This is a genomic window from Robertmurraya dakarensis (assembly GCF_900156875.1).
Taxonomy (GTDB): domain Bacteria; phylum Bacillota; class Bacilli; order Bacillales; family Cytobacillaceae; genus Robertmurraya; species Robertmurraya dakarensis.
On sequence record NZ_LT707409.1, the window covers coordinates 1,266,632 to 1,381,974 of the forward strand.

The window sequence follows — 115,343 nt, forward strand, 5'->3', positions numbered from 1 at the left end:
CTTTCAATCACAAATCCAGAGATGTCAGCAAAAATCATCAACCTTTCCGTCACAACAGGCTGATAGACATTTGTTTGAAGTCTACCCGTTCGCGCACTGGCCCTTCCATTAAACCTTCTCATTTCGTCCCCTGGCTGATAATCACGAATTCCGCTTACTTTTAACGGGTCCTCTAGAAATCCGCCATTCTTGCCTTTCATCTCCCATCGCATCGAGGGTCGAAACGCTGGGACATGGACAGGAACTAGTTTTGGATAAACATATAGCGGTGTTTTAAAATAATGTATTTTCTCGATTTCTGAAAAGCGAAAACCATCTCCAGACCTGAGGATGACACGCCCTAGATGATATACCCCGCGTTTTAACGCTTTGCCTTCGATTTCCCAATTGACTTTTTGGAACCAGTGCAGCCATAAGAAACGCATTAAATAATTACTTTGTTCCTCTTCCCCAATCACAACACCTTTAATAAGAGGCAATTCCCATTCTAACCAAACTAATGGAAGCCATTTATCATTAAAAACGGATGCCTGAATTTGAAAATCCTCACCAGCAAAAAGTCTAGTTTTAGAGAGAACGAAATCTTGCTGAACATTTTTTAATGATTGATTCTTCCATGCTGTTATGAAAAAAGTTAAAAATATTAAAAAGGTCGCGATAAGAATAAGCGGAAAAAATTGAAACCAGATACCCAGAACTAAAAAAGCAACCAGCACCCAGATAACATGTTTTTGAAAAAAATAGCTTGAATCGATGGTTTTCTTCTGTTCTCGAGCACCCTCAATTTGGGTCTTTTCAGCACTCATAGCTTAACAACCTCTTCAATCGGAATGGTTTGTTTTTCTAGAATACTGTCCAACACAGATTCTGGTGTTGTTTCGTTCAATTGCGCTTCGGTTTTTAACCATAATCGATGGCCCCAGACAGGCTTTATCATTTCTTTAACATCATCAGGAACTACATAATGACGTCCATTCAAAAACGCCCATGCTTTTACGGTTTTATATAGAGCTTTGCTTCCCCTCGGGCTGACACCAACGGAAACAAGCGGATGATTCCGAGTCTCCGCTGCCAACGCCGTAATATATTTTCTAATATTGGCATGAACCGAAACTTCCCGACATTGCTGCTGAAGCTGTTGAATTTGCTGTGGATTTAATAGATTCCTAATTTCGTCATAAGGAAGATTGTCTCCTACCTGTTCCAGCATTAATTCTTCCTCTTCTAGTGTTGGATATCCTAAGGCAAGTTTCATGAGAAAGCGGTCCAGCTGTGCTTCTGGTAAAGGAAACGTTCCTTCCATATCCACAGGGTTTTGGGTAGCCAGCACCATGAAAGGAGCCTGGAGAGGATACGTCACTCCTTCAATCGACACCTGTCTCTCTTCCATGCATTCTAGTAAACTCGACTGTGTCCGCGGAAGAGTCCGGTTGATTTCATCTACTAACAGAATATTCGTGAACACAGGCCCTTTTCGAAAAAAGAAATCGTGGTTCTTCGGATTAAAAATTGACCCGCCTAACACATCCGACGGCAGTAAATCAGGGGTACACTGCACCCGCGAAAAATCACAGTCAATACCCTTAGCAAACGCTTTAATCATCGTCGTTTTTCCTGTTCCAGGAAGATCTTCAAGCTGTACATGTCCCTCCGTTAACAATGCTGTTAGAATGAGCTTCAATTCCTTTTCTCTTCCAATAATCACTTTAGACATCTCCTGCCATAACTCCTCTAATAGCTCCTGTGATATAACCACCTGATTCTCCATGATCCAATCCTCCTGAAAACGTCATATTTCTATTATTTTATCTTAATATTTTGTTAATTCACACTAAAAGTTTTCGTATTTTGATGTTTCTAAGACATTTCATGATGACCGCTGTCTCCTAACACGGAAAAGCTGACCTTCTTTTTAGGAAGCTCAGCTTTTTCCCTATTAATCTAGTGTTTGTAAATATGATAATGAAACCTTTAAATTAGCGTTTCTCTCTCGAATCACGTTTAACAACTCGCGATCATGTGTGTCTACTTTGTTTCGAATCGCGAATGTATAAAGGATCATGGTTCCAAGATTGGTCGTTTCGACTTGGCGAAGAACATGATGTTCTGTGTATTTTTCTAGTATTTCATCGAACATGCCATCATAATTGAGATTTTCAGGGACAGTGACTTTTAGAATTTGTGTATCTTTCCCTTTTCCATAATCAAACTTATGTAAAAAATATAAAATCGCACATGAGAAAAGCGTTAAGACAATAGCCATCCCAATTTGATACAATCCGCATGTCATTCCTACACAAAGGCCGAAGAAAATATAGGCAATATCCTTTGCATCCGTCACTGCGCTGCGGAAGCGGATGAGTGAGAAAATCGCAAATAATCCAAATGCTACCCCTGCGTTATTACTGACGACATTCATAACGACAGAAACGACAACGCTCATAATAATGATCGTATGGACAAAAGATTGCGAATAGCGCTCCCCTTTAAATGTTTTTTGATAGACTTGTGTGATTACAAAGCTTAATATTGCCGCTGCTGCCATTGCAAATATTGTCAATACGATTGATGTCTCCTGCGCTTGCCCTGTTGATAATAATTCCATTTATACTCCAACTCCCATCGTTACTTTTTCATTCATGATGTTTCCTGGAAGACATTCCCCTTTTAATAACTCCAAACTTGTGCAAAATTTAGAAGCGCTTCTTTGTTCACAATCCAAATCCTGCAGGATGCGTGTCAGCCATAATGGCACACTATGTGTCACTTTCACCTCAAGAACGACAAGGTCCTCGTCAATGAAGTTTCTCCCATAAGGGCCATACTCAATATTGAGATCTTCATTGCGGCACCGTAAATTCAAGTCAAATGTGACGCGCAAATCAGGATCATTTATACAATGAAATGCATGGCGATCATAGCTCACAACCATTTCCGGCTCCAGCATATAGAGTTTCCGAAAATAATCTATTTCTTTAAAAATTTGCGGATTTGATGCTTCATAATCTAAGCAAGTATCATGTATCGGTTTGTTAATGTAGCGGTAAGCTTCCATTAATGGAATAACCGTTCTTCTTTTGTTCACAACATTATTATGCTTTTGCTTTACTTCAAAAAAAGCAATGCCATCAATATCCGTATCATCATAGATTCGCAATCTAAGCTTTTGCCGAAACTTTAACTTGTTTTTTGTCTCAAAGTAAATTTTGTGATCCTCGTTATCGAAATATAAAGAGGTCACCGTATATCTTCCTTGATCACCAAACTTATCGAAGCGCATATACGGTCCCATTTCCTCCACAAGGAGTTCATATTGACGCCGCGAAATTAAATACTTTTGTTCTCTTCTGCTAAAAATCTCTAGTACCATATTCTTCACTCTTTCATACTCATATTTTTACGATAAATTTATAATATCTTGACAATCTTAAAGTAAACTTAAAAGATTATGAGAATTTCATGAGAATAAGGAGAGAGTTGTAAAATAAGCACCTGCATAGATTCAGAGTTATTTCCCATAATAAATAAATGGAACCAACAGATCTTGGAGGAAGTTTATGAAGAATATTATAAATGTATGGATAATACTATTTATGGCAGGTTGCGGGAATCAGGATTCTGTCGATGATGCAGTAATCAATAATGACGGCCAATCCGATGAACTGACGATGAATGATGCAGAAACAATTCAATCAGAGATGAGATTTTTGGAATTCGATTTAGATGTGGATTATGAGGACGGACATGATTATGAATTAGAATTTGACGGCGACCGCGATCTCAAGATGGAAGCTTCTGTTGAAGATGAAATAAATGATAAGCATCTTGATCGTGAAGAAGCGGTAAGTGAAATTGTTCCTATTTTAGAAAAACTTACATTCACAAAAGATACAGATCAAGAAGATGTGATAAAAGAAGTGCTTCAATCCTTTCAGCTCCCAGAAGGTTATAAAGAGTTTGATTTAGAGGTCGAATTTAGTGATCATTCAAAGGCAGATTATCGAGACTCAAAATAGAGATAAGAAAATCCTTCCCCTAACGGAAGGATTTTTCTCTTATATGACTAATTTGATACAATTGCCTGACGGATCATAAGTGACAACTTCATTATCCTCTACAGAAACACGTGCACCCATGTTTTCTAAATTGGAGACTGTCTGGCTGCGTGCTTCCTCATTAGGAAACATCAGTGTAAAGAACTGCAGTCCCACGCTATTTTCGGCTGGTGCAGGTGCCCCGACACCATTCCATGTATTCAAACCAATATGATGATGATATTTACCAGTTGAGATGAAAAGGGCCTGACCTCCGTATCGGCACACTACTTCAAAACCAAGTCCTTGCGTATAATATTCCTCTGTCTTTGTTAACTCGGCAACATGTAAATGAATATGGCCCATGACGGTACCAGCAGGCAGGCCATTCCACGGCTGCTGCTGGTTCCCATTCGCCAGCAGGTCTTGAAAATTTAGTGGATCCACAGTCATAGCCACTTCTCCGTTGCTCCAATGCCACTGCGAAGGATCACGATCAATATAAATCTCAATTCCATTTCCATCAGGATCGGATAAATAAAGCGCTTCACTCACCAGATGGTCAGATGACCCCAATTGAATTTTATTTTCGATAAAATGGAAAACAATATTAGCTAAGTCTGATCGATTTGGCAAAAGAATGGCAAAATGATATAACCCAGTAGTTCGTCCTTGCTTCGGCAGGGCATTCTCCGGTTGTTCCAGCGATAAAATGCTAGTTTTTCCATCTGTCGTTAATTTGGCGCTTGTCTCTGTTTTTTCTAAAACCTTAAAGCCAATGATTTCTTGATAATACTTTAATGAACGCTCTAAACTTTCTACTTTAATCTTTACATGATCAACATAAGTGACCGGCTTTTGATGAAACCTCATATGTAATCCCCCTGTCTTATCGATAATTAGTAATTGCTATGGTATCTTCGCATATGTGTCATTTAAATTGTTATCATAATTTTCCCTTTTATTGGAGTTTCAATGCTTAAAAGAATAATAGTTACTTTATGTAAGTAAGTGTAAATTGGTAATGCCATTTTGTCAAGTTACTTTATTATGTTTTATAATGATATAAACAAACGAAAAGTGGTATAGTATTTGTGAAGAGGTGTCAATAAAATGGAAAAATCAGTTATTTGCCCGCGTTTTGAAAAAGCCATTTCCCTTTTAAGCCAAAGATGGACTGCACTAGTGATTTATCAACTACTGCAAGGACCGCAGCGTTTTAGCGAAATTCAAACATCCGTTGGAATTAGTGGAAAAGTGCTGTCAGACAGATTAAAAGACCTAGAGCAGCAAGGAATCATCAATAGAAAAGTGATACCTGAAACACCCGTGATGATTGAGTACTCCTTAACAGAGAAAGGTGCTTCATTAGAACCTATTTTAAGAGAAATTGAAAAATGGTCACAGTGCTGGATTCTGCCAGAAAATGTGGAAAACTAAAATAGCTGAACCAGTGTGATATTGGTTCACACTGGTTCAGCTTACTTTTTACCAAAAAAATTCATTCCTCAGCTGGCAGCAATTCAAATCCTGCTGTAAAGTGTCTAAGCGAAGTAATTGGACCTTCATAAACCAATTTCATACCACGATACTTCTCTCTTTGTTCATAAATTTCGCCGAGGGCGGAAACGATCACGTCCAAATGGTTATTTGTATATACCCTTCTTGAAATCGCGATCCTCATCACTTCTACTTCAGGGAAGATATCTTTTCCTGTAGTGGGATCTTTGGAGCCGAATGCACATGCCCCCAGTTCTACAGCCCTCACCCCTGCTTCTTCATATAAAGCGACAACTAGCCGCTGCGATGGGAACTCATGTTGTGGAATGTGAGGAAAAAATCTTCTCCCATCAACATATACCCCATGCCCTCCAGTTGGTTCGATAATGGGTATCCCTTTTTCTCTTAAACGGTCACCTAAATACTTTACTTGGTTAATTCGGTATTCTAAATACTGTTCGTCTGCCCCTTCTTGTAAGCCAACTGCAAGCGCTTCTAAGTCCCGGCCGGCTAAACCCCCGTAGGTGATATAGCCTTCATGCACAATGGCGAGCTGCTGTGCATGTTTTAACACCTCTGCATTTCGGGTGATAAACAAACCGCCGATGTTCACAAGGCCATCTTTTTTGGAGCTCATAATCGCTGTTTCACAGTAAGAGAACATTTCTCTTGTAATTTCTTTTATGGATTTATTCTGATAACCATCTTCTCTTTTTTTAATAAAGTAAGCGTTTTCAGACATGCGTGCAGCATCAATAACAAACGGAATTCTATGTTTCTTGGCCAGCAGGCTCGCTTCTCTTATGTTTTGCATCGAAACAGGCTGACCGCCATTGTTATTACAGGTGACCGTCATCATGACAACGGATATGTTTTCAGGTCCTTTTTCTTCTATTAACTTATCCATTTTTTTTAGGTCAATATTCCCCTTAAACGGGTGTGGCGGACTCGCTGTATCTTTTCCCTCATCGATTAAATGATCTACAACCAGTGCACCAAGAACTTCTGCATTTCCTCTAAAAGTGTCAAAATGCATATTGCCTATCGCGTATTTTCCTGGTTTTGCATATATTTTGGCCATCATGAAATCAGCTGCTCTTCCTTGATGGGTTGGCTGCACATATGGCATACCGAAGAGATCCTGAACTGATTGCTGTAATTTATAAAAACTTTTCGAACCTGCATAAGACTCATCACCCAGCATAAGGGCTGCCCATTGTTCATTGCTCATCGCCGATGTTCCGCTATCCGTAATACAATCGATGTATACATTTTCAGCTTTTATTTGAAACACATTATAGCGCGCCTCTTTAAGCCATTCCTGCCGCTCAGCTTTTGTCGTTTTCTTTATTTTCTCCACCATTTTGATGCGAAAAGGCTCAGCTGTCATAAAACGCATATGGAGATCATCCTTTCAAGGAGTCATTTTAAGGTCCTGTAACCATTTTACAGTCGGGAATCCGGTAACATTCGGAAAATTTTCATTTTATACTCTATAATGCCTTATACAAGTATATTTTCCAGGGTGTATCTTGAGATTGAAATACGGATTCAAGGTGCAACTGATTATCTCCTGCGTTTTCGATTTGCACAGCAGAAAAAATATAACTACCTCCCATTTTCTTAAATTGCTCTATATTCAACTGCAAATTTTTTATTGGCTTTTGCCTATCTTTTGTAAACATGTAATTCTTCCCTAATTCATTTGTAAAAATGTAGCAGCGGGCTCCCCATTCATCGAAATAGGTCGTAATGCTTGCGTTCTTAGCGAGCTCACTCTCAATAATCTTCCGAAACTCATTTTTATATGATAGCGGGTAAAAGTTATTATATGAATCAAGTGTATAAAAACCGTTATATTGCGGAATTGCTGGGTGCATGCCAATACTTGCGACTCGGTATTTCTCTACAGGAAGACCAATAAAATCTTTAATCTCCTGAAATTGTTTTTCAGCATAAAACTCACGTACGGTTGGATTTTTATAAAAGACGATTTCTTCATTTATTAAAAATAAGAAAATAATCTGTGCATACAATAGGATTTTTGCATTTCTCTTCCATTTTCCGCCCTTTTTCCATAGAATCTTTAAGCTAATCGCAAATAAAACATATATGACTAAAGGCCTTAAAAAATGATAGCGGGCGAAGTTAAAGGTATCTAGAAAATGAAATCTTTCTGTTAAAGGAAGCCATCCTTTATAGAACCAAAATGCATACCAGATTGACAAAAATACATTAACCCAAAATAGAAGAAGGAACATTTTTTCCCTTTTCCAAAGCTTGTGTATCAGGATGATATCTAAAGCCAGAAAGATAACAGGAAGCATGATGAATGTGTGGGCTGTCATGACATGGTGATGTCCTAATACAAAGTTCTTTATCGATAGAAGCACAGACCTCCAAAAAGGCAATCTCGCATGAAAATATTCATCCCTGCTTGTCGGATCTGTCATAAATAAAAAAGAGTACACTAACCGATATTCTACAATTAAATACATAACGCTCATCAAAACAATGGAGGAAAGAAAATGAAAATTCCAGCCTCTTCCCCTTACGAAATCAACGAACCACAGCATACCCATTGCAGATAAAAAGAAAAAGAACCCTAATACAATGCTTGAATAAAAAGGCAGCAAAAGAAGCGCGGCATAGTTTTTCCAAGAACTTTCCCCATTGCGAATGTTTAAGAATGCCCATAGAGCAAGAGGCATTCCAAGTGTACTGAGCATCCCGGAAGGCCAAAATAAAGTGAGAGAAAAAGCGAGCGCGACCCCAACACGAATGACTGACATTTCCTCACTCGGAATGAAGTGTTTCTTTAGTAATAAGTACATACCGAAGAAAGCTGCGAATCTCGTGATTGCCTGACTAACACCATAAGCCAACATCGTTGGAAAAAGGGCATAAAGCCAGACAATAAGACTGAATTCAGATGAAAATGCATTTCTAGATAAATGACCGTTCATAATCTGAGCGATGCTTGCGTCAACAGAACCGGATATTTCACCACTATTCGCAAGCACCTTATACCATGCGAGATTAGAATCCAAGTTATCATGTATTCGTATATGTGCATTTTCTCCAAGTATAAACAACGGAGATAAATAAACAACAATGATTAAAATAGCCATAGTGATAAGTTTACGTTCGCTTTGATGCTGAGTGCTTTCCATTTCCTAACACCTCTAAAATTTATATTAGGAGAATGACTTTCTTAATGTCTTTGCCGAAAACTTTTCCACTTTTATATTTCGGTTATAGATGGAAACTTATACCTAATCTCTAAATCCTATGAAACGCAAAAAAAAAGAGCCAAAGGCTCTTTTAAGAAAAATAGAGAAGTATTAAATGACAAATCGCACTCTAATGGCTGTTAGTCCCGCGTAGAGTATGAAAAGAAAAATTCCGAAAAACATATCCTTCTTTGTCCAAGGAACAGCATGATAATAAGTCCGTTCTCGACTCCCGTCGAATCCTTTTGATTCCATTGCAATCGCGACTCGTTCTGCTTTTCGGATGGCGCCTGCCATTAATGGAATGATTACCATCTTACTCTCGCGAATCTTATCCTTGATTCCCCGAGGTTCACCTAATCCGCGAATCCGATGCGCTGCACGGATTTGTTCTAACTCCTGGCGAAATAATGGAAGAAATCGATAAGCGGCCATCATTCCATACCCAAAACGCGGTGGCAGCTTGCAATGCTGAATAAGGCTTAACATGAGCTTCGTCGGCTCCGTTGTCAGAACAAACAGCAATGACCATGAAATAAATAACAGTGAACGGAGACCAAGAGATAGGCCAGTTAGCACATTTTCGAGTGCAACAGGCATGCTCCCGATGAAGAAAAGAACAGTATCTCCTCTATCACTTGGAAAGACGACATTTATCCAGATGAAACTAAAAGCAAAGAAACTAAAGGGGATGAGGATTTTGAATAGAAATCCAGGTGAAATTCCCCCTAAAAAAATAATTAAAGTCAGGGTGATGATCAGCATCAAAAGAGGCGTCCATGGATCAAAGACGGGTACCATGAAAAAGATGACGATTAAAACGCTAAAAAGCTTTAAAGTAGGGTTTACTTCCTGCAAGAAGAAGCCATTCTTTTGATAGTGTTCTAGCATTAGATCACTCCTTCCATTTCCCTTGTCAGCCTGTTCAGTGTATATGAGATCGGTACTTTCATAGACGAGGCCCCTAGTAATTCCTTTTGTTTAAATAGAGTCGTGACATCGCCCTCATAAGCAACGCTTCCTTCATTTAATAGAATTACTTTATTCGCATACTCTGCCACAAGTTCCATATCGTGAGTAATCATCAGAATTGTTTTTCCCTTTTGATTTAAAGTTTTCAACAACTCCATCATCACTTTGGTATTAATATGATCCTGCCCAAATGTGGGCTCATCAAGAATAAGCAGCTGTTGATCATTCGTTAACATCGTAGCAACTGACAAACGGCGTTTTTGCCCTTGGCTTAATGAAAATGGGTTATGATGCCTGTGATCAGTTAACCTAAATTGATGAAGAAGTTCCTTCAGTCTTTCTTTCCATTTATCTTCACCCCAGCCAAGGATCTTAAATCCATAGGCTAACTCTTGTTCAACCGTATCGCAAATGAATTGATGTTCAGGATTTTGAAAAACATAGCCAACTTTCTGCATGAGGTCCCTTGATTTTAAATCTCCAATCTCACGATTAAAGAAAGAAATCCTTCCACTTTCGGGCTTTAAAAATCGTAAAAATAATTTACTTAATGTACTTTTCCCAGCTCCATTAGGCCCGATTAACGCTGCAAACTCACCTGGAAGAATGGAGAAATTGACGTTATTTAACACTTTATGGTCGTTGTAGGAAAAAGACAAATTTTCCACTTGCAGTAGTGGCATTTGTTGTTCTCCGCTTCCTTGGAGTGCATGGATAGCCTGGCTTTGATCTCTCTGCACTTTAGGACTGCTAATAAACTCACTTTTAAATTCTTCTATACTTAAAGGAAACTTGCTCCAAACCTGGCCGTTTTCTTCTGCCGTTTTTGCTGCCTTGCAAATTTGCGGGATCCAAATTCCTTGGTTCTTAATCTCCCAATAATGATGACGAAAGACGTCTCTAGGATGCCCATCTGCCATAATGGTTCCATCGCCGCCAATAACAATCGTTCGATTCATATGCTGTAAAAGATCATCAAGTTTGTGCTCAATAAAGATTAATGTTTTGTTCAATTGTCGTGAAATGTCAGTGAATAACTGGAACATTTCCTCGGTGCTCGCTGGATCAAGATTTGCCGTAGGCTCATCTAAAATCAATATTTCAGGATCCATTGCGATCAGACAAGCTAAACCTAGCTTTTGCTTCATCCCGCCAGAAAGATCTTTTATCTGGGCCATTCTCCATTTTGTAAGCCCTGTTAATTCCAAGCTATTTTCCAGTCTTTTTTCGATTTCCTCTTTTGTTAGACACTGGTTCTCCAGCCCAAAGACAATTTCATCTTCAACAGTTAACATGCAAAACTGGGTGTCAGGATCCTGAAATAGGATCCCAACTCTTTCACTTGCTTCACGGAAATTCATCTTTAATGGCTGTTTCCCATTAATTGTAACGGTACCAGACAGATTGGCATCAATCGATTTTGGAATAATCCCATTTAAAGTCAATGCCAAGGTGCTTTTTCCACCGCCGCTCGGGCCAAGGATGAGAAGTTTTTCACCTTTATCAATCTGCAAATCTATGCCATTCAATACCTTTTTTCGTTGAAAGGGATAGGAAACCGTTAAATTATGAATGTTGAGATAGCTCATCTTCATTCACTCTCTGTTCTCGATAAATTTTCCCAAGCGCAAAATTATCCAACACTCCTGTTCGGCACAATGCATCTGCCAGCTTCTTACTGCCCCAGCCTGCCAGCACAGCACCGCTAATCAGCATCGCAATCAGCATCAGTCCAGTAATAACAGAAGAATACTGGCTATACCCATACATAAAATAGATCGTCACGAAATTAGCAAACGTACCAAACACCCCAGCAAGCATTAATGCAGGAAGCTTGTAGCTTCGATATAGTAATAGCGCTAAGGCCAGCTCTGCTCCCAGCCCTTGAGTAAAACCAAGAATGAGAACAGCTCCTGCACTTACGGAACCGACTAAAATTTCGGTACCAGCAGCAATCAATTCACCAACCAATGCCACTCCTGGCTTTCGAATTATATAAGCACAAACAATCGGGGCCATAATCCAAAAACCAGAGATTAATCCTCGAGCAACCGGACCGAATATTCCCTCTATCAGCTGTCCAAAAAAGATCCAAAGAAGATACAAGACGCCGAATACAATCGAAATAGAAGAGATCACAACAATTTCTCGTAAATTCAAAGATTTAGAGTTCTTCATGGCCGCCTTCTCCTTTTCGCAATCATTCTATTACAGCTGCCTTTGTGTTTTGAACGGGCCAGTCCTCCAGCTTATAGGCCATATCAAAGAACATATATTCAAGCTGGCTGCTGACCATGAAATGTTCTCTCATTCTATCTTTTTCTTGTTGGGATGCTGTAAGTGATAATTCATCTAATCTTTTTAATGATTTATACATACGAATAGGCTCTTTACCGCCATAGAACATAATCCAGTCATAAAAAGGATGAGAAGGCTTCGGTTCGTACTCTTTGATGATCCTTTCACCTATGTATGAGTAAATATATGGACAAGGAAGGGTAACGGCAATGGTTTCCCCAAGAGTTCCCGAGCGGGCAGCATTTAACATATGCTTTGTATAGTGCTGGGCAGTTGGAGCTAATGGGAAGCCTTGCAAATCCTCGTATCTAACTCCTGCTACACTGCAAAAGTTGTTATGAGGATGTACTTCACTGTTTAAAACAAATGAAATACTAGTATTGAACATCGCCATGTCTTCTCGGCTTGTGCATTTGGAAATCCCTAAAGCATAGGCTTGCATTATACTATTTAAATACTCAAAGTCTTGCTTCACATAATGAATCAATTGCTCCTTCCCCAACGTTCCCTCTGCCACACCTCTGACAAATGGATGATCATAGCATGCCTCAAAGATATAATTTGCCTCTTCTCGTAATTGCTGTGTAAAACTCATCAAAATTCCTCCTTTTTTTTAAAAAAGGAAGCCAAACTAAAGGGTGGACTTTTAATCTAACAAAAAAAGCCGCTCCAAAAATGGAGCGACTTCTTACTGAAAGGATCATTCAATAAACAAATTGTCGTAAAAGAATCCTAGCAGTGTAGTTTAAAAGATTAAGCCGTCTCCACTTCCCTACGCTAGTGCTAACTAGATCAGGTTCAAAGGGATTAAGAAAACTCTTATCTCAGCCAAAACGGCACCCCTAGTGGACTTCCTTATTTAATTGTTTCTAACCTTATCATATGATCAAAATCTTGTCAAAATCCAAAATAGTAAAAAACTTTAAAGACTTAAGAAACCTTTTTAACCTTTGCTATTATAAAATAATTCTTTATGATTGCTTTAATCCCTTTTCAATGAGATCAAAAGCTGTGAAAATCTCCTCATTCTGCCATGCAAAAAAGCTTGCCACCTGATCTTCTGAAATATGTTCCAATACATTATACTTCCATTTTGGAGAACGATCCTTATCGACTAATACGGAGCGGACCCCTTCATAAAAATCTTCATTATTCATAAAATTCATGCTTAAAGCCATTTCCATTTTGAAGCAGTCTGAAAGTGACATCGTTTTTCCTTTTTGCAGCTGTGAAAGGGTAACTTTCAAGGAAAGAGGAGACTTCTCTAAAAGAATCTTTCTTGTTTCTTTTTCCCATTGCCCTTCGCTCTTCTCTAATGAAGCAAGGATTTCCTCGAGTGTTTCAAAACCAAAATGTTGATTAATTTTTTCCTGAAGAAGATGAAATGGTGCTTCAGCTTCCGGTGTTTCCATATATTGCTGAATCAATTCGGTAAGTTGGGAACCAGCAGTAGAATCCTTCCAATCATGAGTTAACATCTCTTCTTTTAACTTAGGCAATGTATTGCTTTTAAGAATGTAATCTGCTCCGCCAGTATAGAGGATATCTTCTGCTTTAATGATGCTGGAAGTCAAAGCTAAATAGCGACCTGACTGTCCTGGCATTTTATTAAGAAAATAACTCGCCCCGACATCAGGAAAAAAGCCTATATTCATTTCAGGCATCGACCATTTTGTGTTCTCCGTTACAATACGATGACTGCATCCTGCTGAAATTCCGACGCCGCCACCCATAACGATTCCGTCCATTAGAACAAGAACAGGCTTTGGATAATGATGAAATAAAAGATCCATTTGATATTCAATAGAGAAAAAGTCAAGTGCCACTTGCTGGACATTCTTTTCTCTAAGCTCATACAGCGCTTTCATATCACCGCCCGCACATAAACCTTTTGTTCCTTCACCAGTAATACAAACCAAGGAAACTTCATTATCATTTGTCCATTCTTGTAATGCTCCATAAATAATCTTCACCATATCCACATTCAAGGAATTTAATGCTGTCGGCCGATTAAGTGAAATCCAGCCTACTCTATTCTTCACCTCTGTTAATACGCTTGATTGACTCAAAATCTTTCCACCACCTTATCATGATTCTCCCCTTATGTATGTTCAATAAGCACTCTTGATAGCAAAATACCCACCATGATCCGGTTGAACAGGCATGGTGGGTATCTATTAACATATTATCATGTTTTGTTTTTTCGGTAAAATGAATTTTCTAATCATTCATATTCTTTCTCAAATTCTTTTGTACTTCTCACCGTGTCAATCGGGCGAACTAATTTCTCAATTTGTTCTCTCTTCTCTTCAAAAAATGGCGGCAGTGATAATTTTTCTCCGAGTGTTTCGTAAGGTTCATCCCCCATAAAACCTGGGCCATCTGTGGCAAATTCAAATAGTATTTGCGGAGCCACTCTAGCATATAAAGATTGGAAAAAGTAACGGTCAACAAAACCTGAAGTTTGGAAGCCGAAGCTTTCCATCCGATTTGTCCATTCATCCAGTACTGTCCGATCCTCGACACGGAAAGCAGCATGGTGGACTGTACCAAAACCTTGACGTCCTTGAGGAAGAATCGCATTGTATTCAACGATGATGGAAGCACCATTTCCGCCTTCACCCACTTCAAATAAATGAAGTGGCCCTTCTGCCGCTGTTTCCTTGAACAACAGCACTTTTTCTATCATCTCTTTAAAATAGTCAAAATCAGCGACCATCACAAAAATGGGTCCTAACCCAGTGATGGCGTACTCCAAAGGAATGGGACCCTTTTGCCAAGGCGTGCCAGAAGCCACTCCCTCATTTTTCTCATCAGAAACTAACATATACTGTTGATCATCAAAGTCGACGAAAGAAAGCGTTTTTTTACCGAAAAGCTCCTTCACTCCGGAGTGTTTAATGTTTAAGCGGTCAAAACGCTTAACCCAATAATCAATGGCAGCATCGGTTGGAACGCGGAAGGACGTTCTTGAAATTTCGTTCGTCCCATGTGTTCCTTTTGGTATTCCCGGAAAATCAAAGAAGGTCATATCTGTTCCTGGACTGCCTTTGTCATCTGCAAAAAATAAATGGTATGTCCTGATATCATCCTGATTGACCGTTTTCTTTACTAATCTCATTCCTAACACATAAGTAAAAAACTCATAGTTTTTCTCAGCACTGCTTGTAATCGCGGTGACGTGATGGATACCTTTTAATCCGTTCATATTGTGTAATCCCCCATTGTTTTTTATTATTTTGTCCATAAAAGTGAAACTTCCATCAGTGTAACTACATTTATCCTAAAGCTGATAAAGCTGTCACGTTTATAATGAGCATTTATTTAATGTTAAATTACCCTTAATTAAATTATCTTTAATTCAAAATAAATGTATCATGATTTTATACGAACTGTCAAATAGAAGAAATGAGAAGCTTATTGTATACAAAAAAAGACAAAAGCTTAACCTCTTGTCTTTTTTTGTAATAGGTGGTTTTTACACCTTAAATTTTCTAATCATTTCTTGCAATTCTTCGGCCATCCTTGAAAGTGAGGAAGAAGATGCAGTCATTTCCTCCATTGCTGCGAGCTGTTCTTCTGTAGCAGCCGACATCGTTTGCGTTCCAGCTGCCGTTACACTCGAAATTTCGGTAATCAAGTCAACATTTTCTACCATTTGGTCTGTTCCAGCAGACATTTCTTGAACCGAAGAGGTAACTTCCTGTATTTGCGTCGTGACCTCTAGGACTGCCTTTTGAATTTCATCAAAAGAAGCTCCTGTGCTGTGAACAGATGTAATCCCTTCTGCCACTTTTGTTGTCGTTTCTTCCATTGTTGAAACGGTTTGGCGTGTATCCTGTTGAATGACAGAAATGAGCTGAGATATTTCCTGTGCTGACCCTGCAGATTGTTCTGCTAATTTTCTCACTTCATCCGCTACAACAGCAAACCCGCGTCCATGTTCTCCCGCTCTCGCTGCTTCAATCGCTGCATTTAAGGCAAGCAGGTTGGTCTGACCGGCAATTCCCGTAATAGCATTTACAATTTCACTTATTTCACCTGAACGATCTCCTAATGTTTTAACCATTCTTGATAATTCATTAACACTTTCATTAATATCATTCATTTGCGTAATAACTGTTGTGACTGCATGGTTACCTTCCACTGCTTTTTCAGAAGCTTGGAGGGCAGTGGTCGACACCACCTCAGAGCTGGCAGCTATTTGTCTTACTGAAGCAGATAAATCGTGAACCGTTTCTTTCGTATCATTGACACTTTGCACCTGTTTGTTCGTTCCGACAGCCACTTCTTGTACGGTTGCTGCGATTTGTTCAGTTGCCCTCGTAGTCTCCTCAGAACTAGCTGTTAGCTGTTCTGATGCAGCTGCCACTTGTTCGGCATTATGTGTGACTTGAATGATTAGCTCTCTTAATTTCCCGATCATTTTATTAAAAGATGCTGCCATTTCGCCAAGTTCATCTTTTGAATCCACTCTAATATTCTGTGTTAGATCTCCTTCGCCTTCCGCAATTTCTTGTAATCGCCGGTTCATGATTTTCAGCGGTTTATTAATCGATCTTACAGTTAAAATAGCGAGTACGATCCCTCCAGCCATTACAACCAAGTTCACTATTAAAAAGACAGTATTTTGTACCTTTTGCTGATTATCTAAAAGCAGCTTCTTATCGTCAATTTTCTTCGTCATGTCTTGAATAAATTGATTAATGCTTGGATCTACCTGTTCTTTACGAATACCTCTTTGTTCTTCCATATGCATGGTAAATGCTAGTTCGTGGTCTCCACTTTCATAGGTATCTACCACTTTTATATTCTCTTCAAAATAAATAGATAAACTTTCTTTTATAGAGTTAATTTTTTCTCTTTCCTCAGAGTCTAGATGTGACATACTTTCTAACTGTGCTAAATAACCAGAAATATCTTCCTTTTTCTCTTGTATTCCAGCAATAAGCTCTGGGTCTCCAGAAAGGAGAAAGGCTCTTTCATCATTAGATATTCCCGTAAACCGATACTGTAGTGTTTTAAGAACAAGCTGAACTTCCTCATCTTTTTGCATATTCGTAAATGCTTTCTCAGTACCCTTTATTTGAAAGACTGACAGAACTGCCGAAATAACCAGCCCTGATATTAATACTGAGGCTAGTAAAATTAATTTTGTTTTTATTTTCATGACTATTCCCCCAAAATTTTAAAACATAAAATTGTTACCATTTACCTAGTTCACCATATTTAGACATAATTTTAGCATAATAATTTGTTTCTAACTATATAAAAAAGAACTTGGTACATCCCAAGTTCTTTAAAAATATTAGTGTAACAAAATATTAACTTATTACTCCTAGGTCTTAATTCTCTTATTTTAGATTAAACTCTTAATTAATCGCTGGAGCATAACAGGTGTTTGAACAAAAGCACTTTCAGTATGAAGACGTTCTGTGCTTTGGTGGGCATCCTTTCCGAATGGCCCAACATTCAGCACAGGTGCTTGCAGCTCCATCATGTCTTGAAAAGGAATTGAGTACGCAGTTCCCCAAATCGGCGTATTTTGTTCGAAAACTGTCCAGCCTTTTCCATCGTCATCGTACTGAACATAGCTCAAATCACAAATACCATTAAAGTAGTGAATTTGACTCACATCAATACCAAGCTGCTTGGCCGTATCTTTTAAAACATCAATCGCATCCTTGATTACCATGTCATTTGAGGAATTGACCGCTGGGTAGTATGGCGGTGCAAATAGAATCACGATAGAAGGAGATAATTCCTTACATCTGGTCATCAGTTTATCTGCCATACGTAATGACTTCTCCCTTTCATCCCAGATATCATTCTTTAATACTTCATTCTTTAATTGAACTATAAAATCACTGCCAAACTTGTTTTCTGCATATTGTAATAGTTCTCCATATCGAAGGACTTTCACTACTCCAATTGGGGTAATCTGTTCCTGCCTACACAGCTTTTGATAAGCATCGTTACACCGTTTTGCGGCCTCATTTGCTATTTTTCCAAAAATATCCATCACTTCAGAAGCGCTTCTCTTTAGTAAAAATACATTATAAAGGGCAACCGCACGATACGGAGTTTGAACTGAATATTGCAATTGCAGGTCTTTTTGCTGCAGCGAAACAGGAAGCGGTGTACTTTCGCCAAGATGTTCTTCCCTGAAAAGACTGTTCCATTCCATTAATTGCGTTAAATAGGATGATATATAATTCGCTGTCATTCCCTTTAAAGGTTCACCCACATGTGTTTCTTTTCCGTAGAAGAGGGCAGCAGGCATAATTTTCCCCATCGAACCGCTATAAATATATTGTTTCTGATCGCCGGGCTTTTGTGGGAATGATGGTTCACTATTCAAGAATAATTTATAGGTAATGTTATAATGATCCCGCATTGAGACTAGTTCTGTCACTGCACATCGCATTCCAGCTGAGTTTACTTCCTCATCAGGAACCGTTAATAACAAGAGATTAATCGGCCATTGTTCCACGCTTGCTTTTTCAATCAGTGCCATATGAAGAGCCAGCCCCATTTTCATATCCATCGTGCCGCGTCCGAAGAGATAATTTCCTGATTCTAAATCAAGTCGTGCTTCCTCTTTTAGATGACTTTTTCTATGCTGAAGTTCCCGCGTGAGCTCAATTGGACGATAGGCAAGATGTTCTAAGTCACCATATTCTTCGGCAGCTACAGTATCAAAATGGCTGATCAGCACAACCGTGTCACGGACTTCTGGATGCTTGTAAAAGGCTGTAACAAAATGCCGGCCAAGATCAGCTTCATGAAGTGATAATTGCTCAGGGTATTTCTGAAAGTACTCTAGGCTAGATAGTTTCTTTTCAAGTTTAAAAGGGAATGATCGTTCTCCCTCTGTATGTGTACGACTCTCCCAGCTGACAAGCTCACAAAGTAATTGTTGAAGAGTCTCGGGAGTGCCCCAACATAATTCACTCATGAAAATCACCCTTCTAAAATAAAATAACAAGGAAACAGCAGCCTTAGCATAAAGGTTACAGCTGTTTCCTTATTTCATAGGTTACTAAAAACGAAGTGATAAGCAGCTCAATCCGCCATCTTGCTTTTGAAATTCTGACATTTCAAGCTCTATCGTCTCAAAACCGGCTTCTTGAATTTTTCGTACTGACTCGTCAAAGCCCTTTGGAATGATGACGTAGTCATTTACACGAATGCAGTTCGCCGCATATTCCTCTTCATCCGAAATCGTAATTTTATCGTACTGAGCAAAATCAGGATGGTCAATGAACTCTCCTGCTGCCAGAATCGTGTTATTCCCAATGTAGGAAATTCCTGTTTTTAAATGGAAAAACTTCTTAAGCGGTACGATTGTAGCTTTATATCCTTCAGCTTCCAAGATTTTTTTTAATTGCCGGGCTCCTTCTTCATTGGTACGAGTGGAAACGCCAATATAGAATTGGTCTTCAATTTGAAGAATGTCCCCGCCCTCCAGTGTTCCTGGTGCTTTTATGTAATAAAGTTTATTGTAAAAGTCCTTTAGCACAGGTTCCATTTCTTCAATTTCTCTGTTGCGTGAAGCTGCACCTGGATTTGTCACAACCGCAAAATTCGGCGTTAGCACTGCTGTGTCCTCTACGAAAGTTGAATCAGGAAAAGTTTCACTTGCCTGCAAATGTGTGACTTCAACACCGCATTTTTTTAGTGCTTCAACGTACGCTGCATGCTGCTTCAGGGTTTTATCATAATCCGGCGTGCCTAAATCGGATGTTGTTAATCCATTTACATAGCTTTTTCCAGGTGTTTTAACAATTACGTTTTTGAACATACTATCTTCCCCCATTATCGTAATTTAAGCTCGAATAACCGGACAGGTTAAACATGTTGGCCCTCCGGTACCTTTGTAGCTGATTTCATTCCCTTTGTACTCATATACCGTTGCTCCGGCATCAATCAGACGCTGTTTCGTTACCGGATTTCCAGCCGCTATTACGCACACTCTTGGAGCTAATGCGAGGACATTACAGCCAAGGTTCCTATATTCTTCATCGGGAACCTCAATGAGCGTGATGCCGCGCTCGATTAAGAGCTGTCTGAAAAATACAGGCATGAGACGAGAATGAACGACCGCTAAATCTTGATCCACCATACTGATAAAAGACATAAGATGCAGGCATTCATCTTCCCCTTGGTCATGTGGAAGCTGCACAACAATGAACTCATCAACCAGATGTGCCGTCATCTCTTTTAATTGTTTAATAGCTTCGTTGTTCGTTCGATAGCCTAAACCCACTGCGAGTGTTTTATCGTCAAGCCAAACTAGGTCACCGCCATCTGATACGGCGTCTCCTGTGAGTTCACCAATAATAGGAATGCCTTTTTCCAGTAAATATTCTTTATAAATTCTTGCCTCTGGCTGTCTTAGTTTTTTCCCAGACTTTAAGATAATGGCTCCTTCTTTTGTAAATTTAATAGGATCATGGGCGTATAACGAATCTAACCCCGCCTCGCTGGATGCCGGTAAATAGTCAATAATTGGGACATTCTTTTCTAAAATAGAGATGAATTCAGCGTACTCTTTAATTGATTCTTCGAAGTTCGGTTCTTCTATATAATTAAACTTTTTCCACTCTTCACTTAAATGCTGCTGACTGATAAAAGCCTCATTAGGATGCTTAACAATCACATGCTTTAATGATTGGTACATTGAAGAACTATATGTCATGTATCATTTCACTCCTCCCGCATAGTGATAACCATTTCCGAAAACAGGAATATTATGTTTAAATAATAAGCTTGCTATACTATAATGTCAATAAATTTAAAATATTTACACTGTTGGCTTTTCTTTAACAATTAGAAATTGGAGGACTTCGGGGTAATAATACTAAAGTCCTGACAACATTTTAGAAATGCTTAATTAAAAATAAAACCTTCATCACATTTAGCAATGAAGGTTTTCGCTGTTTATTTTTGCTCATACACCAGCCAATCAGCACCATGAATTTCCTTTGATACATCGATGATTTTTTGTTTTACCCGCTCTCCTTCTTCACCAGTCAGCATGGTTGGCTGATAATTATTCCTGGTTGAGACCGATGAAATTGAGAACGGAACAACATTTATTTCTTTTGTTTCGGTAAGTTCTCCATTTTTCAAATGAAAGGTTTGTTGAAAAACAAATGTATCCTTGTCATCAGGATTTCGGTTTCCTCCAAACATAAAGTTCCCTAGACTGTAAACGATAAATTTCCCTTTGTACTCTTCAATGCCCTGTACAACATGTGGATGATGACCGAGTACAAGATCTGCCCCATTATCGATCGTATAACGACCTAATGATTGCTGCCCTTGATGTGGTACATATTGACGTTCGTTTCCCCAATGATATTGTACAAGAACAATTTGCACGCCCTGATCACGTAGTTCTTGAATATCCTGAGACACCTTGTTTCTCATCTCTATTGTATCGGACCAGCCCTCATAGCCTAAACAGCCAATCTTAACACCTTTGATCTCTGTTATGTAAAGATTGTCGTAACCAAAATAAGCAATCTTTTCTTTTTCCAAAGAAGCGATCGTATCCTCATAACCTTTTTCCAAATAGTCAAAAATATGATTGTTTGCTAGATTTACAGCCTCAATTCCTTCCATCTTTAAAATCTTCGCGTATGCGGGGTCGCCCTTAAAACGAAATTTCTTCTCTGCCTTTTCAGTAGCAGTCGTCAAGGTGGTCTCTAAATTTACCGTTGTAAAATCGTCTTCTTTAAAAATATCCTGCAAGCCAGCCCCAAAATACTCCAGCCCATTATTTTGCGCTTCTATGTCAAAAGAGTCACTATAGCCAAATGTCTCGTCTGTTCCTAGTGTAAAATCACCAGCAGCACTGATTTTAATGGTTGTTTGGACTTCTGGAACTGCCTTGCTTGCAAATGCGGGTATTGGTTTTTCAGCGTGCGCTCGTGGAATCGCAAACCTATCATTATTCTTAGTTCCAACTAAGAACATGGCTCTCTCGGAGTTCATCCCTTTCGATATGAACACTGCCGCTGCTATAGCCAAAATGAAGAAACTAATCGTAATCATGAATGTTTTAAAGTTCTTTTTCGATCGACCTTCTCCTATTTTATTGGATCTTCTTAAATTCCCATTATTCATAACCTCGAGAACCCCTTTAAATTGATGATCAAAAGTAAATATATTTTAGCTTATTATATATTAATTTCTAAATATTTTAAATTGTATTTCATCTTAATCTATTAAATTTGAATAAACAAATCCCTGCATGTAGTGACGAATTTTTCCATATCCAATGGGAAATACTTTAGAGGTCGAAGATTAAACTCAAAATTTTCCTTGTATAGCTAGGTTCATGACTAAAGCTTTCGAATGGGTAGATCGAAAAAATGAGTGCAGGAACCTGCTATTATGGAGATGGAAAAAGCAGGAGGTTCTCTATGATTTTAGAAATCGTCGGTATTTCCATACTATGGTTGTTCCTATTTGGATATATCATGGTTGCTTCCATTGACTTTGGTGCTGGTTTTTTTAATGCATTCAGCCTATTTAGAGGGAAACATCATATCTTAACCAAAATTATTGGGCGATATCTTTCTCCTGTCTGGGAGGTAACGAACGTCTTCCTAGTATTTTTCTTTGTAGGGATTGTTGGTTTTTTTCCAGAAACAGCCTTTTATTATGGCACCACGCTGTTAATACCAGCGAGCATCGCCATCATACTGCTTGCATCAAGAGGGGCCTATTATGCTTTTGCGTCAACCGGAGAAATTAAACAGAAACGGTATATATACTCTTACGGCATTTCAGGATTGTTTATCCCGGCTTCTCTTTCCGTTGTTTTAACGATCTCTGAAGGTGGTTTTGTCCAAGTCGAAGGAACTTCTCCCGTGCTAGATTATTGGGGTTTAATTACCAATCCTCTGACATGGGGATTTGTTTCACTAAGCTTGTCGGTAGTTCTATTTAGTTCAGCTCTGTTCCTTACCTGGTATGCACACAAAGCGAATGATATAAAAGCATCTGAACTGCTTCGAAAATATGCTCTGATTTGGTCAGTATCGATGATTTTATCGGCTTTATGTACTTTTTCCTTGTTGCGCTTCCATAATCCCGGCCATTATGAAAGGTTAACGGAACTATCGTGGATGTTTATTCCTTCTTTACTATTATTTTTTGGTACATTCTATCTCATTTGGAGTAAGCGGAATTATGGGTTAGCTTTTGGACTTTTAGCTCTACAGATTGCTCTTGCCTTTTTTGCATATGGAATTTCTCATTTGCCTTACTTGCTTTATCCATATTTAACCATTTATGATGGGTTTGCCGATGAAGCAATGGCAGTGATGATGATCATTGCCTTTATAGCGGGGTTAGTATTGCTGTTTCCATCTCTTTTTCTATTGCTGCGGCTATTTTTATTTAACAAAGAATATGTACAAAGCAATCACATCGATCCGTAACCGAATGATGATACGATAAAAACACCTGTAACATTTGAACAACAGGTGTTTTTTCCATTGTTTTTGTTTATCTTTGCAGTATTTATACCGAGATGTTCTTCCTTTTAGAGTTAAATTTGCGATGATAGTATACGGAAAATCCAATGATAACTGGTGTGAGGAAGATGGTCGGTAAAAACCATAAAAGTATATTCACAGAATCAATATTTAAAAGTCTAGGAGCTGCGAAAACTGAAAAGGCGGTGATCGTTGAAATGGAACAACCAATCATCCCGCTCAAATGCTCAAACCACCAGTGCATTTTGACTGAAGGTTTGCGCAGCCAATATTTTAGCTGTGTAGCAGCAAGGAAAATGCCAAGGAACGGGAACCAAGATAACAGTGGCATTTCCTGAATAAAACCATAAGTGCTGATAAAGATAGATGAAATCAATAAAAGAATCGAAAATCCCAAATCGGCAATATGCCTATGGCTGTCCTTTCTGTTTTTAAAACGAAGAACTCGAATTCCATAAAAAGCAGTGGACGAACTCAAAATAGCAATAAAAATTAAGAATATCGAAAAAGAGATGGTGTCATTAGAACTTGCAGGATCTAGAATCCTAAATACTCCCATATAAAGAGCAGAAACAGATACAACAACCATCCCCGTAACATATACCCACCCTGAGATAATATGAATTTTTCCGCCTTTTTTCGTCACGATGGGGATCCAAAAAACGAATAAAGCAATAAAACCGCCAATAATATGGAGAATCCTGAAAATATCAAACAGAGCCATGTATTAACCACCTTGATAAAGAAATTTAGCTAAGATGTTGATTCCATTTTACAAGCACAACCCCTCTTTAAACAAGAATAATTTTCCATTTTTACCATTTATATTAAAATAACCACTCTAAATGGCTAGAGTGGTTATTTTATGGTGCTATTGCAAGCTCTTTTGTTGCAAATCGCGAAACGCAGGGTTTTTTATCACAATGCTTAATAGGATAAATGCAAATAATGCCCCCGCAAATGAGCTGACCATGAAGCTAGGGATAAATCCAAACAGCGCCGCATTTTGTCCTAAAAGGAGCGTAGCAATTGGGTAGCAGGCAATGGCGCCTAAAATGCCTGTTCCGACCGTTTCACCAATAAATGTAAGCGACAGCTTCTTTGTTTTTTGATATAAATAGGCTGCTAGAAACGCCCCAATCATACTCCCAGGAAAAGCAAAAAACGAGCCGGTCCCCATCATATTTCTAAGCAAAGAAACCGAAAAAGCCTGTATGACCGCATAAGCCGGTCCTAGCAATACAGCGGATAATACATTAATGAAATGCTGCATGGGAAACACCTTCGCAAAGCCTAGAGGAATATAGAACATATGACTCGTTAATGTCCCAACCGCAACGAGCATGGCTGTGACTGTCATTTTTAACGTTTTATTCAAGACGCACTCCTCCTTTTGCCGTAACTTTCCGAGATAATTCTCTGGCCGCTTCCTGTACATCATCTGCAAGGCTGATCGCACTTATTAAGGAAATCCCATCAGCCCCCGCTTCTATCACACTGCCGGCATTTTCAGCATGTATGCCTCCAATACCTACGAGCGGAATTGTAAAGCCTTCTGAACGCAGTATCTCAATGATATTTAATCCCTGTACTGGATTCGCATCTTCTTTTGTTTTCGTTGGAAAAATAGGACCTACACCAAAATAATCGGCACCGGCTTCGACGGCAGCTTTTGCTTCTACTATGTTGTGTACAGACACACCGAGGATTTTATCACCAATTTTTTCCCTAACGGCCTTAATCTCTTCATCATCCTGTCCAATATGAACACCATCAGCATTTAGTGCTAGCGCTAAGTCAATGTCATCATTGACAATGAAAGGAACATGCCCCTGCTTGCAGATGTATTGAAGTTCCTCTGCCAACGCATATTTTTGGTCACCTTTCAAAGCGCCATTCCCTTTTTCGCGAAACTGAAAAAAGGAAACCCCTCCTGCAATCGCTTCTTTTAGAACTTCTGCTGAGGATTTTTCACAATTAGGACTCCCCATTATAAAATATAGCTTTAAAGCAGATCGCAAAGCCTCCTCGGTCATTTTCTTCATAATTTCACGGCTCCCTTTCGATAAGCCCAATGATTGGTAGGCCCATGTCCGTTGCCAATTTCCAGATCATCTTCAATCGCAGCTGAGATGAAGCTTTTCGCAGTTGAAACCGCATCGTATATTGACTTTCCTTTTGCAAGCTCTGCCGTGATCGCTGCTGAGAAGGTACAACCTGTACCATGGGTATTTTTAGTAGGAATTCTCTTATTCTTAAAGACATGAAAATCTATGCCATCAAATAATAGATCAGTAGACTCTTGCTCGTCTGAATCATGTCCGCCCTTGATGACGACATTTTTCACACCTAAATTCATTAACCGTTTGCAGGCTTCTTTCTTATCTTCATTCGTAATTATTTTCATACCTGTCAGAACCTCAGCCTCTGGTATATTCGGAGTGATCACATAAGAGACAGGCAGCAGACTCGTTTTCATTGCCGACACAGCTGCGTCCTGTAAAAGCGAAGCACCACCTTTAGCAATCATGACCGGGTCTACAACAATTTTTTCCCAGCCATAGTCTTTAATTTTTACTGAAACGGCTTCGATAATGTCAGCTGAAAAAAGCATCCCTGTTTTCAGTGCATCAACGCCAATGTCTTCACCAATCGAAGTGATTTGCTCTGCTACAGCTTCTGGTGTCATTGGAAAAACTCCTTGAACCCCCAATGTATTTTGAGCGGTAACGGCTGTCAGCGCAGACATCCCATAGACACTTAGCTCCTGAAACGTCTTTAAATCGGCTTGAATACCTGCTCCACCGCCACTATCGGAACCTGCAATTGTTAAAGCTTTTGCTACTTTTCCCATATGAAGTCCCTCCTTATATTTGCTCAAATGAGCTATGAAGATTGATTTCATCCTGCGATACGTTTGCCAGCTTGTTCATAAATTGCATTTGAAAGCTTCCTGGTCCCTCACTTGCTGTTTTCTCAGCGGCCAATTCTGCTGCTACGCCATAAAAGGACAGAGCTGCCACGGCGGCATCCAGCTTATTTTCCTCAACTGCTGCAAAAGCACCTACTACTGTTGAAAGAAGACAGCCCGTTCCAGTTACTTTTGTCAGGATTGGATGACCATTATGGACAAGATAAGTAGTGCTGCCGTCAGTGATAATATCATCCTTACCCGTAACAACAACAACTGCGTTAAGTTTTTTCGCCGCTAACTTCGCTATCTCAACTGCATCTCCATCTCCGCTGCCTGCATCGACACCTTTTATTTCCCATTTCTCACCTATGAGATTAGCAATCTCCGCAGCATTACCTCTGATCACATTCACTTTTATTTCATTTAGTATTCTTCGTGAGGTTTGTGTTCGGTATGGTGTTGCTCCCACTCCAACTGGATCCAGTACAACTGGAACACCGTGTTCGTTCGCTGATTTACCAGCAATGACCATCGCCTCTAAGTCATCACTGTTCAATGTTCCCATATTGAGGACAAGGGCGTCCGCAACCTTTGCCATATCCGCAACCTCTTCAGGTGCCGAAGCCATGACCGGTGAAGCCCCAATAGCTAAGAGACCATTCGCTGAAAAATTTGCCACTACAATATTAGTAATATTATGTATGAGAGGTGAGCTTTCTCTTACTCTCATTAACAATGAGTTTACTTTTTCCTCATTCATCTTTCATCCCTCCATTAATCCATTACTAGTCCGCCATCGACGTTAAGGTTTTGTCCAGTCACACCACTGCCCCATGGTGATGCAAAGAAAAGTACTGCTTTAGCGACATCTTCTGGTGTTGTGACCTTCTTTAAAGGCGTGCTTGCTTCAATTAATTGAAAAACTTCCTCGGAAGTGGCAGAGCTGGCATCTGTTGTTTTTAACAAACCTCCTGATACCATATTGACCGTGATGCCAAACTCTCCTAATTCCTTCGCCATATTTCTAGTAAAACCTAATAGTGCTGCTTTACTCGTTGTATAGTCATGATAAGCGACAACTGGATTTTGGAAAAGGTTCGTACCAATGTTGACGATCCTGCCCTCTCCCGCTTCTTTCATACCAGGAATGGCGGCTTGCGTTGTATTTAATGCCCCACGGATTGCTCCTTCTAATTGGATCTGGTAATCACTCCATGAAATATCAGCGGCATTCTTTTTACCAACAGGATCAAACTTGAAATTGACTAATGCATTATTGACAACCGTGGTGATCGGTCTACCATAGTTTTCTCTCGCTTTTGTAAATAAATCTCGCACTTGTTGCTCATCTCGAACATCAGCTTGGATCGCGACGGCATTTTCGCCAATCTCTTCTTTCAAGGCCGCTGCCGCCTCTTCACTATGAAAATAGTTAATGACTACTTTTGCACCCTCACTAGCAAATGCCTTTACTGTTTCTTTCCCTAATCCCCGAGCTCCCCCGGTGACAAGCACAATTTGTTCTGATAATTTCATTCTTGTTCCCTCCTACTGTTGTTGTGGAAAAACAAAAAAGCCAGATCCCATAAAAAGGACCTGGCTTAATAAGCAATAAGAATCATCGTGACTTCCTACTTTCCTACGCCGGTATTATCCGGATCAGGTCCAAGGGTTAAAAAACGTAACGTTTTTCTCTCAGCCAAAAATCTGGCACCCCTAGTAGTTGTTGAAATATTCATTTACTAAATGATAGTACTCCCATTGGAAAAAGTAAAGGGATTTTTTGATTCTTCTAATTTTTTGGATTAGAAATCTACTGATATGATGGAGATGAAGGACAAATCCATTGTAAAACTTAAACTAAATGGTCTTCATGCTCCGGATGAAGACCGTTAGTCCTATAAAACTTCATGCTTATGGTCTTCATTCAACAGATGATGACCGTTAGTCTTATAAAACTTCATGCTTATGGTCTTCATTCAACGGATGATGACCGTTTGCCTTTTAAAACTTCATGCTTATGGTCCTCATTCAACAGATGAAGACCGTTTGCCTTATAAAACTTCATGCTTATGGTCTTCATTCAACGGATGATGACCATTAGTCCTATAAAACTTCAGCCTCTTGGTCCTCACTCAATGGATGATGACCGTTTGCCTTATAAAACTTCATGCTTATGGTCCTCATTCAATGGATGATGACCGTTTGCCTTATAAAACTTCAGCCTCTTGGTCCTCATTCAACGGATGATGACCGTTTGCCTTTTAAAACTTCATGCTTATGGTCCTCATTCAACGGATGATGACCGTTAGTCCTATAAAACTTCAGCCTTATGGTCCTCATTCAACGGATGAGGACCGTTTGCCTTTTAAAACTTCTTCCTCCTGGTCCTCATTCAACGGATGAGGACCGTTAGTCCTATAAAACTTCAGCCTTATGGTCCTCATTCAACGGATGAGGACCGTTTGCCTAAAAACCTTCATGCTTATGGTCTTCATTCTGCTTGCGAAGACCGAAAGTCTATTAAATGAAGCGAAATTTGTCTTCTAAGTTAAGGCTTTTTCAAAAAAAGGTAAGGTTAAATCACTATTGACACTCATCTCGTTAACTTTTTCAAAACCATTCTTCCCATAAAAAGCAATAGCGGGTGCGTTTTTAGAACCTGTTGATACTTTTAATACCGTTATTCCAGCTTGCTGTTGAATACAATTCAATAGCTTCTGGGCAATTCCTTTTCTGAAATGATTTGGATGTACGAATAGGCGATGGATGTCAATAACGTCATTTTCTTTCTTATATGAGATCACCCCGCATAGCTCGTCTTTTTCATAAAAACCAAAGAAAGTTTCCCCGCTTTTTTGAAGACTATCAACTGTTTCTCTTAACGGAGGCAGATCAGAATAGCCTATTATTTTTGCTTCAACCCTATAAGCCGGTATTTGTATTTTTAGCACCTCTCCAGCTTCTTTACAACTTGTTATATTTATTTTATGGATGCTCACTTTATCCCCTTTTCCAAAAATAGTAATTATCTCAATATTATCATATAAGTCTTCTATCATAAAAAAGAGACAGCGTCTTAGGAACATCCCCAAACACTGTCTCTACCACTATTAACTAAAATCTGTATCGCCTTTAAGCAATCTTCTTGCAATCGTGCGGCGCTGAATTTCAGCTGTTCCATCAGGTACTCTCATCGAACGAGCCCAACGCCAAACTTTTTCAATTTTCATCTCATTCGTTAAGCCCATTCCACCCATGATTTGCATACAGCGATCTAATACACGGAATGCCATTTCTGTCGTGAATGCTTTAATCATTGAGATTTCTTTGATTGGAAGTTCTTTTTGATTCTCCATTTTCCATGCACAATGAAGAAGCATATTGCGGCCGGCATAAATATCCATGCCACATTCTGCAATCATCATCTGGATCGCCTGATGGTTGTCAATTGTCACCCCGAATGTCTTACGCTGTTTGGCATACTCAATTGCTCGATCAAGAGCCCATTGTGCAGTCCCTACACAGTTGGCTGCCATAACAACACGTCCAATGTCAACACCATGAAGAGCAGCGCCAAAGCCATCATGCAAATCACCAATAATATACTTTTCATGTACACGTGCATCTTCAATGGAAACAATTCCAATGCGGCTTCCTAAGTGGCCTAAATAAGGAATGGTTGAAGAGCATGTACAAGTTTTTCCATCAAATGGAACTAGAAAAGCCGTAATTCCGCCTCTTCTCTTCTCAGCCAACTCCGGATCGGTAATGGCAAAAATGATCGCATATTCTGCATATGGAGCATTTGTGATCCATTGCTTTGTACCGTTGATGACCCAATGATCTCCATCTTTGACAGCTTTGGTTTTGATGCTCCATACATCAGAACCAGCGTCTGGTTCACTTAGTCCAAAGCAAAGTAATGATTCACCTGTTTTGATTTTTGGTAAAACCTCTTCCCTTACTTCCGGCTTCATTCCTAATAGTACAGGAGTAAGTCCGCCAGAGAATAGTCCTGGAGGGAAAATTTCCGAAATTAACAGATTGTATCCATATTTTTTTGTAAGAGCTTCATGAATTAAAGCAACAGCTAATGGTCCAAACTCGTCGCCATTCCCGCCTAACTCAGCTTCCCCAAACATCGTAAAAAACCCTGCTTCAGCCGATTTAAGTCTTACTTGTTTCAATGCTTCTTGAAATTCTGGCGTGTATTTGCCATTTTCGTCATATAAATAACGTTCATCTTCAAGTGCCTTGGCAAATTTCTTCTCCAACGGTTTAATTTCAACCTCGACAAAACGTTCCAAACTTTCTATTACACTAGTAATTTCTTCTGGTGCTTTAAAATCAATCATTCTATTAACCTCCTGTTTCATTGTTTCTTATAAAAAAAGTTTCCTAACAATATGTATAACGTTTCACTCTATGAAGCGCTTTCACTTTATTTTATATCAGTATTTTAAAATTGTAAACGTAAGATTATAAATATTAAGATAATTTACCGGTTGTTTTAAAATTTTCTTACCATAATGAAACGCTGATCCTTTTTAGGAATCAGCGTGATTGGTTTACGGTTTCTCTTGAATACTTTCCAATAAGCGGTTAGCGATTAACTCGTAACCTGCAGGGTTGGGATGGATGGAATCACTGAAATATTGAGTCTTAGGCTTATTATTAAACAAATCTAAAGTCGGGACATACTTAACCTGCTCATATCCTTTGATCACTTCATGTATTTCATCGTTCCAAGCATAAATGAGTTCCTGCAGCTGTATGTTATTTTTATACTCAACGTAAGGATGATAAAGTCCTAATACAAAAATCGAAGCATCTTGATTTTGATTTCTAATACTATGAAGAATTTTATCAAGATTTTTTGAAAATTGAACTCGTCCTCGATTTAGACTCATAACATCAATGTTCTCGAACTGATGCTTCGCACTGTGTCTAAAATCATTTGTACCAACGTAAAGAATAATCATATCCGCTTGTTTTATTTGCTTGTTGGTATCCTCATTCTCCAATTGTTTTAATATATCTTCGGTCGTATATTTAGGAATACCAAAGTTGCGTAACTTTACAGAAATCCCCTTATCTTTTTGAAGCGCTAGCTTAACCCTTTCAATATAGCCCTTTTTGTCGGGATCGCCCGTTCCATGGGTGATGGAATCGCCTAAGGCGACCACTTTAAGAACATTTCTACTGGCTAATGACTCTTGAATCCAGCTATACCCACCGATTATAAATAATATAAAGCAGCATGTGAATATGATTATTTTTTTCATAAGAAAAACCCCTAATAGTAAACTTATTAGGAGTTTTCCCAAATTTCAATCTGTCATGTAGAAATAGTACAGAATACTCCCTGTCTTATTTTACATCAGCGATGTTGTTCATGACTCGATTGGACATGATATTTTTTCAAAAAAGAAAATTTTAATTCAATAATTGGCTGTGTCAGCCGGCGGACGAATTTACTTGATAAAAAGGCAATTAACAAGATTGAAATAACAAGTAAAATAATTACTTGTTCGGATTCCTTTAGAATGTCTACTAATTCACTGCTTCTAAAATACTTAACAAAAAAGCCGTGCAACAAGTAAACATAGATCGAACTAGTGCCCCATTCAGTAAAGAAATACCTTTTCCTAGGAACCAGTGCTAAAAAGCTTAAAGTTGCCCCCAGAGTTAATGAATATACTCCCAATCGGATAATGCCTCCGTCAAAATGGGAATGATCTAGGGCGCCGTATGGCTTAGAACCAAATAGCCATTTATAGTCAAAATTCGGAAATAAATAATAAGCAATAAACAGTGAAATTAATATGAATACGGAAACATATTTAAACTTCAAAGCACGAACTTTTTCGAAATGCTCCTTCTTTAAATAGTATCCCAGCAAGAAGAATGGGAAAAACACAAAAGTCCTCGACAAGCTTAAATAGTTGCTAATTTCATCGAAATAGCCGACAAATATTCCCAATGCTACTGCTAAAAGAAGGGAAACACCTGCTTTCATTTTTGCAAACAAAAAGAGCAATACATTCCAGCAAAACAAACTTAGCAAAAACCATAATGACCATTGCGGGTTTAAAGGGTCCAATTCAACTACCTTATGGTTGTTTAAGAAGAAGTAATAAAACGAGTATATGGATTGAAATATCAAGTAGGGAATAATCAATTTTTTCGCGACATTTTTCAAATAACCCGGTTTACGAAATCCCTTCGCAAAAAAGCCTGATATTAAAATAAAGGCAGGCATATGAAAGGTATAGATCGTTGTATACAAGGTGTAAATCCATTGTTCTTCATGAATATAAGATTGTATTAAATGGCCAAAAACAACTAGGAATATTAGTAAAAACTTTGCATTGTCATAATAAGCATCACGGGTCTTCATACACAACACAACCTCCCATTAACATGTTATACCACATTATATTTCTATCCGTCTATAATATTCGGGGGGTTGTCATGAGTATTTGACCGTTTTAATGTACCTGTAACCACAATGTAACTCTTTAACAAAGCCATTACATTCCAGTTACTTTTCTGAGCTTAAATGGCTGACTTAAAAAGACAAAGGACCTATCCTCTTTATAAGAAGATAGGCCCTTTAAATATTATTCTGGTATAGAAAGAACGATTTTGCCGAATTGGCTTCCTCCGTCCATTTGACGATGTGCCTCATCTGTTTGTTCTAGATGATAGACCTTGTCTACTGTTGGTTTAATTTGATGATCTTCGTACAGCTTAAGCATATCGGCAAATTCTTCAGGAGTTCCCATTGTAGAACCCATAATATGCATTTGTTTAAAGAAGATGCGCGGCATGAGAATATTATTAACTGGTCCTAGTGTAGCACCGAATGATACCAGTCTGCTTCCGGAATTGGATAGATAAATCAAATCATTGAAAGTATCTCCGCCAATGCTGTCGATCGTTAAATCAGCACCGCCTGATAAGGCTTTCAATTCCTTCACCCAGTTCTCATTACGGTAGTTTACTCCGCCTGCAGCACCTAAAGCAATCGCTTTTTCAATCTTTTCATCACTGCTGGAAGTAACGTACACTTTTGCTCCTTTAGCTGCCGCGATTTGCAATGCAAAAGTCGCAACTCCGCCGCCAATCCCTGGAATAATAACAGTATCATCAGCCTTTACTTGTCCTTTCGTTACAACAGAACGATAAGCTGTGATCCCGGCTAATGGGAGGGCCGCTGCTTCTTCCCAAGACAAATGCTTTGGCTTATGGAAGACGTTTTCAGCAGGAATTTTAATATACTGTGCGTATGTACCATCAATCGGAACGCCTAATACCGAAAAAGTTGGCAGTGGATAATCAGGATTATCTCCCCATCCCATTCCTGGGTTAATCACCACTTCATTACCAACTTCAAATCCTTTGACTCCTTCTCCTAGTTCGGCGATAACTCCAGCTCCGTCTGCACCTGGAATGGCAGGTACTTGGATATTTGGGTATTGACCATATCTGATAAATACATCTCTGCGGTTCAACGCAGCGTTCTTTAATTTAATCAAAATTTCACCTTGTCCAGGTTTTGGGATATCAATTTCCTCATAATACAAAGGGGCCATTTCTTTCCCCGGTTTCATTTTGTCTTTTAGAATGATTGCTTTCATTTTATTCCCTCCACTTTTAAAAAAATTCTTAATATTTAGTCTATAAGGTATTATACTATAAAAGAAGATAAACATCATTAAAAAATGTAGAATAGAAAAATAGTTAGCTAGAAAGGATGTTGTTCGTGCAAAACAATACAGATCTAAAAGTTATCCGTGTACCAGTTCCTACTCCAACATTATTGCCTCATACGACTACTAATTGCTATTTGATCGGAAATGATCAAGAATCAATATTAGTTGATGCAGGTTATGATATAGAGGAAACTAGAACACTACTTAATAGAATCATCCAAGATAACGGGTTGGCCTCTCCTAAAAGAATTGTCCTGACCCATTACCATCCAGATCACGCACCCGGTGTTAAGCAGTTAGTAGAATGGAATGCAGGTATTTACTGCCATTCCGACGAACAAAAGGGCATTTTAGAGGCGATCTCACCTTTGTCCCAATTATCGTTATTAAAAGATGGAGACACCATGACCGTTGCCAATGAAGACATCTTGGTTATTCATGGTCCAGGACATACACCAGGGCATTTAACACTCTATATTCCTTCATCCCGAATCTTGATTGCCGGAGATAACATCGTCGCTGAAGGAACCACCTGGATCGGCCCGCCTGATGGTGATATGACTGATTATATTCAGACTCTCAAACGCATGAAAGAACTGAAGCTGGAAAAAATAGGGCCAGGCCATGGTGAATGGGTAGAAAACCCTTATGAACAAATTGATTTTGTTGTGAACCGCAGATTGCAGCGCGAAAACCAGATTAAAGCTTTGCTTGAGGAACACAAGTCTTTAACATCAGAACGCTTAACGGAAATGATCTATGCGGACACCATTCATCCTAGTGTATTTAAGGTGGCGAAGCTAACAACAGAAGCGCACCTCCTTAAATTGATCAAGGAAGGCGCTGTCACGCAAGATAATTCCCAATATTCTATAAATATTTAAAATACTTCTTCAAATCATCAGTTGATGGCGACATATGCAGTTTGCCGCCATCTAAATGGCTGATGATCGTTTCAAGGGTAATGATCGTTGGCGGTCCCAGCTTTATTTCTCTTTTTTCTAATCCTTCAAGAGCTTCCCCTGGATGAATCCAAAGCGCATCAGCGATTTCATTTCGATCTGGATCTGGACTCTGTCCTTGTGGAAGCTTTGCTAAGAAAAATCTTGTATCAAATCTGATCGGATGATCTTCAGGAGTAATAATCTGACCGATATAAGATAGGCAATCCAGCTCAAGCTTAAGTCTCTCTTCCTCTAATACATGGTTGAAAGAAATATCATTACTGATAAGCTTACTTCTATAGTCCATTTCTTTTTCTTTAGAAAGCAGTGCAGGTGTTCCGTCCTCCCTAGTTCCTAAAAGAATTCCCACCTCTTCAAACAATTCTCTCGCTGCAGCCATATAGTAACCTGCTGATAGACTTGCATCAGGAACCTCAATTTTACCAATTGTGTGATGAAGGTGATTATCCTCCTCCTCGACAGCCCCGCCAGGAAAGACGTGGAATCCTCCAAAAAATTTCATTGTTTCTGGTCTCTGCGTTAAATACACTCTCGATAAGTCATCCATCAACACTACCGTTGATGCTGGTTTTGGAATTACAGACATGATACTCCCCCTTATTATTTTTAAAAAATGATAGTAGCGCTTTTTCTAAATAATTAAACAATCGTTCTCTATACATATTCCACTTTCCACCCGAAAACCCCTCTTCCTATATATAAGTCTATGATGTTTAAAGGAGTTTTTGAGCTTCAGTTGGAAAATAAAAAAGAAAGACCCATTCCCGCAGGTGGACAAGAATGGGTGTTCAGCGCATGTTCCTATCTTTTCCCTTTTGTATAAGAGAATCTATTTAGAACGCACTTATGAAACATCAATTCTTACCAAAAGATTTTCTATTAACTAGATTAAGGCCTCATACCGTGACTGGAAGGCCCTAATAGCTCCGGAAGCAGTGCATATGCATCTTTTACCCATTCGCATAGCAGTGGTCTTGTATCACGCGGATCAATAATTTCCTCAATTCCAAAATGTTCCGCTGTCCGAATTGGGGAACGAACAGCTTCCATACGTCCAAGCAGTTCTTCGATGAGGGATTCTGGATTATCGCTCGCTTCAATTTCTCTGCGATAAGCTACGTGAACCCCGCCTTCAACAGGCAGTGAGCCCCAATCTCCAGATGGCCATGCATACCTCAGGTTCAGACTGTGCCCATTTGACATCCCTGCACCGCCAACGCCGAATGATCTTCGTAAAATCACCTCAAGCATCGGAACGGTTGCTTGATATACAGCTGAAATCGCACGGACCCCTTTTCGGATTGTCCCTTTTTTCTCGGCTGGAAGACCAATGACTAATCCAGGCTGATCAACTAGATTGACAATTGGCAGATGGAATGTTTGACAAAGATCAATAAAACGTTCCATTTTTTCAGAACTCTCCGCCGTCAAGCCGCCGCCATTCACAAATGGGTCGGAAGCTAAAACGCCGACAGGGTGACCATCTAACCGGGCAAAAGCAGTGACCGTTCCCCCTCCATAATACTTGCCCATCTCAAAGATCGAATCCTGATCAAACACCATAGCAAGAATTTCACGAATTTTATAGGGACGTCTCCGATTTTTTGGAATGATGGAGATCAGCTTTTCATCCCTGCGGTTCGGATCATCGTCAGACTTGATTACAGGAGGCATCTGCCATACATTTGATGGAAGATAAGATAAAAACGTTCGAATTTGCTCGAAAGCATCTTCCTCAGACGTCGCAATGTTATCAATCGCTCCGCTTGAACGATGTACGTCAACGCCGCCAAGTTCTTCCTTAGTCAAATCCTGGCCCATTCCATATTTCACAACGGGCGGTCCAGCTACGAACAGCTGTGAGGTACCTTCCACCATGATTGAAAAGTGCGATGCTGCAACGCGCGCCGCTCCTAAGCCCGCAACAGAACCCATGCAGGCTCCGACAACAGGAACTCGTTCCATATTTGATACGACGTGATCCCAGGCAGGATTGATAGGGATATACGTAAAGCCCGTTTCATCAATCGTCTTGACGCTTCCCCCTCCGCCAGTACCATCGACAAGTCTTATCACAGGAATCTTCAAATCATGTGCAAGTCGTTCCGAATAGCCTTGTTTCCCTTTAATGGAAGCATCTGCTGCTCCGCCCCTAAGCGTAAAATCATCTCCACCTACAACGACTTTGCGCCCATCAATCCTGCCGGTTCCAAAAATAAAGTTAGCCGGTTTAAAATCAGCCAGTTCACCATGTTCGTTATATGTAGCTTTACCAGATATAGCCCCCACTTCATGGAAGGTATCAGGATCTAATAATTGATTAATTCTCTCACGAACCGTTAATTTCCCTTTTGATTTATGCTTATTAACATTCTCTTCTCCGCCCATTTTCTTCGCTAACTCTTCACGCCGGCGGATTTCCTGAATTTCTTGTTCCCAAGACATAAAAACTCCTCCTCTATTGATATATATGAATGGGTGATGAACCAATGCACTTACTATGAATCTATCTTCCATCCATTTTCATATTGTTACTACGCCGAAATCCTCATTGCTGCTCATTTTTATTAAAAATTTCACGTTCCACCCCATACCAAAGAGATGAATTTTCTAGGTCTATAAATCTTTTTTCATCTTCAAGCAATTGCTTAGATGCTAGGACCCCTTCAGGACTATTCCCTGCTTGAGCAAGTTCTTCAAAACTTGTCCACCATAACTCTGCCACTCCGTCATATTCTGCCTCCTGCGAACCACGGCTTAATCGGATGCTTTTTTGAGCCGAAGGACGTTCAAGAAGAGGTACTTGAACATAACGCCTAATTTTCAAAGCCTCCGCATGCTTTGTGACTAGTTCAGCATGTGTATTATTCCAGTATTGATCAAATTCAGCACGTGTCAGGTGAGGAAGCCGTTTCACACAAAAAGTAAGTTTAATCATGGGAAATCAATCACTCCATCTTAACCATATTACTTCTATTATATTCTAAATTTTCAGATAAATACAGTGGTTTTTTACCAAACGTTTCATTGAATTCCTCTCCTAGTACTCTTAAGTCCGCGACTCCTTAATTTTACCAGCACTTCAAAGTCTAGTAATCTGTTACAATGCTAATGTTATGAAATGTTAGGAGGAACTATGCATGCTGAAAAAACGAAACCTCCTCCTCGCCCTCGTATTGGTTATGACCTTTACAGGAGGATTTATATCGGGCAATTTTTTCTCAAATAATGATAGCAAGATTGTAACAGGGAAAAACCCTATTTCAGATAAAAGCAAAGTACACAAAGAAATTCCGATCGTTGAAAATGAAGATTCAAATGTTCTCATTGGCTATGTCCAAGATTTCCGTGACCCATATCAGGTCGATTATGAGAGCTTAACTCATATTATCTTTTCTTTCGCCCACCCGACAGCAAGCGGTGACCTTTTACTAAACGGAGACAGTGCGATTGCGAATTTGAGGACGCTCGTGTCAGAAGCACATAAGCATGATAAAAAGGCGATGTTGGCGATTGGAGGATGGTTCCATATTAATGGGGGCGAATCTTATGAATACTTTAAAAACGCGATTTCTAATCCTGATAGCCGTGATAAACTAGTCAACGAGATTACGACATTAACGCAGCGAGAAAACCTCGATGGCATCGATATTGACTTTGAACACCCGCGAACACAGAGCGATGCAGAAAACTTGACGATTTTTATGAAAGAATTAAGAAATCAGTTACAGAACAAAGAACTTTCGATTGCGGTTAATGCGAAAGTTCATAGTGTCGCAGGGACAGAAATCAATAATGTGATTTACCATCCAAATATGTTCCAATACGTGGATTATGTCAATATTATGGCCTATGACGGTCAATGGGATGGCGAATATAATGCTGCCAATTTATCACCATTTCCACATAATCAGAATATTGTTCGTTATTGGACTACCTTATTCGATGATCATGGACTTTCTAGAGAAAAACTAGTTCTGGGTGTCCCGCTGTATGCTCAGCCGGAGAACCCTGAAATTAAGCAGGTCTCTTATGGGGCAATTATTGACAACAGCCCAGAAAACGCCAAAAGCGACACAGTGGTGTTAAACGGAACCACTTATCACTACAACGGAGTAGAGACGGTTCAAAAGAAAACAAAGCTTGCGCTGGACAACGGCTTTGGCGGCATGATGCTTTGGGAAGCCGGCCATGACGCTGATGGAGCATATAGCTTAAGTGGGACGATTTCGGACGTTTTAACACAAGAAAATTTACTCGTGCAAAACTAAGAGAGGGGCAGCCCTCTCTTTTTTAAGATTTATAAACAAATGATAATGTCCTGCTGATATCACCTATATGGTCTTGATCTGCCCACAAAATAAAATACGGATATGTCGTTCCGCCGATTACAACAGGGCTTGGATATTGGACAATCACCGCTGACTGCTTTCTCATTTCTGCCGGCTGGTCCTGAGAAGGAAGGATGAGACATGCTGGCATGTTTGCAACTTGTATGGAGGTGATGCTTGGGTTTGTTCCATACGGCCTCAGCTCATGAAATGCTTCATTACGGCACACTTTCGATAGCGGACTATCCGAGGAGATCGCTGATACTTGAAAAAATCCGTCCCGCCCCTCATATCTTTCCTCCAAAACCCTTACCCAATGGCCAGGGTAAGAAAACGCTACTAGATAAGTTTCACTGACAAACATCTTTGTAGGAGACGACTGAGGTGACCATTGCAAAGCAGTTATATTTCCTCCGGATATCAACCTAATTGGTACAGGTTTGAATAAATCAGTCAGCCAAATCTCGCTGGGGAGTCCTTGATTAAAACAGCCAGATAAATAAGCAACCTTACTGCCATCCTGTGACCAGGTCAACGGAGCTGAGAAACAATTCGAAATGGCTCTGACTACATCATTTTCCCCTGTTCTCTCCACCGTTCGTATTTGTGAAAAATAACCTCTATCTTCATAAGCAGTTGCACTGTAAGCAATTGTGTTCTGGTTAGACCATTCTGGATAATAGTTTTTCGCAAGAGGCCCTCCCTTTACCTCAAAAATTCTTCCTGTATCAAGCTCAATCGTAAAAATAAGCGACACGCTGGCACCTGGAGTCGTATAAAGAACATATTTTCCATCATTAGAAAGCCGGACATCATTGTATCTTCCACCCGTGTTTCTCGTAATTTGACGCTTCTCCACTCCATCTGCATCTATGATATAAAGCTGACTTATTCCTTCCGCATCAGGTCCTTGAAATAGCAATTCCCGATTATTTGGAAACCATTGAACATCTGTCGTATTCATTTGTGGTATTTTTCTCGAAGTGTGCGTTCTGTAATGATACACGATAATTTCATTATCTTTTGAATAAGCAAGACTTTGACCATCGGGCGACCAATCTAAATAATGGCGTAATCCATCCCGAAATTGATCAATCAACGCAACCCTTTTGTTCATCACATTTACAATATATAAAATTTGATGCTTGCCGACAAAAGCAATATGCTGTTGATCATGAGACCAAAATGGGATGGTAAAAGACTCTCCTAAACCATTTGTCAGACGTGTGGCGGCACCGTTTCTCAGGTCATAAACCCATAGATCATAGCTGCCGTCTACATTAGAGGTGAAGGCAATCCTGCCTGTTCCACCTGGAGGAGCATAGGGTATGACTAATCTCATTCCAGGATAAATCAGGTCTGATGGAAGATTGTTCCTATTTTGAATATAATCGGGACGAACAGCTCCTCCTGTGACAACCTGATACCGCCTTGCAATCTCATAAAGTGTGTCCCCTGCCTGTACTACATAATAAGGAACTCCCCGCGGAACCCTGATTAACTGTCCAACCTGAATCGTGTAAGGCGGGGTTAATCCATTCTCGTCAATGATTGTTGCTTGCGGGATACCGTATACTTGAGCAATTTTATAAATACTATCGCCTGGATTGACACGAACTAAATCAACACCTGGCGGCATGGAAAGCTGCTGTCCAACATAGATCGTGTAAGGCGGTAAAAGATTGTTTGCTGCGATAAGAGATGAGATCGGAATTTGCCAACGCTGCGCAATGATGGCAACGGTCTCTCCAGAGCGGACTGTATAAAAATGCTGCACGCTGTTTCCCCTCCCTTTCAAATACATCATAAAATCCTGTCATCACCACGAGACAGTACCTGCCTATATTGTATTCTTGGTAAGGAGGATGGGTTCTGAGGAGACAAAAAAGCCCGAACCTCCCTTGTGTATGGAGATTCGGGAACATATGTGATAAAAAAACAGCATTTTGTAAATGTTTACTTTTATGCATGCATAAATCTTGTTTCAAATTCACCAATAGGGCATGGTTTACCAAAATAAAACCCCTGTACGTAACGACAGCCTTCTTCAAGCAAAAATGACAGCTCTTCTTTTGTTTCGACGCCTTCCGCAATAACGTCCATTTTTAAATGCTGTGCCATTTTGATCATTGCTGCCGTAATGCCCGCATTCTCTGATTGCGAGGAAATATTTTGGATAAACGACATGTCAATTTTAATGCCATCCAAGTTGAACGTTTTTAAATAATGAAAGGAAGAGTAGCCTGTACCAAAATCATCAATAAAAATCTTGATTCCCATACCTTTAAACTCATGTAATGTTTGCAGAATGTACTCCTCATTTTTCATCAATGAGTTTTCCGTTATTTCAAATTCCAGCCACTTTCCATCTAGCTGGTACTCTTCCAATAGCAGACGAACTTCTTCAGAGAACCTTTTTTGTAAAAATCTCGTAGAGCTAATATTGACAGAGATCGGGATAAGAGGAATTCCCGCTTCCCTCCATGCTGCCAATTGTTCGCACACTCTCCTTTTCATCCACTTTCCAATTGGAATAATCAGACCTGTCTCCTCTGCTAATGGAATAAACTCACCTGGAGAAATATACCCAATTTCTGGGTGCATCCAGCGAATTAACGCCTCAGCTCCAATGGTTCTTCCTGTAATGGCATCCACTTTCGGTTGGAAATATGCGATAAATTCATTGTTAAGCACAGCTTTTCTTAAATCTCGCTCTAAAAGCAATGACTTAATATTGCTTTTATCCATTGAATGATCATAGATCTGGAACATATCGCGTCCTACTTCTTTTGCCTTGTACAAAGCCACGTCTGCTTTTTTCATTAATTCCACAGCAGTCGTTCCCGATTGAGGATACATACTGATCCCAATACTTGCAGACACGAAAAGCTCATAATCCTCTAAATATAGAGGTGCTGCTAAGTTTTGCAGTAGGTTATTTGCTAGATCGATCACTTCATCATGACCTGTTATTTCAGGAAGAACAACCATGAATTCATCACCGCCCATACGAGCTGCAAATTGATTTTCTTTCATAACGTCTAGGATACGATTTGAAATTAATTCTAGCAATCGATCTCCAAACAAATGTCCAAGCGAGTCATTAATATACTTAAATCGATCCAAATCTATAAATAAAACAGCTACCTGCGTATTATTCTGTTCAGCCACTATTAACGACTCACGCAGCTTTTGGTCAATCCATCTTCTATTAGGCATTTTTGTTAATTCATCATGATGGGCCAGATAAGCATTCATTTCTTGTATAGTTTTCTGCTCGGTGATATCTTTGCCAATTGAATAAACACCTTTAATTTGTTTATCCAGGATAATTGGCATAAATGTCACGTTAAAAAATAGCCGTTTACCAGCGTAGTTGACGATTTCCAGCTCAAAGTTTTGCAGATTTCCCTCAAGGGCTTTTTTAAAATAGCTTTCTCTTACTTTTTCAAACTGATCGGGAATTAAGTCCTTCATAGAAAGATTTGGAATGTTTTCCTTTGAAACCCCAAAGGTCTCTTCTGCACGAGGATTCAAATCAAATACTTGCGCGTTTGTGTGATAGGTAATAACATAATCCTGGCTGTGCTCAAAAAGAGATTGATACTGCTGCTGATTTACCTGCAGTTTCTTCTGAGTAGATCTTAATTCTGAAATATCATGAACCGAACCGACTATTTCGAAGACAGCATCACCGTGTTTAATTGGTGACACATCAACATAAACAAGCTTGCCGCATAATTCAACCTCATAATTGACTCTGTTTCCTGCAAAAGCTTTTGCATAATGCTGCTGCTTTAATTTAGCAATCTCCTTAGAAAAGACATCATTAGGTGTTTTTCCAAAAAGATTGTCGGAACTAGCTCCAATTTCACTTAGAAGCTTACCTTCCGCCATTGTGTAAATGAAGTGTCCATCTTCATCTTTTTTCATTTTAAAAATCCCATTTTGAAGATTACTCATTGTATCTGAAAAATCTATTTTCATCGCTTCTTGCAGTTCTCGTTCTATGCTCATTCTTTTGGTAATATCGGTTCGAATGCTAACGAATTTATAAGGCTTCCCTTTTTCATCCAAAAACGGAACGATCGTAGTATCTACCCAATACAAGCTGCCATCCTTGGCTTTATTTTGAATTTCACCCTTCCAAATCTCTCCGCTGCCTATCGTCCGCCACATTTTTCGAAAAAATTCCTTCGAATGATAACCAGAGTTCAGAATTCGGTGATTTTGACCAATCAACTCTTCTTCCTTATACTTTGATAACTCACAAAATTTTTGATTTACAGCCGTGATGGTTCCTTTGGAATCTGTAGTAGCAATGATCGTCGAGACATCCAACGCCAATTCTATATCTGCTAATTCCTTGCTGACAGTCTTCAATTCTTCTGTCTTGTCTTGATCATCTTTCACTAATATTGCTTCATAATATTCATCTTGAAACACAAGTGATTGTGTTTGGATTTGCAATAACATTTTGCCGTCGGTATCGTTTATCCCTACTAGCTTTAATTTCTCTTTATTTTCTGAACCTGCAGGATAACGCGGAATGAGTTTCTTAATAGGAAGCTCCATCCCCTCACTGAAGTTTATATTGAACAATCCTTCTGCACGTGAGTTCATATAAATGATATTTCCGAAAGCATTCACGACTAGAACGCAGTCGGAACTTTTATTAAATAATTGAAAAAATGAGTCATTTATACACTGAACCTGTTTTATTTGTCTATTCATAATAACCTCACTGGAAGCTGTTATTTTACTCTTGATCACTTTACATTTATAGTAATTACCCCTAACTTCTTACATTTATTTTCTATCAAAGATGGCCTCTTGTATAGTACTAAAACAATAGGAACGCATTCCTAATTTCGGTAATTCAGTTAAAAAAACCAACCAAAGTTCTAGCTTGGTTGGTTTTTACGTTTATCTCAAGTACCGCAAAAAGTTCGGTATGGAATATTGGTATGTTCAGGCAATGTTGTATACTGCTCTTGTTCTGGAGAATGTGCATAAGGATTTGCTAAAACAGAAAGAAGGCGTTCCATGACACTGTAATCTCCTTTCTCTACTGCTGCTTCAAGGGCTTCTTCCACGCGGTGGTTACGTGGAATGACGGCAGGATTAACGTCCCTCATTAACTGCTGGGAAGCCTCTTTTGATTCTTGTTGTTTATTCATTCTTTCCTGCCAATTTTTATACCATGCCTGAAATTCTTCTTTACCAGAAAGAGCTGTGTCCTCCGGCTTATCAAAGGTTAATGCCCTGAATGTATTAGTATAGTCTGCCTTGTACTCCTTCATGATATTAAGAAGATCTTTAATCAAGGTTTCATCATCTTTTTCTTCATTAAACAACCCCAGTTTCGCCCTCATGCCTGCAAAATAATTCGAAAAGTACAAATCATTATACTCTCCAATGGCGCCCTGGGCTATTTCTATTGCTTCTTCATCTTTTTCATGTAGAAGCGGAAGCAAAGTCTCCGCAAGTCTGGCGAGGTTCCAACCGGCAATATATGGTTGATTGCCATAAGCATAACGTCCTTCTCGGTCAATCGAACTAAATACGGTTGCGGGGTCATAGATATCCATGAAGGCACAAGGGCCATAATCAATTGATTCACCGCTAATCGTCATATTGTCAGTATTCATTACCCCATGGATAAAACCGACAAGCTCCCATTTGGCAACCAATGATGCTTGGCGTTTGATTACTTCTTGAAGAAATAATAAATATTTGTTTTCATTTGTCCCATCAGCTTCAATGCCAGGATAATGCCGCTTTATTGCATAATCAGCCAGAACACGCAGATCCTGGACGGTCCCCCAATTGGCCGCGTATTGGAAAGTACCAACACGAATATGACTTGAGGCTACACGAGTCAAAATCGCACCAGGCAGAAGCGTTTCGCGAACAATAGACTCACCGGTTGTTACAACCGCCAAGCTGCGTGTAGTAGGAATACGAAGTCCATGCATCGCTTCACTGATTATGTATTCTCGCAGCATTGGACCAAGTGCGGCCCGTCCATCACCGCCGCGGGAATAAGGTGTTCTCCCAGATCCCTTTAGCTGGATGTCAAATCGTTCACCTGAAGGAGTCAGCTGCTCACCAAGCAATACCGCTCTGCCGTCCCCTAACATTGTAAAATGGCCAAATTGATGCCCTGCATACGCCTGCGCTAGTGGTGAAGCCCCCTTGGGGATAGCGTTCCCTGCAAACACCGCTGTTCCGCTTTCTCCGTTCAGTTCCTTAGCATTCAAACCTAGAGATACTGCTAAGGGGGAATTGAAGATGACCATTTCCGGCGAACTTACCGGACTGGGATTTTGACTGCTAAAAAACACTTCCGGGATGCGGGCATAACTATTATCAAAATTCCAACCTGTTACTTCTTTACTATTTGTCATTTTTTCTCCTTTTCTTTCTTTTTATATAAAAGCCTTCTATCAATGATTATACATGACCTATTATAAATGACACATTTTAACAACTACTTAAATCAACTTACTAATAATTTAACCAAAACCATTGCTTCTATCTCTTCCATTTTCTTTAATGGAAGGAAAATCCCATCTCTTTTATGTAAATTATACATAGAGATGGGTTTTCTTTAACCTATTTCATCTTAACTGGTGTACACACTGCATATAATCCTTCTGCAGGGTCTTTTACCTTAATCTCAATAATCTTATAACCAATATCGTTCACTTTACTCTCACTTTTACTGCCATTCATATTTTTCATCATTTACTCTTCCTCCATAAAATCATCTCACAGAAGTTAATATACGCTGGGCGTTTTCATTATGTTCCTAATTTTTTGATATGCTAGAAATGATTTCTATCTTACCATTGAAATTACCTCATATCCTAAGATTCCTCTTACTCACAAATCAAAAAAATGTCCTTCAGTTTCTCTCTCTGAAGGACATTACATCACAAGTACAGCTTATATTAAGACAGGAAGGTGCTTCCTAGCTTCATATTCCTCTAACACAAGGCCAGTTTTTATACGCTGGATAAAGTCAGGATTGGATACCATTGGACGTCCAAAAGCCGCTACATCGATCGTACCATCTTCTATAGCCTTTTCAGCTGTCACTGGATCCAGCGATCCGACTCCCACAATGACGCCGTCCCAGTATTTGCGAACAAGCTGGTGCATTGTTTTTCCATCTGCCAGCACACGAGTAAATTGCATGATGGAAGGGTGAATCATCGTTGCACCTACCTCTTTAAAGGCATCCGTAAATGTACGAATCGCTAGTTCTGGATCTTCCCACATATAATCGCCATTATCGCTTTTATGTGCAGAAAAACGGATCATCGTTCTTTCCGTACCAATTGCATCAATGACTGCCTTAAGAATCTCTTTTGTTAAAGTTAATCTTTGAGCAAGGTCGCCGCCATATCGATCTGTACGATGATTAGACACATCCGAATTGAACTGATCGATTAAATAACCATGTGCTCCGTGAATTTCTACCCCATCAAAACCGGCTTGAATCGCATTTTTTGCCGCTTGTGCAAATTGACCGACCAGTTCCTGGATGTCCTCTGTGCTCATAGCTTCAGGGACATCATAAGGTTTCCGGAAACGAGGAACGGTTCCTTCTGCTCGGATAGCAGACGGTGCCTGCGGCGGGAAGCCAGTAAGCTCATGATGTGACAACCGTCCAACATGCCAGATTTGAGCGATAATCGTTCCACCCTCTTTATGTACAGCTTCCGTGACCTTCTTCCAGCCTTCAATTTGTTCCTGCGTATACAATCCAGGAACTTTGGGATTTCCTTTACCTCGTAAACTTACAATGATTCCTTCCGTAATAATCAGTCCTACTCCATCTGCGGCACGCTTTCTGTAATACTCTACAACATCATCGCCCACTACACCCGTCTCATCGTCAGCAAAACAACGAGTCATCGGGGCCATTGCAGTACGTGTTTTCAGATTCCATGCACCAATTTTTACAGGTTCAAAAAGTTTACTATCTGAGCCTTTTTCTAGTTTTCCCCAATCTTTTATCGACGTTGGCTGGTAGATCCCTTTAACAACTTTAGTCATTTTTTCTCCTCCCATCATTTTCTTGGACAAGCTGCATGTTATTATCGAGGATTCATCATACGATCCCGCTTACAACTTCTCTGTCTATACATCAAGTTAGGATATTATCCTATAATAAAAAGATACAACACTTACCTTACATTATCAAAATTTTCAATCAACTTTTAAAAGCTTTCGACAAAACTTTTTATAAAATGACAAAACTCAAGTATTAAAGTTTACATAATAAAATTATGGTATACACAAGTGACCTAGCTCTTTCGAATAATTTTTAATCCTTGGCACAAAATATCCATGTTCAAAAGGAGGTGTAGCAATGCCAAATCTAAACGATAACAAATTCAGAAAAATACAATCAGAGAGTCAAAAGCAAGGCAAATCGTATGAAGAGTATGCGGCGGAACTCGAAATGAACAAACTGAAAAGCCAAAAGCGAAAATAACCATAAAAAAATGACTCAGAGATCGAAAGTGCGACCTTTGAGTCATCCTTACTTATCCATTTCCATTCTTAATCGTTGGTGAAGGTTGAGAATGATACACTCGAGAATATGGAGGAACAGACTCAGTTAGCCAAATATTCCCGCCAATAATTGAATCATGGCCAATAAAAGTGTCTCCTCCTAAAATAGTCGCACCTGCATAGATGACAACATTGTCTTCAATATTAGGATGACGCTTGATTCCTTTGATAGGATTGCCATTTTCATCAAGAGAAAAACTCTTTGCCCCTAATGTAACACCTTGATAAATTTTAACATGATTACCGATCTGGCAGGTTTCACCAATGACAACTCCAGTTCCATGATCGATAAAGAAATAGTCCCCTATTGTTGCTCCAGGGTGAATATCTATTCCTGTTAATTGATGGGCATATTCAGACATAATTCTTGGGATCATCGGTACACCCATCACATATAATTTATGGGCGATTCGATGGATACTGACTGCCTCGATGGAAGGATAGCTTAAAAGGATCTCTTCCGTTGACAAAGTAGCCGGGTCCCCGTTATAGGCCGCTTCAATATCGGTTTGCAATGTATTTCTTATTTCTGGGAAACTATTAATAAGATTAACGACGATTTCACTTGCTTTGTCTTCAATGGAGCTGGAATTATCTCCATCATTCTTTAATACCTTTACGATCAAATCCTTCAAATCTAACGCCGATGTACGTAAATTATTTCCTATCATTATATTAACTTTATTTTCATCAATCGGGTATTTATCGTAAACACCAGGAAAAAGTGCGGATCTAAAGTGATGAAGGATTTTGTAAATACTTTCCTTCCCAGCAAAACCTATCGTTTTATCGATAAAAAAATTACTTTTATTGATCGATTCTAGCGATTCTGCTATATGGGGGATTTCGCTGTTTAACCATTCGTTAAGTTTCATACTGTTGTCACTCCTCAAATACAAATAATACCATAATATTTTAAAAATTTAAATTGGAAGTTTTCAAGACTAGGTGAGAATAGCCCTTATTATTTATTCGGTCCAAAAACTCGCTTATCAATCGAAGAACTTTCACCTGCTAAACGTTTTGATAATGTTTCTTTCCAGCTATCTGCCAAAAATTCGCAAGAGGCAAGCTCCTTCGCAAGCTGTAAATCATCTTTTTTGACATGCATGACTTCATTACACTTAGCAATGGTCCACTCCGGACATGGTCGTTCCAGTAAATTCAACTCTAATTTATCATGAACATATGCTTCTTTCAAAATACGAAAATACCATCCGGTTCTCCCTGATTGCTGAATTTTTAACGCAAAGTCTACAATGCGAAAACGACGTGCCGGTTTCCAGCACGGCTGGCGGGGTTGAGACACTTGAATAATACCTTCCCCAAACTGATAGGTATCACCTAAACAAACAGATTGCTCATTCATACCGTTAACGGCTAAATTTTCCCCCATTGCTCCTATCTCAATAGTATCAAGATGCAGTTCTTTCTCCCAAAAATCATAATGTGTAATCGGATAGGCAAATATTGCTTTTTCTATTCCACCATGATTTTTCGTATCTGCTACTTCATCCCCTGCTAATCCCGTCACTCCAAGCCAAATTTTACCTTCAACAGACTTTTTAAACATCGCACTCTCCCACTGCTTGTCCATTAGTGGTTCTGCATCAGGCTGTCCAATTTTTTTCACTTTCCCAACTAATAATTTTTCAATATATGGCTTAGTCATCGTAACTCCCCCCTTGTTAACAACACTCTTCATATAATAACAGTATACTATATGGCAACAATGATTACGTAGAGCAAGTTAGTCTAGAATGCGCAGAAATAATGTGACAGTTTTCTAACATCTACACCATGATTACTGTTTTTAGATAACAAATAAGATAACATAATAGATAATTCTTGAATATTTAGGAGGAAAAAGTAATGGAACTAACAAAAGAAGAAAAATCAATGCGACTACAAATCATGCTTAAAGAGGCACTAAAACCTATGCTGGAAAAAATAGATAAATTAGAGCAAGAAATAAAGGAAATGAAAGAAAATCAAGAAGAGATTCGCAATATCGTATCGAGCAATACTAAAACCAAATAAAAATCAACCGGGGACTGTGACAGGAACTTTAACGATGCCCGCCTGTCTCAGCTCCTGAGTGATCGAATTTATTAAAAATATATTTAAGTTTACATAATAATATTACAGTCAATTATTAAGAAGACTCTAATCCCGCAATCCCGAAGCCGCCAGGACCCGCATGTGTAGAAATCATGGCACCTGCTTGAATCCATTTTATATTCTTAAACCCTTTATCATTTACAATCTCTTCCATTCTCTCCTTAACTTTATCATCAAGCCCAAGTGAATAGATTAAGTAAATCTGCTCATTACTTATGTTGTATTGCTCCAGATAATCTAGTATAAGCTTTTCCGCAACAATATCGATTTTCCCACGATATTTTCTGGTCGAAACCAGCTTACCTTCCTGTAATTCAATACAAGGCTTTATTTTTAATAAGCTGCCACCGAGATATGCCAGATTACTTACTCGGCCTCCTGCTCTTAAGAAATCCAAACTGCCTGGAACAAAAGCCAATCTTGATTTCGGGACCATGGCTTCAATTTTATTAACAAGTTCATTCGGCTCTATATCAGGATCTTCCTCTAACAAAGTAACCGCATACATCACAATGGCCGTCAATCCGCCTGTCACGTTCAAGGCATCAATCAAAACGATATCATCCATGTCTTCAGCAGCGATGACTGCATTTTGGAAGGAAGATGATGCCTTTGAGGTATATCCAATATGAATAATGATGCAATCTGGATAATCTGCTTTAATTTTCTTAAAAAGCTCTTCATATTCATGAGAGTTTGTTGATGTCGTAGATGGTATTTTCTTAGTACGATCATAGTAATCGTAAATATCCTGTACAGGTAAAGAACCATCTAAATAGTCCTTCCCGTCCATAATAACGTGCATAGGAACGACTTTAATATTATGTTTTTCAGCCCAATCCCTAGGTAAATCGGCGCCGCTTTCTGTCGTGATAATGATTTTTTTCATGATAATCCTCCAGTTTTCATCATTACATTCGCATTACTATCTTCTACATTAACTTAATTGGAAATACTGAAAGGTCGTTATGCCCAAAAAAGAAAACCCCCCAGTGCAGTAATATATACTCCACGGGGGGGAGGGCTCTCAAATTATATTGCCTTTTCCTTGGCAAAATGCGACTCTAGCTTGCGCGCAACATCGTCGTTGGTTGCTTCAACCACTTCTTGATATTGAGGTTTATCAAAAAGGTCACTAATTTGTTCTGGGTAAGTTTGTTGAATTTCACAACGCTCGATCGACTCATTAAACTTAGCTGGATGAGCTGTCGCAAGTGTGACACACACCTCGCCAGGATCATTACAATGCTCATATGCAGCCACACCACAAGAAGTATGTGGATCAAGTAAATAGCTTGTTTCAGCATGATACTTTTTGATGGTCTGGAGGCATTCTTCCCCCAATACTCCATATGCTGCAAAATCCTCTTTTACCTGACGAAGCAGTTCTTCACTCACTTCAATTTTACCTTGAGATTTGAAAGTATCCATTAAAGCTGATACTTCTTTTGAATTTTCGTCAAGTAAGTAGTATAAATAACGTTCAAAGTTGCTCGCAACTTGAATATCCATAGAAGGGCTGAATGTGCTGTGGAATTCACCAGGCTGATACACCCCGTCCTGAATAAAGCGTTCTAAAATATTATTTTCATTCGTCGCAACGATAAGCTTTCCAACCGGCAGACCCATTCTCTTAGCGAGGTAGCCAGCAAAGATATCTCCAAAATTACCTGTAGGCACACTGAAGTTAACCGTCTTTGCACCTGTCTCTTTTGTTACTTGGAAGTATGCATAAAAATAATATACCGTTTGCGCTAAAATACGAGCAAAGTTAATCGAGTTAATTGCACGAAGGTGATATTTATTTTTGAAATCTAAATCCGCAAAAAGTTCCTTGATAATTCTTTGACCATCGTCAAATGTTCCTTCTATCGCCAAGTTTAGAACAGATTCATCATCAACCGTCGTCATTTGCAGTTCTTGGACTTTACTTACTTTTCCATGAGGATGCAAAATACAAATGCGAATGCCTTCTTTCCCTCTTACACCCTCAATGGCAGATGCACCTGTATCTCCTGAAGTAGCCCCAAGAATATTGATGGTTTCGCCTGTCTTTTTTGCAATATAAGAATATAAGTTCCCTAGAAACTGCAGGGCTACATCTTTAAAGGCGAAGGTTGGACCATGGAACAATTCTAATACATACATGTTATCCTTAACCTTTTGAACTGGCGTTACTTCCGGGTGACGGAAAGTGCCATAGCTTTTCTCAATTAATTCTTTCAGTTCCTGTTCTGGAATTTCGCCATCCACATAATAAGATATAATTTCAAACGCTAATTCCTGATAAGACATATGAGATAATGCCTCTAATCTTTCTGCAGGGATTTGCGGTATTTTTTCTGGAATTAAAAGACCTCCATCATTCGCCAGTCCCATCATGACTGCATCAATAAAACCAATTTCACTTACATTTCCACGTGTGCTAATGTATCTCATAATGTCCTCCAAAATAGAAATAATATATTACTATCCTTACTCAGTAAACGTCGTAAGTCAATATTGAAAATTATTCTGAGAAAGGATACTTTTTTCATCTGCTCTTTCAATAATCCAATTCTATCAGAAAAAAGGCTTTTTAAATAGAGGAGCTTTTTCTAAAATTGAAAAAATACTCATCATAATGTAAAATTTAATAGAATTTGGTAAAAAAATTGCCCTTACACACTTTTGTGCAAAGGCATCTTTTCAACACTATTCTATTTCAATGAGCTCTTCTAGCAATGAATAAGGTACATACGTTTTGGCTGGTTCCAGCAAGGCAGGTGCTTCTTCAAAATAACGAATTGCTTTATTGTATCCGTACATTTTCGTACCCCTCGTTATTGTAAACGTCACGGCTCCTTTTGACAGAATCGCTCCTTTTCCTGTTGAATTCACTTCAAACCCTAGCTGTTCGGCAACGAGACGAAGTGGAATCATCTTGATCCCATTGACTTCATAGTTATCATTTTCAGCAATTTCATACGCTTTTTCAATGTCGGTTAACTCTTCCGATTGATCATACTCCATCACAACAATCTTCGAAGGTCCTATTTGAGCTGGGTAACTTTCTAATATCACTTCATAAAAAATGAGAACATCTTTATCAACGATGTCTTCAGGTTTCAAAACAGCTCCAGATAAATTAGTAATGGAAGTTCCCTCTCCGATATGAATGATTAGGTCTTTCTTTTTATTAAGAAAGTCTTGATCAAACTGATCTAATTTAACAGTACCATCATTTTCTGTTTGAACGATGACTACTTCTGGTGAATATTGTGGCGGGTAAATCATAATCATCGGTTTATTGCTATCAATATAGACCGTCACTTCCATGCCTTCCTCTATCTCCGCTTTTTTCCCTGTGTTATCAAACACCTTCGTTTCGGCATCAAAGTAAAATCCAAATGGTTCCTTTTCATCATCAATTTTCGCAAAATAAGTTCCACTTGTTTGTTCTGTGATTTCTGTAATCTTCCCAGAAACCTTAATAAATCTTTGCTGATCTACTTCATTTTCTTCTTGAAGTATGGGCGTTACGCTGCCTTCTTGATTGTTTGCAAAAACAGATGGTGACAGTAGTAAGCTGCTCGTAACAGCTGCCGTAAATGCGATACATATCCTTTTCTTCATTATAACTCTCTCCTTTGTGATACAATTCAATCCATTAGTCGTATGGTACTGGAAAAAGTTACAACATTGTAGAAAATAGATAGTGTCGCTAGAATATATACTAGTCCCGTAGGGTTAATCCGTTAAAAAACTTTTAAGTGAATCTTTATTCTGGTTATGAAGACCTTTTTCCGGCTCGAGTCAAAGATAAACGGTCGTCATCCCTGTTATGAAGACCTTTTTCCGGCTCAACCCAAAGTTAAACAGTCGTCATCCCTGCTATGAAGACCTTTTTCCGGTTCTAGCCAAAGATAAACGGTCGTCATCCCTGCTATGAAGACCTTTTTTCCGGCTCAACCCAAAGTTAAACGGTCGTCATCCCTGCTATGAAGACCTTTTTTCCGGCTCAACCCAAAGATAAACGGTCGTCATCCCTGTTATGAAGACCTTTTTCCGGCTCAACCCAAAGTTAAACGGTCGTCATCCCTGCTATGAAGACCTTTTTTCCGGCTCAACCCAAAGTTAAACGGTCGTCATCCCTGCTATGAAGACCTTTTTTCCAGTGATGTCACTACCCCCAGCTTCTTCAGTTTTTATGACTTCTTCTCCGTGCTGGCCATTACCTCTTTTGCTTGATCAACTTCCTCCGAAACTAACTCGCGAGTGGATTTTTTAAATTCTTTCAGGGTCGATCCGAACGCACGGCCAATTTCGGGCAGTTTTTTCGGGCCAAAAATCACCAATGCAATGACAAGAATCAGGATTAGACCTGGGATTCCAATATTTTGTAACATATGTGCTCCTCCTTTTTATATCGCTTGTTTCATGAATGCTTTTCTTTGAGATTCAAAGTTATATAGCTTAAAATCAGCCTTCTTGCCACATAAATGACATTTCATAACTCCCGTATTTTTTAAATCATCAGGGATTGGTTGTACGTGTGGGAGAAAGATCATTTTCACTCCCTGATTCACATGCTGCTTACATACGGCAATCATCACAGAATGCTCCTTTCGTCCATAAAAATGAAGGTGCAAACGAGTTAACCCGTTTACACCTATTTTCATAAGTGTTTACTTAAATGCTCCACCCTGAATGGCAACTAAGCATGAACGTCCAAATTTCTTACCAGGATACGGATTCCATGTTTCTGGGTGTTGAACATCCACGAACAATGTGCGTTCATCCGGAGTGAGCCATGGACCGGTTACCTCACAGCCTTTAGGTCCTGATGCGAATTGGAATGGATCTCCGTAATTTTTCCCGTCAGTCGGCACCATGAAGACACCGCAGTTTTTATATGGAGCATAGACATTATCTTCCGTCGCTCCAAAGTCTTCTACCACCCATAGGTTTCCTTTGCTATCAAAATGAAGATTATCCGGGCAAGTAATCCCGCTTTGCTGTCCACCGGCAATAAATACTTCAAACGTAAAGGTCTCGCTTCCATGATCACCATCACCAGGCACAAAACGATAAATTTGACCGTGGAAGTTTCCGTGATTTGAGTTATTTGTTAGTGCTAAGAAAACACTGCCATCATTTGGGTGAATCTCAACATCTTCTGGACGGTCCAGCTTTGTTGCACCAACAGCAGCTGCTGCTTCTCGAGTGTACGTTAAGACATCTGCTTGGCTGTTAAAAAACTTCTTCCCATCCTTTTCATAGTTTTGCAGTTTTTCATTTGTTTCATAATCTAAAGCGATCCACTTTTGAGCGCCAAGATTGGCAACATATAGAGTTCCTTCTTCTAAAATATCAAAGTTTGCAGTACGGTTATTTCTATTGAACTTCTTCTTACTAACGAATTTATAGAAACACTCACCGCGAGAATCGTCTCCCATATAGACAACTACTCGGGCATCTTTTGTTTGGCCCATCGCCGCATTTTCGTGTGCAAAACGTCCAAGAGCGGTGTGCTTTCGTACAGGTGCTTTTGGATTGAATGGATCAACTTCCATTACCCAGCCATAATGCTCATCTGTAAAGTTTGGCCAGCCGTAATCGTCTCCGTATTCTGTGTTTTCTTCACAAGAAAGAGCTGTATTCCAAAGTGTGCGACCGCCGCTGCAGTTTCCAAGTGAACCTTCTACTACTTTAGCTCCTTTTACAGCGGAGCTTCCCGCAGCAGGTCCTGTTAATTGAATACGTGTAGTCCCATCCACACGACGGTTGTAATCGTCATTTTTGACAAGTACCCATTTGCCTTTTTCCTTCTTCACGTGGATGACAGATCCGCCGACCGCTTCTTTTTGCATTTTTAAAAACGCCGGGAATTGTGCTAGATTTTCTTTTTTGTATGTATCAGGATTGATTCCTAATATATTCATATAGTTTTCTGGTTCTGGGAACTCGTGATTTACCCAAATTAAACCTTCTTCCGAATTATTTCCGCCTTCTAAGCTATCGATTGGAAAGTAGACGGTTAGGTCTGCTGCATCCCCAAATTTTTCTCCTCGTGAATTAATAACATCACCATAAGAAGCGATAATATTATAGTGATAGCCCTTCGGCAGCAAAAGGTCATTTTCCCATGAACGTTCAATCGGTTTGAATGGAGCTGTCAGTGGCTTGCCTTTCCCTTTCGGTTGTCCATCCATTAAATGATTGGCGGTTGCCGCGTTCGCAGCAGGTGCTAATGCCCCCAGTCCTGATGATGCTGCAACAATTGCCGCAGTTCCTGTTCCCATATACGTTAAAAATTTACGACGATCCATATCTTAATACGCTCCTTTTCACATGTCTAAGTATGTATTTACATGAGTAATTATGCTTTTTTACTGTTAAAACAGTATTAATAAACTTTATGATTTTTGTAAAATGGGAAGTTAGGGAAAATGGCTTATCATCACAAGCAAAAATTACATAAACTGTAAAAAATTTTAAGAACGCTGGTATTTAGATCGAAAATTGTCGGGTAATGGTATTCAAGACTTAGGTAAATGGAATCAATCTACCAAATAGAGGGTCTTCATAAAATTTACATTCTATTAATATTCACTCTTAAAGTAAGCTCCCATAAAAAAAAAGCGATAGCCTGGCTATCACTTTTTTTATCACCTCTGCAAATCCGCTAAAAAAACTGCTAAATCTTTAACAGTACGGATATGATTTACACTGTCACAATATTTTTCATAGTGTCTAATCACACTGTCTCCTGTGCCCCAGCTGCTTACTGGTTCTGGATTAAGCCAATGAATTTCTTTGACTTGGCTGCGAATATTTTTCATTTCGGAAATGGCTGGATCACTGCCATTGCTTCTGGCATCGCCAACCACTAACACCGTTGTACTTTGACCCATCTCCGGAAGGTATTTGCGAACAAAACTTCGTAATACATTGCCATAATCACTATTACTAGTATGAGAGACTAGCTTGCTATCTCGATATAGTTCAGGTAAAGATTGACGAAAATCACTTCTCGATACATGCCATGTGATATCGTCAATGTCACTAATGAAACCAAAGGAACGAACACCGGCAAATTGGCTGCTAAAACAGTGGGCCAGCTGCAGGGAAAAGACACTGAAATTCTCTACAGAGAGGGATAAATCGCACAAAAGCGCAATTCGCTCTCTTTTAGGCGCTTTACGTTTAAAAACAATCTCCATAGGGATTCCCCCGTTCCGAAGAGAACTTCGCATCGTCTTTCGAAACTGTAAAATTCCTCTTTGATCATCTTTTATGTAATGGCGGCGGTGAGAAAGCTTTCGGACAATTTCCGGAACCAATTCTTCCATTTTTTTCAGCTCGACGAAGTTGGCTCTAGCAATGGAAATATCTGAAATATCTTCTTCTGTTTCCTGTGCTACCATGATGTTCCTGCTTTTCGAATTGACGGGAGGAGCATTAAAGATCAGCTTCCGCAGCTCAGCCTCAGCTTTCTTAATTGAATTTCTTGTATTTGTTCTTTGCCACATGCCCATTTCTTGATCCTGTTCGACTTCCATGGTGAGTCTGTCTAATTGAAGGATGTTCCTCAGTCGATCGTATAACTGTCTATCAGATTGAGGACTTTGGATTGGCGAAACTCCATTTCCTTGCCTGCTTTGACTTTGACCAGAATTGCCACTTTCCCCTTCTCCATCCCCGTCTTCTGAATTGGACATTCTTCCCTGCTGAACCGCATTATGAACAGTATTTTCAATAGATTTCCGATCACCGCGATAGATCGCTTTATGCAAGGACTTTGTTAATGCATTTAAAGGAATCCTTTCTTCTTCTTTCCGAACCCCGAACCATCGAATCCACCATTCTTCAAATTGATTTTTGAATATAGGCAGATCCTTTTCACTTTTTAGCATACAGGAAAACAGCACCATCCGGATTTCTTCTTTATTTGATTCATTAGGATTATCGTATAACGAAAGAAGATTAGCTGCTTCAATACTTTCAGGAATGGAAACAGGCACGCCCTTGTATCGAAGGGAGCTGCTTAGATCAATTAATTTTCCCCTCATCGATTAATCTGTCCCAACAGTTTCTCAATTTCATTCTTGGCATGGTCCAAATCGGAATGATCTTTAATTAGAACATTCAACGTCTTCAGCACGATATCATGGTCAAGTTTTGTAATATTTAAGGCAACGAGAGCTTCAGCCCAATCAACCGCTTCAGAAATACTAGGAGCCTTTCGCAAATCTATCAAACGAAGATGTGCGAGTGCCATCGCAATTTCGTCTACCATTTCATCAGGCAGCGCAGGCACGCGTTTGCGTAAAATCGCAGCTTCTTGTTCGGGAGTAGGGTAATCAAGATATAAATAAAGACAACGGCGGCGTAGAGCTTCTGATAATTGTCTCATTTTATTGGAAGTGAGAATCACAATCGGCTTCTGAACGGCTTGCATAGTACCCAATTCTGGAATTGTAATTTGAAAATCGCTCAGCAATTCCAAAAGCATACTTTCAAACTCTGGATCTGATTTATCAATTTCATCAATTAACAGGACCGGCCGTTGTTTGTTTCGAATAGCAGCCAGCAAAGGACGTTCCAGCAGGAAAGCTTCAGAAAATAAGTTATGAACATCGCCCGAATTTTCTTTCCCCATCTGCAAGGACAATAGCTGTTTGCGGTAATCCCACTCATACAGTGCTTTCGCTTCATCAATTCCCTCATAGCATTGAAGACGAATCAATGAACAATCTTTCCACCCGCTAATTGCTTTTGCCAATTCCGTTTTCCCTACTCCAGCAGGGCCTTCAATTAATATTGGTTTCTCTAGTGATAGAGCTAAGGCAACTGTCATAGCCGTTCGTTCATCAGCCAAATAGCGCTGATCCTTCAAGCCTTCGAGAATTTCTTCCATTAATACACGTAAATCACTTGCAGTTTCGAGTTCAGTCATCACAGTCTCCCCTTTAAATGGTTTTTATATATAAAATATTCTAAATATTTAAAAAATAAACTATAGTTTAAGGATATTCCAAAGTGCTCTTGGTTGTCAACACTTGTTGGTTAGCGACCCACGCTTCCGCTGATAATGCCAGTACTCGCATTATCTCTACGCTTACCAGCATTAAATCATGTCTAACCAGTTTAAATTAACCTCTACCAGCATTATCGAATACCATGACATCCCGATTATCCCTCTCGTAGTTGTCGGCAATCAATCGGCTATTATCAAAACAACACACCCAAAAGTTCTCCAGTATGTTTGTAAGGTGGACAACCTTAAAAACAAGATAACCAACCTTACTTCAAGTTACACGGTTGATATTTTAACTGAGAAAGACTTTAAGAAAACGTCTAAATTACTTTTAAAGGACGATACTCCACATATTCCTACGATTGAAAAAACTCATGGCCTATCAACTATTGATATTAGAAGAGGAGTATGGTGCTCGAATTGGTTGACTTACCATATGATAAGAAAAGATCGGGTTTGGGTCTGCCCTCGCTGTTTCTACAGTTCACCCTTATGGATTATTTCCTATTTATAAAACCCACCATTAATAATAAGGCGTTTAGAGAGTTTTTCTGTATCGATTCAATGAAGACAGCAACTTATATGCTATCTGCACTAAATCTCCCGGCTACTGGAGAGAAAAAAGGCCGAATCTATCATCGCTCCACCGATTTCCTTGAACAGCTCGAATCACGGTATCATCGTTTGCAAAATAATTAATTACCTATTTATACTAAACATGCGGGCAATTAATAAATCATGGTAGGAGGAAATATGATGAAACTAGGCGCATTTTCGGTAAGTTTGAATGTAAAAGACATTCATGTATCAAAATCATTTTATGAAAAATTAGGGTTTCAACAACTAGGTGGAGATATTAACCAAAATTGGCTGATCATGAAGAATGAAAATTGTATCATTGGGCTTTTTCAAGGAATGTTTGAAAAAAACATTTTGACTTTTAATCCCGGCTGGAATGAAAATGCTGAAAATATTGATTCATTTACCGACGTTCGTGAACTTCAAAAGAGGTTGAAAGCTGAAGGAATGGAGCTAGTCACAGAAGCAGATGAAGCAAGTGAAGGACCTGCTTATTTTACTCTTGAAGATCCTGATGGTAATCAGATTCTTGTAGACCAGCATAGATGATAAAAATTCTGCTCCCCCATTCGCTTAGCGGATTGAGAGACAAACTCTAAAATGCTTAACCCTGTTTCGTACTAGGCTTCAAATTGAATAGAATTTCTATTGCCAGGATTCCAATAAATACAGAACCCAAAATAAATAAACTGGCTGTGGACATCAAATCTTAATAAAAAAAGACCTCCAACATAAAACGTTGAAGGTCTTGATTCGCCTTTGAGTCCCATTTTATTATGATGCTTGTTGTTTTTGAATGTTTTCCTCTTCAGAAGGGGAAAATTGGCCTTCCCATTTCGCAACAACAATGGCTGCTAATGAGTTTCCTACCACGTTAACAGCAGTACGTCCCATATCAAGAATTCGGTCAATACCAGCAATAAATGCCAGCCCTTCAGCAGGCAAACCAATTGTACTAAATGTAGCTAATAGAACTACAAACGATACACCTGGAACTCCCGCCATCCCTTTCGATGTTACCATTAAGACTAACATTAGTGTAATTTGTTGTACGATCGTTAGTTCAATGCCGTACATTTGCGCAATAAATAAGGACGCAATTGCTTGATATAAAACAGATCCATCTAAGTTAAAGGAATAGCCGGTTGGAATAACGAAAGTCGCAATATGTTTTGGACTTCCTGCTTGCTCCATCTTGTCCATAATTTTTGGAAGAACCGTCTCCGAACTTGCTGTTGAGAAAGCTAAGATTAACTCTTCTTTAATCATCTTTAATAGCTTAAAGATATTAAAACCAACTAATTTACCCACTAGTCCTAACACAACAATAACAAAGAAAATCATCGTTCCATAAACAGTAAGAGCTAGTTTACCTAAAGGGAGCAGCGATGAAAAACCATATTTAGAAATGGTAACACCGATTAATGCAAAAACACCGATTGGAGCGTATTTCATAAATAAGTTCGTCACATAAAACATGGCACTTGCCACGCCTTCAAAGACTCGCAGTACTGGTTTTCCTTTTTCTCCAATAGCGGCAATTCCAAGACCAAATACAACTGCAAAGAAAATAATCGCAAGCATATCGCCTTGAACCATTGCATCGATTGGGTTTGTAGGTACAATATGAAGAAGTGTATCAGTAATTGATTTTCCTTCTTGTTGTTCTGATGTTTCTACATAGTTTGAAATGTCACTTTGCTCAAGCTTATCCATGTTTAATCCTGAACCAGGCTGGAATATATTAGCAGATACTAGGCCGACTGCTATTGCAATTAATGTCATCCCTATAAAATAAGTAAGTGATTTAGCACCTAACTTACCTACAGATTTCATGTCACCAACACCAGCTATTGCAACGATAATACTTGAAAGAACAATCGGTACTACGATCATTTTAATTAAGCGGATAAAAAGATCACCAAATGGCTGTAGAACACTTTGTGCTGTTTCACTTCCATAGAAGATCCCACCGACAATGATACCTAGTACCAGGCCGATAAAAATTTGACTTGCTAAGCTTACTTTAATTCTTTTCATTAATTACCCTACCTTTCTGTTGAAAATATTAAAAACGAGTTTCTCAGGTAAGGGAAACAAATAGATACGATTTTTCAATTATCGGCTAGTGCCAAATTACTATTCTATCATACTGTTTCCTCTTCATCGCTTACGGGGTTAGCTTTCAGGTTAGGACTATGGGAAACAAGGAGCCCCTTCTAATAAAGAATTCACCAATAGCGGAAAATTCCGCATACTTAATTTGGGTCCCCCGCTCTTAAAATAAGATTAAGCAAATATGGACCAACTAGATTTTATCATAAAATATCATATTAGTAATTTTTTTATTATTTCTGAATAACTTTTATACCACAAAAAAAGAGACAGAACATTTGCCCTGTCTCTTGTATCTATATAGTATTATTTATTCTCTTCATCATTTCCTTCAATGACAAGTAATCGGTTATTGTTACTGATCAAAGGTTCGATATCCAACGAATCCTGATTGTTATCGCTATTAAAAAATTGATCAATTTTATTATTTGCATATTCAGCTTCTGATTTTTTATCTTTCATGATAAAAACAACCTCCCAAGTATTTATACACTATTCATTTAGGTCATATCTTTTCCCTTTTATTAAGTAAAGGACGCTCTCCGAAATATTAGTCGCGTGGTCTCCTACTCTTTCAACGTGCCTGCAAATAAAAGACAATTGCGTAATTTGTGAAATATAGTCTGGTTTTTGAGTCATTAACACTAATAATTCTTGAATCAGCCTTCCGTAGGCTTCATCGATTTCATCATCAACTTTTGCGACCTGTTTTGCGAGTTCAATATCTTCATCGTTATAAGCTTTGAGGGAATCTGCCACCATTTTATTGGCGACTACTGCTATTCGCGGTATTTCCTCAATTGGTTTAATGAATGGATTTGTTCCGATGCGGATAACTGATTTTGCAATATTTACTGCTAAATCACCAATTCTTTCAAGGTCCGTGGAAATTTTAATGGCGACGATTACCCTTCTTAGGTCAATGGCGACTGGTGCTTGTTTGGCAATCATTAAGATAGCTTGGTCGTTGATTTCTTCTTCCATTAAGTTTAAACGGATATCATTTTCAATGATCTTTAATGCTAAGTCGACATCTTGTTTCACTAGCGCTTCAATCGCGTTTCCTACAGCTTCTTGTGCTGCTTTGCCAAAGTCTACGATTAAGCCTTTAAGTTTGTTAAGGTCCTCTTGAAAACTTGCTCGGACGGTCATGATAAACTCCCCCTGTTATTTAACCAAATCGACCTGTAATATAGTCTTCCGTTTGCTTATTTTTTGGGTTCGAAAACATCTTATCTGTATCTGAAAACTCAATAACTTCTCCACTTAAGAAAAATGCTGTTTTATCTGAAATCCTAGCGGCCTGCTGCATATTATGTGTGACAATGATGATACTGTAACTCTTTTTTAACTCCTGTATTAGATCTTCCACCTTTAGAGTGGAAATTGGGTCTAGTGCTGAGGTCGGTTCATCCATTAAAATAACATCTGGTTCAATCGCTAAACAACGGGCAATACAAAGACGCTGCTGCTGACCCCCTGACATCCCATAGGCATTATCTTTCAAGCGATCTTTCACTTCATCCCAAATAGCTGCACCGCGCAGGCTTTTTTCAACGATTTCATCTAAAATTTTTTTATTTTTTATGCCGTGAATCCTTGGTCCATATGCGATATTATCATATATCGATTTTGGAAAAGGATTTGGCTTTTGAAATACCATTCCTACATTTGTCCTTAATGTTTCAACTTGATAGGTTTTGTCAAAAATATTTTTACCCCGGTACAATATCTCACCTGAAGTACGTACAACAGGAACTAATTCAACCATTCTATTTAACGTTTTTAAGTATGTTGATTTTCCGCACCCTGAAGGTCCAATGATCGCGGTCACTTCATTTTCTGTTATTTGAAGATTAATGTCTCTTAGTGCCTGGTCATCCCCATACCAAAGGTTTAAATTCTTTGTATCATATACAATGTTCTTATCTTCCTTAGTTGAATCTGTTACTTCCACACTATCTGTTAAAGTTGTCATCTAAACTTCCTCCAGTATGTTAATACCTTTTTTGATATTTGTTCCGGATCATAACGGCTATAGAGTTCATAATCAACAAGACAACAAGCAGGACTACAATCGTTGCTGCAGCTAAATTCGCATATTCCTCCACAATTGATGCGTCTATTGTCCAGTAATAAATCTGCATAGGCAGTACAGTGAACTTGTCAAAAATACCATTTGGAAATGGAATTAATAAAGCCGGAATGCCGATTACAACGAGTGGAGCTGTTTCACCGACCGCTCGAGATAATGCTAAAATAAGTCCTGTTAAAATACCTGGTATTGCTGCAGGCAACACGACGTTTTTTATAGTCTGCCACTTGGTCGCGCCCATTCCATAGGATGCTTCTCGCAAAAATTGCGGAACTGCGCGAAGAGCCTCTTGAGAGGCGACAACCACGATTGGCAGTACAAGCAGTGACATGGTTAGACCGCCAGCTAATACAATATTTCCAAATCCCAAACCCCTAACAAAAACAGTCAACCCAAGAATTCCGAAAACGATGGAGGGTACGCCAGCCAAATTTGAGATATTTGTTTGAATAAAAGAATGCATACGCCCCTTTTTAGCATATTCCTCTAAGTATATCGCTGTCCCAATTCCTAGAAGCATGGTTACAGGTGCAACCACAATCATTAGCCACAATGTCCCTAACAGGGCTCCCATTATTCCCGCTCTCTCTGGTCTGGTGGATAACCTGTTTGTAAGGAAATCAAAATTTATCCAGCCTAAACCATCCATTAGTACACGGTAAAACAAAATAACAAGGACAACAAGTCCAATTAAAGTGGCTAAAAGAAAGATGATCTGTGAGATGTGATTGGCAGCTAAACGCCCATTCATCTTTTTTGCAACTAGATTTGCATCAACGTATTTCATCCTTAATAACCCTCCCTAAATTTTTTAGAGATATATTGGGCAATTAAATTCATTATCAATGTAAAGACAAACAACGTGAAGGCAACAGCGTATAGGCTATAATATAAAGTTGAACCAGCTGGAGCATCTCCACCAGTTACCTCTACTATATAAGCAGTCATCGTTTGCATTGACTGGGTAACATCAAACGTGAAATTCTTTGAGCTTCCGCTTGCAATCGCAACAATCATAGTTTCGCCTATCGCTCTGGAAATTCCGAGTACAAAGGATGAAATAATCCCCGACATGGCAGCAGGAATGACGACTCGCCAAGTTACTTCAAGCTTTGTGGACCCTAATCCCAAAGCACCCTCCCTCATTGCATTTGGGACAGAGCTCATCGCATCTTCAGAAAGAGACGCAATCATCGGAATGATCATGACCCCCATTACGAGTCCTGGACTAAGAATATTTGTAGGCTCTAGCATCGGAATAAACCTATTTAATAATGGAGTAACGAAAGTAAAAGCAAAAAATCCATATACAATGGTAGGGATTCCTGCTAAAACCTCTAATATAGGTTTTAGAATTCTTCTCACCTTATCTGATGCATATTCGCTTAGAAAAACCGCCGACATCAGACCAATAGGAATTGCCACTAACATCGCAATGGCTGAGGAAATGAAAGTACCGGTTAATAATGGCAGAATACCAAATTCCGCGGCATCTCCTAATGGTTTTAGTTTTGTCCCCGTGAAAAAATCAAGAAAGGGTACATCTCTAAAAAAATAAATCGTTTCTCTTATTAACGTAAATAGTATTCCAATCGTAGTAAGGATCGATATAATAGCAATAATAAACAAAATAGTGGGTATACATTTTTCAATTATGCTATTAAACGTAACCGTCCTTTTGTTTGCTTGAATCATATCTCTTACCCGTAAATCTCTTTCATCCGTCATTGCTGCTCCCCTTTCACCAACGAAAATCGTGCTGTTACTTTCTTAAACCTTCTAGATATTCAATAGATGCTTGGAGTTCTTCCTCTGGTAGTGGCGCGAACCCGGTTTCTATTGCTGCAGCTCTTGCATTCTCCATAGCATAAATAGCGAAATCAAGTACTGCAGGCTTATCTTGAGCCTTACCTACATTTAAATAAGTAAATACTGGTCGAGTAAATGGCGCATATGCTCCATCTTCTTTAATGGTTTCAAGGGTAGGTTCAATCGGGCCATCCCCAAAATCAATTTTTACAGCAGTTAAGTCATCCTTATTGCTTTCATAGTAGCCATATCCAAAAAAGCCTATTGCATTTTTATCTTTTGTAACTAAGCTCAATAGGGTCGAGTAATCTTGCTGCAGATTTATATCTTCCACAAGGTCGTGCTCTTCAAGAATGGTTTCCCAAAAGAATTCGTACGTCCCATGATTTTCATTTGGACCATAAGTTTTGATGGGCTCATCTGGAAATCCTTCGCGTACATCTGACCATTTCACCTTTTTAGCGCTAGCGAGAAAGATATCAACGACTTCCTGTTTAGTCAGCTCTGTTGCCCATGTATTTTCCTTATTGATCACGATGGTGATTCCGTCTAGTGCTACCTTTAATTCTTTTACGTTTATTCCTAGTTCTTTTGCTTTAGCGAGTTCTTCCTCCTTTATACTCCGGGAAGCGTTATTAAAATCTGTTCCGCCGCCTTCTACTAAAAACTTACTGAAACCGGCACTTGTTCCTGAACGGCTTACTTCAACTGATACATTTTCTTCCTTATTCACCATGTAATCCTCAGCAAGCCTGGACATAAGAAGATAGATCGTTCCAGATCCATCCAATACAACGCTGCCTCCCATCCCCCCGCTATTGTCGTTATCAATCCCACAAGATGTTAAAGTAACTAACGTAAACATTGAAATGATGAGGAAAACCTTCCGTAATTTCAATACCATCACCCAACCCATCCTATTCTCTCTTTTACATTTCCCATAAAAAGACCAATTATTAAAAATACCCGAACTTTTTCCTCATAAAAAAACACTCACGAATATTGATTTAACAACATTTGTGAGTGTTTTCTACTATTTTTATTCAACTATATTTATAGGATTCAGACCCTTAACGAACCCCGGAATCCTCTAACACCATAGTAGGAGTCCGCACCGTTATGATACAAGAATACGTGCCCATAACGCCAGTCGCAAAAAAGGGCACCACCGCGTTCTCTTATATCAGGGGGTGTTTGCACCCAGCTTGATGTTTTTTTATCGAAAGTTTCAAGTTTCTGCAACTCGCGGTATTGTTCTTCTGTTAACATTTCAATGCCCATGGCGTTGGCCATGTCAATGGCACTGTTTTCTGGTTTATGTTTTTTCCTTGACTCCAGCGCTTCGCGGTCATAGCAAACACTTCTGCGGCCTTTAGGACTTTCTGCAGAACAATCATAAAAAATGTATTCGTCTTTCTCTTCGTCATAACCAACAACATCCGGTTCACCGGCAGTTCTTTCCATTTCAAAGAGTGACCATAGTTTTTCAGGATTGGCATCCAGCTTCGCTTGGACTTTATCCCATTCAAGACCTTCATGACGGTGCATGTTTTTCTCAAAGCGGCTGTGCAGTACTTTGAGTAATTCTTCAAGTCGTTCTTGTGATAATTCCTGTTTGTTACTCACTGCCATATCAGTTCCCCCTTTTACTCTAAAAGATTATGTATGTATAAGACTGTCCGAGATGTAACTCTTGGAACAGTCTCTCAATCTACAGAGTGAAAAATACGCTGTAGACCTTAAACTGCTTGTTCTATTTTTGACTGTCTACCATTCGAATCCTTCTGCCAGAATGTTTTTTTAGAAAAGATACTTAATAAAATCGGAATCACTAATAATACAATGGTAACATAAATCAAGTGAAATACCGATAAATGTTCCAATACTGTTCCACCCAATGCGCTTCCAAACACAATCCCAAAATTAAAAGTACTTGACTGAAGTGAGGTGGCGACATCTTTTCCAGTTTCTACTTGTCTCGTTACTGCGGCTTGGAACATCGTAACAAGTGCTCCAAACGACACGCCCCACAAAAGGAACGTAATATGTGATACGAATAGCATTCCCTTAAAACCTAAGAACAAAAACATCGAACCAAAGGCCAAAGTTAACATAAATACAGTCAGAGACCCCAGATGGTCATCTATAACTTTACCTGCTAATACAACTGATATGATCGTCCCGACCCCAAAAAGGATGGAGGCCAGCTTAATTCCACCGGCCAGACCTAAATTGTCGGCAAGTGGTGAAATATAAGTATACAAACCATAATGCGCCATAATCGTGAGGAGTGTCACGACCAAGCAAATGACAACGGATTTATTGCGGATAATGGTAAACGGTGAATTGGCAGTTGTTCGTTTTTCCCCTTTTACAGAAGGCAAAAGAATCTGTCCTAGAATAGCAATGATAAAAATAATGGCAGATAACACTCCAAATGCTATTCTCCATCCGAATTCTGTACCGATCGCTGTCATAATCGGCAAACCAATCCCAAGTCCAAGAGTAGTTCCGGACATTGTTACAGCAATGGCTCTTCCTTGTAAGTTCGATGGTACCAGACGCATTGCATAAGCAGAAACCATCGGCCACAGTACCCCTGCACTGATCCCGCCAGCAAGTCTAGCAGCGGCTATTAACATATAAGATGAAGAAACGGCTATGATGAAATTTGATACTCCAAAAATAAACATCAAAATGGTCAACAGTTTTTTTCTATTCATTGACATCGTCAAAGTTATTAACGGAATCGTTCCAACTGCAGATGCAATTGCATAAATGCTGACTAGTAGACCTATAGATGAATAGGATACCCCCAGCCCTTCGCTCATTTGCGGAAGGATTCCAGAAGGCACTAATTCTGATAATATTCCCATAAAAGTAACACTTGAGAGAAGCAATAAATACAACCACGGAAATTTATCTTTCTTATGTTCCATAACTACTCCATTCTCCCTCCATTTCTATAACTGTACTATTTTATCAACGAAACAGTATAAAGACAATGTAAAAGCTATACAATCGTATGGATTTCCTCGAAACGAAAAAAAGGATGTCCCCAAACCGGACTATCCCCTTAAACAATAATCATTTAATGAAAGCTAGCAATCTTTTTCTTTTATTTGCGCGTACAATTCGTCATACTTTTGAGCCAGCGTAAAATCCAAATCTGTAAGTCCCTTCGCCCGCCAAGAAGTAATTTTTACAGTGATCAGTTTGTAATCAATAGAAATAAAGGGATGGTGATTCAGTTGTTCTGACAATTGCGCTACACTTTGAACAAATTCTATACCTTTTAGATAATCTTGAAATCGATACTTTCGTTCAATCCATCTTTCGTCGATAAGCTTCCAATTTGGATTTTCTAATAGCTTTTCTTTGATAACAACTTCACTTAATTTTTCCAATTTCATTCCCCCTCATCATTATCATATTAACAATTTACTCCATTAATCTTCAATCATCATGATAATCGGATTCTTCACTATTTTTATATTTGCTGTTGACCAGATACAATGAGTGTTAAAAAATAGAACAGATGAATCAATCAGTCATTTGCAAAAAACGATTGAACTTGCAAAGGAAGGAAATAACGTAGAAATAATAATTGGTACATGCTGAGGCTTATACAGAAATGGCTTATAATCATTTCACCCAATCTCAATACGATGAAGCTGTTCCAAACTACGAAAAGGCAATTACCATGAAGTTTTTCCTCTCAAAAAAAAGCAGAGGGATCATAAATTCCACTGCTATCTAAGTCAATCATCTATATTTGTTTTGGATTTTTATAATGAATTTCAAACAAATCCCTGCGCCGGTCACGCAGCTGCCGGACTGTGCCTGATCTTCTTTGTCTTCTTAAGATCTCTAAGTCCACATCGCCGACAACGACTGTTTCAATATTAGGATGACACTCCCCGACAATTCCATCACGAGCAAACTCAAAATCAGAAGGAGTAAAGATGCCTGATTGTGCATATTGAATATCCATATTTTCCACTTGTGTTAAGTTGCCAACTGTACCGGCAATCACGGTGTATACTTGATTTTCGACTGCACGGGCCTGCGCGCAATAGCGCACACGCAAGTACCCTTGGCGATCATCTGTGCAAAATGGAACAAAAATAATATTGGCACCTTGATCAACCGCATAGCGGGCAAGTTCTGGGAATTGAATGTCATAACAAACCTGAATGGCAATTTTTCCACAATCGGTATCAAACACCTTAATCGTGTCACCCGGTTGAATTCCCCACCATTTCCTTTCATTTGGCGTGACATGGATCTTGTACTGCTTTTCAATTGTTCCATCTCTTCTAAATAAATAGGCAATGTTATAAATATGATCATTTTCTTCCACAAAATGTGTACCGCCAATGATATTAACATTATATTTCAGCGCTAATCTTGTGAAAAGCTCTATATAATCCTCCGTATATTCAGCCAATTTACGAACCGATTTTGATGGGACTTTTTCTTCTAAGAACGACATTAATTGTGTTGTGAAAATTTCTGGAAAAACGGCAAAATCTGAACCAAAATCATAGGCAACATCCACATAGTACTCCACTTGCTTAGCAAATTCCTCAAAAGAGTTAATGTTTTTCATCATATATTGAATAACGGTAATTCTTACGGGATAAGACGTCTTGAAATGACGTTTCGTTTTTCCGCGATACTCAATGTTATTCCATTCCATTAGAGTCGCATAATTTAACGATTTTTGATCATCCGGTAAATATCCAGGGTTTATACGCTTAACGGTAAATCCATTCATAATTTGAAAAGTTAATACAGGATCATAAATATTTTGGGCACTCACCTCTTGGACGTATTCTTTTGGTGTATATTTATCTTTGTATTTATGATAATTCGGGATGCGCCCCCCAATAATGATGCTTTTTAAATTTAACTCCTGTGCTAATTCTTTTCTAGCATCATACAATCTTCTGCCGATTTTCATGCCTCTAAAAGCAGGATCAACCATAACTTCGATGCCATATAAGTTATAGCCGTCAGGATCGTGGTTTGTAATATAACCATTGTCCGTAACATCATCCCATGTATGCCGATCGTCATATTCATCAAAATTTACAATCAAGCTAGAACAAGTTCCAATTATCTTCCCATTATACTCCACACAAAATTGTCCTTCTGGGAAGATATTCAAATGGCTTTCCAGTTGATCCCGCTTCCATGGATCCATATTTGGAAAACAAGTTTTCTGCATTGCTAATATTTGATCAAAGTCTTCCCTTCTAATATTTCTCACTTCTAGCTTCTTTTCAAAGCTGGATAAATCCAATTTATTTGACATATGCTTTCGATCCTTTCCAAACTTCTACAATATAAAAGTTAGTCTTTCCAAAAACTGCTTAGTTTTAATAATCATTTTAAATCTCAACTTTTATAAGAACATGCGCTTGACTCATTCATGTGCAAACAAACCATATTCTACTAATACCCAAAATGGTCAAGCAGTTAAACATGCGTCAAAAATCGTTCAACTCGGATGAAATAACCAAAAAGACCCGACTTTTTGTTAGTCGGGCCTCTCCTTATAAAAAGAAGGTTCATTTTTACATATTAAAGTTCAAAAGTAGCTCTCTTCCCTTTGGAAATATCTTTTGCCTCTTGATTCTTAATTGGTCCAATTTCGATTTCGAACGCTTTGTTTTTCCAAATTTTCTCATATTGTTCCTGGTCTAGAACGAAAATTTGCAGCAACTCGCCAGATTTTCCAGCGTCGATCAAATCGTTATAGCCGTAATTTAGCAGCATACCCTCAGATAACATATACTGAGTTCCATCGTTTACCGTTAATTTAGAGGACATCATCGTCAAACTAACTGCTTCAGATCCCTTATTGTCAAGATCGAATTTCACTGTCAGCAGGACAATTCCATTCTTAAAGTTTTCAAATCTTGGTGCTTCAATTTCGTTCGGAGTGAATTCAGTAAACTGATATCCGTCTAAGATAACCGTTACATCTCCCAATGTTTCACTTTTACCGATTCCCTTTTCTTCCTTCAGCATTTTCTTTTCGCCCATGTCATCGGTTGTTGCTTTATCTTTGTAAAATGCTTCATTATATGCGATTTTTTCTGCGCCTTCTTCATTTAAGCTTAGCGTAAATGAACCATCCTTCCCAATTGGGTTGCCGAATTCCCCTTTAACAGCTTGTGCAGCAGGAACTTCAACAGCTACTGTAGACGCATCCAATATCGTTTGCAAATCATCTTTTCCAAATGGATAAGTGTAATATCCTGTTACCGTTTCACCTGCTTTAAGCAGGTAATCATTCCCAGGTGCTAGCTTCTCAACCAGCTGTTCCTCAGCCGGTAATAGGTATCGATGGTTATTATAAGCTTTTTGCGCACCAGTGAAGGATAGATAAAATGCAGGCATATAATAGACATCTTTATCAGATTCGTTCGTCACTGTGTATTGTGTAATAATGACACCGCCATCAGTCTGGTCATTAAATGGGATGGCGAAATCAGTATGAAAATCATTTAATTCAATCAGTGTATAGGCATCTACTGAAACCGTTACACCTTCCATTTTATGTACTTGCGGCTGATCATTTTCGTACAGTACCTTTGTGGTACCTTCCGTTTCTTCTTCCATATATTTAATTAATTCCGAGAAATCAGCAGAACTTTTGGCAGTTGTTTCTTCTTTCTCTGTATCTTTTTCAGTATCTTCCTCAGCTTCCTCAGTCTCTTTTTCCTCATTTTCTACTGGTGCATTTGTATCCTCATCAACAGTAGTTTCTTTTGTTTCATTTCCACAGCCGCTTACGATAACCAATGTCAACAGTAATGCCGCAAGCACCATCCATAATTTTCTCAAAATCTCTCAACCTCCAATATTTAACAAACTAATCCTATTCTAGCGGAATATTTTTCCTATTAATATCAGTACAAAGTTATAAATCTATCTATAATCCCTTATTATTTAGATATAATGACGCAGGAAAAAGTATCCAATTCCTGTTTAGTCGCAGGGACGCCCCGGAAAATCTTGTTTCACAGGATTGTTTCACAAATCCCATAAGAAAGAGACAGGTACATAGCCTGCCTCACATTTTTTATCCTAAATAACGATGATACAATGTTTTCGCTTCCGCGATGTCTTTTGTGCCATGAACAAGGACACGGCCATCTTTGAAGATGACTAAACGGTGGTCCCCCTTTGTAAACGATAGCAAATAAGGATTTCGTTGGAGGTCATCCCCTTGTTGTTGTAAAAGATGTTCCAACTGCTCTAGGTCTCTTTCAATTTTATCTGGTGGACGAATTTGGACGGTATCCCTTCCACAGAGTACAGCAGTCTTTGTTGTGTTGCGGTAATCAAGGTACGGGTAAGTTCTTTCTGTACCACACGATAAGCAGCTTTCCTTTTTCACTTTTTCAACATTTATTGAAGTGTGCTGGTTTTTCCACAAATCAAAAGAAACAAGCTTATTTCTCAAAGACTGATAATCTTCAACTAGAATCTTTAAAGCTTCCGTTACTTGATGAGCAACAACAGTTTGCACTGCAGGGCTAATAATACCAGCAGTATCGCAAGTCAACCCGCCAAGGGGAACCGATTCCAAAAGACAGCTTAGGCATGGTGTGTCTCTAGGGATAATGGTATAACTAATTCCATAACTTCCCACACAAGCACCGTAAATCCAAGGAATTCTGTATTTCTGTGATATGTCATTAATCATCATTCTGATATCAAAATTATCCGTTGCATCTATGATCACATCGACCCCAGCAACGAGCTCTTTCAGTTCCGCAGGTCCTACATCTGCTACATGCACTTCAACCTTCACATCTGTATTAATCGCTTGTAAGCGTTTTTCAGCAGCAACAGCTTTCGGCAGCCGTCCCACCGCATCTTCTTCACAATAAAGATTCTGCCTTTGCAGGTTGCTCCATTCCACATAATCTCTATCGACCATCGTTAATTTGCCAATCCCTGCTCGAACAAGCGCCTCTGCATTACCGGTTCCAAGTGCACCTGCACCAACAATCAAAACGTGTTTCCGGCGTAGCTTTGCTTGTCCGCCGACTCCAATTGGAGCAAATAATTCTTGACGCGAATAGCGTTCTGTCACCCAATACTCAACCCTTCCATTGGACTGCTTGCTGTTGCATATGCTTTTTTCGGAATACGGCCTGCTTCATACCCCAGTCGGCCTGCTTCAATGGCCAGTTTCATAGCTTTTGCCATTTTCACTGGGTCTTTTGCTCCTGAAACAGCTGTATTTAAAAGAACTCCGTCTGCACCTAATTCCATCGCAATCGCTGCGTCTGAAGGTGTGCCAATTCCTGCATCGACAATCACAGGTACATGTGATTGCTCGATGATAAAACGTAGATTAAGAGGATTTACAATTCCTTGACCCGATCCGATCGGTGAAGCTCCCGGCATAATCGCATGACATCCTATTTCTTCTAGACGTTTGGCCAGTAAAACATCATCGGACGTATACGGCAAGACGATAAAGCCTTCTTTTACCAATTCCTCCGAAGCTTTAAGCGTTTCGATTGGATCTGGAAGCAATGTTTTTTGGCAGCCAATCACTTCTACTTTAATCATGTCACACAGGCCAGAGGCTTTTGCAAGTTTAGCGATCCGGACAGCTTCTTTAGCTGTGCTGGCACCAGCTGTGTTCGGCAGCAATTTATATTTTTCAACATTGAGTTTCTCCAAAAAATTCGGTTGATTCGGTTCGTAAATGTTCATTCTTCGAACTGCGAACGTTAATATTTCTGTTTCTGAAACATCGACTGCTTCCTTTTGTACATCAAAGTTTGGATACTTTCCAGTACCAAGCAATAATCTTGATTTAAATGAATAAGGACCTATTTTTAACATTTCATCCGCCTCCCACAAAATGAACCATTTCCACTCTATCGCCATTAGATAGAATCGTTTCTGAATGCTTGCTTTTTTCTAGAATTTCTTGATTTAACTCAATCATGACTACCTTTTGATCTAGACCAAAATATTGTATTAGCTCCGAGACATTTCCTACGTTTTCAGGAAGTTCTACCTTTTCCCCATTAATAATCAGCTGCAACTTTTCCACCCTTTCTATGAAACGATTGGTTGTAGTGAACGATTCAAATTAAATCTATCTAACTCAGGAACGATCTTTCTTTCTACTAAATCTGCTGTTAACTCTCCAGTAATCGGTGACAGCAAAATTCCATTTCGGAAATGACCTGTTGCAATGAAAAGTCCATGATATTCGGGGTGTTCACCAATATAAGGAAGGCCGTCACCCGTTTGTGGTCTAGTACCAGCCCATGCTTTTTCCCACTGTGCCTCAGCTATGACTGGAAGAAGCTCCTTGGCCTTTTCCATTAAAGTGGCGATTCCATCTAGACTTACTTTACGATCAAAAGTATGTGTCTTTACCGTCGCACCTACCAAAATGCGCCCCCCAGACTTGGGCACGAGATAACACCCATGTGAGAAAATGGTTTTTTCAAGAAGCGGCTTATCTGTCTTTACAAAAAAGCATTCTCCTTTAACTGGATAGACCACAAGCTCAAGACCTGACTTCTGCAGCAAATGTCGGCTCCAAGCACCATTTGCCGCAATAATATTTTCGCCATAAAAATTACCGTCATCTGTTTCAACGCCAATTGCCTTTTTCTTTTCAAAAATAAAAGAGTGGACAGCGGTAAATTCCTTTATCTCTGCACCTAACACGGCTGCAGATTGGAAAAAAGCCTTTGAAAGCTGTGGAGCAGAAACTTGACCATCTTTCCTGATATACATTCCACCTTTAATTTCTTTCGACAAGAACGGTTCCACTTTTAGTAATTCTTCTGTCGAAACCCACTCCGCTTCTTCTCCAGCATTTCGTTGAATGTCCATGATGTTCTTAAGTGCAGACTTTTCCTCATTTGAAAGAGCTACCTTGAACATCCCTTTGTTGATAAATTCAATATCGACTCCGCTTACTTCTTTTAGTTCTTTAGATAGGTGCGGAAACATTTCTCTACTTCGCTTGGCTAACGGAAAGAGTGGACTGTCACCTTCAAGCTCCGCTTGGGCCCCTAGCATCCCAGCAGCTGCTCCAGACGATTTACTAGCAAGCTGGTCCTTTTCCAAGAGGAGCACCTTTCTTCCTCTTTTCGCTAGATAATAGGCAATAGATCCACCCATGACACCGCCGCCGACAATGATTGCATCGTATTTATGATTCACTTTATTTCCCCCTCTCTAAAACCCCAGAATAGGCTTTCACTTCTTTTAAGGGATCATCTGCTAAAAGAATACCCGACATTACCGCTATCCCTTTTGCTCCTGCACGCAAGACCTCAGCACAGTTAGAAGGTTTAATCCCGCCAATTGCAATAATCGGCAGCTCTATATCCCTTGTGATTTCTTTCAACTCTCCAAGTCCTCTGGGGCCGGTACCAGGTTTGGAGTTTGTTTGAAAAATATGCCCATACATTGCGAAATTGGCTCTCTTCTGTTCTGCCTCTTTCGCTTCATGATAGGAGTGAACAGAACACCCTACACGAAGCCCGGGAAACGCTTTCTTCACGACTGCCCCATCTAAACTATGATGCGGGAGCTGAACACCATATGTGTTTGCCGCCCAGGCGACATCGACTCGATCATTAATAATAATTTTCGAAAGCGGGATGCCTTTTGTTTTCAAGAGATTGACAGCTTGATAGAGTTGAAGCGCACTCATTTGCTTCTCCCTAAGATGAAAATAATCTACATACTCTTGAATACTTACTGCAATTTCCGCAAATGTCTCAATGGTTTGTGTTCCAGTCGAAATAATATGTAGTTCATGCTTTCTCAACTTCATCACCCCCTTTTTGAAAAATAAAAAACCACTTTCTTTTTGTAGTTAGAAAGTGGTTGGTCTTAGATCCCCTAAGTGTTTAGTGAAGGCCTCCACTTCCCTCCGCTGGTACAAACCAGATCAGGTTCTTAGGGTCCCAAAGTCATACTTTAATCTCAGCCTTTTTCAAGTAATAGCCATTTACTACCTGTAAAGGCACCCCTAGTGGTAAAAATTATATGAAATTAATAATTCATTATCTTAACTTTACCATATTTCAAAAAACTTTCAATGGTCACAGGGACGCCCCGGAAAATCTTGTTTCACAGGCATGTTTCACAACGTCCTGACTTTATTCATTATTCATTTTTAAGCTGGCAAATGTGTTACGCAAGGAAATCCGCTAAGTGATGAGCAGAGAACGCAAATTTCGAGGCGTTAAAAAAAGCAGCAGAACAATCATAATAATTAGCGGGGGCAACCAAATTCGGCAGCCCCCTTTAATGTTAAATTTGCTCAAACTCCTCAACCAGTTTGTTGAACTGTTTCAAAGCATTTTCAATTGGTTCTGGCGTTGTTAAGTCTACCCCTGTCTTTTTCAATAACTCCAATGGATAATCAGAGCTGCCACTCTTTAAAAATTCTAAATATGTTGCCAGTGTATCTTGGTCTCCTTCAAAGATTCTAGTCGCTAGATGAATCGCCGATGCATATCCCGTCGCATATTTGTAAACGTAAAAAGGACGATAAAAATGTGGAATCCGCGTCCAGCCGTATTTTACCTCATCATCAAACACAATTTCGTCGCCATTGTATTCTCTGAATAAATCTTCATAAATGCCGCTGAAAACTTCAACATTCAAAGGTTTGCCTTGCTCTGCAAGCTCATGTGTCTTCTTCTCAAACTCCGCAAACATCACTTGCGTAAAGAAAGTACCTTTATATTGATCAATAAAATGATTAAGCAAATGTGTGCGAAGATTGCTGTCTGTTTGATGCTTTAGTAAGTAATTAATAAGCAGCACTTCATTTACGGTGGAGGCCACCTCTGCCACAAATATACTGTAGCGGGCCGTGATTTGTGGCTGATGCTTTGAACTTAACAAGCTGTGAACTCCATGACCGCATTCATGGACCAATGTAAACAAACTGTCCAAATTATCCTGATGGTTCAATAAAATATAAGGATGTACACCGTATACTCCTAAATTATAAGCGCCTGAACGCTTCCCGGGTGTTTCACGTACATCAATAAAACGTGATTTCTTAAACATTTTTAAAGCATCGATATAGTCTCCGCCTAATGGTGCCAGCGCTTTTAACATCGTCTCATACGCTTCTTCATATGGAATTTCCTCTTTTACACCGCTTACGAGCGGAACACTCAAGTCATATTGACGAAGTTCGTCAAGCTTTAACTTTTTCTTACGAAGGCTTGTGTACCGATGCATCGGGCCAATGTTTTTCTTTGTCGTCAGAATCAAATTTTCATAAACATCCCTCGGGACATTATCTCCAAACAAGCCTTTTTCCAGTGCAGATGGATAATGACGCAATCTGGCCATCGTAACATTATTTTTAACTGCACCAGCGAGCGTTGAGGCAATCGAATTTTTCAATTGTACATAAGGTTGATAGTAAGCCTTATAAGCTTCCTTCCGTTTCTCGCGGTCTTCATCTTCAATTAATTTGGCATACATCCCACGTGTGAGCTCGACTTTTTCTCCAGAATCTGTTGTTACGAGTCCAAATTTAATATCAGCATTGTTCATCATCCCATATGTATGACTTGGGACAGACAAGGCCTCACCAAGCTGAGAAAGTAACTCTTCCTGCTCTTTGCTAAGCACATGTGCCTTATAGCGGAAGGAATCCAATAAATCCTCTTCAAAATATTCCAAGCCCTTTTCTTCAGAAATGTAGTTTTTCAGGGTCTCTTCATCCAAACTTAATAAAAATGGCATAAAAAAGGAAGTCGCAGCGCTAATTTTTACACTAAGCTGTTTGGCTCGGTCTAATAGTGATTGTGATTCCGTCACTCTCGTGTCCTGATCAACTGTTAACATTGCAAACGCGTAAGCTTTATTGAAGGTGTAGGACAGCTCTTCACTCTGCTTCAAATATTGATAAAGACTTTTCCCGTCATGGATTTGACCATCGAATTCTTTTAACTTGATTGCCATCCCTTCAACCTTTTGTAAATCTTCTTCCCATTGGTTTATATCATGGTAAAGATCAGCCAAGTTCCACTTTTCATCTAAAGGCACTTCGTCTCTCGATTTGTAAGTATTCATTTAATTGCCCCTTTTTTGTGTGATTTCATTGAGTTCCATATAACCTTCATATTAAAATAATAATACTAATATATTCACATTTCACTTTCTAAACACTCTAATAAAGAAATACTATCCATTTTAACTATAAGGATGTGTAAAAATGTCAGTCACACTGCCGCATATTGAAGATACAAATTCAACAAATTATTTTCCCCCGCAAGGTGAATTTGAAACCTTTCAAGATGATTCTGATTATGAAGAAAAAGTACGTGAATGGGGGCTCTCCACCACAAAAGAAGTAAAGAAAGAATTTTGGTATAAGGAAGCAACTCATCAGCGCCTAGTCACGATTAAAGGCTATCAAGTATATGGACAAAGCGATGATCATTATACGGTCGTCATTGAATTTCAAGACGGGAACCTAAGCTGCATCCACCCTGCATACTTAAAGGAAATGCAATCACCAAGCTTTGGGAAAGTCCTTGCATCAGCATCTGGTGGCGAACCCCAGGCAGCAGTGGAGGAGAAAGCATCCGCAAAGCCAAAAGCTTCAAAGCCTGCTGCTAAAAAAACTGAACCGAAGAAAGCAGAAAAGAAAGACAAGCCAGCAAAGCTGGATCTCCCTGCCGACAAGGTTCATTTCACAGGAAGTGTGAAGCAGTTCGCTTTAACATGGAATAATTTTAATGAAGAAAATGACGAGGTCGTCGTCCTTGAAAATGTCATCATTGAAGGTGAGAACCCACTCGAAGTGGGACTCGCTTGGTGCAGCCATTCTAAGACATTGAAAAAGTTTGAACTCAGCCCTGGAGACAAACTTGAGTTTGATGGAAAAATTGTTAAAAAGAAGCTGCCAAAAGGGAAAGATATTGAAGACGAAGAGATGATTATAGAAGACCCCGTCCACTATAAAGTCAACAACCCATCGAAAATTAAGAAAAGCTAGAAGAATGAGGGATCGTTCTTTTAGCTTTTTACCCGACACGCTTACTCTAAATCTGTATTTTCAGTAATCTCATAATAATATCCAAGTGCGCCATTGTAGCTGTCATTGTTGTATCCAAGTTTAACTCTTTTATTTCTTACCATTACTGTAGCAGTATCGATAAATGGAACGATAGCATAATAGTCCTTTATTTCTTGCTGAATTTCTGCATAAAGGGCATTTGCTTTTTCCTCATCGGTTTCAACAAGTGCTTGTGTAATTTTATCATCACTCCCGCTATATAAGGAATAATTCGCATTTCCTGTCGTTGTTCCTACAGAGGAAGGACCATAATAGACATCTCGCATCCACCATGAGATATGTGGAGGGCGATTAAATGCTACATATGAAAAGCTGTGCATGGCTTTTCTATTATTGTCATGGAAAGTCGTATGTTCTACCTTTTCTAGAGGTAAATCAATACCTACCTGTTTAAGTTGGTCTTGAACATAGGTCATAGGTCTTAAAATATGTGCACCAGTAGATACAAATTGTGTAGGTAATTTTAATCCATCTTCATAACCGGCCTCTTTTAGCAATTGCTTGGCTTTTTCAGGGTTATACTCATAGGCACCAACGTCCACAGAACCTGAAACACTTTCAGGTACAGGTCCTTTCGGGACTGCAGCAACCCCTTCTGCTGCAAAGGTTTTTACATACGCATCCACATCGATGGCATGGGCGACCGCTTGCCTTACACGGATATCGTCAAATGGCGCTTTCTTTGTATTAAAGAAAAATGCTCCAATAGCAAACTTGTCACCAATATCGATTTTTAGATTTTCTTTTGCCATCGTACTTTCGACCCACAACGGATCGCCTGAACCAAAAGCAATATGAATATCCCCTTTTTCAAGTGCAATATCGATTGCCGTCGGATCAGTCATAATTTTCAAAATCATCTTATCGATTTTTGGTTCTCCTCTGAAGTAATCCTTGTTTTTAACAAGTACTCCCTGATCCTGAGTTTTATATTGTTCAAACATAAAAGGTCCAGTACCAATGTAGGGTTCACCAGCTTCAACTGCTTTCATATTTACAATATGACCACCAGAAAAGTTAACCACACGTGTCAGAAAGTTCGGATCTGGTTCCATCAAATTGAATGTCACTGTATATTCATCTGGTGTATCTATACTTTCAACATGTTTGAAATTCAATGCCGCTGAGATACCGTTGCTTTCATCCATAACTCTTTCAAATGACAGCTTGACATCCTCTGAGGTAAGTTCGCCATAGCCTTTATGCCATTGAACACCTTTTCTTAAATAAAATGTCCACTCCGTTGCATCCTCGTTGGATTCCCACTTTTCGGCGAGATCTCCTTCGATGTTATCAACATCTACCGTTCCTGACGGTAATCGTACTAAACCATTAAACAAAGGAATAACTGAGGCATATTCGGGAAGACCCGCTAGATAATGTGGATCGAAGTCTTTTACTTCACCACCAATTTGAACATATAAGACTTTTTCGCCTCCTTGTTGTTCTGAAAGGTTATTTGTATCGGTTGAAGTATTTGGCTTTGTCGATTCTTCACTTGTACAAGCAGTCATTAAGAAAATGGATACTACTAATAAAAAAATAAACTTTCTTAATCGGAACATTTGAGAACCTCCTCTTTCTTTTCCTCTTAATTAACTAGGGAAAATCATTAAACTCTTTGACTTGAAAACTAGGAGATGCATCGTTCATTTTAATTAGTACTTTTAATGATCTGTTAAATAGTACATTCGGCTCCTATCGATTTCCGTCATCCTTATAAGAGATACACCCACATTTGAAAACGCTTTCTTTTTTTAGAAAACAAGAAGATCACCCTTTTACAACAAGAGTACGTAAACAACCCCCTTTAGTTATAAATTAACAGAAAATTTAAAATACTCATAACTTCTACTTTTGATTTTAAAAGAAAGACATTCTAATGTAAAATAGGCAAATTTTATATTAGATATAACGAAGATTAATATATTAATGATGATTTAAATAGTATATATGTTTTTTCTTATTCATAGCTAAGCATTTTCATTACCAATTGCAACAGAATCCTAGTTAAAAAACACCCATTAAGATGAAACAGATTGTTCTAAATCTGTCTACCTTAATGGGTGCATATCAATTAAGTCTAGGTACTATTGCTATTTTTTTATAATGGATTTCCTTATGACGCTGATTAGCTCCTTATTTTATATCGTAGTTTTCATCAATTTGATAAAAATAGGTTAATGATCCTTTAAAGCCATTGGGACCCAAGTCAACATTACTAGTACGAATTAGAGGGGAGACCGTATCTGCTAAAGGTACTACAACATAATCATCCTTAATTTTCTCTTGAATCTCCCGATATAAATTCATTGCTGTTTTTGTATCAGGTGCATATCGAGCTTTTTCAATTAAATCATCTACTTTATCATAATGTGCAAAATTTAATGCACCAGTTGGTTTTGTAACTATAGATGGCCCATAGAAGAATTCCGTTAAAGGTACGTCTACATGCGGAACACGAGTATACGGATAAAAGATTAATTGATTCATGTCATCACGGATATTAGAGTGCATCGTTGCGTTATCAACTGCTTCGATTGGCATCTCAATTCCTACTGCTCTTAACTGCTCTTGAACAAAAACAGCCTTATCCATATAATTTGAAGTATTACTTACAAACTGAGGATCCAATTGTAGTCCGTTCTCATAGCCTGCTTCAGCCAATAGTTGCTTGGATTTTTCCGGATCAAACTCATGGATACCTACATCTGCTGAACCAAAGTATCCACTGATAATCGGTCCTTTTGGTACTGCACCTAATTTATCACCAAGCTGTGATTGAACCATTGTTTCAACATCTATCGCATGCGCAATTGCCTGTCTAACGAGAATATTATCTAATGGAGGCTTAGAGGTATTCATATACATCGAGTAGAACGTCGGTGGCTGACGATAATCTATGACCACTTTATCGCTTTTTTCCCGATTTTCTACCCATAGTTTATCGGAAACACCCGCAGCCAAATGAATCTCTCCTCTATCTTGCGCAACATCAATAGCGGTCTGGTCTCTAAATACTTGAACTCTAATTTTATCTAATTTTGGGACCCCTCTAAAATATTCCTCGTTTTTTACTAGAGTAGCACCTTCTTGTGGTTTATAGCTTTCGAGTACAAATGGTCCAGTTCCAACCGGAGAGTGTTTAAAGTTATCACCTGCATCTTCTATAGCTTGCTTATTCGTAATTAAGCCACCATGGAAATTCACGACTTTTAACAAAAATGCAGAATCAGCTCTTTCAAGATTAAAAACAACGGTATAATCATCAGGAGTTTCGATGCTTATTACATTATTAAAATCATTTCTCCATGATGATCCTGTTTCCTCATCCATAATTCGTTCGAATGACCATTTCACATCCTCTGATGTTAATTCTCCATATCCCTTATGCCATTGAACCCCTTCTCTAAGATAAAAAGTCCACACTGTACTATCATCATTTGTTTCCCAAGACTCTGCGAGATCTGGTTCAATGTTATTAACATCTACTGTTCCAGGTGGGAAACGGACCAACCCATTAAAGATTGACATGGTGATAGCTAAGTCAGGGTAAGTAGCAGCCCAAGCTGGGTCTAGAGAATCTGGTTCCCCATAGATAGCAACACTTAATACTTTTTCACCACCCTGGCTCTTTTCGTTAGGATCCTCATTTGTATCTACAGATGTAGATGAATTCGGTGAACATGCAGCCAATAATAGCACAATAAAAGAAATACAAATTAACACGGTTCCCAGTCGGCTTCGAAACACGATTATCCCTCCTAAATTTATAGGTGTTTTTTTAGCAATTTGTGTTTAATATTATTCTTTGTATCACCACTTTCCTAATCGATCTAGGCTCATGAATAATAGAAATCTATATTTCATTTACATAGAAACATGCCGTTTTATGGGTTTCAGAAATAGATGTAAAATCAGGGTAAGAATTTTCACATTGCTCTTTCTTATATGGACATCTCGTATGAAAATAACAACCATTCGGTGGATTTCTCGGACTTGGAACATCGCCGTTTAAGATAATTCTATCTTGTTTATTGTCGATATCCGGATTGGCAATCGGTATTGAAGATAATAAAGCCTTTGTATATGGATGTTTCGGATTATTAAAAAGTTCCGTTTTGGATCCCATTTCAACTATCCTGCCTAAATACATGACAGCTACTCGGTCGCTAATATGATGAACAACGCTTAAATCGTGAGAAATAAAAATATAGGTTAATTGAAACTCTTGTTGTAAATCCTTTAATAGATTTAATATTTGTGATTGTATTGATACATCAAGCGCTGAAACAGGTTCATCACAAATAATTAATTCTGGGTTTACTGCTAAAGCCCTTGCGATTCCAATTCTTTGTCTCTGTCCACCCGAAAATTCATGAGGGTATCTATCCAAATATTTTGGACTTAGTCCTACAATTTCCATTAAATTAGTAAGCTTTTTTTCAAGCTCTGCCCCTTTTGCAATTCGGAAATTAACCAATGGTTCGCTAATGCTTTCTCGGATTGTATGTTTTGGATTTAATGAACTATATGGATCTTGAAAGATCATTTGTATATTACGTCGTAGATCTAATAATTCTTTACCATGGCTACTAGTAATATTCTTATTATTCAAAACAATACTTCCTGACGTAGGATCTTCTATCCTTACTAAGCACTTTCCGGTAGTGCTTTTTCCGCAGCCAGACTCACCAACAATACTAAATGTCTCACCTTTTTTAACTGTAAATGAGATATCATCTACTGCGTTGATAGAGCCAGTCACTCCACCAAAAATCCCCTCACGTATAAAATAATATTTTTTCAATCCGTTAACTTGTAATAGTACATCGGATGTTTCTAATGTGGATGCCAACATCGCACACTCCTTCCGCCACTAGTTAGCTCTATTCCAGGCTTGCTGTCTTTACAATGGTTGGTTGCCAGTTCACATCTAGGGTGGAATCTGCATCCAGATGGCATACTATTTAGATCTGGGACATTCCCTTTTATTAAATTTAACCTTTCTAAAGGTTTTCCTATAATAGGTATTGAATCTAATAACCCCTTTGTATATGGGTGTCTTGGATGATGAAATATCTCTTTAACTCTTCCCTCCTCAACAACCTCACCAGCGTACATAACAATAATACGGTCGCACGTCTCTGCAACTACCCCCAAATCATGTGTAATCATTAAAATCGTCATTCCAAATTCTTGTTGAAGCTCTTTTAGGAGATCAATGATTTGAGCCTGTATTGTCACATCTAGGGCGGTTGTAGGTTCATCAGCCAGTATGATTTTAGGATTACAAGCCAGCGCCATTGCAATCATAACCCTTTGCCTCATTCCTCCCGATAACTGATATGGATAAGCTGATAGTTTTTCTTCAGGGTCAGAAACTCTTACTTTAGTCAATAGTTCTATTGATCGTTTTTTTATCTCGCTTTTTGAAAATCTAGTATGACATTTAAATACTTCGGCTAGCTGGTTTCCAATCGTAAAACTTGGGTTAAGTGATGACATGGGTTCTTGAAAAATCATTGCAATATCTTTCCCACGGATTCTATTTAATTCCTTTTCTGATAATTTAGTAAGGTCCTTTCCTTCATATTTTATTTCACCGGAAATAAGTTTTGTTGCTGGTATTGGCAATAATCCCATGATGGATAGTGCTGTCAGACTTTTTCCGCAACCACTTTCTCCAACAATAGCTACAGTTTCATTTCGATTTACATAGAGATTGATATCGTTTAATATTTTGATATCATCCTCTGAAGCACCCGTTCCTACATTTAAATTCTTAACCTCTAACAATGCTTCCACAAATCCTTCCCCCTTCTTCTATTTACGTTGGCGCTTCAAGTGAGGATCAATGGAGTCTCGCAAACTATCACCAACCAAATTAAAGGCAATAACCACTATCATTAAAGCGAAACCAGGGAACAGAACAAGGAATGGATTAATCGTCATGAAATTTAATCCATCTTTAATGATATTTCCCCAAGTTGGCGTGGGGGGTTGTACTCCCAAACCTAGAAAGCTTAGAGTTGCTTCTATTCGAATTGCTGCTGCCATATTGAGTGATGCTACAACCAAGACTGCTCCTAATATATTGGGTAATATATGTTTGAAAATAATTTTAATCGGCCCACTTCCACTAACAATAGCTGCTTTCACAAATTCACTGTTTTTCAAACTCATCGTTGGACCTCTAGATATTCTTGCAATACCAGGAATTAGTCCTATGCTTAAAGCAATAATTAAAGTGCTGACGTTCGACCCAAGAGCCACTAAGAGCATCATACCTAGAAGTAATAAAGGTAAAGCCATGATCGATTCAATAATTCTCATCAGGATTTCATCAACCCATCCACCTATATATCCTGCTAGAAGTCCAATCGTTGTTCCAATAACAGCGCTGATCGTAACTGCAGCAAACCCTACAAATAAAGATGTTTGAGAGCCATAAATAATACGACTAAGCATATCTCGCCCCATCGTATCCGTACCTAACCAATGCTCAGCAGACGGTGGAGCAGCACGATTGATTGGATCCTGTACCATCGGTTCATAGGGTGAAATAATTGGTGCAAGTATGGCAATTAGTGTGAAAATCACTAAAATGTATAAGCCAATCATCCCTGGTTTATTACTTTTGAAAACTTTCCACGCATTCGTATCATCCTTTTTAGTAGCTGCACAATCTATTTGCGTATCTATTTGAGGTGATGTCTCCATTAATGAATGACTCCCTTCTTAATAAGCTTGTATTCTACTAGTGCTTTAAAAGTAAAACAGCCCTAAAGTTAATAAAGTTTGTTTTCATTAAGCGAAAAAGCACTAATCCCTAAAGCGAATTCTTGGGTTGATATATGAATAACTAATGTCAACTAGTAAGTTCACTATCACAACTAGTACACAAAATAGGATTAAACAGCCTTGTAATGTTGGATAATCTCGTGTAATAATCGCTTCAATTGCTAAACTTCCAAGACCTGGACGACTAAAAATGGACTCCGTAATGACGGCACCACTGATTAGAGTGGTTATATTTAAGCCAATTACGGTAACTACAGGTATTAGGCTATTCCTGACAATATGTTTTAACACAACCTTTTTCCTCGGAAGACCCTTTGCCCTTGCGGTTCTGACATAATCGTTATTGATTTCTTCTAACATTCCAGAACGCGTCATCCTCATGACGATAGCAGATTCAATTAACCCCAATGTCAGCGCAGGTAATACTAGATGATAAAGTCCGTTAACAAATCCTTCACCAGCACCCATCGAAGGAAACATAGGGATCTTTAATGCAAATGTGAGGAGAATGATAATTGCCAGGAAAAATGCCGGCATAGAAATACCGATAAGTCCAACAATTCTAAAGACATGGTCAGTTATCGTATTACGTTTAAGTGCAGTAATAATGCCAATTGGGATGCCAATCAAGGAGCAAGTGAGGATTGCCGCAAAGGTCAATTCTAAGGTATATGGGAAAAAGGTTAAAAGTTGTTCCGTTACCGGAATATTTGTTGTCAGAGAATTTCCAAAATCCAGCTTAATTAAATCACCTAGGTAGTTTACATACTGTTGCCATATTGGCAGGTCTAGTCCTAACTGCTCTCTTAGCTTTTGAAGGGATTGTTCAGTTGCCGTTTCACCTAGTATTACCTGTGCGGGATCCCCTGGAAGTCCCCTTAAAATGATAAAAATAATGGAGACCGTGATAAAAATAGTTGGTATTGATAACAAAATCCTACGAATGGTGTAATTAAGCAAACTCTCCTCTCCTCCTCAAAAAAATAAATAAATTAGTAGCTGATTGTTAGTTATTAAATCAATCATTTAATCTTATATTTTCATATAGCCGTATCTTCTAAAACGCTTACAAATTAGGATTCCTTCTTAATTTTCCGAAAGTACTTAATATTCGGATATTTATATCTAACCATATTGCCTGTATAATGTAAAATAAGGATATTTTATATTATCATTAAAATCTTGAATACAAGGAGATACATAAATGAGAAATTGACCAATTTTATTTTTTAATAGAAGTAGAAAAATTTGGATCTATCTCTTTAGCTGCTGAACATCTACATGTATCGCAACCTACCATAAGTCAGGCCATAAACGCTTTGGAGATAGAACTAGGTAAGAAAATATTTTATCGTTCACGGGTTGGTACACGGCCCACTGAAGATGGCAAAGAGATCATCCTGAAAGCTAAAGAAATCCTCAACAAGGTGGAAGAGCTAAAAGAAAGCTCTAATCTTAAGTCGGAAAAGTTAACTGGCACTCTATCGATTTCAAGCGTACCCGGTATTTGTACAAGCTTACTTCCAAAAACAATAGTAGACTATAAAAATAGATTCCCCGGGATTTCTATTAAAATTTTTGAAAACGGCACTCCTCAAATTATCGAGGATATTACAACAGAAAAACATCATCTTGGCTTTGTCGCTTTTACGGATAAGGGCTACTTTAAAGAGCATACAGAATTATTTTATAAAGAATTAGCTGATTGTAAGGTAATGGTCTGTGTTGGCCGGAAATCACCCCTATCCGCTAAGAACAGTATTACTTTAGAAGAAATTATTAAAGAGCCGATCGTACCATTCAAGCCAGGCTATCAGATGTATCTAGGCATTTTGGAATTACTTCGCAAATATGGGCAACCTAATATTCTTTATAGTTCTACAAATTCTATAATGGGTAAACAAATTATGGCGGAGGGGATAGGTGTAGGCTTCTGTTCAGGATTAACGATAAAAAATGATCCGTTTTTTACATCTGGTAAACTTATTGCAATTCCAATTTCAAATGCAGATATCAAACTTTCTTATGGATATATAAGGTTAAAAAAAAGACATTTGTCAACTGCTGCCAAGGAGTTTTTAAGAGTTGTTGGAGATAATTTAATATAAATAATGCCCAAAGGTGATTTAGGCGTTTATCAATAGTATATTTATTTTGAGTAATAAAACCCTCTAATCTGTTGAATCAATTTCATAACTGCTTCTTTAAAATTGCTTGAAGGAACCCTAAGAAAATTTCTCGTTTTTTTAATTTAAGCTACTCTATTTGTTAGGTTTCTAGTTTTTTAATTCTATCTACTGCCAGTTTTTAAGTGTTATATATCAAAATGACGAATTTTAAATGTAGTTTGCTTTCTTTTAAGAGGAATTCCATTCCGAATTCTCCTAGAGAGACTTATAATAGACATAGGGAGTCTTCCTCCTGTCTTTGAGTTGGTTTCGTCCCTTACTCATTTCGACATTTTTGGGTAGTACTCCTTTTTTTATTACTGAAACCCTTGAGCCCCATAGGGCTCATAATAATGAAATTCATTCAAATAATAAAATGGTGTAGAATATCTAATAACCTTTCATTACATTAACCCTATTTTCCATTAATTCTGGTTTGTGTTCGATAAACAATTGTAAATTTCGTTTAAACATGTCTATCACTCGTTCCGTATACATGGGAGATTTTGCTGCAATATGTGGCGTAATGATGACGTTTTCTAGCTCCCAAAAAGGATGATTTTCTGGCAATGGTTCTTGTTCAAAAACATCTAAAACAGCGCCTCTGATTTTTCTCTCCTGTAAGGCTAAAATTAATGCATCTTCGTCCACAACTGCCCCTCTTGCAATATTGATTAAAACAGCATTGTTCTTCATTTTTTGAATTTGTTTCGTTCCAATCAATCCTTCCGTATCAGGAGTACTAGGTGTTATCACCACAACATAATCACTTTCCACTAGTACATCTTCCATCTTTGTTTTATCAACGGTTTTATCAAAATAAGGTAACTTTGTACCAGTTGTATTTACACCTAAAACATGCATTCCGCATGCTTTACCCATTTTAGCAATTCCTTGGCCAATTGTTCCAGTTCCAATAATACCAATCGTTTTCCTGAATATTTCATCAATTTCTACTTTTCTATCCCATATTCCATTATTCTGATTTTTGTATAGTTGATAAGAATTACGAGAAAATTGAAGGATCGACCCAATTGTATATTCTGCCATTGGTATTGTCTGAATGCCTTTTGCATTAGTCAGTTCAATCTTTTTTTCACGTAATAAATCTAATGGAAGTTTTTCTACTCCAACACTGCAAATTTGAATCCATCGAAGACCTTTCGCTTTCCTAATTAGTTCTTCTTTAACTGCTCCTAATGATACAATTACATCAGCATGATGAATGATATCTTTTGCTGCACTTGTACTAGGACGGAATAAAAATTTGACATTTGGAAACGAATTTTGTAATTCTTCCTTCATTAAATCAGTGATTCTCAACGTAAAGACAATAACCATAATTTCCCCCCCTTTATATTCCTCATATTCCTTTGATATAATCCTTAGATGAATGCTGAAATTCCAATGAGCTGTCTTCCAATTAGTAATCTATGAATTTCACTTGTACCTTCTGCAAAGGTGAAATGTCGGATATCCCTATATAGACGTTCAACCTGAAATTCTCTGCTGTAACCATACCCGCCATGAATCTGTATGGCAGTATCTACGATTTCTAATGCTGTTTCACTACCAAACATTTTAGCCATAGATGCTTCTAATCTACAATTCTCCCCCCTTTCAAGCTTACTTGCTGCTTCAAGACCCATTAACTTCATGGCCTTAAGTTTAGTAGCCATTTCAGCAATTTTGGCTTGTATTAATTGGAAACTTCCAATTTCTTTTCCAAATTGTTTCCTTTCACGGGCGTATTTAATGGCAGCATCCAAACTTGCTTGGGCCACTCCAGAACAGATAAAATTAACCATTACTCTGGCAGTATTCAGAAAATCTAGGCCTAAACGTAAACCATCACCAGTATTCCCCAAAACATTTCCCTTTGGAATCTCGCAATTCTCAAAGTAAAGCTCTGCGGTTGGACAGCTATGCATTCCCATTTTTTCAATGGCTTTCGTATGATAATCCGCTTTTTCTTTTTCTACAATAAATGCTGTAATACCATTTATTCCTTTACTTTTATCCGTCTGGGCAAGAACAATCCCTAAATCACCATCAACACCATTAGTAATAAACATCTTTGATCCATTGATAATCCACTTATCATCTCTTAATGTAGCAGTAGTTTCTATGTTGGAAGCATCTGAACCAACATTAGGCTCTGTGAGTGCAAAGAAACCAGTAACATCACCGTTTAGAATTTTAGGTAAATATTTTTCCTTTTGAGAATCAGTACCATAATGATAAAAGTAGGTTGCTAATAAATTAGTTCCACTAACGACAGCTCTTAGTGATGGCCAAACCCTCGATAATTCCTCAATCATTAGGAAGTAAGTTATATAATCTAAACCGCCTCCTCCATACTTTTCAGGTAAAAGACCTCCTATAAAACCAAAAGGTATCGTTTTTCTTACTATTTCCTTTGTTATTGGTGTATGATTTTTCTCATAATCATCAACTATTGGTGCAATCTCTTTTTCTAGAAATTTTCTTACGCTATCTTTTAGAATCTTTTGTTCAACGGTTAATTCGAAATTCAATGCCTTCACCTCTTAGTTTTCTTAATTAATCTCTTAACAAATTCACCAAGCTTTATTTAATATCGTTAAAACATGGCTATCTAGCTGTTGAACTGACAACAAAAAATTGTTTTATTTAATCTCAACTTCTGAAATGATATTTTCCACCACGAACGGAAAACTTTCTTTCGTTACGTTAAAGTCTCTTAATCGATGAGGCAAATTCAACTTATTAACCAGTTCTCGCACCAAAATAGGTGCCTCTAATGCTTTCTCTTTTACACTTACTTTCTGGCTGTTTGTAATTCCAGCCTCATATAGCACACTATATATGGAAGCTTGCTGTTCAATGGTATGAACGTACATAAATTCCATTACATTAGGTAAAATAATTGCAGATGTTAATCCATGTGGAATATCGTACGCTGCACCTAGTTGATGACCAATTATATGGGATAACCCAGTCTTTATATTTATGCTGGAAAAAAGTGATAACCAGGAGCCTAACTGACATTTCAGACGGTATTCTAAAGACTCTGGATTCTCTTTTGATAATGGTAAATATCGGAATAAATATTTTAATGACTCTAGCGACAGGGTTTGAGTTACTGGACTACTTACGGGTGAATATAACGTTTCAACTGCATGATCAATCCCCCTAATTCCTGTACTAATCCAAAAATCAACAGGTGTTTCCACACTAAATATTGGGTCTAAAAATATTTGGGACGGGGTGAGGTACTTATTAAATAAACCATATTTTTTACCCGTTGTTTGATCACTAAAGCCCGCAACACAAGAAAATTCTGCTGAGGACAAGGTTGTCGGTATCGTAAAATGAGGAAGTAAAGGTTCATACAATGATTTAGTCCTCTTACCTTTTATTGAATATTCGATTAGTTCCTCTTTCGTACTGATGCTATAAACTAACATAAATGATAGTATTTTTGCCGTGTCTATTGAGCTTCCCCCACCAATACTAATAATCACATCTGGAGAAAAGCTTTTAATTTCGTTAATATTCTTTAATAATGTTTCAACAGGTACATGTTGTTTTGATTTCATGATAAACGTTGGATAATCCTTAAAGGAATCTAACAGCTTTTTATAGGATGTCGTGCTTGTTACGCTATTCGTAGTAACGATTAATACCCTATTACTTTTGATGTTATCAATTTCACCCAGTAAATTATCGTAAACAACATAATTTCCTGACCATACTTTTTCATATGGCAAATTTTCGTATAACATATTTTTTACCCCTAACAGTCATTTTTGTGGCCTTATCAAAAGCACAATAAGTTTTCGCCTCTACCTTTAGCTGCCTAAAGATGGAGGAGAGAAAGTTAAATGATATATTTTTTTTTTAGACTTTCATACTCTTCTTTTTCTAAATTTAAAATACCTAAATATATCTCATCATTGTCAGCTCCAAGTGTTGGTCCAAGGCGCCATACTTTACCTGGGGTTTCTGAAAATTTTGGTACTATTCCAGGAGTCGCTACTTTTCCTAAATCAGGATCCTCTATTTTAGTAATATTTTCCCTTGCTGCAATATGAGAATCTCTGAATATATCCGCAATATTATTTACTGGTCCCACTGGAACATCTGCTTTTTCAAGTAGTGATGTCACTTCTTCAGCTGTTTTTTCTTTTACCCATTCCCTTATAATTCTATGAATCTCATCAGCATTCTCGGATCTTTTTCTTAAGGTTGAAAATCTTGGGTCATGAGCAAGGTTAGGCTGCCCCATTACATTCGCCAGAGACGCAAAAATCTTGTCAAGACTCGCCTGAATAACCACCCAGCGTTCATCAGCTGTTTCAAATATCTCTGCGGGTGCAAAACTCGGGTGGCGATTCCCATATCTCCCTCGTACCTCTCCCGTTTGATCATACGTGGTAACGATATCTTCAGAAATTCGAAGTGGTGCCTCATATAAAGCCAAATCGATTTCTTGACCTTTGCCTGTTCCAATGACATCACGATAGTAAACTGCCATCAATGCTGATAGTGCATTGAAAGTACCCGTCAAATAGTCCGCAATAGTAACGCCTACTCTAACAGGGGGTTGATCGGGATAACCAGTTACATACTTTAATCCGCTAAAACCAAGCGCAAGCCGATCTAGTCCCGGTTTATGTGAGTATGGACCGGATTGGCCATAGCCTGACACCCGGACCATAATCAGGCGAGGGTTGATAGCAGATAGTTCATCATATCCTAGATTCCATGATTCAAGTGTTTTAGGAGAAAAATTTTCTATGAGAATATCTGCCCACTTAACTAATCGTTTTAATAATGACTGACCTTCTGACTGACGTAAATCGAGTGTAATGGAACGCTTATTTCTGGCAGCTGTAATCCAGCCCATTGAACCTCCATTTTTTGTGCTCTTACCTGCCTGGCGGATAGTATCGCCATTCTTTGGCTGTTCCACCTTTATAACTTCAGCGCCGAAATCTGCTAATATCGAAGCACCGAATGGACCAGCAACAAGTGTGCCAATATCTAATACTTTAAGGCCTTGCAGAGGACCAAATTTTGGAACAGTACCCTCTTTTGTGTTTTTCAATTTTTTTCCACCTTTATAAATATTTTATCCTTTCACATATTGCATCAAATCAAGGGCGCTGTAAGACATGAACAATACATACACCGCCTAGTCCAATCATGTGCATTAGGCTACTGTCTTACCCCTGCCTCATGACGAAGCTGTCTTGTTACTTCTACTATTTGCCCTAGTCCAGTTGGACCTGTTGGATGATCCATGGCACCCACTGCCAAAAAGAAGTCAACTGCATGCTATTCTCCACATAATCCTAGAGCCTCGACATACAATAATTCCTCAATAGAGATGCATCGTGGAATTCAATCACATCCAATTTGTCCCCTGAAATGAAAATACTGATAGTGTCGCAACACATTCTGTCATATTTTCCTACCTCCTTTTGAATATAAATAAAATTCATAATATTAAGAAAGTACTTTACCCACTAATCTTCTATCTTCCCATCCAAACAGGTTTTCGTTTTTCAGCGAAAGCTTTTAATCCTTCTTTTCTATCTTCTGATTCTAATGCTGGTTGAGCAATGATTTTTTGTTCTGTCCAAGCTTCTTCTTCGGTCCACTCAAAAGATCTTCTGATAATCTCCTTGGTAGCGATTTGTGCAGTAGGACCATTCTCTAATATTTTTTCTGCTAACTGAATGGCAGTTTCAAGTGCTTTTCCAGGCTCAGTTAAACGATTAACAACTCCATGCTTATAGAATACTTCTGCAGGTAACATTTCTGCTGTAAGTGCGAGTTCCATAACCAGGTGATACGGCATCCTTTTAGGCAGGCGAAACAACCCTCCGCCAACTGCTACTAAATTATGACGAACCTCCGGAAGTCCCATACGAGCATTATTTGCCGAGACAATCATATCACATGCCAGACATAATTCCATGCCTCCTGCAACCGCGTAGCCCTCAACAGCTGCTATAATTGGCTTTCTTGGTGGTTTCACGAAAATACCAAAACCCCCACGGGATGTGGACCTGCGTGCGCCACGTGCTGCTTCTTTTAGGTCCGCACCAGCCGATAATGTTCCTCCTGCTCCTGTGATGATAGCAACAAACAAATTCGGATCTTCTTCAAAAATATCAATTGCTTCCTTCATTTGTTCTGATGTTTCTGAACTAAAAGCATTACGTGCTTCAGGCCTATTAACCGTAATAATAAAGATCTGACCCCGACGTTCAGTTAAAATATACTTGTTTTGATTTTCCATTTTTTTCAATTCCCCCTATACCGATATTTATTTACCTGCTTCTGTTTCACTTATATTCGAGTTTGAGTCTACGTTAAACATGATTGTTTTCTTGTGTTTAAGTAACATAAAAAACAATAGTAGCCCGCCTAGGATAATACCCGCAATATCTGTCATATACCCCGTGCTTATTGTAAGAACAGATACCAATAACAGCAAAATTCTAAAACCTATGTTTACCTTTGATTTCCAATAGCCTATAACAGCTATGGCTAAAATGTATGCACCAAAAATGGCTGAAATCGCTGCGATAGCAATTTCAAGAATTGATCCTCTTAGGAGAAGTAATTCATTTCCATAGACAAAGGCAAATGGAATAAGAAAAGCTGCTAATGCCAATCTCATGGACGTTACAGCAATGGTATAAGGACCCGCACCTGCAATACTCGAAGCAGCAAATGCTGCCAGGGCAACCGGTGGTGTTATGGCAGAAAAAACAGCAAAGTAAAACACGAACAGGTGGGCAGCTAATGGCTCTACTCCCAATTGAATAATTGCTGGCGCAACAAGAATTGCTACCAAAATATATGCCGTTCCTGTCGGCATCCCCATACCAAGAACAATGGAAGCAATCATAGCAAAGACTAGTAACATCCATAATTCTCCGCCCGATAGACTTACAAGTCCACTTGTAATTTTTAAGGCTAATCCCGAAACACCAAAAGTACCAATAATAATCCCTGCTGATGCACAAAGAATAACCACCATCATTGATGTATTTGCACCATCAGAAAATGCTTCAACTGTTTTCTTAACACCCATTCGATCTTCTTTCGTAAACCAAGTTACAACGATTGCGGATACAATTCCCCAAAAAGCGGATTTTCCTGGTGACATCCCAACAAAAATAAATAAATAAACCAGTACAAAAATTGGGATTACATAGATGATTTGAGTTTTTAATACATGTTTTAGAGGTATTCGATCAGATTTTGGCAGCCCCTGTAGATTTAATCTAGCAGCTTCAAAATCTACTGAAAAATACACTGCAATAAAATATACGACTGCAGGAATCGTTGCGGAAATGACAATGTCACTGTACGGGACCCCAATAATATCAGCCATTAAAAATGCCCCCACACCCATGATAGGCGGCATAATTTGACCACCAGATGATGCAACTGCTTCAACAGCACCAGCAAATTTATTTTTATAACCAATTCTTTTCATTGTTGGAATTGTAAATTGACCAGTTGTAGCAACATTTGCAGTAGCTGCACCGTTTACCATTCCAAACAGGGCACTAACAAAAACGGCGATTTTCGCAGGACCACCCCGAAATTTTCCAAATAAAGAGTTTGACAAGTTAAAGAAAAGTTCCCCGACACCACTTTTTACCATTACAGAACCAAATACTATGAATAAAGCAATATAACTTGCAGATATCCCTAATATACTTCCATAAATTCCAGATACCTGATTGGTATATAAAAAGCCGGTCAATCGATCAAATGACATCCCCGCATGTTGTAAAAAACCAGGCATGTAAGGACCAAAGTAAATATATAACAAACATAAAATAATTAAGATCGGAATAGCGACACCCATTAATCTCCGAGTTGCTTCCAAAATAAGAAGCATGACCAAAACAAAACTAATATAATCCCCAGTAAGAACAATTCCTTGGCGGTAAGTTAATTCGGCAGCTTGCGTTGCCATATAGATCCCTTGAAATAACACCAGACCTATTATTGCAATATCAATCAAATCACTAAAAGGTTTTGATATTTTAGTTGACTGTTCAGAGGTTGGTTTAATTAAAAAAACTAGGAGCAATGCAAGAGTTAAGTGAACATTTCTTTGGTTAACAATTTCTAGTATAAACAATGCACCGTATAGCAAATGCAAAACGAATGCTACACTTATCACTTTTATTGCTAATGACCGAGCTTTTGGTGGGATTATATATGTCAATTATCCTCAACTCCTTTCATATGGTCTGGATTAGGACTGCCCGAAGCTATCTGGATTCTTCGTTAATAGACTGTGCATTTGTTAGCAGCTTCCCAGTTTCGGGACACACTTTGTGCAAAAGGATCCTATTTATGACCTATTTCTTCTAGGTACTTTTCGGTACCAGGATGCAGTGGGATAAAAGGGTTTTTTAATATCGGAGTAAATTTTTCTAAAGTAGCATGTTCGCCCGAAGAATGCATTTCCGTTAATTCAGCAATATTTTCATTTATCGTTTTTGCGACAGTATATACCACATCTTCGGAAGTTCCTGAGTGAGCGAATATAACTACTGATGAAGCGTATGACTGAACATCAGCAGAAAGCCCTTCGTAATCATCTCCGTTAAACGTGTATGGCACATAGACTGGATTTTCTTCGACCATTTTAGCAATACTATCTTCTGGGAATGAAATAAAATTCACTTCTTCTTGACTCATTAATTCCATAACTGATGGTGTCGGAGCACCAGCATAATACGCTAGAACATCAACACTGCCTTCTTTTAATCTATCAATACCATCTGAAAATCCAATAGGAACAACCTCAAAATCACTCTTTTTCAAACCAAAATATCGTTCAAATAGATCTGTAAAGGAAGCTACCCCGGCACCAGGAGTGCTTGCTACTCTTTTGCCTTTCAGATCACTTACAGTTTCAATTCCTGAATCTGCTAAAGAAATAAGATGCATAGGCATTGGATACATATTCCAAACTATCCTGAGGTCTTCATGAGGTTCTGTAATAACTGTGTACATTGAACCATCACCGTTATATGCATCTTTCAAAACTGTACTAGGTCCATATGCCAAGTCTGCTTGTTTATTTGAAACTTGAATCATATTATCAAGAGAACCACCAGTACTTTGGACAGTGACATTATATTGATCACCGAATTTAGAATTTACTAGTTCAGATACTCCGGCACCATTCACATAATAGGTACCTCCTGTATCACCGGTTAACATTGTAATGTTTTCAGGACTGCTCTTTTCACTCCCTTCACTATATTCATTTGAATTGCCGGTTGTGGATGACCCGCTACAACCGGAGACAATAAAAGTAGTTAATATGAAAATCATAAAAATAGATAGTTTTCGCATTCATTTCCCTCCAATTTCCTAGCTTCTAATCAAGTTCAATTAATGTTACAGCGCTTAAGAGGCGAAGATGGGATTCGAAAAGTCCCAAACATTAATTTCTTCTAAAGGTAAAAGCTCCCGCAACATCGCTTTTATTTCTTTCTCTTTATACTCTCTACTACCTTATTTGGGTCAAATGTTCTTTCCATTGAAAAATAGTTTCCAAGTTCTCCATATTGATTACCGGCTAATCTAGCAAGCGGATTTAATTTTTGAAAATCGATTTTAAAATCACCTAAATAAACATTATCATCAATATAAAAATGCAAGACCTCTCCTAACAACATAAACCCTTTTCCAACTTTTATTATTTGATCTAATTTACACTCCATAGAAATGGGGGCTTCTTTTACAGCTACTCCATCAATAACCTTGCATGTTTTAGGTGTTAGATATACTTCATTGAACTCACTAACATCCGGTTTGAAATTTGCCGCAGCATTGTTAACGGCTTCTACCAAGCTGACATCCACAATGTTTCCCCAATTGAAAACATGATGGTTGGAGGATTGTTCGTTACCACACTAAAGAAGCTAAATGGAGCCACATTAAGTATTCCTTCATGACTTTTTGTTGAAACGAATGCTATTGGCCTCGGTACTACAATACCAGTTAGTAGCTTATACAGATTTCTTGGGGATTGGCCATCTACACCAATATCCATATATTCACCTCAATATATAAATTTATAATACTGACTTGAAACAAATTTACCGGAAGTTATTTTAATGCTGAAATACCAAGAACCTTTCGTGCAATTAATAATCTATGAATTTCACTAGTTCCTTCAGCAAATGTAAAGTGTCTAATATCCCGATAGTAGCGTTCAACTGGAAACTCCTTACTATACCCATATCCCCCATGAATTTGTATAGCACTATCAGCAATTTCTAAGGCAGATTCAGTGGCAAATAGTTTGGCAACGGAAGCTTCAATTCTACAATCCTCAGCTTTATCCAGTTTACTTGCTGCCTGTAGCCCCAATAACCTCATCGCACTTAGCTTTGTTACCATATCTGCAATTTTGGCTTGAATTAGCTGAAAACTACCGATTGACTTTCCAAATTGTTTCCTTTCTTGCGCATATTTTATCGAAGCATCAAGGCTTGCTTGTGCTACACCTGCACAAATAAACGCAACCATTACTCTTGCTCTGTTTAATGACTTTAATCCCATTCGTAAGCCTTCTCCTATTTCCCCAATCATATTTTCCTCTGGGATCTCGCAATCTTCGAAAATAAGCTCTGCTGTTGGTAAACTATGCATCCCCATCTTATCTATTTTTTTGGCAATATATTTTGTAACTCCTTTCTCAACAATAAATGCCGTAATACCATTAACTCCTTTACTTTTATCAGTTTGGGCAAAAACAACTCCTATATCTCCATCTAATCCATTCGTAATCCACATTTTTGTTCCATTAAGGATCCATTTTCCATTTCTATAGGTTGCTGTTGTTTCGATACTGGATGTGTCTGATCCTACATTAGGCTCTGTTAAAGCAAAGAAGCCAGTTTTTTCACCTCTCATTAAAGATGGCATATATTTTTCTTGTTGCTCTTTAGTCCCATGTTGATACAAGCGGGTAACTGCCTGATTCGTTCCACTTGTTAGTCCTCTAAGCGAAGGCCAGACTCGTGATAACTCTTCAATCATCAAAAAATAGGTAACATGATCCAGCCCTCCTCCACCTGCTTCCTTAGGTAGCAATCCCCCAATAAACCCAAATGGTAACAATTTCTGCATAATATTATTTGTAACTTTCCTTTCTTTATTCTCGTATTCAGATACTAACGGCGCTATCTCTTTATTTAAAAACTTCCTTAAATTGTCCTTGATCATCTTCTGTTCGATTGATAATTCGAAGTCCATATTTAGCTCTCCTTTTATCTGTTTCGCTGTATTCTAAAAATTCAGAAAACAAAACTTCCTGTAATCTCTAACCTTCTCAAAACTTCGATCTATAAATTAACCAAACCTTCCGCCACTCACATGGATTACATCACCAGTCACATATGATGATTTTTCGGAAGCCAAGAACATTATGGCATTTACGACGTCTTCAGGCTTTCCTAGTCGTCTTAAAGGAGTTGATTTTAACACCCTTTCTTTTATCATTTCATATTTAGGAAGCCTTTTCAGCGCTTCCGTTTCTGTCAAACCTGGTGCAACGGCGTTGACATTGATAGAGTGTCGCGCTAACTCTTTTGCCATCGCTTTTGTAAATCCAACAAGTCCAGCTTTAGCAGATGAATAGTTTGCCTGCCCCATATTACCTAAGTATGAGATTGAGGCAATGTTAACGATTTTCCCTGATTTTTTCTCTATCATGTACGGACTAACATATTTTGTACATAGAAACGTTCCTTTTAAGCAAGTATCTAAGACTGAATCCCAATTTTGGACTGACATATTCTCTATTAAATTGTCTCTCGTAAACCCAGCATTATTAATCAAAACATCAACAGTTTTATAATTACTTAGTGTTACTTCCACCATATTCATCACATCGATTTCATTTGACACATCCGCCACTATTGCTATTGCATTTCCGCCCGATTCATTAATATCAGCTGCACTTTTTATTGCATTTTCTTCAATAACATCAGCGACTACAATCTTTGCACCCTCTAGTGCCAATTGTTGGGCTGTTAATTTACCAATCCCTCTACCAGAACCTGTTACGATGGCAACTCTGTCCTTAAACTCACCCATAACTTCCTCCAGTTTTACTATATTTGTTTAAAAAATAATTGATTGATGATAGCAAAATCTGTTCAACCACGTCGAGTCTTCAAAATACGAAAGTTTAGTCATAAATTGTAAATTTACAAGTAACTGGTTCACCAGTTTATTAGTCCTAATTTTCTTTAAATTTTGGGCGTCGTTTTTCTATAAACGCCTTGACACCTTCCTGATAATCCTCTGTATCATATGCTCTTTCTATTAATTCTTTAAGCTCAGGTGTATTTTCATTTGTTCCATGCAAGATCTCATTTACAATTTTTTTGGCAGCGCGAACTGTGTATTGCGCTCGATTAGCAATTAAATTAGCATAGCGATAGGTTTCATCCTTGATTGATTCAGAATGGTAGATTCGATCGATAAAACCAATTTGTAATGCTTCTTGTGCATCCATGAGACGCCCTGTCATTAAGATGTCTTTCGTTTTGGACGGTCCAACCAAATCTACTATTCTTTTCGTTGCTGCTGTACCATAAACAAGACCAATCTTAGCCGGTGTTATTCCGAACTGACCATTTTCATCTGAAAAGCGAAAATCACACGCTAAGGCGATTCCCGCTCCTCCCCCTACGCAAAACCCCTGGATCATCGCAATTGTTGGCTTAGATAAGTTAGCCAATGATTGATTGGCCTTAGCGATAGCATGGTCATACAAATTGGACCTTCTTTTGTTCGACCGAATTTCCTGAAACTCACTTATATCTGCACCTGCACTAAAAGCTACGTTATTCACACCACGAATGACAACTACTTTTATACTCAGGTCTGAATCTACTTCAAAGAGTAGTCCAGGTAATTCACACCACATTTCGTAATTCATAGCGTTCCGTTTTTCGGGACGATTCAAATTAATCGTTGCAATAGGACCTACTTTTTCGAGATAAATATAAGATGCGTTATTTTTCAACATTTTTTCTCCATCCAGTTTAGTTATTTCAAACAATTTAGTTCACTTGAAACACACTTCCTTAAACTTTTCTTTCTTTTGCTTTCCAATAATTTTCGCGTAGTATCCTTTTGAGAACTTTACCTACCGTATTACGAGGCAATTCTTCAATAAATTCCACAGATCGAGGACGTTTATAGGACGCCAGTTCCCTTCTGCAAAAATCAATCAACTCAGCTTCTGTCACACTTACTTTCGGGTTAATTTCACATATTGCCTTAATTTCTTCACCATACTCTTCATTTGGAACCCCAATTACTGCTACATCCTGTATGGCAGGATGTTTCATCAGCACAGCTTCAATTTCTGCAGGATAAATGTTTACACCTCCAGAAATAATCATATCTTTCATTCTGTCACTAATGTACAAATAACCATCCTCATCGACATATCCAACATCACCCGTTCTAAAAAAACCATCAGGATCTAGTGTATCTGCTTCCAATTTGCTCCTATTAAGGTAACGATCAATTGTCACTGGAGTCTTAATCCATAATTCTCCGACTTCCCCAGCCTTTAGGTTTTTGCCATTTTCATCTCGAATATGAATTTCCACATGTTTATAAGGTAACCCGGATGATCCTGGTTTTTTCAATTGCATTTCAGGTGACATAGCAGAAACTAAGCCCACTTCAGAAGTCCCATATCCTTCATATAAACAATGTTTTCCAAAATAGCTAATCACCCATTTTTTCAATGAAAAAGGAACAGGTGCAGCCCCAATAACAAGGGACTCGATCGAGGATACATCGTATTTTTCTAGAACATCCTCTGGTAGCTGGGCTATCCTTTTTATAATTGTGGGGACACAACTCCATCTATTAATCTTATATTTCATAATTAATTCCAAGGTTTGAACAGGATCAAACTTCTTGAGCAGGACTACCGAACCACCTGTTTGATGTGTGATCTCTGCATTACCTGGTGCCAAGCCGTGATGAAGAGGCGTGTTGACCAAGAATCGATTATTGTCAGAACTGCTAAATCCTCTCTTTTGTTCAATATCCTTTTTGTACTCAAAAACCTCATCACCACGACTATCGAGCAAATTCGGATCTCGATATACTCCTTTTGGATGACCTGTCGTCCCTGATGTATAAATAATAAAGTTCGGAGTAATTCTTTTACTTAGTCGTTCCTCCACTGGTCTTTCTGCTATCATATCGTCAAATTGTTGTACCTTTTCGTGGTGTAAAGTATGAATGCCTATCATACTAACTAAAGGAACATGATTCCATAAAGGAAGCAATTCTTCGGGGTCAGAGTCATCAAAAATAATCACTTTTGCTTTACTATCCTTCATGACGTGAAGGGCTTCCGAATATTTAAAATGCCAATTTAAGCCTACTTGATCGCAGCCAATCTTCGCTAAAGCACGATTGATAACGAACCACTCTGGACGAATTTGACTTCTAACAGCTACAGTATCCCCTGGTCCAATTCCTGCTTGCACAAGTGCATCCGCTAATCGGTTGGCTTGATCATTCCATTCTTTCCAAGTCAATGAATAACCGTTTTCATCAATGATTGCTTCATCATTAGGTTTAATTTGTGCCCAATATTCTAAGCTTCTAGGAATAGGATTCCCCATTTCGTTACCTCCTTTACTCTTATAGTTTTTATTGATTAAACGAATATCCACCATTTACAGGATACGTTTGACCGGTGATCCAACTAGAAGCATCAGATGCCAAAAACAAGACCATATTTGCCACATCATTTGGTTCTCCAACGCGACGAATCACATATTTTTTCAGCATTTTTTTCATACGTTCCTGATTTTCAAAATTCGCCTCCGTTCTTGGTGTTCGCGTGGCTCCAATTGACACAGAATTTGCTGTAATATTGTATCTTCCTAATGATTTTGCAAGAGCTCGCATAAGTCCAGATGCACCAGCTTTAGCTGCCGAGTATACGACCATCGGGTCTGGTTCTCCTACTCTCCCCGCATCAGAAATAATCGTAATAATACGACCTCGCTGGTTTTCCACCATTCCAGGAATCGCTGCACGACAACAGTTCAAGACACCCATCAAGTTGACACCCAATCTTACATCCCAACTCTTCGGATCAGACTCCCAAAAAGGAATACCTCGTTGTTCTAATTCAGGTTGAGCTCCTGCATTTCCAGCATTATTTACTAATAAATCGATGGATTGACCGAAATGATCTTCTGCTCTTTTCACCATACTTTCAACGCTGTCATAATCAGTAACATCTCCTTGAATAGCGAATGCACGTCCTCCAGCTTTTTCGATTTCCTTTACAACCGCTTCGGCACGTTCAAGGTAATAGTCATTCACAACAACACCTTTTGCTTGATGTGCAGCAAAATGTAAGGCAATTTGGCGTCCTACTCCTTGCCCCGCACCTGTAATAAGCCCTACCTTACCATTCAAATCTAATAAATTTTCCATCGTTTCTTCATTCCTTTCAACTCAGTTTATTAAGAATTAGATAGTAAACTTCAACAATCCTCAAAATATTATAATTTTTCAGAAAATTACAAAGGGATATTCACTATCTAATCTTGAGTGGTTATTATCTACTAAAAAAAATCACATGAGCACTTAATAAAAAGAGATTTTATTAAAATTTCTTCTCTACTTTTATGTAATCACATGTGTCAACAGTTGTAAAATACAAACATTTTATACTGTCATTAATTTTCATAATACAAATTGCTATAATCAAAAAAGTAAAAGAACGAAACTCGTTCTTTCACCCCCGAACTTACGGTCTTTGCAAAACATGCACAACACAGACACTTCCAAGTCCGACCATATGTGCTAGACCAGTTCTAGCCTTCGGTTGCTGTCGTGGGCCAGCCTCATGGCGTAACTGTCTTGTCACTTCGGCTATTTGCCCAAGACCTGTTGGGCCTGTTGGATGTCCCATTGCTAATAATCCACCTGATGGGCTTACCGCAACTTGCCCACCAATATCCATCGCACCTTCTGCAAGTAGATGAGGTGCTTGCCCTGGACCGCATAAACCTAATGATTCAACATAAAGTAATTCCTCAATTGTAAATGCATCATGAAATTCGATAACATCCAATTCCTTTACTGTAATATCAGCTTCTTTTAGGGCAATGGCTGTCGTTTCTCTTGTTAATTCAGCATCAAATCCAGCTCCAGGTTCGTACACCCGTTCACTGCGTGAAACGGAAGCGCTTACTCTAATTGCTCTACTTGGATCAATACCAAAGCGTTTAATCCCTTCTTCTGAAGCGACAATTACTGCTGAAGCACCTTCTCCAATCGGGCAACATTGTAAGCGAGTAAAGGAACCTGAAATAGGATCGTCTGAGAGAACTTCATCTAAAGTACGTTCCTTCTGTCGATGGGCATAAGGATTCAATGCTCCATTCCGATGATTTTTGACAGCAACTTGTGCAATCTGTTCATCAGTTACTCCATATCTACTCATATAATCATGTGCTAATAAAGCAAAATGCGTAAATGGAACAATCGCATCACTAGCTAAATCTTTTATTCCGTTTTTCTCAAAAGCCCTTGGCATTGGGTCAACTTTGTCAACTCCAACAGCTAATGCAACATCACTGAAACCTCCGGCAATCTCTATACAAGCTTGACGGAAAGCACTTGAGCCAGTAGCTGAAGCGTTTTCAATATGGGTGATGGACGTTCCGGTTGTCCCTAAGTGTCGCAACATCGCACGCCCTGCAGCCATTCCTAGTTTAGCTGTACCGACATAAGAGGACTCAACGGCTTCCCATTCAATTTTTGCATCTTGAAGTGCTTCGCGAATAGCTGTCAACCCTAATTCTACATAGGTCTTTTCACTTGCACGTTGATATCGGTGTAAACCGATCCCAACTACATATACTGGTCTTAGTTCTTTTAATATCCTGCCCATATTAATCCTCACTTTTTAATTTGATTGATTTATAGAAAATCGAAGATCTACAATTTCTCTTCCGTCCTCATCCCGTCCTACCGAAGAAAGTGTCGAATAGACCGTTTGACCGATTGATAATTGTTTTTCATCTGTCACATCTAATAATCCCCTAATGACAACACCAGCGTCTAAAACAATGGTAGCAACAATATAGGGTGCTGGTAAATCTTTTCTTTGACTTCGATGGACGGTGGCAAATTCTCTAATTTTCCCTCTCCCACTCATTTCAATATTTTCAATATCATCGCCAAATCTTCCGCATGATTCACACCCGAAATACTGCCTTGGGAAAAAGACATACCCACATTTACATTGACATCCTTTTAGTGACGGTCTATCCGGAAGTTCTTCTGTCCCTCTAATAGAAAACACAGATGGTCGCAGTGCAATTTGATCTATCATCGCTTAATCTCCTTTAATTATTTTATTAATCACTGATTCTTACTCTCTTCACCCTAGATCTCTACTTTCCACTCCAGATTGGTTTCCTCTTTTCAGCAAAAGCCTTTAGTCCTTCTTTGCGATCTTCAGAATCTAATGCTGGTTGTGCGATAACCTTTTGTTTCTCCCATGCCTCTTCTTCTGTCCACTCGTAAGCATGGCGGATAATCTCTTTTGTTGCAATTTGTGCAGTTGGGCCATTTACTATTAGACGTTCTGCTAATTCAATAGCTGTTTGTAGTGCCTGACCTGGCTCTGTTAATCTATTAACAACACCAAAGCGATGGAAGTGCTCAGCTGGAAGCATATCTGCAGTAAGGGCAAGTTCCATTACCAAGTGATATGGCATACGCTTTGGCAAACGGAATAAACCACCTCCAACAGCAACTAAATTGTGGCGAACTTCCGGAAGCCCCATCTTGGCGTTATTAGCAGCCACAATCAAATCACAGGATAAAGCAAGTTCCATTCCACCAGCCACAGCATAACCTTCAATTGCTGCAATAATCGGCTTTCTTGGTGGCTTGGCCATGATCCCGAAACCACCGCGTGGTGTACTTCGGTCCTCACCTCTTGCGGCTGCTTTTAAATCGGCACCCGCAGAGAATGTACCACCTGCTCCAGTAATGATCGCGACAAATAAATTTTCATCCTCTTCAAATGCATCAATCGCCTGACACATTTGCATACCTGTAGCTCCATCACAGGCATTTTTAACCTCAGGGCGATTGATTGTAATGATAAATATTTTCCCTCGTTTTTCTGTCAAGACTAAATTTCCTCGGTTTTCCATCTGATTACCCTCCTTTATTACTCCCTAACGACACTACTGATTGAAAGAATAGCCCCCATTGACTGGATATGTTTGTCCTGTCATCCATCCTGATGCCTCTGAAGCAAGGAATAACACCATATTGGCTACATCGGACGGTTGACCCAAACGACGGATGACATAATTTTTCAACACCTTTCGCATGCGTTCTTCATCGTCCATCCGTCCTTCTAGTCTAGGTGTCATCGTTGCAGCGATCGCCACTGAGTTTGCGGTTATGTTATATCTTCCTAATGATTTCGCTAATGCGCGCATAAGACCACTAGCACCCGCTTTTGCTGCCGAGTATACAGGTAAATGCGGTTCTCCTACCCTTCCTGCATCAGAGATGACCGTAATGATTCTTCCGCCATTTCCCTGTTGAATCATTTCAGGAATCGCAGCTCGAGAACAATTTAATACTCCCATTAAATTGACTCCAATCCAGCCATCCCAAGTTTTTGGATCAGATTCCCAAAATGGAACACCCATTTGTACTGAATCTGGATTAGCGCCAGCATTCCCAGCGTTATTTACGAGAATATCAACAGATTTACCAAAATAATCAATTGAAGCCTGAATCATTTTCTCCACACTTGTATAATCAGTAACATCTGCTTGGATCGGAATGGCGTTACCACCCTGTTGGTTAATCTCCTTCGCAACTGCCTCTGCTCTTTCTAAATGGTAATCATTCACAACTACCCCTTTTGCATGATTTGCAGCAAAATGTAAGGCAATCTGTCTGCCTACTCCTTGACCGGCACCTGTAATTAGAGCTACTCTGTCCTTTAATTCTAATAAGTTAGCTAAATATATCTTGCTCCTCTCTCTATAAAACTATCGTTCAGAATATAATAAATATTTTAAATATTTATTTGAATTTTATCGTATCTTATATATAATGTAAAATATATATATTTTATATATCTATTAGAATTCTTTATATGTGGGGGGTTATATGCGAATAGATCAATTGATTTACCTTGTAGAAGTGTCAAAATATAAGTCTATTTCTTTGGCTGCAGAAAATCTTCATATTACCCAGCCAACTATAAGTCAAGCTCTAAACGCGCTTGAAGCCGAATTAGATGTAAAACTTTTTCATCGTTCTCGAATCGGTACCATTCCCACAGATGACGGTAAGATAATCATAAAAAAAGCAATCGAGATCCTTGAAAAAGTAAATGAAATCAGTGAATTCTCCGGAGATCATTCAAAATTATTATCAGGTACACTCTCAATAGCCTCTGTTCCTAGTTTTAGTATGCATATCCTTTCAAGTTCGATTGCATCCTTCACTAATACCTATCAAGGTGTTACACTCAATGTCTTTGAGGATATTAGTTCGGTTATTAAAGAGGAAGTAAGGGCCGAAAGAGTAAATCTAGGTTTCATTGCGAGAGAGAACCAACGTCAATTCGATGAACATGATTTATATTTTGAAAAGCTAATAGAAGGACATGTTATGGCCTGTGTTGGCAGAAAGTCACCTTTAGCATCTAAGTCAACAATATCTTATAAAGAAATTGCCAAAAATCCAATCGTATCTTTTAAGAGCAAATCACCCTTTTTCAAAAAAATCATGAGTATTCTATCTAAGTATAGAGAACCTAGTATTCTTTTTAATTCTGGCATTACAAACGAAGGAACAGGTAAGCAAATTCTTTCAGAGGGTGTAGGAGTTGGCTTTGTTTCAAGTATTGCCATAAAAAATGATCCCTATTTTATGACAAACAAGCTGATTGCCATACCTATTTCAGAAAAACCGATAGAAATTGCTTATGGCTACGTTAGCTTAAAATCTCGACAATTGACTCCTGCCGCAAAAGAATACCTAAGATTATTAAGAAAAAATTTAATCGCAAAGAAGGACTTAGAAAATAACTACATTACAATATTTGAAAATGAAGAGATTGGTTAGGCAAATATATTTAATCATTAATAGTCATTGATTGCCGTGAAGATGAGTTATTGTTAATAAGAGCCTCTCCTTATCGATTGTTGATTGATAAGGAGAGCAGATTACATCCATGTATTAATAGGATCGTATAATAATACCTTTACCCCATAATTATATTCATGCGGGAGAGTGTAGATTTTGCATCATCAATTATCTGTTCTATTACTTCCTTAACAGTAGGTACATCATGAATGAGACCTACAGATGATCCACATGACCAAACTCCAGCGTCTAGATTACCGTTAGTAAATACTTCTATTGCTCGTTCCCCTTTTATCAGCGGAAGCAGTTCTTCTACTGTCGCTCCCCGGCTTTCCAACTCCAAAACCTTCTGTGAAACTTCATTCTTTGCCACTCGCGTGGTTGAACCAATTGTTCTTTGAATCAAGAAAGTATCTAGTTCTGAAGCTCCTACCATCCATTGTTTAACGTTTTCATGGAGCAGAGATTCCTGTGTTGCCATAAATCTAGATGCCATTAAAACCCCTTCAGCACCAAGTGACAAAGCAGCAGCCATTCCTCGTCCATCAGCAATTCCCCCACCAGCAATGACAGGTATGTTTACTGAATCCACTGTCTGTGGGATAAGAACTAGACCGCCAACGTCCATTCCAGGATGTCCTCCGGCTTCAGTACCGATTATGATTACTGCATCTGCACCAAGTCTTTCAGCTGTTTTTGCATAACGAACGGCGGGTACCTTATGGATGACGGTAACATCATTATCTTTTAGGACTTTCATATATTTTCCAGGGTTATCTCCGGCCGTTTCGACAATCCGAATTCCTTCATCTAATAAAACCTCAATAAACTCGTCATTAGGAAGTTTTTTTCTAGGTGATACAATTAGATTGACACCTATTGGTTTCTTGGTTAACCTTTTTGCCAGACGTATATCCTCACGAAGATCCTCAGGAGTTTCATAGTGTGCTGACGTGATAAAACCAATTCCACCAGCTTCGGCCACCGCTGCTACTAATGGAGCACGACCAACTCGAAACATCCCGCCACAAAGGATTGGGTATTCAATATTTAATAATTCCGTAATACGAGTTTTCAAACCTTTTCCTCCTTAGGAAATTCTCACTCTCACAAAGAACCACCCTGTTATCTAAAAGCGCTTTTTCCGGTAAGTTCACGCCCGATTACCAGCTTCTGTATTTGACTCGTTCCTTCTGGTATCGTTAAAATTTTTGCATTCCTAAATAATCGTTCAACAGGGAATTCAGATGTTAATCCATAAGCACCATGAATTTGAATGGCTTTTGAAGTAACTCGAACAGCCATTTCTGTTGCAAATTGTTTTGCCATTGAAGTCTCTATTCGGCAATGTTGCCCTTTGTTCACCATATCTAATGCTCGATAGGTTAGTAGTTTCGATGCATCAATTTCAGTTTTCATATCAGCTAACATTCCTTGAATTAATTGAAAAGAGCCAATCTTTTTGCCGAATTGTTCTCTTTCTTTTACATATTGTATTGAATAATTTAGCGCTTTTTCAGCTAATGCATTGGCATCTGTTGCAACAAAGCAACGCCATGCATGAAACCCTTTCAATTTGCTCTTATAGCCATCACCCTCTGGAACAATCAGATTTTCCTTTGGTACGCGGACATTATCAAAGTAAAGTTCTGCTAAATCCCCTTGATTAAAGCCCATTAAGTTGATTTTTCTTGACTCGATAGGTGTATCTTCTCTATCAATAAGGATTAAGCCAATTCCTTTTCCACCCTTGGAACGATCAAATGAAACAGCAACAGATATATAATCTGCTAGATTTCCATTCGTAATAAATGTTTTCGTCCCATTTATCACATAATGATCACCATCTAATACAGCCGTTGTTTGCATCTCAGAAGGATTGGATCCAACATTGGGCTCTGTATTTGCTGAGCAAGCAATTTTATCACCTGATAAAAGTCCTGGTAGGAATTTTTCTTTATGGTAATCCGTTCCGCGTTCAGCAATTGTCCTCGCCATATTTGGTGAGATTCCTAAATATCCTTTTAATTCATATGGCAATTCTTCATATATTAGTGCCCACGTTTTAATATCTAAGCCAGCCCCACCCTGCTCTTCTGGAATGGTTGTTCCTAAAAATCCAAATGGCTTAACTTCTTTAAACATTCTTAAGACAAACTCTTTTGAAAACGGCTGATCATCGCCTAGTTCTTTAATAGCAGGTTCTAAAACCTCCCTTGTTAGTTTTCTTATTGTTTTCTTTAACATCAATTCTTCATCTGTAAATTCAAAATTCATTATAGATAGCCTCCTCTAGAAATGCCTAATCAAAAGTTACCTTTACTAGGTGTATCAAACATTTCTTTCCTTTTCTTTCCAATACGCTTTGCGCAAATCGTTTTTAGTTATCTTCCCAACCGTATTTCTAGGTAGCTCATCTACGAATTCGATCGAACGAGGCCGTTTATAAGAAGCTAGCTGACTTCTACAGTACTCGATCAATTCTTCTTCTGTTACCGTCACATTTTTATTAATTTCACAAAAAGCTTTTATTTGTTCTCCAAACTCTTCATCTGGAATCCCAATCACTGCTACATCCTGTACAGCTGGATGTTTTTGTAAGACAGCTTCAATTTCAGCTGGGTAAATATTGACACCACCAGAGATAATCATATCCTTGATCCGATCATTGATATAAAGATAACCATCCTCATCAAGATAGCCCATATCTCCCGTTTGGAAAAAACCGTTCTCATCTAATGTATCAGGTCCTAGTTTCTCCTTATTTAAATATCTGTCGATACAGACAGGTGTTTTCACCCAAATAACACCTACTTCGCCGGTGTTCAACTTTTGTCCATTCTCATCTCGAATTTCAACTTGAACATGCTTGTAGGGATAACCGCAAGATCCTGCTTTTGATCTCTGTAGTTCTGGCTGCAAAATCGTAACTAATCCCGCCTCAGAAGAACCATATCCTTCATACACACAATGTTCTCCAAAATAGTTCATCGCCCATTCTTTTAATGAATATGGTACAGGAGCTGCCCCTACTGTAAGAGTCTTTATAGAGCTCACATCATACTTCTTTAATACCTCTTCAGGTAGTTGGGCAATCCGTTTTAGTAGTGTAGGGACACAAGTCCATCTCGTTATTTTGTGTTTCATTATTAATTCCAACGTTTTCTCTGGATCAAACTTTTTAAGAAGTACTACAGTTCCCCCACTCTTATGTGTGATTTCAGCATTGTAAGGTCCCAATCCGTGGTGGAGAGGCGTGTTGACGAGGGAAATATTACCCGTCTTCATAAAACCTGATGCATCTAACATATCTTGTTGATATTCAAGTAATACCTTTAGATTTTGTTTCATCGCCTTTGCTGGGTCCTTAAAGACACCTTTTGGATGACCAGTTGTACCTGAGGTGTATATGATTAATTCCGGTTTCACAACTTTACTAATTCGCGCTTCGACTTCTCTTTCAGAAATCAAATTTTCATACTGTTCAACCTCTGGATGAGGGTTAGTGTTGATGCCAACCATTGTTTTTAATGGGAGCTCATCCCATAAAGGTAATAGCACATCAGGTGTAGGATCATCAAAAACAACTGCAGTAGCCCCACTATCCTTCATAACATGAAGAATTTCTGGTAATGTAAAATGCCAATTGAGCCCAATTTGCATACAGCCAACCTTGGCTAAGGCACGATTGACCACAAACCATTCCTTGCGAATTTGTGATCGTACGGCCACAATATCTTTGGGGCGAAGTCCAGCACGGACAAAACTATCCGCTAGCAGGTCTGATTGCCGATTCCATTCCTTCCATGTTAATTCAGATCCATTTTCATCTATAATAGCCGTTTCATCAGGCTTAATTTGAGCCCAATATTCCAAGCTTCCTTGAATAGGTTGAGTCATGTATTCTTCACTCCTTTTAAATTTTTTGAATATTCCGAATTATTCTCTCCTAATTTGGCAGCTTCCTTTGGGGATTGGACTGATAAATTTTCAAACTTGACGGGATATTTAACAAAATATTCACCTTCACCCGTTCCGTAATTTTCAAATAAATCTCTTTCGATGAAGCTTTCAACTTGAGGAAGCTCCCCGATTTCATTAACCTTACAACTAGGTACATCATTTTTATCAAAGATCTCTAACCATTCAGCTAATGGTTTCTTCAATAATTCCTCTTCAATAATTGGATTTAAAGTCTTTGCATTTTGGGAACGCAAGGGCCATGTTTTATATTTCTCTTCATTTAACAGTTCAGTTCTGCCAATCGAATGACACAAGTTTTCAAAAAAGTGGTCCTCAAGGCTTCCTAACGCAATATACTCATGGTCCTTTGTTTCAAAAGCTCCGTATGCTCCTGTAGTAAGAAAGTTTTCTTTATTAGGTTTTCCTTGATCATAGTATGATGCAATCCGTGGGCCCATCCATGCTAAAACGGTATCTGTAATCGAAACGTCTATAAAATCCCCTTGTCCGTTAAGATCTCGATTTCTCAACGCTGCCAGTATAGACGTAACTGCATACATAGCTGACGTTAAATCCGCTACTTGAACACCTCCCCATGGCGCTGGTGGACCTGCAGGATCTCCACTAATACTTAAAGCACCAGAAAGAGCCAAGTAATTGACATCATGTCCAGGAACTGTTCTTAATGGTCCCGTTTGACCAAATCCTGAAATCGAACAGTAAATAATTTGGTTATTAATTTTCGACACTTCTTGGTAATCTAACCCTAACCTTGCCATTACACCAGGTCTGAACCCTTCAACAAGCACATCGCACTCTTTTATCATTTGCTTAATAAATTCTATTTCCTGTTCATCCTTTAAATCTACTGTAATACTTTTTTTGTTCCTATTGACTGCATTAAACATTCGCTTGTTTCTTCTTGTAAAATCACCTGTATGTGGACGTTCTACTTTGATTATCTCCGCTCCAAAATCAGCTAAAGTCATTGTACAAAAAGGACCCGGTAGCAAATTAGAAAAATCTAGAATTTTAATTCCTTCTAATGGTAGAGTCATATGAACACCTCTTCATTTTTTTATTACAAGAAAGAAAACGTATTTTGTTTGCTAATGTACTAGTTATCTGAAAGCGTTCATCCCAGTCAGTTCACGTCCAATAATAAGTTTTTGTATCTGTGTAGTACCCTCGGGAATTGCCAATATCCTTGCCTGTCTAAATAGGCGTTCAACTGGAAATTCCGAAGTAAGACCATATGCACCATGTATTTGTATGGCTTTAGACGTAACACGGATTGCCATTTCAGTTGCATAATGTTTCGCGATTGACGTCTCAACTCGTGCGATTTGGCCTCTATTTACTAAATCCAATGCTCGATAGGTTAATAATCGTGCAGCATCTAGTTCCGTTTTCATATCTGCTAACATTTCCTGAATCAGCTGAAACGAACCTATTTGTTTCCCAAACTGTTCTCTTTCTTGTGAATACTTAATGGAATATTCCAAAGCCTTTTCAGCAATACTGCATCCACTTAATCCAACAAAACAACGCCAAGCATGAAAACCACTCATTTGTGTTTTGTAACCCTGTCCTTCAGGAATTAGAAGATTTTCTTTCGGAACTCGTACATTATCGAAAAAAAGTTCAGCTAATTCGCCTGTATTAAATCCCATTAGTTTAATCGGTCTGGCTTCTACAGGAGATTCCTCTCGATCTACTAAAATAATGCCTACTCCCTTACCACCTTTGGAACGATCAAACTGAACAGCTACAGAAATATAATCTGCAGTCATTCCATTTGTAATAAAAGTTTTTGTCCCATTTATCACATAATGATCTCCATCGATTGTGGCGGTAGTTTGAATTTCTGAAGGGTTAGATCCTACATTTGGTTCAGTATTTGCCGAACAGGCAATTTTATCACCTGCGAGTAGACCCGGCAGAAACTTTTCCTTATGGTAATCGGTACCACGGTCATATATTCTTCTCGCCATATTAGCAGTTATGCCAGACATTGACTTCAGTTGATTTGGTAACTCTTCATACAGTAGTCCCCAAGTCATAAGATCAAGTCCTGCCCCTCCAGCCTCCTCTGGAATGGTTGTACCTACTAATCCAAATGGCTTAATTTTTTTTAACATACTTAGAAGGAATTCTTTAGTAAATGGCTTCTCATCACCTTGTTCCTCAATTGCTGGTTCTAACTCTTCTTTTACAAATTTCTTAATCGTTTTCTT

105 protein-coding genes and 4 riboswitches (2 of these 109 running past the window's edge) are annotated in these 115,343 nt (G+C 38.7%); of the genes, 11 read left to right on the forward strand and 94 right to left on the reverse strand.

What is annotated here, in order from left to right; all coding sequences use genetic code 11:
* The 4 genes from CZ487_RS15040 to CZ487_RS15055 all read right to left on the reverse strand — a co-directional run.
* Positions 1-806, reverse strand: partial view of a DUF58 domain-containing protein gene (locus CZ487_RS15040; RefSeq protein WP_077213107.1) — the 5' portion only. It extends 472 nt beyond the left edge of the window; only the first 806 of its 1,278 coding nucleotides appear in the window; it begins with the start codon at positions 804-806; its stop codon lies off the left edge, out of view.
* Positions 803-1,768 carry an AAA family ATPase gene (locus CZ487_RS15045; protein ID WP_077213108.1) on the reverse strand — a complete coding sequence of 322 codons (966 nt, stop codon included), beginning with the start codon at positions 1,766-1,768 and terminating at the stop codon, positions 803-805. The genes CZ487_RS15040 and CZ487_RS15045 overlap by 4 nt, the downstream gene beginning before the upstream one ends.
* A 168-nt stretch (positions 1,769-1,936) precedes the next feature.
* Positions 1,937-2,605 (reverse strand): DUF4956 domain-containing protein, encoded by a 669-nt coding sequence (locus CZ487_RS15050; RefSeq protein WP_084783290.1) that lies wholly within the window; start codon positions 2,603-2,605, stop codon positions 1,937-1,939.
* Positions 2,606-3,370 carry a polyphosphate polymerase domain-containing protein gene (locus CZ487_RS15055; RefSeq protein WP_077213109.1) on the reverse strand — a complete coding sequence of 255 codons (765 nt, stop codon included), beginning with the start codon at positions 3,368-3,370 and terminating at the stop codon, positions 2,606-2,608. It abuts the gene before it with no gap.
* 187 nt (positions 3,371-3,557) lie between these two features.
* On the opposite strand from CZ487_RS15055, the gene CZ487_RS15060 reads away from it, so the two are divergent.
* Complete coding sequence (locus tag CZ487_RS15060) at positions 3,558-4,016, forward strand: YusW family protein (RefSeq protein WP_077213110.1); 459 nt, start codon at positions 3,558-3,560, stop codon at positions 4,014-4,016.
* Between the two features lie 39 nt (positions 4,017-4,055).
* Here CZ487_RS15060 and CZ487_RS15065 read toward each other — a convergent pair whose 3' ends face one another.
* Positions 4,056-4,907, reverse strand: coding sequence for a VOC family protein (locus CZ487_RS15065; protein WP_077213111.1), 852 nt, complete (start codon positions 4,905-4,907; stop codon positions 4,056-4,058).
* A 240-nt stretch (positions 4,908-5,147) separates the two neighbouring features.
* Between CZ487_RS15065 and CZ487_RS15070 the strand changes: the two genes are divergently transcribed.
* Positions 5,148-5,474: a winged helix-turn-helix transcriptional regulator gene (locus CZ487_RS15070; protein WP_077213112.1), complete on the forward strand. Its 327-nt coding sequence runs from the start codon at positions 5,148-5,150 to the stop codon at positions 5,472-5,474.
* A 61-nt stretch (positions 5,475-5,535) separates the two neighbouring features.
* Here the strand turns inward: CZ487_RS15070 and CZ487_RS15075 are convergent, their stop codons facing one another.
* The 13 genes from CZ487_RS15075 to CZ487_RS15135 form a co-directional block, all read right to left on the reverse strand.
* Entirely contained in the window at positions 5,536-6,933 is a 1,398-nt protein-coding gene (locus tag CZ487_RS15075) for a tryptophanase (RefSeq protein WP_077213113.1), read from the reverse strand.
* Between the two features lie 94 nt (positions 6,934-7,027).
* Positions 7,028-8,707: a DUF6044 family protein gene (locus CZ487_RS15080; RefSeq protein WP_077213114.1), complete on the reverse strand. Its 1,680-nt coding sequence runs from the start codon at positions 8,705-8,707 to the stop codon at positions 7,028-7,030.
* Positions 8,708-8,878: 171 nt separating this feature from the next.
* Positions 8,879-9,658: an energy-coupling factor transporter transmembrane component T family protein gene (locus tag CZ487_RS15085; RefSeq protein ID WP_077213115.1), complete on the reverse strand. Its 780-nt coding sequence runs from the start codon at positions 9,656-9,658 to the stop codon at positions 8,879-8,881.
* Positions 9,658-11,328 carry an ABC transporter ATP-binding protein gene (locus tag CZ487_RS15090; RefSeq protein ID WP_077213116.1) on the reverse strand — a complete coding sequence of 557 codons (1,671 nt, stop codon included), beginning with the start codon at positions 11,326-11,328 and terminating at the stop codon, positions 9,658-9,660. Before CZ487_RS15090 ends, CZ487_RS15085 begins: the two co-directional genes overlap by 1 nt.
* Positions 11,306-11,917: an ECF transporter S component gene (locus tag CZ487_RS15095; RefSeq protein WP_077213117.1), complete on the reverse strand. Its 612-nt coding sequence runs from the start codon at positions 11,915-11,917 to the stop codon at positions 11,306-11,308. Before CZ487_RS15095 ends, CZ487_RS15090 begins: the two co-directional genes overlap by 23 nt.
* Positions 11,918-11,939: 22 nt before the next feature.
* A complete protein-coding gene (tenA, locus tag CZ487_RS15100) occupies positions 11,940-12,632 on the reverse strand; it encodes a thiaminase II (protein WP_077213118.1) in 693 nt (230 codons plus the stop codon).
* A gap of 157 nt (positions 12,633-12,789) precedes the next feature.
* A riboswitch (TPP riboswitch) is annotated at positions 12,790-12,891 on the reverse strand.
* A 117-nt stretch (positions 12,892-13,008) separates the two neighbouring features.
* On the reverse strand, positions 13,009-14,106 hold the full coding sequence (locus tag CZ487_RS15105; protein WP_077213119.1) for an enoyl-CoA hydratase/isomerase family protein: 1,098 nt from the start codon (positions 14,104-14,106) through the stop codon (positions 13,009-13,011).
* Between the two features lie 155 nt (positions 14,107-14,261).
* Positions 14,262-15,245 (reverse strand): ring-cleaving dioxygenase, encoded by a 984-nt coding sequence (locus CZ487_RS15110; protein WP_077213120.1) that lies wholly within the window; start codon positions 15,243-15,245, stop codon positions 14,262-14,264.
* 270 nt (positions 15,246-15,515) lie between these two features.
* The gene (locus tag CZ487_RS28175) at positions 15,516-17,207 is read right to left on the reverse strand and encodes a methyl-accepting chemotaxis protein (RefSeq protein WP_077213121.1); all 1,692 of its coding nucleotides are present in this window, start codon (positions 17,205-17,207) and stop codon (positions 15,516-15,518) included.
* 189 nt (positions 17,208-17,396) lie between these two features.
* Entirely contained in the window at positions 17,397-18,995 is a 1,599-nt protein-coding gene (locus tag CZ487_RS15120; RefSeq protein ID WP_077213122.1) for a M20/M25/M40 family metallo-hydrolase, read from the reverse strand.
* A gap of 84 nt (positions 18,996-19,079) precedes the next feature.
* Positions 19,080-19,841 (reverse strand): dimethylarginine dimethylaminohydrolase family protein, encoded by a 762-nt coding sequence (locus CZ487_RS15125; RefSeq protein ID WP_077213123.1) that lies wholly within the window; start codon positions 19,839-19,841, stop codon positions 19,080-19,082.
* Between the two features lie 24 nt (positions 19,842-19,865).
* Positions 19,866-20,738, reverse strand: a complete 873-nt coding sequence (locus CZ487_RS15130; RefSeq protein WP_077213124.1) for a dimethylarginine dimethylaminohydrolase family protein — start codon at positions 20,736-20,738, stop codon at positions 19,866-19,868.
* Positions 20,739-20,980: 242 nt separating this feature from the next.
* A complete protein-coding gene (locus CZ487_RS15135; protein WP_077213125.1) occupies positions 20,981-22,171 on the reverse strand; it encodes a CapA family protein in 1,191 nt (396 codons plus the stop codon).
* 299 nt (positions 22,172-22,470) lie between these two features.
* On the opposite strand from CZ487_RS15135, the gene CZ487_RS15140 reads away from it, so the two are divergent.
* A complete protein-coding gene (locus CZ487_RS15140) occupies positions 22,471-23,493 on the forward strand; it encodes a cytochrome d ubiquinol oxidase subunit II (RefSeq protein ID WP_077213126.1) in 1,023 nt (340 codons plus the stop codon).
* An 82-nt stretch (positions 23,494-23,575) separates the two neighbouring features.
* Here the strand turns inward: CZ487_RS15140 and CZ487_RS15145 are convergent, their stop codons facing one another.
* The 11 genes from CZ487_RS15145 to CZ487_RS15195 form a co-directional block, all read right to left on the reverse strand.
* Complete coding sequence (locus tag CZ487_RS15145) at positions 23,576-24,274, reverse strand: DUF2306 domain-containing protein (protein WP_077213127.1); 699 nt, start codon at positions 24,272-24,274, stop codon at positions 23,576-23,578.
* 147 nt (positions 24,275-24,421) lie between these two features.
* Positions 24,422-24,928, reverse strand: coding sequence for an energy coupling factor transporter S component ThiW (thiW, locus tag CZ487_RS15150; protein WP_077213128.1), 507 nt, complete (start codon positions 24,926-24,928; stop codon positions 24,422-24,424).
* On the reverse strand, positions 24,921-25,595 hold the full coding sequence (gene thiE, locus CZ487_RS15155; protein WP_077213129.1) for a thiamine phosphate synthase: 675 nt from the start codon (positions 25,593-25,595) through the stop codon (positions 24,921-24,923). Before thiE ends, thiW begins: the two co-directional genes overlap by 8 nt.
* Positions 25,592-26,404: a bifunctional hydroxymethylpyrimidine kinase/phosphomethylpyrimidine kinase gene (gene thiD / locus CZ487_RS15160; protein ID WP_077213130.1), complete on the reverse strand. Its 813-nt coding sequence runs from the start codon at positions 26,402-26,404 to the stop codon at positions 25,592-25,594. The genes thiE and thiD overlap by 4 nt, the downstream gene beginning before the upstream one ends.
* A gap of 13 nt (positions 26,405-26,417) precedes the next feature.
* A complete protein-coding gene (gene thiM / locus CZ487_RS15165) occupies positions 26,418-27,224 on the reverse strand; it encodes a hydroxyethylthiazole kinase (RefSeq protein ID WP_077213131.1) in 807 nt (268 codons plus the stop codon).
* A 14-nt stretch (positions 27,225-27,238) separates the two neighbouring features.
* Complete coding sequence (locus tag CZ487_RS15170) at positions 27,239-28,000, reverse strand: 3-oxoacyl-ACP reductase (RefSeq protein WP_077213132.1); 762 nt, start codon at positions 27,998-28,000, stop codon at positions 27,239-27,241.
* Between the two features lie 83 nt (positions 28,001-28,083).
* Positions 28,084-28,192: riboswitch (TPP riboswitch) on the reverse strand.
* 818 nt (positions 28,193-29,010) lie between these two features.
* Positions 29,011-29,526 (reverse strand): GNAT family N-acetyltransferase, encoded by a 516-nt coding sequence (locus tag CZ487_RS15175; RefSeq protein WP_084783292.1) that lies wholly within the window; start codon positions 29,524-29,526, stop codon positions 29,011-29,013.
* Positions 29,527-29,577: 51 nt separating this feature from the next.
* A complete protein-coding gene (locus CZ487_RS15180; protein WP_077213133.1) occupies positions 29,578-30,822 on the reverse strand; it encodes an acyl-CoA dehydrogenase family protein in 1,245 nt (414 codons plus the stop codon).
* A gap of 213 nt (positions 30,823-31,035) precedes the next feature.
* Positions 31,036-31,752 (reverse strand): GDSL-type esterase/lipase family protein, encoded by a 717-nt coding sequence (locus CZ487_RS15185; protein WP_077213134.1) that lies wholly within the window; start codon positions 31,750-31,752, stop codon positions 31,036-31,038.
* Between the two features lie 95 nt (positions 31,753-31,847).
* Entirely contained in the window at positions 31,848-32,867 is a 1,020-nt protein-coding gene (locus tag CZ487_RS15190; RefSeq protein WP_077213135.1) for an acyltransferase family protein, read from the reverse strand.
* Positions 32,868-33,090: 223 nt separating this feature from the next.
* On the reverse strand, positions 33,091-34,110 hold the full coding sequence (locus CZ487_RS15195; RefSeq protein WP_077213136.1) for a zinc-binding dehydrogenase: 1,020 nt from the start codon (positions 34,108-34,110) through the stop codon (positions 33,091-33,093).
* A 125-nt stretch (positions 34,111-34,235) separates the two neighbouring features.
* Here CZ487_RS15195 and CZ487_RS15200 point away from each other — a divergent pair, with 125 nt between their 5' ends.
* Positions 34,236-35,069, forward strand: a complete 834-nt coding sequence (locus CZ487_RS15200) for an MBL fold metallo-hydrolase (RefSeq protein ID WP_077213137.1) — start codon at positions 34,236-34,238, stop codon at positions 35,067-35,069.
* Here the strand turns inward: CZ487_RS15200 and CZ487_RS15205 are convergent.
* The 3 genes from CZ487_RS15205 to CZ487_RS15215 all read right to left on the reverse strand — a co-directional run bounded on the left by CZ487_RS15205 (position 35,056) and on the right by CZ487_RS15215 (position 38,088).
* A complete protein-coding gene (locus tag CZ487_RS15205) occupies positions 35,056-35,736 on the reverse strand; it encodes an NUDIX hydrolase (RefSeq protein WP_077213138.1) in 681 nt (226 codons plus the stop codon). The genes CZ487_RS15200 and CZ487_RS15205 overlap by 14 nt on opposite strands.
* 302 nt (positions 35,737-36,038) lie before the next feature.
* Positions 36,039-37,595 (reverse strand): acyl-CoA carboxylase subunit beta, encoded by a 1,557-nt coding sequence (locus CZ487_RS15210; protein WP_077213139.1) that lies wholly within the window; start codon positions 37,593-37,595, stop codon positions 36,039-36,041.
* Positions 37,596-37,698: 103 nt separating this feature from the next.
* Complete coding sequence (locus CZ487_RS15215; protein WP_077213140.1) at positions 37,699-38,088, reverse strand: EthD domain-containing protein; 390 nt, start codon at positions 38,086-38,088, stop codon at positions 37,699-37,701.
* 202 nt (positions 38,089-38,290) lie between these two features.
* Here CZ487_RS15215 and CZ487_RS15220 point away from each other — a divergent pair, with 202 nt between their 5' ends.
* A complete protein-coding gene (locus CZ487_RS15220; RefSeq protein ID WP_337189742.1) occupies positions 38,291-39,421 on the forward strand; it encodes a glycoside hydrolase family 18 protein in 1,131 nt (376 codons plus the stop codon).
* A gap of 22 nt (positions 39,422-39,443) precedes the next feature.
* Here CZ487_RS15220 and CZ487_RS15225 read toward each other — a convergent pair whose 3' ends face one another.
* The 5 genes from CZ487_RS15225 to CZ487_RS15240 all read right to left on the reverse strand — a co-directional run bounded on the left by CZ487_RS15225 (position 39,444) and on the right by CZ487_RS15240 (position 47,548).
* Positions 39,444-41,258 carry a LysM peptidoglycan-binding domain-containing protein gene (locus CZ487_RS15225; protein WP_077213141.1) on the reverse strand — a complete coding sequence of 605 codons (1,815 nt, stop codon included), beginning with the start codon at positions 41,256-41,258 and terminating at the stop codon, positions 39,444-39,446.
* Between the two features lie 185 nt (positions 41,259-41,443).
* Positions 41,444-44,215, reverse strand: coding sequence for an EAL domain-containing protein (locus CZ487_RS15230; RefSeq protein WP_077213142.1), 2,772 nt, complete (start codon positions 44,213-44,215; stop codon positions 41,444-41,446).
* A 197-nt stretch (positions 44,216-44,412) separates the two neighbouring features.
* Positions 44,413-45,891, reverse strand: a complete 1,479-nt coding sequence (locus tag CZ487_RS15235) for a protein adenylyltransferase SelO (protein ID WP_077213143.1) — start codon at positions 45,889-45,891, stop codon at positions 44,413-44,415.
* 208 nt (positions 45,892-46,099) lie between these two features.
* The gene (locus tag CZ487_RS27730; protein WP_272914202.1) at positions 46,100-46,231 is read right to left on the reverse strand and encodes a hypothetical protein; all 132 of its coding nucleotides are present in this window, start codon (positions 46,229-46,231) and stop codon (positions 46,100-46,102) included.
* Between the two features lie 201 nt (positions 46,232-46,432).
* A complete protein-coding gene (locus tag CZ487_RS15240; protein ID WP_077213144.1) occupies positions 46,433-47,548 on the reverse strand; it encodes an alkene reductase in 1,116 nt (371 codons plus the stop codon).
* 316 nt (positions 47,549-47,864) lie between these two features.
* On the opposite strand from CZ487_RS15240, the gene CZ487_RS27735 reads away from it, so the two are divergent.
* Positions 47,865-47,990: a hypothetical protein gene (locus CZ487_RS27735; protein ID WP_272914203.1), complete on the forward strand. Its 126-nt coding sequence runs from the start codon at positions 47,865-47,867 to the stop codon at positions 47,988-47,990.
* Between the two features lie 52 nt (positions 47,991-48,042).
* Here the strand turns inward: CZ487_RS27735 and epsC are convergent, their stop codons facing one another.
* Together epsC and CZ487_RS15250 are read right to left on the reverse strand one after the other, a co-directional pair.
* Positions 48,043-48,945: a serine O-acetyltransferase EpsC gene (epsC, locus tag CZ487_RS15245; protein WP_077213145.1), complete on the reverse strand. Its 903-nt coding sequence runs from the start codon at positions 48,943-48,945 to the stop codon at positions 48,043-48,045.
* 89 nt (positions 48,946-49,034) lie between these two features.
* The gene (locus CZ487_RS15250) at positions 49,035-49,742 is read right to left on the reverse strand and encodes an MOSC domain-containing protein (RefSeq protein WP_077213146.1); all 708 of its coding nucleotides are present in this window, start codon (positions 49,740-49,742) and stop codon (positions 49,035-49,037) included.
* A gap of 200 nt (positions 49,743-49,942) precedes the next feature.
* Here CZ487_RS15250 and CZ487_RS26740 point away from each other — a divergent pair, with 200 nt between their 5' ends.
* Entirely contained in the window at positions 49,943-50,110 is a 168-nt protein-coding gene (locus tag CZ487_RS26740; RefSeq protein ID WP_154676045.1) for a hypothetical protein, read from the forward strand.
* 115 nt (positions 50,111-50,225) lie between these two features.
* On the opposite strand, the gene CZ487_RS15255 is transcribed toward CZ487_RS26740, so the two are convergent.
* The 8 genes from CZ487_RS15255 to CZ487_RS15290 form a co-directional block, all read right to left on the reverse strand.
* Positions 50,226-51,080, reverse strand: a complete 855-nt coding sequence (locus tag CZ487_RS15255; protein ID WP_077213147.1) for a DegV family protein — start codon at positions 51,078-51,080, stop codon at positions 50,226-50,228.
* Positions 51,081-51,223: 143 nt separating this feature from the next.
* Positions 51,224-52,630: a threonine synthase gene (gene thrC / locus CZ487_RS15260; protein ID WP_077213148.1), complete on the reverse strand. Its 1,407-nt coding sequence runs from the start codon at positions 52,628-52,630 to the stop codon at positions 51,224-51,226.
* A gap of 255 nt (positions 52,631-52,885) precedes the next feature.
* Positions 52,886-53,806 (reverse strand): stalk domain-containing protein, encoded by a 921-nt coding sequence (locus tag CZ487_RS15265; protein ID WP_077213149.1) that lies wholly within the window; start codon positions 53,804-53,806, stop codon positions 52,886-52,888.
* 572 nt (positions 53,807-54,378) lie between these two features.
* On the reverse strand, positions 54,379-54,579 hold the full coding sequence (locus tag CZ487_RS15270; RefSeq protein WP_077213150.1) for a twin-arginine translocase TatA/TatE family subunit: 201 nt from the start codon (positions 54,577-54,579) through the stop codon (positions 54,379-54,381).
* A gap of 15 nt (positions 54,580-54,594) precedes the next feature.
* Complete coding sequence (locus CZ487_RS15275; protein WP_077213151.1) at positions 54,595-54,783, reverse strand: hypothetical protein; 189 nt, start codon at positions 54,781-54,783, stop codon at positions 54,595-54,597.
* 75 nt (positions 54,784-54,858) lie between these two features.
* Positions 54,859-56,502 (reverse strand): PhoX family protein, encoded by a 1,644-nt coding sequence (locus CZ487_RS15280; RefSeq protein ID WP_077213152.1) that lies wholly within the window; start codon positions 56,500-56,502, stop codon positions 54,859-54,861.
* Positions 56,503-56,841: 339 nt separating this feature from the next.
* Positions 56,842-58,245, reverse strand: coding sequence for a VWA domain-containing protein (locus tag CZ487_RS15285; RefSeq protein WP_077213153.1), 1,404 nt, complete (start codon positions 58,243-58,245; stop codon positions 56,842-56,844).
* A complete protein-coding gene (locus tag CZ487_RS15290) occupies positions 58,242-59,132 on the reverse strand; it encodes an AAA family ATPase (protein ID WP_077213154.1) in 891 nt (296 codons plus the stop codon). The genes CZ487_RS15285 and CZ487_RS15290 overlap by 4 nt, the downstream gene beginning before the upstream one ends.
* Before the next feature lie 837 nt (positions 59,133-59,969).
* Here CZ487_RS15290 and CZ487_RS15300 point away from each other — a divergent pair.
* The gene (locus CZ487_RS15300; RefSeq protein WP_077213156.1) at positions 59,970-60,341 is read left to right on the forward strand and encodes a VOC family protein; all 372 of its coding nucleotides are present in this window, start codon (positions 59,970-59,972) and stop codon (positions 60,339-60,341) included.
* Positions 60,342-60,566: 225 nt separating this feature from the next.
* Here the strand turns inward: CZ487_RS15300 and CZ487_RS15305 are convergent, their stop codons facing one another.
* The 18 genes from CZ487_RS15305 to pepF all read right to left on the reverse strand — a co-directional run bounded on the left by CZ487_RS15305 (position 60,567) and on the right by pepF (position 78,924).
* Positions 60,567-61,832 carry a cation:dicarboxylate symporter family transporter gene (locus CZ487_RS15305; RefSeq protein WP_077213157.1) on the reverse strand — a complete coding sequence of 422 codons (1,266 nt, stop codon included), beginning with the start codon at positions 61,830-61,832 and terminating at the stop codon, positions 60,567-60,569.
* Between the two features lie 112 nt (positions 61,833-61,944).
* A riboswitch (cyclic di-AMP (ydaO/yuaA leader) is annotated at positions 61,945-62,098 on the reverse strand.
* Between the two features lie 115 nt (positions 62,099-62,213).
* Positions 62,214-62,369, reverse strand: coding sequence for a hypothetical protein (locus CZ487_RS26745; protein ID WP_154676046.1), 156 nt, complete (start codon positions 62,367-62,369; stop codon positions 62,214-62,216).
* Between the two features lie 30 nt (positions 62,370-62,399).
* Positions 62,400-63,059, reverse strand: coding sequence for a phosphate signaling complex protein PhoU (gene phoU / locus CZ487_RS15310; protein ID WP_077213158.1), 660 nt, complete (start codon positions 63,057-63,059; stop codon positions 62,400-62,402).
* 19 nt (positions 63,060-63,078) lie between these two features.
* Positions 63,079-63,885, reverse strand: coding sequence for a phosphate ABC transporter ATP-binding protein PstB (gene pstB / locus CZ487_RS15315; protein ID WP_077213159.1), 807 nt, complete (start codon positions 63,883-63,885; stop codon positions 63,079-63,081).
* Positions 63,886-63,904: 19 nt separating this feature from the next.
* On the reverse strand, positions 63,905-64,789 hold the full coding sequence (gene pstA / locus CZ487_RS15320; protein WP_077213160.1) for a phosphate ABC transporter permease PstA: 885 nt from the start codon (positions 64,787-64,789) through the stop codon (positions 63,905-63,907).
* A 2-nt stretch (positions 64,790-64,791) separates the two neighbouring features.
* Positions 64,792-65,730, reverse strand: coding sequence for a phosphate ABC transporter permease subunit PstC (gene pstC / locus CZ487_RS15325; protein WP_077213161.1), 939 nt, complete (start codon positions 65,728-65,730; stop codon positions 64,792-64,794).
* Positions 65,731-65,764: 34 nt separating this feature from the next.
* Entirely contained in the window at positions 65,765-66,715 is a 951-nt protein-coding gene (locus CZ487_RS15330) for a PstS family phosphate ABC transporter substrate-binding protein (protein ID WP_077215338.1), read from the reverse strand.
* A 158-nt stretch (positions 66,716-66,873) separates the two neighbouring features.
* Positions 66,874-67,443, reverse strand: a complete 570-nt coding sequence (locus CZ487_RS15335; protein ID WP_077213162.1) for a DUF4256 domain-containing protein — start codon at positions 67,441-67,443, stop codon at positions 66,874-66,876.
* Positions 67,444-67,550: 107 nt separating this feature from the next.
* Positions 67,551-68,750 (reverse strand): MFS transporter, encoded by a 1,200-nt coding sequence (locus CZ487_RS15340; RefSeq protein ID WP_077213163.1) that lies wholly within the window; start codon positions 68,748-68,750, stop codon positions 67,551-67,553.
* Positions 68,751-68,912: 162 nt separating this feature from the next.
* Positions 68,913-69,224 carry a 4a-hydroxytetrahydrobiopterin dehydratase gene (locus tag CZ487_RS15345; RefSeq protein ID WP_077213164.1) on the reverse strand — a complete coding sequence of 104 codons (312 nt, stop codon included), beginning with the start codon at positions 69,222-69,224 and terminating at the stop codon, positions 68,913-68,915.
* A 356-nt stretch (positions 69,225-69,580) separates the two neighbouring features.
* A complete protein-coding gene (locus tag CZ487_RS15350) occupies positions 69,581-71,131 on the reverse strand; it encodes a bifunctional GNAT family N-acetyltransferase/carbon-nitrogen hydrolase family protein (protein WP_077213165.1) in 1,551 nt (516 codons plus the stop codon).
* A gap of 269 nt (positions 71,132-71,400) precedes the next feature.
* Positions 71,401-72,672, reverse strand: a complete 1,272-nt coding sequence (locus CZ487_RS15355; RefSeq protein ID WP_077213166.1) for a DUF5068 domain-containing protein — start codon at positions 72,670-72,672, stop codon at positions 71,401-71,403.
* Between the two features lie 235 nt (positions 72,673-72,907).
* Positions 72,908-73,927: a thiazole biosynthesis adenylyltransferase ThiF gene (locus CZ487_RS15360; RefSeq protein WP_077213167.1), complete on the reverse strand. Its 1,020-nt coding sequence runs from the start codon at positions 73,925-73,927 to the stop codon at positions 72,908-72,910.
* Positions 73,924-74,691, reverse strand: coding sequence for a thiazole synthase (locus CZ487_RS15365; protein ID WP_077213168.1), 768 nt, complete (start codon positions 74,689-74,691; stop codon positions 73,924-73,926). Before CZ487_RS15365 ends, CZ487_RS15360 begins: the two co-directional genes overlap by 4 nt.
* A gap of 1 nt (position 74,692) precedes the next feature.
* Positions 74,693-74,896: a sulfur carrier protein ThiS gene (gene thiS / locus CZ487_RS15370; RefSeq protein ID WP_077213169.1), complete on the reverse strand. Its 204-nt coding sequence runs from the start codon at positions 74,894-74,896 to the stop codon at positions 74,693-74,695.
* A 14-nt stretch (positions 74,897-74,910) separates the two neighbouring features.
* On the reverse strand, positions 74,911-76,014 hold the full coding sequence (gene thiO / locus CZ487_RS15375; RefSeq protein ID WP_419865756.1) for a glycine oxidase ThiO: 1,104 nt from the start codon (positions 76,012-76,014) through the stop codon (positions 74,911-74,913).
* Between the two features lie 22 nt (positions 76,015-76,036).
* Complete coding sequence (tenI, locus tag CZ487_RS15380; RefSeq protein ID WP_337189743.1) at positions 76,037-76,654, reverse strand: thiazole tautomerase TenI; 618 nt, start codon at positions 76,652-76,654, stop codon at positions 76,037-76,039.
* Between the two features lie 77 nt (positions 76,655-76,731).
* Positions 76,732-76,864: riboswitch (TPP riboswitch) on the reverse strand.
* Positions 76,865-77,136: 272 nt separating this feature from the next.
* Positions 77,137-78,924: an oligoendopeptidase F gene (gene pepF, locus CZ487_RS15385; RefSeq protein ID WP_077213172.1), complete on the reverse strand. Its 1,788-nt coding sequence runs from the start codon at positions 78,922-78,924 to the stop codon at positions 77,137-77,139.
* A 142-nt stretch (positions 78,925-79,066) separates the two neighbouring features.
* Here pepF and CZ487_RS15390 point away from each other — a divergent pair, with 142 nt between their 5' ends.
* The gene (locus tag CZ487_RS15390) at positions 79,067-79,852 is read left to right on the forward strand and encodes a hypothetical protein (RefSeq protein WP_077213173.1); all 786 of its coding nucleotides are present in this window, start codon (positions 79,067-79,069) and stop codon (positions 79,850-79,852) included.
* Between the two features lie 41 nt (positions 79,853-79,893).
* On the opposite strand, the gene CZ487_RS15395 is transcribed toward CZ487_RS15390, so the two are convergent.
* The 6 genes from CZ487_RS15395 to CZ487_RS15420 all read right to left on the reverse strand — a co-directional run bounded on the left by CZ487_RS15395 (position 79,894) and on the right by CZ487_RS15420 (position 87,697).
* Positions 79,894-81,498 carry an ABC transporter substrate-binding protein gene (locus CZ487_RS15395; protein ID WP_077213174.1) on the reverse strand — a complete coding sequence of 535 codons (1,605 nt, stop codon included), beginning with the start codon at positions 81,496-81,498 and terminating at the stop codon, positions 79,894-79,896.
* Positions 81,499-82,072: 574 nt separating this feature from the next.
* Positions 82,073-83,686 (reverse strand): ABC transporter substrate-binding protein, encoded by a 1,614-nt coding sequence (locus tag CZ487_RS15400; RefSeq protein WP_077213175.1) that lies wholly within the window; start codon positions 83,684-83,686, stop codon positions 82,073-82,075.
* 106 nt (positions 83,687-83,792) lie between these two features.
* A complete protein-coding gene (locus CZ487_RS15405) occupies positions 83,793-84,794 on the reverse strand; it encodes an ABC transporter ATP-binding protein (RefSeq protein ID WP_077213176.1) in 1,002 nt (333 codons plus the stop codon).
* The gene (locus tag CZ487_RS15410) at positions 84,776-85,741 is read right to left on the reverse strand and encodes an ABC transporter ATP-binding protein (protein ID WP_077213177.1); all 966 of its coding nucleotides are present in this window, start codon (positions 85,739-85,741) and stop codon (positions 84,776-84,778) included. Before CZ487_RS15410 ends, CZ487_RS15405 begins: the two co-directional genes overlap by 19 nt.
* An 18-nt stretch (positions 85,742-85,759) precedes the next feature.
* Positions 85,760-86,656 (reverse strand): ABC transporter permease, encoded by an 897-nt coding sequence (locus tag CZ487_RS15415; protein WP_084783294.1) that lies wholly within the window; start codon positions 86,654-86,656, stop codon positions 85,760-85,762.
* 102 nt (positions 86,657-86,758) lie between these two features.
* The gene (locus tag CZ487_RS15420) at positions 86,759-87,697 is read right to left on the reverse strand and encodes an ABC transporter permease (RefSeq protein ID WP_077213178.1); all 939 of its coding nucleotides are present in this window, start codon (positions 87,695-87,697) and stop codon (positions 86,759-86,761) included.
* A 251-nt stretch (positions 87,698-87,948) separates the two neighbouring features.
* Here CZ487_RS15420 and CZ487_RS15425 point away from each other — a divergent pair, with 251 nt between their 5' ends.
* On the forward strand, positions 87,949-88,845 hold the full coding sequence (locus tag CZ487_RS15425; protein WP_272914225.1) for a LysR family transcriptional regulator: 897 nt from the start codon (positions 87,949-87,951) through the stop codon (positions 88,843-88,845).
* Positions 88,846-89,295: 450 nt separating this feature from the next.
* Here the strand turns inward: CZ487_RS15425 and CZ487_RS15430 are convergent, their stop codons facing one another.
* The 18 genes from CZ487_RS15430 to CZ487_RS15510 all read right to left on the reverse strand — a co-directional run bounded on the left by CZ487_RS15430 (position 89,296) and on the right by CZ487_RS15510 (position 108,017).
* Positions 89,296-90,246: a D-2-hydroxyacid dehydrogenase gene (locus tag CZ487_RS15430; RefSeq protein ID WP_077213180.1), complete on the reverse strand. Its 951-nt coding sequence runs from the start codon at positions 90,244-90,246 to the stop codon at positions 89,296-89,298.
* Between the two features lie 44 nt (positions 90,247-90,290).
* Complete coding sequence (locus tag CZ487_RS15435) at positions 90,291-91,442, reverse strand: acyl-CoA dehydrogenase family protein (protein WP_077213181.1); 1,152 nt, start codon at positions 91,440-91,442, stop codon at positions 90,291-90,293.
* A 111-nt stretch (positions 91,443-91,553) separates the two neighbouring features.
* Positions 91,554-92,672: an iron-containing alcohol dehydrogenase gene (locus CZ487_RS15440; RefSeq protein ID WP_077213182.1), complete on the reverse strand. Its 1,119-nt coding sequence runs from the start codon at positions 92,670-92,672 to the stop codon at positions 91,554-91,556.
* Positions 92,673-92,767: 95 nt separating this feature from the next.
* Positions 92,768-93,997 (reverse strand): CaiB/BaiF CoA transferase family protein, encoded by a 1,230-nt coding sequence (locus CZ487_RS15445; RefSeq protein ID WP_077213183.1) that lies wholly within the window; start codon positions 93,995-93,997, stop codon positions 92,768-92,770.
* 429 nt (positions 93,998-94,426) lie between these two features.
* Positions 94,427-95,197: a crotonase/enoyl-CoA hydratase family protein gene (locus CZ487_RS15450; RefSeq protein ID WP_077213184.1), complete on the reverse strand. Its 771-nt coding sequence runs from the start codon at positions 95,195-95,197 to the stop codon at positions 94,427-94,429.
* 27 nt (positions 95,198-95,224) lie between these two features.
* Positions 95,225-97,150 (reverse strand): TRAP transporter permease, encoded by a 1,926-nt coding sequence (locus CZ487_RS15455; protein WP_077213185.1) that lies wholly within the window; start codon positions 97,148-97,150, stop codon positions 95,225-95,227.
* 125 nt (positions 97,151-97,275) lie between these two features.
* On the reverse strand, positions 97,276-98,292 hold the full coding sequence (locus tag CZ487_RS15460; RefSeq protein WP_077213186.1) for a TAXI family TRAP transporter solute-binding subunit: 1,017 nt from the start codon (positions 98,290-98,292) through the stop codon (positions 97,276-97,278).
* Positions 98,293-98,423: 131 nt separating this feature from the next.
* Entirely contained in the window at positions 98,424-98,804 is a 381-nt protein-coding gene (locus CZ487_RS15465) for a flavin reductase family protein (RefSeq protein ID WP_084783297.1), read from the reverse strand.
* Entirely contained in the window at positions 98,786-98,995 is a 210-nt protein-coding gene (locus CZ487_RS27740) for a flavin reductase family protein (RefSeq protein WP_084783298.1), read from the reverse strand. The genes CZ487_RS15465 and CZ487_RS27740 overlap by 19 nt, the downstream gene beginning before the upstream one ends.
* Before the next feature lie 56 nt (positions 98,996-99,051).
* On the reverse strand, positions 99,052-100,203 hold the full coding sequence (locus CZ487_RS15470; RefSeq protein ID WP_077213187.1) for an acyl-CoA dehydrogenase family protein: 1,152 nt from the start codon (positions 100,201-100,203) through the stop codon (positions 99,052-99,054).
* Positions 100,204-100,299: 96 nt separating this feature from the next.
* Entirely contained in the window at positions 100,300-101,046 is a 747-nt protein-coding gene (locus tag CZ487_RS15475) for a glucose 1-dehydrogenase (RefSeq protein ID WP_077213188.1), read from the reverse strand.
* 145 nt (positions 101,047-101,191) lie between these two features.
* Positions 101,192-101,986 (reverse strand): enoyl-CoA hydratase-related protein, encoded by a 795-nt coding sequence (locus CZ487_RS15480; RefSeq protein WP_139339581.1) that lies wholly within the window; start codon positions 101,984-101,986, stop codon positions 101,192-101,194.
* A 58-nt stretch (positions 101,987-102,044) separates the two neighbouring features.
* Positions 102,045-103,613 carry a class I adenylate-forming enzyme family protein gene (locus CZ487_RS15485; protein WP_077213189.1) on the reverse strand — a complete coding sequence of 523 codons (1,569 nt, stop codon included), beginning with the start codon at positions 103,611-103,613 and terminating at the stop codon, positions 102,045-102,047.
* Positions 103,614-103,641: 28 nt separating this feature from the next.
* Positions 103,642-104,439, reverse strand: a complete 798-nt coding sequence (locus CZ487_RS15490; protein WP_077213190.1) for an SDR family NAD(P)-dependent oxidoreductase — start codon at positions 104,437-104,439, stop codon at positions 103,642-103,644.
* 316 nt (positions 104,440-104,755) lie between these two features.
* Positions 104,756-105,904, reverse strand: coding sequence for a thiolase family protein (locus tag CZ487_RS15495; RefSeq protein WP_077213191.1), 1,149 nt, complete (start codon positions 105,902-105,904; stop codon positions 104,756-104,758).
* Positions 105,905-105,919: 15 nt separating this feature from the next.
* On the reverse strand, positions 105,920-106,348 hold the full coding sequence (locus tag CZ487_RS15500; RefSeq protein ID WP_077213192.1) for a Zn-ribbon domain-containing OB-fold protein: 429 nt from the start codon (positions 106,346-106,348) through the stop codon (positions 105,920-105,922).
* Positions 106,349-106,409: 61 nt separating this feature from the next.
* Positions 106,410-107,180, reverse strand: coding sequence for a crotonase/enoyl-CoA hydratase family protein (locus tag CZ487_RS15505; protein ID WP_077213193.1), 771 nt, complete (start codon positions 107,178-107,180; stop codon positions 106,410-106,412).
* 33 nt (positions 107,181-107,213) lie between these two features.
* Positions 107,214-108,017, reverse strand: coding sequence for an SDR family oxidoreductase (locus tag CZ487_RS15510; protein ID WP_077213194.1), 804 nt, complete (start codon positions 108,015-108,017; stop codon positions 107,214-107,216).
* Between the two features lie 142 nt (positions 108,018-108,159).
* On the opposite strand from CZ487_RS15510, the gene CZ487_RS15515 reads away from it, so the two are divergent.
* A complete protein-coding gene (locus tag CZ487_RS15515; protein WP_077213195.1) occupies positions 108,160-109,122 on the forward strand; it encodes a LysR family transcriptional regulator in 963 nt (320 codons plus the stop codon).
* 139 nt (positions 109,123-109,261) lie between these two features.
* Here the strand turns inward: CZ487_RS15515 and CZ487_RS15520 are convergent, their stop codons facing one another.
* The 5 genes from CZ487_RS15520 to CZ487_RS15540 form a co-directional block, all read right to left on the reverse strand.
* Positions 109,262-110,221, reverse strand: a complete 960-nt coding sequence (locus CZ487_RS15520; protein ID WP_077213196.1) for an NAD(P)H-dependent flavin oxidoreductase — start codon at positions 110,219-110,221, stop codon at positions 109,262-109,264.
* A 47-nt stretch (positions 110,222-110,268) separates the two neighbouring features.
* Positions 110,269-111,420 (reverse strand): acyl-CoA dehydrogenase family protein, encoded by a 1,152-nt coding sequence (locus CZ487_RS15525; protein ID WP_077213197.1) that lies wholly within the window; start codon positions 111,418-111,420, stop codon positions 110,269-110,271.
* A gap of 54 nt (positions 111,421-111,474) precedes the next feature.
* Positions 111,475-113,043, reverse strand: coding sequence for a class I adenylate-forming enzyme family protein (locus tag CZ487_RS15530; RefSeq protein WP_077213198.1), 1,569 nt, complete (start codon positions 113,041-113,043; stop codon positions 111,475-111,477).
* Positions 113,040-114,164, reverse strand: a complete 1,125-nt coding sequence (locus CZ487_RS15535; protein ID WP_077213199.1) for a CaiB/BaiF CoA transferase family protein — start codon at positions 114,162-114,164, stop codon at positions 113,040-113,042. Before CZ487_RS15535 ends, CZ487_RS15530 begins: the two co-directional genes overlap by 4 nt.
* Before the next feature lie 63 nt (positions 114,165-114,227).
* On the reverse strand, positions 114,228-115,343 hold the 3' portion of the coding sequence (locus CZ487_RS15540; protein WP_077213200.1) for an acyl-CoA dehydrogenase family protein. Its footprint extends 36 nt past the window's final position; the window shows 1,116 of its 1,152 coding nt (coding positions 37-1,152); its start codon lies off the right edge, out of view — the gene reads right to left on this strand; it ends in the stop codon at positions 114,228-114,230.

Coding starts and splice junctions, on each gene's coding strand:
- CZ487_RS15045 (WP_077213108.1), bottom strand. CDS start 1,768: ATGGAGAATCAGGTGGTTATATCACAGGAGCTATTAGAGGAGTTATGG.
- CZ487_RS15050 (WP_084783290.1), bottom strand. CDS start 2,605: ATGGAATTATTATCAACAGGGCAAGCGCAGGAGACATCAATCGTATTG.
- CZ487_RS15055 (WP_077213109.1), bottom strand. CDS start 3,370: ATGGTACTAGAGATTTTTAGCAGAAGAGAACAAAAGTATTTAATTTCG.
- CZ487_RS15060 (WP_077213110.1), top strand. CDS start 3,558: ATGAAGAATATTATAAATGTATGGATAATACTATTTATGGCAGGTTGC.
- CZ487_RS15065 (WP_077213111.1), bottom strand. CDS start 4,907: ATGAGGTTTCATCAAAAGCCGGTCACTTATGTTGATCATGTAAAGATT.
- CZ487_RS15070 (WP_077213112.1), top strand. CDS start 5,148: ATGGAAAAATCAGTTATTTGCCCGCGTTTTGAAAAAGCCATTTCCCTT.
- CZ487_RS15075 (WP_077213113.1), bottom strand. CDS start 6,933: ATGCGTTTTATGACAGCTGAGCCTTTTCGCATCAAAATGGTGGAGAAA.
- CZ487_RS15080 (WP_077213114.1), bottom strand. CDS start 8,707: ATGGAAAGCACTCAGCATCAAAGCGAACGTAAACTTATCACTATGGCT.
- CZ487_RS15085 (WP_077213115.1), bottom strand. CDS start 9,658: ATGCTAGAACACTATCAAAAGAATGGCTTCTTCTTGCAGGAAGTAAAC.
- CZ487_RS15090 (WP_077213116.1), bottom strand. CDS start 11,328: ATGAGCTATCTCAACATTCATAATTTAACGGTTTCCTATCCCTTTCAA.
- CZ487_RS15095 (WP_077213117.1), bottom strand. CDS start 11,917: ATGAAGAACTCTAAATCTTTGAATTTACGAGAAATTGTTGTGATCTCT.
- tenA (WP_077213118.1), bottom strand. CDS start 12,632: ATGAGTTTTACACAGCAATTACGAGAAGAGGCAAATTATATCTTTGAG.
- CZ487_RS15110 (WP_077213120.1), bottom strand. CDS start 15,245: ATGAACGGATTAAAAGGTATCCATCACGTCACCGCGATTACAAGCAGT.
- CZ487_RS28175 (WP_077213121.1), bottom strand. CDS start 17,207: ATGAAAATAAAAACAAAATTAATTTTACTAGCCTCAGTATTAATATCA.
- CZ487_RS15120 (WP_077213122.1), bottom strand. CDS start 18,995: ATGAGTGAATTATGTTGGGGCACTCCCGAGACTCTTCAACAATTACTT.
- CZ487_RS15125 (WP_077213123.1), bottom strand. CDS start 19,841: ATGTTCAAAAACGTAATTGTTAAAACACCTGGAAAAAGCTATGTAAAT.
- CZ487_RS15130 (WP_077213124.1), bottom strand. CDS start 20,738: ATGACATATAGTTCTTCAATGTACCAATCATTAAAGCATGTGATTGTT.
- CZ487_RS15135 (WP_077213125.1), bottom strand. CDS start 22,171: ATGAATAATGGGAATTTAAGAAGATCCAATAAAATAGGAGAAGGTCGA.
- CZ487_RS15140 (WP_077213126.1), top strand. CDS start 22,471: ATGATTTTAGAAATCGTCGGTATTTCCATACTATGGTTGTTCCTATTT.
- CZ487_RS15145 (WP_077213127.1), bottom strand. CDS start 24,274: ATGGCTCTGTTTGATATTTTCAGGATTCTCCATATTATTGGCGGTTTT.
- thiE (WP_077213129.1), bottom strand. CDS start 25,595: ATGAAGAAAATGACCGAGGAGGCTTTGCGATCTGCTTTAAAGCTATAT.
- thiD (WP_077213130.1), bottom strand. CDS start 26,404: ATGGGAAAAGTAGCAAAAGCTTTAACAATTGCAGGTTCCGATAGTGGC.
- thiM (WP_077213131.1), bottom strand. CDS start 27,224: ATGAATGAGGAAAAAGTAAACTCATTGTTAATGAGAGTAAGAGAAAGC.
- CZ487_RS15170 (WP_077213132.1), bottom strand. CDS start 28,000: ATGAAATTATCAGAACAAATTGTGCTTGTCACCGGGGGAGCTCGGGGA.
- CZ487_RS15175 (WP_084783292.1), bottom strand. CDS start 29,526: ATGATAGAAGACTTATATGATAATATTGAGATAATTACTATTTTTGGA.
- CZ487_RS15180 (WP_077213133.1), bottom strand. CDS start 30,822: ATGATTGATTTTAAAGCACCAGAAGAAATTACTAGTGTAATAGAAAGT.
- CZ487_RS15185 (WP_077213134.1), bottom strand. CDS start 31,752: ATGAAAAAAATAATCATATTCACATGCTGCTTTATATTATTTATAATC.
- CZ487_RS15190 (WP_077213135.1), bottom strand. CDS start 32,867: ATGAAGACCCGTGATGCTTATTATGACAATGCAAAGTTTTTACTAATA.
- CZ487_RS15195 (WP_077213136.1), bottom strand. CDS start 34,110: ATGAAAGCAATCATTCTAAAAGACAAAATGAAACCGGGGAAAGAAATG.
- CZ487_RS15205 (WP_077213138.1), bottom strand. CDS start 35,736: ATGTCTGTAATTCCAAAACCAGCATCAACGGTAGTGTTGATGGATGAC.
- CZ487_RS15210 (WP_077213139.1), bottom strand. CDS start 37,595: ATGTCTTGGGAACAAGAAATTCAGGAAATCCGCCGGCGTGAAGAGTTA.
- CZ487_RS15215 (WP_077213140.1), bottom strand. CDS start 38,088: ATGATTAAACTTACTTTTTGTGTGAAACGGCTTCCTCACCTGACACGT.
- CZ487_RS15220 (WP_337189742.1), top strand. CDS start 38,291: ATGCTGAAAAAACGAAACCTCCTCCTCGCCCTCGTATTGGTTATGACC.
- CZ487_RS15230 (WP_077213142.1), bottom strand. CDS start 44,215: ATGAATAGACAAATAAAACAGGTTCAGTGTATAAATGACTCATTTTTT.
- CZ487_RS15235 (WP_077213143.1), bottom strand. CDS start 45,891: ATGACAAATAGTAAAGAAGTAACAGGTTGGAATTTTGATAATAGTTAT.
- CZ487_RS27730 (WP_272914202.1), bottom strand. CDS start 46,231: ATGATGAAAAATATGAATGGCAGTAAAAGTGAGAGTAAAGTGAACGAT.
- CZ487_RS15240 (WP_077213144.1), bottom strand. CDS start 47,548: ATGACTAAAGTTGTTAAAGGGATCTACCAGCCAACGTCGATAAAAGAT.
- CZ487_RS27735 (WP_272914203.1), top strand. CDS start 47,865: ATGCCAAATCTAAACGATAACAAATTCAGAAAAATACAATCAGAGAGT.
- epsC (WP_077213145.1), bottom strand. CDS start 48,945: ATGAAACTTAACGAATGGTTAAACAGCGAAATCCCCCATATAGCAGAA.
- CZ487_RS15250 (WP_077213146.1), bottom strand. CDS start 49,742: ATGACTAAGCCATATATTGAAAAATTATTAGTTGGGAAAGTGAAAAAA.
- CZ487_RS26740 (WP_154676045.1), top strand. CDS start 49,943: ATGGAACTAACAAAAGAAGAAAAATCAATGCGACTACAAATCATGCTT.
- CZ487_RS15255 (WP_077213147.1), bottom strand. CDS start 51,080: ATGAAAAAAATCATTATCACGACAGAAAGCGGCGCCGATTTACCTAGG.
- thrC (WP_077213148.1), bottom strand. CDS start 52,630: ATGAGATACATTAGCACACGTGGAAATGTAAGTGAAATTGGTTTTATT.
- CZ487_RS15265 (WP_077213149.1), bottom strand. CDS start 53,806: ATGAAGAAAAGGATATGTATCGCATTTACGGCAGCTGTTACGAGCAGC.
- CZ487_RS15270 (WP_077213150.1), bottom strand. CDS start 54,579: ATGTTACAAAATATTGGAATCCCAGGTCTAATCCTGATTCTTGTCATT.
- CZ487_RS15275 (WP_077213151.1), bottom strand. CDS start 54,783: ATGATTGCCGTATGTAAGCAGCATGTGAATCAGGGAGTGAAAATGATC.
- CZ487_RS15280 (WP_077213152.1), bottom strand. CDS start 56,502: ATGGATCGTCGTAAATTTTTAACGTATATGGGAACAGGAACTGCGGCA.
- CZ487_RS15285 (WP_077213153.1), bottom strand. CDS start 58,245: ATGAGGGGAAAATTAATTGATCTAAGCAGCTCCCTTCGATACAAGGGC.
- CZ487_RS15290 (WP_077213154.1), bottom strand. CDS start 59,132: ATGACTGAACTCGAAACTGCAAGTGATTTACGTGTATTAATGGAAGAA.
- CZ487_RS15300 (WP_077213156.1), top strand. CDS start 59,970: ATGAAACTAGGCGCATTTTCGGTAAGTTTGAATGTAAAAGACATTCAT.
- CZ487_RS15305 (WP_077213157.1), bottom strand. CDS start 61,832: ATGAAAAGAATTAAAGTAAGCTTAGCAAGTCAAATTTTTATCGGCCTG.
- CZ487_RS26745 (WP_154676046.1), bottom strand. CDS start 62,369: ATGAAAGATAAAAAATCAGAAGCTGAATATGCAAATAATAAAATTGAT.
- phoU (WP_077213158.1), bottom strand. CDS start 63,059: ATGACCGTCCGAGCAAGTTTTCAAGAGGACCTTAACAAACTTAAAGGC.
- pstB (WP_077213159.1), bottom strand. CDS start 63,885: ATGACAACTTTAACAGATAGTGTGGAAGTAACAGATTCAACTAAGGAA.
- pstA (WP_077213160.1), bottom strand. CDS start 64,789: ATGAAATACGTTGATGCAAATCTAGTTGCAAAAAAGATGAATGGGCGT.
- pstC (WP_077213161.1), bottom strand. CDS start 65,730: ATGACGGATGAAAGAGATTTACGGGTAAGAGATATGATTCAAGCAAAC.
- CZ487_RS15330 (WP_077215338.1), bottom strand. CDS start 66,715: ATGGTATTGAAATTACGGAAGGTTTTCCTCATCATTTCAATGTTTACG.
- CZ487_RS15335 (WP_077213162.1), bottom strand. CDS start 67,443: ATGGCAGTGAGTAACAAACAGGAATTATCACAAGAACGACTTGAAGAA.
- CZ487_RS15340 (WP_077213163.1), bottom strand. CDS start 68,750: ATGGAACATAAGAAAGATAAATTTCCGTGGTTGTATTTATTGCTTCTC.
- CZ487_RS15345 (WP_077213164.1), bottom strand. CDS start 69,224: ATGAAATTGGAAAAATTAAGTGAAGTTGTTATCAAAGAAAAGCTATTA.
- CZ487_RS15350 (WP_077213165.1), bottom strand. CDS start 71,131: ATGTCAAATAAATTGGATTTATCCAGCTTTGAAAAGAAGCTAGAAGTG.
- CZ487_RS15365 (WP_077213168.1), bottom strand. CDS start 74,691: ATGTTAAAAATAGGTCCTTATTCATTTAAATCAAGATTATTGCTTGGT.
- tenI (WP_337189743.1), bottom strand. CDS start 76,654: ATGAAGTTGAGAAAGCATGAACTACATATTATTTCGACTGGAACACAA.
- pepF (WP_077213172.1), bottom strand. CDS start 78,924: ATGAATACTTACAAATCGAGAGACGAAGTGCCTTTAGATGAAAAGTGG.
- CZ487_RS15390 (WP_077213173.1), top strand. CDS start 79,067: ATGTCAGTCACACTGCCGCATATTGAAGATACAAATTCAACAAATTAT.
- CZ487_RS15395 (WP_077213174.1), bottom strand. CDS start 81,498: ATGTTCCGATTAAGAAAGTTTATTTTTTTATTAGTAGTATCCATTTTC.
- CZ487_RS15405 (WP_077213176.1), bottom strand. CDS start 84,794: ATGTTGGCATCCACATTAGAAACATCCGATGTACTATTACAAGTTAAC.
- CZ487_RS15415 (WP_084783294.1), bottom strand. CDS start 86,656: ATGGAGACATCACCTCAAATAGATACGCAAATAGATTGTGCAGCTACT.
- CZ487_RS15430 (WP_077213180.1), bottom strand. CDS start 90,246: ATGGTTATTGTCTTTACGTTGAGAATCACTGATTTAATGAAGGAAGAA.
- CZ487_RS15440 (WP_077213182.1), bottom strand. CDS start 92,672: ATGTTATACGAAAATTTGCCATATGAAAAAGTATGGTCAGGAAATTAT.
- CZ487_RS15450 (WP_077213184.1), bottom strand. CDS start 95,197: ATGGAAAATCAAAACAAGTATATTTTAACTGAACGTCGGGGTCAGATC.
- CZ487_RS15460 (WP_077213186.1), bottom strand. CDS start 98,292: ATGCGAAAACTATCTATTTTTATGATTTTCATATTAACTACTTTTATT.
- CZ487_RS27740 (WP_084783298.1), bottom strand. CDS start 98,995: ATGGATATTGGTGTAGATGGCCAATCCCCAAGAAATCTGTATAAGCTA.
- CZ487_RS15470 (WP_077213187.1), bottom strand. CDS start 100,203: ATGGACTTCGAATTATCAATCGAACAGAAGATGATCAAGGACAATTTA.
- CZ487_RS15475 (WP_077213188.1), bottom strand. CDS start 101,046: ATGGGTGAGTTTAAGGACAGAGTTGCCATCGTAACAGGTTCTGGTAGA.
- CZ487_RS15480 (WP_139339581.1), bottom strand. CDS start 101,986: ATGTTGAAAAATAACGCATCTTATATTTATCTCGAAAAAGTAGGTCCT.
- CZ487_RS15485 (WP_077213189.1), bottom strand. CDS start 103,613: ATGGGGAATCCTATTCCTAGAAGCTTAGAATATTGGGCACAAATTAAA.
- CZ487_RS15490 (WP_077213190.1), bottom strand. CDS start 104,439: ATGGAAAATTTATTAGATTTGAATGGTAAGGTAGGGCTTATTACAGGT.
- CZ487_RS15495 (WP_077213191.1), bottom strand. CDS start 105,904: ATGGGCAGGATATTAAAAGAACTAAGACCAGTATATGTAGTTGGGATC.
- CZ487_RS15500 (WP_077213192.1), bottom strand. CDS start 106,348: ATGATAGATCAAATTGCACTGCGACCATCTGTGTTTTCTATTAGAGGG.
- CZ487_RS15505 (WP_077213193.1), bottom strand. CDS start 107,180: ATGGAAAACCGAGGAAATTTAGTCTTGACAGAAAAACGAGGGAAAATA.
- CZ487_RS15515 (WP_077213195.1), top strand. CDS start 108,160: ATGCGAATAGATCAATTGATTTACCTTGTAGAAGTGTCAAAATATAAG.
- CZ487_RS15525 (WP_077213197.1), bottom strand. CDS start 111,420: ATGAATTTTGAATTTACAGATGAAGAATTGATGTTAAAGAAAACAATA.
- CZ487_RS15530 (WP_077213198.1), bottom strand. CDS start 113,043: ATGACTCAACCTATTCAAGGAAGCTTGGAATATTGGGCTCAAATTAAG.
- CZ487_RS15535 (WP_077213199.1), bottom strand. CDS start 114,164: ATGACTCTACCATTAGAAGGAATTAAAATTCTAGATTTTTCTAATTTG.